Below are 115343 nucleotides of genomic sequence, written 5' to 3' on the forward strand. Positions count from 1 at the left end.
TTTCCCGTTTCTCAGGACTGGGCCTTCATGAGCAGTGTTTCCTCATCGTCCCTCGACAATCGCGACATCGTCGCGCTCGAAGGCGTGACCAAACGCTTTCCCGGCATTGTCGCCAATGAAAGCATCGACCTGTCGATCCGTCCCGGGGAGGTGCATGTACTTCTCGGCGAGAACGGCGCGGGGAAATCCACCTTGATAGGCATGCTGTCTGGACTGCAGCAGCCGGACGAAGGACGCATACTGGTCGACGGCCAGCCGACGCCGATCACCTCGCCGCGTCATGCGCTGGCGCTGGGCATCGGCACGGTGTTCCAGCACATGATGCTGGTACCGACGCTGACGGTGGCGGAAAACCTTCTGCTTGGCGGACCGTGGTGGCAGCGCCCCAGGACCGAGGAGCTTGAGGCGCGCGTGGCCGAGATCACCCGCAGTCTGGGCATCACGGTCAAACTGCATGCCAAGGTGTCGGAGCTTTCGCTGGGCGAGCAGCAGCAGGTCGAAATCCTGCGCGCCGTGGTGCGCAATAGCCGCTTGCTGATCCTTGACGAATCCACCTCGATGCTGACGCCAAAAGGCATCGACGAGCTGGGCGCGCTGATGCGCCGACTTGTCGAACAAGGGCTGGCGATCGTCTTCATCACCCACAAGCTCAAGGAGGCGGCGGCTTTCGGCGACCGCATCTCGGTGCTCAAGCTCGGTCGCAAGGTCGGGGAGATCCCGCCAGAGCGGTTTCGCGCGCTGGGCGAACAGGAGATCATCTCGGAGATCGTGGAATTGATGTTCGGCAAGCAGAAGAATGATCCGGAAGCCGTCGAGCGTCCGATCCGAACGGTCCGAGCCGAAGCGCCTGCGCTGCTTCAGGTTACCGATTTGGCGGTCGCGCCGACGGACAACGCACCTGGCCTGTCGTCGATCTCGTTCGACATTCGCCCGGGCGAGATCCTAGGCATAGCCGGCATCGACGGCAACGGCCAGAAGCAGCTGGCGGAAGCAATAGCCGGCCAGCGCGCGGTGACCGGCGGCTACGTGCGGCTGGAGGGCGCTGCCATCGAAACCTTGAGCGTTGGCGAACGCCGCCGGCGCGGCCTTCGCTACTTGACCGACGACCGGCTGGGCGAGGGCACTGTCGGCACCTTCCCTGTCTCGATCAACTTCTTTCTCAAGCAGGTCGGCGAGGCCCCGTTCTGGCGCAAGGGCGTCGAGCAGCGCGCTGAGATCGACAAGCGCGCCGGCCAGCTCGTGCGCGACTATGATGTGCGCACGCCGAGCCTCAAAACGCCCGTGGCGCGGCTGTCCGGGGGCAACATCCAGAAGGTGCTTCTGGCACGAGAACTCGCTGAAGGCGCAAAGGTGGTGATCTTCAACAAGCCGACCCATGGGCTCGACCTCGCCAACACGCTGGCCTCACGCCAGCGCATCCGCGACACGGCGGCACGCGGCCTTGCCGTGCTGCTGATCTCCATCGACCTCGAGGAACTGCTTGGCATGTGCGACCGCATCGGCGTCATTGCCAATGGGGCGTTGATAGGCATCGTCGAGAATGCCGACGATACGCGCACCAAGGTTGGTCGCCTGATGATCGGACTTGCCGCATGAGCATCGATACCGCACCCCCGGTCAATGCTACCGCGCTCGAAGCGACCAGCGGGGCGGCCACGCGTCGCGACATCCTGCACCGGCTGCTGATGACGCTCGGTCCGATCCTTATCGCTCTGGTGATAGCTGGCTGTATCCTGCTTGCAGTCGGCGTCAACCCGCTCGCCTATTATGGCTTTGTGCTGGAGAAAGGATTGTTCTCACCGCTCGGCATCCAGCAGACGCTGACGCGCATGGCGCCGCTCCTGTTCCTTGCCGCCGGCCTGATCGTGGCCTTTCGCGCCGGCATGTGGAACCTGGGCGGCGACGGCCAATTCCTGCTCGGCGCGGTGACGGCGGCCGCCTGCGCTCCCGTGTTCGTTCAGATCATGCCGGGCTGGCTGGCGCTGACCTGCTCTTTCCTCATAGCCATGGCGGTGGCTATGATCTGGTCGCTGGTGCCGGCTCTGCTGCGCGCCTACCAGGGCGTCAACGAGATCATCACTACTCTGATGATGACGTTCCTTGGCACCTCGCTTGCCAATGTTCTGGTCAAGCTGGTGTTTCGCGATTCGAACACGACCGTGCCGCAGACCCGTACGCTGCCCGTGGAGGACCGGCTGCCGCGCCTGTTCGAGACGACCATCACCAGTGGCCTGCTGCTTGGGCTGGCGGCGATCATCATCGTACATCTGGTGATGACCCGTACGGCGTTCGGGCTGAAGCTGAGGATCGTCGGCGCCAATCCGCGCGCCGCGGTCCATTCGGGGCTCAACGTCCCCGGCCTGACGGTTGCTGTCTTCGCCATTTCGGCTGGGCTGGCCGGGCTTGCCGGCGCTGTCGATATCATCGGGGTCCAGGGCAATGTCCGGGCCGACTGGAATCCCGCCTACGGGCTCGCCGTCATTCCTGCCGTGTTTCTCGCCCGCATGAACGGCTTTGCCGCGATCGGCTTCGTGTTCCTGCTTTCGGTGCTGTCGATAGGCGGCGAGAGCGCGGCGCGCAGGCTTGGCGTGCCCAATCATTTCACGCTGGTGCTGGTTTCCATCGTGCTGATCGTGCTCGCGCTCGCCGAATATTTCGATCATCGATATAGCCAGTCGCGGAGGGCCTAGGCATGACCGGACTCTTCAGCGAAGTCTTCCTCAGCGCGCTGCTGTTCGGCGCCGTCACCGCGGCGATCCCGCTGCTGCTTGCCGGGCTTGGCGAGCAGATCTCCGAGAAGGCGGGTGTGCTCAATATCGGCATAGAAGGGATGATGCTGGCCGGCGCCTATCTCGGCTTCGTCGGCGCCTTCTATTCGGGCTCGCTGTGGCTGGGCTTTCTCACCGGTGCCGCCGGCGGCGGCGCGGTAGCGCTTGTCATGGCACTGCTTTGCGTGCGCATCGGGCTGAACCAGATCGTCATCGGCATCGCGTTGACCCTGGGGCTGGAAGGTCTGACGGCACTGCTCCACCACTTCCAGTTTTCACGCAGCTATCCGCGCCTGCCGGCGGCGGATGCAACCGTCATTCCACTGCTTTCGAAGATCCCGGTGATCGGGCCAGCATTCTTCCAACATCATCTGATCGTGTATCTCGCGGTCGCGCTGGTTTTTGGCATGGCTTATGTCTACCGACGCACGCAGTTGGGGCTCAACCTGCAGGCGGCGGGCGACAAGCCGGCCGCGCTCGATGTCGCCGGCATCGACGTCGTGCGAACCCGTACTGTCGCCGTGTTGACCACCGGAGCGCTGGCCGGGCTCGGCGGCGCCTATCTCGCTGATGTCGGGGCCGGGCTGTTCATTCCTTTCATCACCAATGGCGCGGGCTTTCTCGGCATTGTGCTCGCCATGCTGGCGCGCGGTCGCCCGATCTGGGTGCTGTTCGGCGCGTTGCTGTTCGGCGTGTGCCTGTCGCTGACGACGGCCATGCAGGTCGCCGGAATCAACATACCGACCGACATCATCCAGATGCTGCCGTTCCTGGCCGTGATGATCATGCTGGTGCTGTTTGGCCGGCGCGCCAGCCTGCCGGCGGCGCTTGGCATTCCATACGAGCGCGGTGCGCGCTGACCACGATTTCATGCGCGGACGGGACCCGCGCCAAATAGGAGGAAAGAATGTCGGATACCAAGGTCTACCTGCTCGACGGCGGCTCGCTCGTCCTCGATGGATATCATGTGTTCTGGAACCGGGGTCCTGGCGGCGAAGTGCGCTTCCCCGTCTACTCGATCCTGATCGAACATGCCGAGGGTCGGTTTCTGATCGACACCGGCTACGACTACGACCACGTGATGAAAGTGTTGCCGTTCGAAAAGCCTATCCAGGAAAAGCACCAGACCGTTCCCGGCGCGCTGGCGCTGCTTGGGCTTGAGCCGAAGGACATCGACGTCGTCGTCAACTCGCATTTCCACTTCGACCATTGCGGCGGCAACAAGTATTTTCCGCATGCCAAGAAGATCTGCCACCGGACCGAGGTACCGCAAGCCTGCAATCCCGAACCTTTCGAGCATCTCGGCTACTCCGATCTGAGCTTTTCGGCGGAGGCCGCCGAAGCCCGTGGCGCGACAGCACAATTGCTTGCGGGAACGACGCGGGCGAATTCGACCTTCGAAGGCGTCGATGGCGACGTCGACCTTGCCAAGGGCGTCCGGCTGATCTCGACGCCGGGTCATTCGATCGGCCACTACAGCCTGCTGGTCGAGTTTCCCAAGCGCAAGCCGATAATGTTCACGATCGATGCAGCCTATACGCAGAAAAGCCTCGAGACCCTGTGCCAGGCGGCCTTTCACATCGACCCCGTGGCAGGCGTCAATTCGATGCGCAAGGTGAAGAAGTTGGCCGAGGACCATGGCGCCGAGCTGATGTACTCGCACGACATGGAGAATTTCAAAACCTACAGGATAGGCACGCAATTCTACGGCTGATCGCCGTCAATCGGGAGACAAGATGATGCGCTATCTCGAACACGCCGATCCGGTCATCACTTTGACAGCGGGGCCGGTGAACGCCTATGCCGAAGTGCTGCGCGGCCTCGGTCGCACGGTGCTCTACGATTACGACCCCGCGTTCCAGCTTTTCTACGAGAACGTGGTCGACAAGGCGCAGAAGGCGATGCGCCTGTCGAACAAACCGGTCATCCTGCATGGCGAGCCGGTGCTGGGCCTCGAAGCCGCCGCAGCCTCGCTTATCGCTCCCGACGATGTTGTGCTCAACCTGGCGTCCGGAGTCTACGGCAAGGGGTTTGGCTATTGGGCAAAGCGCTATTCGCCACATCTCATCGAGATCGAGGTGCCCTACAATGAGGCGATCGATCCGCAGGCGGTTAAGGCAATGCTGGAAGCGCATCCCGAAATCACCGTCGTTTCCGTCTGTCACCACGACACGCCGTCCGGCACCATCAATCCGATCGACGAGATTGGTGCGCTGGTGTCTGCGCATGGCGGCTATCTCATCGTCGATGCCGTCTCGTCCTTTGGCGGCATGAAGACGCATCCGCAGGATTGCAGTGCCGACATCTACGTCACCGGCCCGAACAAATGCCTGGGCGCGCCGCCCGGTCTCACGATGATGGGTATCAGCGAGCGAGGCTGGGCCAAGATGAAGGCGAATCCCCTGGCGCCGCGCGCATCGATGCTGAGCATCGTCGACTGGGAAAAGGCATGGTCGAGGGACGCGCCGTTTCCATTCACGCCGTCGGTATCGGAGATCAACGGGCTCGATGTCGCGCTCGACCTCTACCTCAACGAGGGACCGGAGGCGGTGTGGGCGCGCCACGCGCTCACTGCCAAGGCCATGCGCGCGGGAGTCGCCGCGATGGGCCTGTCGATTTGGCCCGCCAGCGACAGCATCGCGTCACCGACCACGACCGCCGTGCGCACGCCCGAAGGCGTCGACGAAAAGGCACTTCGCCAAGCCGCGCGTGCCCGCTATGGCGTGGTTTTTTCGTCTGGGCGCGGCGAAACTTTGGGAAAGCTGACACGCATCGGCCACATGGGCCCGACCGCCCAGCCGATCTATGCAATCGCGGCGCTTACGGCACTTGGCGGTGCCATGAACGCGGCCGGCCAAAAACTAGCGATCGGCGAAGGCATCGATGCGGCGGTGGCCGTGATCGATGCCGACGCCTGAATAGACACCACCAGATCACGGAACGAGGGAGCATTTTCATGACTGAGCGGCTCGCAGGAAAGACGGCGCTGGTTACGGGCGCCGCGCAGGGTATCGGCAAGGCGATCGCAGTGCGGCTTGCCGCCGACGGGGCAATCGTCATCCTCAGCGACATCAATGCCGAAGGCGCCAAGGGCGCGGCCGCGACCATAGGCGGAAAGGCGAGGGCGATCACCGCCGACATTTCCGACCCGTCATCGGTGAAGGCACTGTTCGCCGAAATCCAGGCCCTGACCGGAGGCATCGATATTCTGGTCAACAACGCAAGCATTGTGCCCTTCATCGCCTGGGACGATGTCGATCTCGACCATTGGCGCAAAATTATCGACGTCAATCTGACCGGCACCTTCATCGTCAGCCGCGCCGGCACCGACCAGATGCGTGCGGCGGGCAAGGCCGGACGGGTGATCAACATCGCATCGAACACCTTCTTTGCCGGCACGCCGAACATGGCGGCCTATGTCGCGGCCAAGGGCGGCGTCATCGGCTTCACCAGGGCGCTCGCCACCGAACTTGGCAAATATGGCATCACCGCCAATGCGGTGACGCCTGGTCTGATCGAGAGCGACGGCGTCAAGGTAAGCCCGCACAACGAGGCGTTCGGTTTCGTCGAGATGCTGCAGGCCGTAAAGGGCAGGGGACAGCCCGAGCATATTGCGGACGTTGTGTCATTTCTTGCCTCGGACGATGCGCGCTGGATGACGGGCCAGACGATCAACGTTGATGCAGGAATGGTCCGATATTAGGTCGTGACTCATAGGCGCGCAGCCACAGTCGGATTGAGGCGAGTTGGACCATAGCGAGGAAGTTGACTCGCGAGCTTGTCATAGCGGGTTGCGTTGTGAACCGGGTTGGCAAAGTCCGCGATGTGGCCGGCAAGATGCTGGCGAAGACAACTGATCGACATGCTGAAAGCTATCGCGACCAGGTCACGTTGGCGCTGCTCAATCCTCTGACCCGTCTTGGGGTCTCTGAATACGAGCAGGCAGCTCGGCGCGTTCTGGTCGGCCGTCCAAGTCGAGATGATCAGGCAGTCCTATCGTGGCAGTCAGCCTGGCGGGACCGCTGCGTGACCCGTGCGAACTGTGTCCGTGCTGCCGGGATCGATCTTCGTCAGCCGCGATCTCGCCTCGATGACGCGCCGTTGCGCAGCCCGTATTCTGCTGCACAGCGCGATATTGATACCGACACCGCAGTCTTCATCCAGCATCTCGTTCGCACGCTCGAGGGAGCGCTCCGCCCGGTTAAGCCGCTGTCGGGCTTTCGCCAGTTCCATATCCAACAGTTCCATGATTCCGAATCCATTGCGGTCCCTTCGGTTGGTAAACCGCTTGTGGTCGCCGTTGGTTCCGCCTGTCGCGAGCATGGAGCCCAGACGGTCGATGTGGCTGGAACAGTTCTGGAGCGAGTGGTCGCGCCACTGGACCCAAGGTCGCGACGAATGAAACGCCGGCGCAATTCAACCCGCGCTACGTCCTTCAAAGCTGGGGGAATCGATTTTTACCAAGCGGTCTGCGGCCTCGACCGCAATTCGCATCCTGCTGCGCAGCGCGAGATTCTCGGCCAGCATTTCTTCAGTGCGTTGAAGCGCGAGCTCGGTCCGGTGGATGCGCTGCCTGGCATTGGCAACTTCGGATGTCAAAATATCGGCCGCTATCCCGTGGCCCCGGGGTTCCATAGTGTCCATGGGTTTTCTAACACATTGGCGCCGACATGGTTCCCTGATGTCGTGCGGAACGGGTGTCGCAGTTCCTCTATCAGTGGGGGCGAAGCCCCTGCTATGTTCAAGCGTTTCCTCTGCGCGCGATGGCCCATGGTTCTGCTGCTGCGCTCATCTTCGGAGCGTTCCAGTGGAGCTCGGTTTAGTCTGCTCCGGCGCATTCGAAGCAGCCGGCGACAGGAACCCATGGAAATCTACGGTACCCGTTTGCAACATGGCGCGACATGAACACCGGCCGTTGCTGCAACCAAGTATCCCGCAAAAAACCCCTTCGGGCCAAAAGTGTTACCTATGTCTCCGGTATAAACCGTAACCTATGTGTCCAGAATGGACCGGAAAGGAATGGTGCCCAGAGGCGGAATCCAAGTGAAAAAAATCCCGTTTTCCTTTCAGAGACTTATACGAAGGCTAGTCGCATCTGCTACCAACAGAAATACCAACAAAATATTTCTGTGGATTGGTTCGGTTCCTGCTATTTCTCTCAATGGCTCGCACCTGCACCTTGTCTCTTCCGGTTCGGTCTAGATCCTTCTTGGGTTATTTATCATCATGCAGGGGGTCGAGTGAAGACCACGGCTGCCCAAGACCACTCAATGAGAACGGATGCCCGCTTGCGGCCCAAATGCGCCTGATGTCGGTCGTTCATTCGCTGTGCAAATGGTCCCAAAAGCCGCCGTCGGTTAAGCTAACCCGCTACGTCGCGCCTTACTTGCACGCCCTACTTTCAAGCGCTCTTCGTACTCCTTCCAAGCCATATAGTCTTCCTCGTTGTCAAAATCGGGCTGTGAGAAATCGGTGAGTTCATCGCAGCTTAAACAGTGAAACATCTGCGATGCGTCCTGAAAGTGCATGCCGCACAAGCAGCCACAAAACGGGCAGCACTCTTCAAGCTCGAGGTTGCTCCAGTCCCAGACGCCGAGATATTCAGGTACGCCGTCACGATCGTGACCGACGACTTCAAAGGCATCTGCATTCTTTTCGACGAAACCCTTGATGCCCGCGCGTTTCAGATCCTCGAGAATGTCGGCGGGTTGAAGGTAGAACCACTCTCTGGCGCTACTCCCTCCATGCCGGCCAATGTTATGCGCTGCATATTTCTCGTGGAGCCGCCTTTCCGTTTCGGCCTCATTCTCCGCTTCGATCCACCCCACTACCTTTAGCGGGCGCGAGTTGCCGGTCTGTAAGGCACCTCGACGACCTCTAAGGTTCGTCGCGCGACCGATCTTCATCCGCCGTTATTCTCCTCGAGGATGAAATAAATGGGCATCGCTAATCGCCTCCCATGTCAAACAAGCTACGCGGCTCTTACGCACTCACATGTCAGACGTTAAGGTAGAATTTTCGTGCGCCCCGAAAATCGGCGGGGTATGCCCATCCTCTATCCGGCCGCCGCGCTTCACCATTCAATAGGCCGGACTGCAGGGGTCAGCGTGTAGGGTGTGCGCAGATATTGCATCCTGACTGCGAGATCCAACGATTTATGATAGTATTCCCGAAACGTCGCTGGCGGGCCGGGGAATGAGTTATGACTACGATGAGCGTAAGTGGTTTTTTGAACGCCGTACTGACAAGACGATAATTAGTAAACGTATTCCTGGAATGGCTCCCGGCCAGCATCTGCGTATCGCTACACACATGGTAGAAGGAGAGGCCGGCCTCGTATTTGGAACGATAAAGGACGAAGTCGTCCTCCGCCGAACGCCGGCCGGAAGATACGAGCTAAAGGCCACGTTCCTTGAGGACGATCGATCGATCTCATCGCTGACTATTCAGAAACATCTTAGTCGGACAGGACCGCACGATAAGCAGCATTTCACGCTGGTCGGGCCGGAGATCAACACGCTGATCGGGTTCCTCGCAGGCCTTGTGACCATACCGCTCGACGACGCGTCAAAGGTTCACGTATCGGGTGATGTGGTGCGCGACCTGGTGCTTAACCAGGCGCAAGCACGTCGCATCTTCGAGAAGAATTCCGACGTTTTCCTCGAACTGGCCCAGAACGTGGAAGTGGCAAGAGATTTGGTTGCACTCGGATATCGCCGAAAGCAGCTCGCTCACTTCGATCGACTGCTTAACGACAACGCATTCTTCTCCGCAGAACGGCAACGGCTCGGGTGCCGACCGGAAGACGTGTGGCAACGCTTCTTCGAGGCCAACACATGGATATTTCGGTACGGCCTGTCGTACCAGCTTCTTTCTTAGCTTAACGAGAGGAAACTGGAACAGATTGTGCGCGGTAACACGCTTGATGGCGCTGGAAAACGCGTCGATGGATTAATGAAGACGCGCGCATTATCGGTTCACTGTGTTTTGTGGAGATCAAGCGGCACGACACGCCGCTTCTGGCTTCTTCGCGCTATCGCCCGGATACTTGGCAGCCTTCGTCCTTTTGACGCCCAGCTCCGCGGACGGCGACCCGACCGGTGAAGCGCTATCAACATCGAGCCGCGATCCTGTCTCGTCATCGGTTCGCTGGCCGAATTCAATTTGATCGTGGGACGAATCTCCCGAAGTTTCGCTCATTCGAGCTTCACCGGCGCCACACCAATCGCCCAGAAATTGTCACGTTCGATGAGTTGTTGGAGCGCGCGAGGTTCATCGTGGAACATGGTCCAGAGCAGATGGATCAAGGTTGATTGTCAACAGGGATGCTGCGTGTAGTGCAGGCCTCCGCTCACCGCGCTTGACTACCCATAATCCGACCTACCCGTGGTCGCCTGCTGACGCGCAACTTTTGGCTGTTAGAAGCCGACACGCCAGCTCAGGCCCACCCCATCGCGTTGCGAATGTCTCGGATACTTCAAACCAGCTGCCGTCATTGCCTGCACCATGGTTCTCGCCCATGCAGGAACATTCGCAATCGTGCCCAGTTGCGTTGAGGCAAGCAGGGGAACATTTCTCCTGCTCGCGGTACGGCTGAATAATGTAAACGCTGCGGTAGCGTACAAGCGCGCGATCGACGAAATCATTTAGCCAGGCTTTCGGCAAGTCCCAGCAACGCAGCTCCTCGATCCATTCCGGGCGATGCCGGCGTTCATTGCGCAGCCACTTGCGATTGCCTTCTCCGTAGGGCAACCGCACCCGTAATTTCTCGCCCTTACCGATGCGTCGCAAGATGACCGGGATGGCTTCTTGATTCCACACCCGCTTCAGCTGCGCGTCGTCTAACAAAAGGTCCATGTCATCTTTCCCCGAGCGGCCGTTATAGTACGCGTTCGTTGTGCCGCAAGCGAGGTCGCGCTGGCTGGCCTTGCGCCTTGCAGGAACGCGATGCGGTCGTCGAGCGCTGGCCTCGCGAGGAGGTCGCGCCGACCTATGGCCGCGTGAGGGCCGATCCAAGCTGCGGCATCGCTGCCGCTGACGCGCTCGCGGACCATGTGAAACCGCGCGAAGTCATCCTTTTGCCCGAGACCCGACACCCTCATTGCCGAATGCGGTGCAGCCGAAAAAGCTTCTCGAAGAAATCCGTGATCCTCGCCTCGGCACCGCTACCGACCAGTTCATTCGCGCCGAACCGGTAGACCTCATATCCTGCAAGGCGCAGTTCACGGTCAGCCGACACCATGTCGGCATAGACATTCAATGATGGGAGGTCGTTTTCCGAGAAATGGTGCTTGCCATCGACCTCGATCACGATGCGTTGACGGTTGCGAAGTAACATAAGGAAGTCCATGCGCTGACGCGGCAGAGGCAGTCGATGACGCAGGGTCTTCACCACTGCAGGGTCATAGTGAAGATAGACTTGCGGCAGGAGTGCGGGCAACTCCTCGCCGAGGGCGGAGCGATAGGACTTGAAGTAGGTCGCGAAAAGCTTGCGTTCCGCGTCCGAGGCCAGCGATTCCTGAAGGCGCGCCCCGAGTTTTGCGGCATCTGCTCCCGGCGCAACCTCGCCCCACCAGGCGACGAGCTCCGACCACAGAAGTCCGCTCGCGCCGATCGGCCGGTCGTAAACAAGGCAGCTCTCTTCGCCGGACAGTATGACGATGTCGTTGTTGATCGCATCCGCGAAGCCGATCTCCGGCTTTGGTCCCCGCGAGGCAAAGATCAGGTTCTTCGGCCTGCCACCGACCCCGCGCACAACAGAGCGAAAACTGAAGAGCGGATGACCGGAGATTTCGCCATCCTGGGCCAGCTCATATCCATCCCGCGAAAGGACCTTGTTCAGGGCAGCGACCGTCTTCGCCTGCTCATCGCCAGATCGGGAAAGGGGGTGAACAGCCTGTTCGAGCAAAGCGCCGAACCTGGCCCTTGAACAATCGAAGGCCCCGATCTTTCCAAAAAGGTCTTCCACCGACCAGTCGCCGGGATGTTGATCCATGTGCCGGATGATCTGGTCGCGCAAGCTCGGGCCCTTGCTTCCGAAGAAGGCTTCAAATGGAGAGGAAAGCGGGAAGTAGACCTCGATCACTTCAACGGTGCTGCGCTCGCCAGCGAGATCGTCGCCGAGGATCCGCGCAACGTCTCGCCGTGTGATCTGCGTCAACGGCGGCTCGGCCGCCTCGAGCACCTTGCGGCCCGCTTCATCGAGCGGGATGTCATCGCGGGCCGCAGCGAATTTGAGCGCCAGCTGAGCCAACTCTTCCTGCGTGAGCTTCTCGAGCGCAGCTTCGACACGCTGCCGCTTCGAGTAGCCCTCCGGAGCTGGCACGACCAGCCCGGCGATCCGTTCCGGCTCTTCGCTCAATTGCGTGTGGCCCATCCCGTGCAGAAGCCCGAAGACAAGCCCGTAGAGGTCATCCGCCACGCCCCGTCCCCTTCAGGATAACGCGCACGAATGCAAACATCCGCGTAAACAGGTAATCGACATGATCCGGAGAGATCAGCACCTCCTGCGTCGTCTCGGAATGACGAATGCGGAAGCTGTTCCCGATCGTCGTCAGCTCGGCAGCCTCCCGGCCAAGAGCGTTCCGGAACCCAGAGTCCTGAGTGGCGACGCGGTCCAGCAGCGCATCGGCCTGGGCGCGCTTATTGGCGCCGGGTTCCAGCGTCTTCAGCCGTTCAAAAGCATCCCACAGCTTCTCCAGCGCGTCCTGCCGGTCCTCGGGCTTTGGCGAGAGAAACCGTTGCCGAGCGGCTTCGAGCAGCCGGTCGGTTTCCGCATCGCCCGTCTGAAACATCGCCCAACCGAGCGCATTGGCGATCGGCTGGGGGAGGAGGCGGCGAGCCTGCCCGATCGGTGTTAGCTCATAAGCGACCGCGTTGCGACGAAACAGGAGATTCACGTCCGCCACAAATCGCGTGAGGCCAGCATCGCGGTTCCAGCTCAAGTAATGGTGGCCGAAGTAGGAGTGATAACTGCCCTTGATCGGTTCGCCCACGGCGCTGGCGCAAAACTCGAGCAGATCGAGGATCACCGGCGTATCGGGCACTTCGTTTGCGGAGAGCGGCCACAGAATCCACGGCACCTCGGCGCCCAGCACCCGGCTGAAGGCCTGAGCATCACATCCGTACGGACCGTTGCCGTCGGGACACTGTTCCGGAAAGCGCAGGCCAAACGAGCCGTCGCCGATCCTCGTCTGGATCAAGCTGTAAAGGCCAGCCCACAGACGCGCATCAATAACGTAAATGGTTGCGGGACGTGCTCCGTATTCCCGATCGGTAAAATAGGTCGACACCCTTTCCCCCATCATCGCTTCTCAGCACGGTTCTCCTCCTGGCAATGTCTGCGCATCGCTTGATCGGCGTCTCGAAGGCTCCGCGTGGTCCAGCAGCAGGCCGCTCCCCACCTCAGGAGGAAATTGCGAGGCGGTATTGTTAATTAACAGCAGTTGGAGTCAGCAGATCATTACGCTCTGCTCTCGATCTACAAAGGATGCGCATGTTTCACAAGCGGACAGGAAGCGCGGCGCGTGATGAAAGGCTTCAGCTTTGAATTCCAACCGGCCACCCGTAGAGAAACAGCGGCGTTGAGCATTAACGGGCCTGCCCGAACGGCTGATTTTCCCCAAAGGCTGTCGTCGATAGATCGATGGGGTCGCCTGCCGACGGGCATCTATCGGCTGGGCACGTCCTATAACCGGACAGTCCACTTGCGGCCCCAATCATACCGCCCCCACGGCCAGGGCATGGCATGCTGGACGGAAAGTCACTCTCGTTTGCCTCCAGCCGATTGCGATGTTGCCACTGTTTGGCTCTCGGTTCGGTGCTCGTGCAAATTTGCAGCGGCTATTTTCGCTCTGTTTCCTGACGGACGTCGTCGACCACCACGACTGATTGGTCAGTTCTCGTGCGCAACCAACCCCTCCGCCGCTCGTTGGTTCGTTGCTTTGCGAGAATCTCCCCTTGGCCGTTCAATGCCGTCGACCTCGATACGCAAGTTCGACTATGACCGTAACAACAGGGTACTCTCGGTTTGGTTTGTCGCCAGCGGGAAGCACTACGAGTTCTCGGACGTACCGCCTGAGATCTTTACCGCGTTCAAATCTGCCTTCGCCAAAGGCCGTTATTTCAACGAGCACATCCGCAATCACTTCCGGCACCGCTTAGTCGGACCTGAGAGTTTCAAGGATTAGGGGCTTCTCGCCGCTGCGCGAGGCGCTAAATCGCCTGCAGGCCGAGCGGCTGGTGACGGCGGAATCGCTGCGCGGTTTTCGCGTGGTGCCACTCTCTCTCGACGAGTTGCGCGATGCTATGTCGGTGCGCATGATGGTCGAGACGCAGGCGCTGCGCGCTGCGATCCGCAATGACGACGATGCCTGGGCGACGGGGATCGTCTCGTCGCTCTACGCCCTCAACGTCCAGGCTGGACGCACCGGACCTGAGGCTGACATCTGGACTCTCGAGGCGAGGCATTACGCGTTCCACCGCGCCCTGTTGGCGGCGTGCAAATTGCCGTGGACGTTGGAATTCGCTTCGACCGCCTCCACGCGGCGACGGAGCGCTACCGCATCCCGATCCTTTTGGCCGCCTCGCACCCGGCCGGCCGCGACGTGCAAGCCGAACACAGCGCCCTAAGAAGAACTGGCTTAATCTTCTCGACGTGATTTCAAACCCCAGCGCATCCAGCACAAACTGTATCGATCGGAGCAAAGGCGGCGCCGCCTTTATCCAGTGATGGCTTACCGTGGTTGCCGCCTCTGGCGCATCTGCAAACGGATGAAGGGGCGTGTGGTGAGCAATACGGTGTCCTCTCGATCGACTGACAATGCAGACCTCGATAGGCTCGAAGGCGAGGCCCGTTTGGCCGAAGCTAGAGCCAAGTTGCTCACGGCGGAACATGTAACGCAGGATGGCAACAAAAAGACATGGTGGAAGGATGGGCAACTCAACCTGTTAATCATTGGTGGTATCGTGACGATCATGGGCAATCTCGGGGTTGCCGCCTACAACGGTTATGAAACGCGCTCTGAAGATAGATTGAAGGCCGTTAACGATCTCGACTTGCAGCGTGAAACGGCAAAGTCAGACCTGCTGTTAAGTGCCATGCGGACCAACGATTCGAAGGCGGCGCAACAGAACAACCTGTTTTTTATTGATTCTGGACTTATTGCAGACCCGGGCGACAAATTGAAAAAAGCAGTCACGAAGTACTTTCCGGTTTTGCCTGCCCCCAGCGGTGCTGTGCCATCCTTCCTCGACCCTTCTGACTACGCGCAAGCCTTCTGGCAGGTTTCCCTAGACGCCAGCCAGATGTCCATGATCGACAACGAAGCCAACAAGATCACGGCCGGGCGCCAGCATTCGAAACCGTAGCCAAAGCAACCCATGCCCCTTGGTACGTCGTGGGCGTTGTATGGATGTTGGAGACCGGAGGCGATTTCAGCACTCACCTTCACAACGGCGATCCGCTCACGGCCCAAACAGTTCATGTCCCCGCCGGACGACCGCTCCAGGGGCAGCCTCCGTTTACGTGGGAGGCAAGCGCGATCGACGCGATCAAGCTTTACAAATTGGACAACGCTGACACGCTCGACCTAGGCGACATGCTAGATCGGCTCGAGGGATACAATGGCTATGGCTACCGTCGCCATCAGGTGTCGTCGCCGTTCCTTTGGGCTTTCACGAGTGGCTACGCTGGTGGATCGTACGTGGCAGACGGCGTCTTTGCGTCAGATGTGAAATGGGCAAGACCGGGAGCCGTTGCCTTGCTGCGCCGTCTCCAGGATCGCAGAGCGATTAACTTGAAGGGGACAAACTAGACTGGCTAGCTGCTTCGCGCCGCTTATCCACACCGACATCAGCTTCGCGAGACAGTGTATTGGGCCTGTTGTCCTATTTGCATAGGGGCTGATTGAAATTGGCGGGTGGGATTACCGGCGTATGCGTGTTGTAGAGCCGGACTGACGAGATGGAAGAAGAAGCAAGGATGACGACCGGCCAGATTTGCATCGATGGAAACCACTCCCGTGGTGCTCATCAATCACCTTGCATGTTGCGCTGACATTGGGCCGCGCGGCCGACCTGTTTCAGGACAACGCCTGACGAGCAGGTATCGGTCTAGCCATCTTTCAGAATTTCGCCCCGATGGGACCTCTATGGTACCGAGGATCATCAGAAACGCAGATGCGGCACCCGATCGAAGTAGCAAGCCGAATATTACCCGAAAAAGCCTAAGCGAACGCGGATACCATGCTTTAAGAAAATTTGACTTGTGCATGACCCGTCGCTGTCAAATCGAGCAATTGCTGTTATCAGAGTGTAGGCTAGGAAGATCGCGATCGGGGGAGGCGATGCCAACTGTAATTGTACCCGGCGCCAGCACTGAGGTTCGAACTCGGGTAGAGTCCCTCTTGGCCTCCCTCTTTGAGCAGGCATTAGGAATTGAGAGTCTAATCCTCAGCCCGATATGCGCCCACGTCCTGCTCGAATGCGCGAGGTATTTGCCGGAGAAGGTCAGAGAACGCGAAATACTTTCCACGTCGACTGTATTTTTGACAACCCTCCTTATGGCCCGCAGGCTTGCCACTACTGTTTCTGACGATGCCGAACGGTTGAGCGACGAGTTCGATCAATTACGCCGTTGGGGCGAGCTCGTTCGGGGGGGCTTCTCCAGTCGCCTCGACGCCGCGGCCGAGAGTTTCTTTCAAAAAATCCCTGTACCGGACATTGAGTTGTTCAGGGGGATCGCGCCGGCAACTAGCCTCGTGGGCGTCCGCCTTGGTCCCGGGTTGACACATGTCTTCCAGGCCTGCGGCAGCAAGCGAGAAGTAAGGCTAACGGATATCGTCCTGCGAAGTCTCGATGACCCGGAAGCTCGCCTGCCGACGCGTATCGAAGAATGGCAGTTGGGTGCCCTGGTGAGGGGGATGAAGGGAGTCGCGAAGACTAAGGCGGGGCGCATCCCAAGGATGGTCAGGGAGGCAGATGACAAAGAGTTGTCGCTTTTCGTTCAAGATTACGCAGAAGCTCTGGCAACAATCCTGCGCAGCGCTGAGGACGAATTCACTTTTGCCCTCTTTGGGCCATGGGGCAGCGGAAAGACCACGCTCACGCGGCTGCTGAAGCCTTTGCTAGAATCCCCGGAAGACTTCGTCACACAGACTGGAGCACCCCAACAACCGTTTGCTAAGCTGCGCTACGAGGTCGTAGGCCACAATGCCTGGAAGTACCGTCAGGCGCCTGAAGCATGGGTGTACCTCTACAAGAGCCTCGTCGAGCGTGCGGGGGCCAGCCTGCGCAGTTTCGATAGGATGGCTCTGGCGGCCAGAGCGTCCCATTTTCGCTATGGGCCATGGCCGCTCGTCGGCGCGCTGATGTCGCTCGCCCTATTGGCGATCCCTCTCAGCGCAACTTTGCAACTCGCAGCTGTACTGGGAGCCCTGATCGGGACAGGCGCGCTCGCTCACATGGCCGTAATCGCTCCCAAGGTGCAAACCAAGGTCAGAGCCATTTTCGCGAAGAACGCCAGGCTGAGCACTGGGCCGGAGCGGCTCGGTATGCTGGCACTGGTCGGGGAGGACGTGAAAGCGTTGCTGTCGGCTTGGACGAAGAAACCGCCCGACGTTCCGTCGGAGGGTGACGGAAGGAGCGAGTTTCCATCGACCAACGGGCAGAGGCGGTCCGTGCGGACCACGCTGGTGTTCCCCCTACTGATATTGGCAGCCGTGGCAATTGGCTGGGCCTACGGTCTGTGCACATCGCCCCAGCCCCGAGAGGGTGGCTTTCTCATCCGGAGCCTTGAGGCGATCGCCCAAATCCTCGACGGCGGCGTTGGCGAAGGATTGCATAATGAAACCGTGGGGCCCAAAAGCGCGCACAACCAGAAATCCGAAGAGCGTGCGGCAACCAATCCGGAAAACTGGATACTCTTGGCCTGGATTGGACTTGTCTTGGTCACCATCCTGGGCCCCTGGTGGATTTCCGCGCCCGGACCAGACCGTGTGCTGTTGATCGTCGACGACCTAGACCGATGCAGCCCAGACGACATGCTGACTGTAATTGAGAACATGAAATTGTTGGTCGACGACCCGGTTCTCAGGAACAGATTGCAAGTGCTGATGCTGGTCGACGAACGGGTTCTGGCGTTTGCTATTGCCAAGCACTACACGGACATGATCGACGAACGCGCCGCCGACATTGTCGGAGCTAGTGCCGCTAACGCCAGGCTGATTGCGAAGCAAGAGATCGTTGCCGAGCAGAACGAAAAGCTGTTTGCCTGCCACGTCCGCTTCCCGGCGCTGAGTGATCGCGACGTAGCGGCCTTAGCCGTGAAGCTTTCCTCGCGCGAGCTTGAGGAAAGCGAAGAGCAGGAAAAGCAGGACGCGGAAGGGCGGCGAATTGACGAGCTGCAAAGGGCGGAAAGGGTTCTGCAAAATGCGGTAGCCGCCAAAGCCAGTGCGAAGTCGACCATCGAACTTGTGCGTGAAGGGCAGAAACGACCATTTGTCGATATCGATGCACCATCCTCAAAGCCGGTGCCAAAGCACTTGCGGGATATGGGATTGGCGGATGCCTTCTTTCCCCCATCGGAGCAAGAAAAGACCGTCAGGATGCGACAGAACGCAGCGGCCGAGGAGTTTAACCGCAAGCTCGAAGCCCTGTCGGCTGAAGAGCGACTTGCCCAGAACCCAGACGTGATCAAGCGCTACGATCAGACCGTCGCGATGGAGGAGCAGGCCCGAGCGGACCTGGAACGGGTTCGGAAACGATCGGCTCAGGCCGAAACCATTCAGGCAGACGCGCCGACGTTTCCCTTCAACGAGGGCGATGTCCGCTTCACAAAGGATGAGGTCGGCGAGCTGGGGCAACTTGTGCCAGGCTACTTCCGAGCGATCAACAGGCGCCCGTCACCACGTGCTATCCGCAACCTGCTCTTCAAGATCCAGCTCTTCCGTTTGTTGCTGCAGGTCCGCACGCCGAATCTGCCATTGGAAAGTCTCTCGATTGTTAGCATCTTGGACGCGTTCAAGCAGGCGGCGCAGATCGAGCCGACGGCAACGCAAGACGAAGAGACCGTCTCGATCGCGAGCCAGGTAATCTAATGCGACAATACCGCAGATCCCGTGCTCGCGGCCGTGCCTCCCGCCACTAACGACCCATCAGCCGAACCGGACGGCTTGCGCTTCCGTGCCCGTGCTGCGGCGGACGCATGATCATCATCGCGATGTTCGAACGGGGAGGCAGTTGCTCAGACCGCCACACCATTTTGTGATGCGATCTTTCAAAGAACGGCAAGTTGAAGCGCCATAGCCGACGCCTCCCGCGAGATTCTGACCTTCCTATGCATTGCACCCACAGGTGAAGAGACCGTCGAGATGGATCTTTCGTTCAGAAGAAAACTGCCATGCGAACCACCGAACGTGATCGACCGCCTTCCGGCTGGTTTGTGGTCGACGTGATGCGCCGCGAAGCCCGGAAGTGGGACTGGACGGCGCTTATGACCGATACGCATCCTGATGACGATCTAGAAGCTCGGATCTTTGCGAAGCAGTGCTGGGTCCGCATTCCCGGCAAGCACCGAAACCGAGATGAGGCTTGGGATATGTTCGAGGCGATGTCAGCCACGCGGCACTGACTGACTTTCATTCCGCAGAAGAGAAACGAACAGCCCGCTGCCGCTGGTGGCGGTGTTTCATGTCGCCTTTCATGTCGCGCACCATTAAAAACCGTTGAAAACCAAGGATACTCAGTTGCAACATGAAACGCGGACATTTCTGCATTTGAGGATACGTTAAGATGCTAAATTCACTACAGAAAGAAGTTGTGACCAGAGGCAAATGAGGAAATATGTCTGTGCCTTCAGGTGTTACCACTCTCAAAGAAACCAAGAAATACAACAATATATTTCTGTGGCTTATTTCATTCCTCCCGGAATGTCCGACTGATTTGGTCCGACAGCGGCTTCACAAAATAGGAAAGCGCCGTACGCTCGCCCGTCTGGACCATCGCTTCGGCCGGCATGCCGGGCACGAGCGTCAGGTCCTTGAGCTTCGTCAGTTCCGCATGCGGAACCGATAGACGCACCAGGTAATACGAAATGCCGTTTTTTTCGTCCGTCGCCAGATCGGCTGCGATCCGGCTGACATATCCGTTCAATTCCGGCGTGGTTCTCAGATTGAAGGCTGACATCCGCAGCACGGCCTTGTGACCAAGCTGGATTTGGTCGATGTCCTTCGGGGTGATCCGTACTTCCAGCGCAAGATCGTCGCCTTTCGGCACGATTAGCATGATCGGATCGGCGGGCGTAATCACTCCGCCGACCGTATGAACTGCGAGTTGTTGAATGGTGCCTGACTGCGGCGCGACGATATCGATCCGTCGCAGTTCCTGTTCAGCCGCCACCTTGCGCTCACCATACTCCCCGATCTGCGCCTGAACCTCTCTGAGCTCCTGGCCGACTTCGGTCTTGAAATCCTGATCGATCTGCGGGATCTGCAGGCGCGTTTCGGCTATGCGGGCTGCTGTCTGTGCCTGATGTGCGATCTTCTCACCGCGTTCACCACCGAAAGTGGCAACCTGGATCTTCAGGCTGTTCAACCGTTGGTCCGAGACAATGCCTTGGTCGCGCAGCCCACTCAGAACAGCAATTTCCTTTAGGAGAACCTCGATCCTTTTTTCACAGGCAATTTCCTGCGCCTCGAATCCTTCGATCTCGTGGTGATATTGAGTAATGTGTTCCGCCAGTTGCGCCTGCTTTCCGTCGCGGGATTGTCTGCGGAATTCGAACAGCAGCGTCTCGCTATGTATTGCCGAAGCTACGTCCGGAACATCTCTTCGGGCGAGCAGCCAGTCCGGGAAGGCGATCTCCGCGAGATCGTCACGTTCAGCATCGAGTCTTGCCTGGTAGGCGGCGAGCTCATCGAGCCGCTTGGTGACTATGGCGAGATTGGCGCGCGTCTGGGTGGCATCGAGCCGCATGAGGATGTCGCCGGCTTTCACTTTATCGCCTTCGCGCACCAGGATTTCTCCCACCACCCCGCCGGTCGGGTGCTGCACCTTCTTGACATAGGAATCGACGACAAAGTGTCCGGACGCGACAACCGCACCGGAGAGATTCGTGAAGGCCGCCCAGGCTCCGGCTCCTCCCACAAAGATTACGCTCGCCAGAAGGCCCGCCACCAGGTGGCGGCGAATGGAGCTGGAAACGTCATTGTTCTGATGAATGCCGGACACCGGGATCCTCCATGTCAGCGCGCTCTCCCACGTGATCCTGTGTAGATTCGATGGCCTTGACGCCAGCGCCTCGTGCCATCGCTGTCCCCTTCAGGACTTTGGAAAGCGCTTCATCACGCGCACCGAATGCTCGCTGCCGTCCACCTTCCATCACCAACACCAAATCCACGGCGCGGATGGCGCTGGGCCGATGGGCGACGACAACCGCAATGCCCTTGCGCTCGCGCACGGAGGCGATCGCCTTAATGACCGCAGCCTCGCCTTCCGAATCGAGATTGGCATTGGGTTCATCCAGCACAACAAGGAAAGGGTCTCGATAAAGAGCACGGGCAAGACCGATACGCTGGCGCTGCCCGGCGGAAAGTGCCGATCCGGCGTCACCGATCCGAGTTTCGTAGCCGTGCTCAAATCGGAGGATCAGTTCGTGCGTGCCCGCTGCTTTCGCCGCGGCGACAATAGCCTCAGGGTCAGGATTATCTTCAAAACGAGCGATGTTTTCGGCAATGGTGCCGTCGAACAGTTCAACACCTTGCGGCAGATAGCCGATATGACGGCCTAGTGCTTCCCGGTCCCATTGATCGAGGCTTGCGCTGTCGATGCGAACTTTTCCGGCGACCGGCGCCCATGCGCCGACGATGGCGCGCGAGAGTGTCGACTTGCCCGAGCCCGATGCACCGATGATCCCGAGTGCGCTTCCCGCCTGAATGGCAAACGCAAGGCCGGTCACGGTCGGCTTCCTTGCGCCGGGCGGAACGATTGTCACGCCTTCGAGGCGCAGTTCGCGTTCAGGTGCAGGCATTGGCATAACGGCAGCGGATTCAGGAACCTTTTCCAGGAGTTCCTCCAGCCGCGCCCAACCCTGGCGCGCCATGAGGAAAGGTTTCCAGCTTGAAATGGCCAGATCGACCGGAGCCAGCGCGCGCCCCATCATGATCGAACTGGCAATCATAACCCCGGCCGTAGCCTCCTGTCTGATGACAAGGTACGCGCCGACGGCAAGAATGGCCGATTGCAGCAGCACGCGCAGCGATTTTGAAATGGCACCCAGCCCACCTGCCACGTCCCCAGCTTTCCGGTTGGCGGCCAGAAACTTGGCATTGGCCTTTTGCCATCGGGCAGCGATCCGCTTTCCAAGACCGAGAGCTTGCACGACCTCGGCATTGCAACGCGCTGCTTGCAGCAGACCATTGCGTGCCATGTTGTGGGAAACGGTATCGCTTATCGGCCGTTGCGAGAGAGTGTTGGCAAGGAGTGTCAGAGATGTGAGGCCGACCGCCCCGATAAGTGCCGTCATGCCGATCCAGAAATGAAGGAGGAAGCAAATGCCAAGATAAAGCAGCATCCATGGCAGATCGAAGAACGCTGTCGGACCGTTTCCACCTAAGAAGCCGCGAACATTGTCGAGATCGCGAAGCGGCTGTAAGCCGTCGCCCGGCATGCGCGTTGAAAGCGGAAGGCGAACGATCGCATTGTGAACGCGTCCGGAAAACTCTCCATCGAAACGCTCGCCAATCCGCAGCAGCACGCGGGCGCGCAAAATGTCGAGCAGGCATTGGAACGCATAAAGCCCCGCAGCAAGCACGACGAGCCCCACCAGCGTCGATACGCTGCCACTTGCCAGAACGCGGTCATAGACTTGAAGCATGAACAGCGGCGAGATCAGCGCAAGCACGTTGACCACGCCGCTGATCAACAGAATTCCCCAAATAGCGGAAGTCAGAGGGAAAGGTCTCAAAGCTGAATCCTTCAAGGAATGGTTACTCACGTAGGTATCCGTGAGGATCTGGCGACCCAGCTCCCTATATTGCTCCCCGAGCGGCAACCGACTCGCTGATTCAGGATCAGTGCTCCCGCCGAATATGTTTGGTTTGGCATCTAATGGAGCGGGTCAACAACAACACCGTCCGGCTGAAGGTTTGGAAGGGATTCATCGTGGCCGGCCGCAAGGGCCCGAACAGACGCCTTCAGGGAGATTTCGGTGTACGACCAGCGCGACGTGCAGGGCTTCGTCAAGCTGTACACGCTGCGACTGCTCCCGGCGCCCCGGCCCATCGCAAGTAGCGGAGACGGAAAGCGCCCGCCCAGGGGGCGGGGCGCTGTTCCGTATCGTTTTTCTGGATCAAACGAAGGTGAAGTCCGACGCGGTCAGGCCTAGGTCGGCCACGGTGACCACACCGCCCAGGTGGGCGAACTCGTGCGCGCTGCCGTCGGCGGTGACATAGGCCAGAGTTGCGACTCTGTCGGTGTAGCTGCTTTGGTAGACAATGATGTCGCCGGCGTGCTCGCCGGAGATCGCACTCGCTGCCTCATTAGCAGAGTTGAAAGATTCGCCAGTGATTACCACGACATGTTCGCCGTTCGCACCCGAGGCCGCGCCACTGTAGAAGCTGCTCACCGGGTAGCCGGACTGTATGCTGGCGTTGTTGACGAAGTTCGCGCCAAAACCGTCGTTGTAGAGGCCCACCGCATCGAAGGCGAACTTGTCCTCCGCCGGGTTGAAATCGGTGATAGTGGTAATGTCCGGCTTCGACCCGACACTCGGATCGACCCCAGGCACCGGATTGTGGAACTGGAACACGAACGTGTCATTGTCGGTGCCCCCGGTCAACGTATCCTGGCCGTCACCCACGTAGAGGACATCCTGGCCGGGACCGCCGCTGAGCCTGTCATTGTCCTCACCGGAGACGCGCGCGTTGAAGCGGCCGTTGTCGCCGGAGAGATCGTCCCAGCCATCTCCGCCGAAGATGCGGTCGTTACCCTCGCCGCCAAGGGCTCGGTCACTGCCCGGGCCAGCCGAGATCTCGTCGTTGCCGCCACGACCGTCAATCCAGTCACCGCCCTGGAAACCCTCCATCCAATCTTCACCCTTGGTGCCGAGGAGTGTTTCGGCATCCGGGCTACCCTCGATAATGTTTGCCATCGAAAAATACTCCTAATGATGCACCCTGCCTGACGCGTTCATATTGCTCATCGGGTAATTAGAGAAATCGATTGCTTGGATAGACACACATTTACGAAATGGATGCATTCACGTTCACTTCGCCCTTCCGCTGAGCAGTAGCGGGCTCGCAGGCGGCGGGGACGCGCCCAGACGATCGACCCGAACATTCACACCCAAGCGGACGAGGAAAACTTGGTAACCGGCCGCCCTGGTTGGGCCCAAACCTCTCTCTGTTTGCTCGACGCCGGCATACCCGCACCGTAAGCGCTGGACGTGGACAAGTTCCGGTGGCGGCGGGTACGGCGCGGCTCAGCGATGAATGGGGGCCGGAGACGGTTCCTTCCCCGACACGCATGCTGCTACCGCGCAACAAGGGGAGGGCAATTTGCCGCCAATGGACTCGTGATAGCGCCTTTCGCCGACAGGCTGTCGAAGTTGACCGAAGCCGAGCTGAAACGACAACTGACGGGTCCTCACAGCTGCGTTACGCATTCGCTCACCGTCAAGCCGGCCTCGGAAGAACAGGCATAGGGCTGTGTTGCCGAGTATCTCGCCAGCACTGCCCATTGCGAGCAATGGAACATTAGGGAGCGCGTTCGCGCGAGCCGAGAGTTCAAGGATCTCGGAACGACAGCTTCCGCACGTCGGCCGCACGGGCTCTACGCGACGCGGCCTACGCCAAGCTAACAGAATTACTTTCATTACTCGTGGAATGCCCGACTGATTTGGTCCGACAGCGGCTTCACAAAATAGGAAAGCGCCCTAGGCTCGCCCGTCTGGACCATCGCTTCGGCCGGCATGCCGGGCACGAGCGTCAGGTCCTTGAGCTTCGTCAGTTCCGCATGCGGAACCGATAGACGCACCAGGTAATACGAAATGCCGTTTTTTTCGTCCGTCGCCAGATCGGCTGCGATCCGGCTGACATATCCGTTCAATTCCGGCGTGGTTCTCAGATTGAAGGCTGACATCCGCAGCACGGCCTTGTGACCAAGCTGGATTTGGTCGATGTCCTTCGGGGTGATCCGTACTTCCAGCGCAAGATCGTCGCCTTCCGGCACGATTATCATGATCGGATCGGCGGGCGTAATCACTCCGCCGAGCGTATGAACTGCGAGTTGTTGAATGGTGCCTGACTGCGGCGCGACGATATCGATCCGTCGCAGTTCCTGTTCAGCGCCACCTTGCGCTCACCATACTCCCCGACCTGCGCCTCGCTGGACGAGGACAAGTTCCGCTGGCCGCGGGTGGAGAACGGCGTGATCCGGCTTGCCGCGCCCAACTGATGGCGCTCGTCGAAGGCATGGACTGGCGCGCTTAAGCCGAACGGAGACGGCGTCCGACGTCGGCCGGATAGGCCGTGGCGAAGTGACTCAGGCGCAAAAGGCGGGCCTCTGGCCGTGCAAAATAAGCTTTTGTCGGCGTCATGTAGAGAAGCGCTTTGGCCCGTCTCCACGAAATCGTTCCGCTCAAGGCGATATTCGTCCCCATGGCGGCGGAGAAGGCCGAACTGCAACAACTCCGGAGCGAACACTCAAGGCCGAGATCGTCCGGATGGCGACACTCAACGAGCGTGCCCAGGAGAGGCTCGCCGACCTTCAGGGATCGTCAAGCAGCTGGAGCGCGGCGCTTCGGTCGCAGCTCCGAGAAGCTCGAACGTGCCCAGCAGGCCTTCGCCTTCGAATCCAGACCGGGCTCGGCGCGATTGAGTCCGAACTCGAGGCCGCAAGGCCGCAAGACCGACAGGCGAGCCGCGACGTGCTGCGCGACCGCGCAAGGCGTTCCCGGTGCATCTGGAGCGGGTCGAGATCGTCATCCGGCTCGACCCATGGGGGAAGAAGCGCTCCCGCAGCCAATCGTCCAGTCCGTCAAACGCCGTCGGCCGCAGGGGCTTGCGAAACGGAACAGTCCCGCCCTCGCTTAGATGCCGATGCACGGTGTTGCGCGCGCACCCGAATTCCTTCGCCCGTCGGTTCCCCGCCAACCTCATGCCGCCGCAGCATCGCTGCCACCTCTTCAGGCTGAAGGATCTGCTCTCCCTGCATCGTTCTCGACAATGCAGGAATCGCCCAATCCCAATCGCCATCCATGCCTCCTCTCATAACCGAGGGGTCAGTTTCTCAATTCGGCCGACAACTGAAACGTCCGGTGCTATTAGGCAGGGCAATCATACGAGATGCCTCCTGCAACATCATTTCCCGCATCCATAGGCTTGCCGGATCATTATTGTGAAGCGCAGGCCATTGGACGGCCTCCGTGAATGCGGCAGGAAGTGGCGGCGGAAGTTCGACAATCCGCAAGGGTGTTAATTTCGCGAAATGCTGCGCCAGCCGCAACGGCATGGTCCCGATGCGGCTGGTGCCTGATAGAAGGGGCGGGATCATGCTAAAGCCGTGTACGACGACCTCGATACGTCTCTCGAAACCGTTCTCGAGCAAATACCATTCCTCGATGGAGGGCTGCCGGGTGTCCCCGAATTTAAGCACAACCTGCCCCATCGACAAGTATCGCTCGAATGTAAGTGGCTCTGACAGCTGCTTGTTCGTGCCGCAGCCTACGCATACGAGCATATCTTCGAACAGGGCTGCGCGAGGATGTTTCGACATGAACACTTCCGGCATAATCAGAAAATCAACGTCGCCGCGCCGGAGAAGCTCCTCGGGGTCGTCGGAAATAGGCAGACATTCGAAGCGGACGGCGGGAGCTTCCCGCGCAGCACGCTTTACGATCTTCTTAAAAAATACGAGTGTGAGGTAATCGGAAAGGATGATGCGGAAGCGACGATCCGATCCGACCGGGTTAAAGGGGTCCCAGGAAATAATCGACAGCTGGATGTGCAGCAATGCCTCCCGGACTGCTGTGGCAAGCCCCTCCGCGCGCGGTGTCAAAATGAGTTCGCGGCCGTTCATCGTAAATAGCTCATCGCTGAAATAGGCGCGTAACCGACCGACGGCGGCGCTCATGGCCGGCTGACTCAGGTTAATACTGCGGGCTGCGGCGGTGACTTTACGCTCCCTGATCAAAGCGTCCAGCACAACGAGGAGATTTAGATCGAGGCCCTTAAAACGCATGCATTGACCTATCCGACACGTGGATGGGTATCGCCAAAACAATCAATTTCACGAATGGTGAGAGCGTCAACGCATCAGCCGACGACGAAACAGAGCAACCGATAGGAAGAACGGCAAAACCGTGTATATGCAAAGCGCGCCGATATGCAGGCCCATGCTGCCGGCGGGACGGCCAAGCATCGCCGGACGAATGAGGTCAATTGCATGTGCGAGCGGCAACAAGGAGGCGACGTCCTGAAAAGCGCCGGGCAATTGGTTGACCGGAAACATCGCGCCGCAAAGGAACAGCATGGGCGTTATAACAAGCGTATTATAAAATATGAAATATTCATAACTGGGCGCAAGCGCCGTGACGACCATCGCTAGACTCGCGAAGGCGAGGCCACTGAGAGCGATGACTGGCAGCAAGCAGAGGATGGATGGCCACGATGCGTAGCCTAGCGTGGTCGCAACAATAGTGATTGCTGTGCCCGCCATCAGGGCCTTGGTGGCTGCCCACGCCAATTCGCCGAGTAAGATATCGCCGAGCGTCAGCTGAGTGCATAGCATTCCTTCCCAGGTGCGCTGGTCGCCCATGCGGCCGAAACTCCCGTAAACCGTTTCAGCAGTCGCCGATGCCATCGCGCTTGTGGCAACCATGCCAGCCGCGAGAAACGCAATGTACGAAGTGCCCTCAACAGGACCTATCATTGTTCCGATTCCAAAGCCGAGACCGAACAGATAGATCATCGGATCGGCGAGGTTGCCGAGCACCGATGCAAGCCCGATTTTCTTCCATCCAAGATAGTTGCGGCGCCAAACCGCGACCCAATTCCACGCATTGGCGGGCATGCCCGCCGCATAACGTTCGCCCATTGTTCAGTCCTCCATCTCGCGCCCGGTTAGCCGCAAAAACACATCCTCGAGATTGGGAGGACGCTGCAGAAGGCGTAGACCCGCGCGCCCGCGTAGCTGCGCCAGCACCTGCTCCGGATCGGGTGCATAGCAAAAAAGCGTCTCACCGCTCACCTCAATGCGCTGTGCGTACGGCCGGATCAGCGCACCCAGTTCATGCGGATTGCCGCCGTAGACCTCGACCACGTCACAGCCGATCTGCTCGTCAATGAGTGCGGACGGGCGGCCTTCGGCGATCTTGCGCCCCTCCTCCATAACGCACAGCCGATCGCACAGCCGCTCGGCCTCTTCCATGAAATGGGTAGTCAAAAGAATAGTCTTGCCCCGCGCCAGCAGCGATCGCAGCCGTTCCCAGATCAGGTGGCGGGCCTGCGGATCGAGGCCGGTGGTCGGCTCGTCCATCACCAGCAAGTGCGGGTCATTGATCAGCGCACGCGCGAGCGTCAGGCGCCGCTTCATGCCGCCGGACAGTTCGGCGACGCGCGCATCCGCTTTGTTCTCGAGGCGGGCGAACTCAAGCAGCGATGGTATGACCGCATCGATCTGGCGTCTGCTCATCCGGAAGTAGCGCCCGAACACCAACAGGTTCTCGCGTACAGTGAACGTGGTATCAAGATTGTCGAACTGCGGGACCACGCCGATGCGCATACGTGCCAAACGCGCGCGCGCCGGCACTGGAACGCCGAGCACAGTAATCTTCCCCGCATCGGGCGATGTCATGCCGAGGACCATACGCGCAATCGTGCTTTTGCCCGCGCCGTTCGGTCCCAAGAGCCCGAAGCATTCCCCCGCCGCAACGCGGAACGACAGTCTGTCGACAACGAGCTTGTCATAAGTTTTGCTTACGTCAGTAAGATCGATCGCTACCATGGACATGGGTTCATTTTACCGAGAGGGACGCCAAGACTGGCGGTTGCTTGGTTGCCTGCCGGACCTGAAACTGTGACTCGTCTTCGCCATCCCAGCCGTCGATAACGAACTGATCGACATCACAAGGATTTAGCCCCTGTTCCGGTAAAGCGGCGACAATTGCGTATAAATTATCGATGGCTTGGTAACGCGGATCGTTGTGCCGCTTTTCCTGGTCAACGCAGAAGACGAGCCGTCCATCCTCGACCAGGGCGATCGCCCCATCATGGGTCAGCTTGATACCAAAGATGCGCATAGTGTCTCCAGGTTAACGGCGATAGATTCGATTCATCAGGAAGCGGAAAGCGGGTTTCGGAAACGGACGAGCAAGCAGTCTTCGTTGACCGACTCGCCCCGACACTCAAGACGCTCTACCTCGATCAACGTTTCGTTCAGCATGGCGATGACCGGCTCAGCACCAGCGGCGTGACCCCAGCGACGGCAATTAGCATCCCTTGCCGATCCGAAGATCAGATGCCCGCCAGGCGCAAGCACCCGCACCAGGTTTTTGACGGCCTCGCGCATCTCGGCTATGTCTTCGAGATAGTAGAGGACCTCCGCCACAACGATCAGGTCAAACAACTCGTCGGTCGAAAACTGTTGAACATCGGAGACTATCCAGTTGATGCGCGACGGCTCGTTTATCCGTTGACGTGCTCGAGCAATCGCTTGCGCCACGACATCGATGACGGTGAGCCCTTGGCAGTAGGGGGCTAGTTTTTCCGTGAATGCGCCGGCAGCGCACCCGACTTCGAGGGCATTTGAAATGGAGCCTTGGGCAAGCGCCAGCTGGAGCATTTGCGTGTGGCGCTTCCGCTCGAACGGATTGCCGTCGAGAAGCCACGGATCGTCTGCGGCCAATTCCCGATCAAGCAACTGATGATTCACGTTCTGGGTCAAACTCGTGCACCTCTGTCCACTAGGTAATTAGCGATCACTCGTCGCCGCAAATGTTGCCCGACAGCACTAATTCCGAAGAATCCCGCGCAAGATTGAGCCTGCGAAGCGGAGCCGCATGCGGCGAGAATTCTGCCCTGCTGGAACCAGTGATCGGAGTTTGGGTGGGGGCCTGTTTTCCCCCAGTGTTCGATGTAGCGACAGCAGAGCCTCGCGACAGCCAATCGCTATTGCTCAATGTACACAGCGCGTAGGCTTTCAACGGAAGCAAGAGAAAGATGTTGATGAACGTGTGCAGCGAAAAGCCCAGAAATCGAAACTGTCGGGCACGAAATGCTACCACGCTGCATCGGAGCAGGGTCATGGACACAATCATCAGTCCTGTCCACCAAGGCACAGAGCCTGTCAGTGCGAAATGTGCGAGGCCCGTTAATACCGATATGGCGAGGAGTAGCGCGCCGAGATTCTGTCCGACCACGTCCAACGTGAGATAGCTATTCAGGCTGGGCAGCAAGCGCAGCCCAAGCAGCGTGTCCCGGAATGTGCTTCGTGCCCAACGGAGTTGTTGGCGCAGATACGGTCCTAGTCTGTTCGGGACGACTGTGGCCGCGATGGCGCTCGGAACGTACTCGGTTCGAAAGCCTGCTTTCAGCATCAGGATAGTAAGATGGCGATCCTCACCGAAGTCGCTTGGCTTGCCCCGAAAAAACTGCGACTCGTACTGGTTCAGTAACAAAAGGAGCGCAGACCGGCGGTACATGGCACATGGGCCGCAACAGCACATAACGGCACCGAAGCGAGCCTGCGCCGCGCGCTCCTCGTTGCAAGCCAGCCAGTACTCCATGTCTATCAGCCTGGTCAGCCAGCTCTCGGTCCGGTTACTGGCCGTCAACTGACCCATGACTGCGCCGACCGCTGAATCTCGCATCTTCGGTACAAGCTTGGCAATGACGTCGGACGCGAGTAACGTGTCTGAATCAACGTTAAGCACCAGATCCCCTGATGAGCGGCGTATCGCGGCGATCTGCGCCTTGCGCTTTCCAACATTCTCGGGAAGCAAAATGATGTCGAACCTAGGGTCGCGCGCGTAGGTTTCGTGGACAGTTCCTAAGGCTTCGCGATTTCCAGAACCGTCATCAACCACATAGACCCGAAGTCTTCCGGCGTATTCTTGGTCGGCAATGGAAGCCAGGCACTCTGAAAGCGTGCGCGGATCCTCGTTGAAGCAGGGGACGATGACATCCACGCTGGGCAGTTGATCGGAGCCGACGAGAACCTCCAACGCCGATGGGTCGTTTGTCGGCAGAGCATAAAGCCCCTGCATGCTCTTATAAGCAGTCGAGAGCAGCGCATAAAGCGATATGGCCACAGTGCTGGTTGTACCAAGAAGAGTCATGGGATCTCGTTTGTTCAGTGATGTTGAGGAAGTGAGCGGATTACAAATCCGCGCTCACGCAATGCTGGAATCAGCCGGGACAGCGCCGTGACCGTCTGGTCGCGCAGACCGGCGTGAGCGCCCCGGCCCAACTCGCCGGGAGGGCATCCGTCGTGCAAGAGTACGATTGCGCCCGGCCGGACAGAGGCGAGCACTTTATCGATAATCGCGTCGACCCCAGGGCGAGACCAATCTCGAGGGTCGACGGACCAATGGAGGGCCGCCAGCCCGGCGATCTGTGACGCTGTGAAGACTTCTTCACTCCAGGCGCCGTAGGGCGCGCGAACATAGCGCACCGAGGCCTGCGGGCACGCTCTCATGATGGCGTCGTTCGCTTCAAAGACCTCACGTTGCACTTCGCCGAAACCGCATTGGTACAGATCCGGATGAGACATCGTGTGGTTGCCTACCTCGTGCCCTTCTGCGATCATCCGTTGGATTAGATCTGGGTGCTCTAAGGCGTAGGCGCCGATGACGAAGAAAGTCGCCGGCACCCGCTGCTCTGCCAGCACATCGAGAATCTCCGGTGTGAAAAGTCGATTGGGACCGTCGTCAAACGTCAGATAAACGCTGCGACGGCCGGTGCCGTCAGAGCACTCACGGCGCACTTCGTACAAGCAATCGGGACGGCTCATAGCTCTGGTCCGTTCCGATCTATCATCGTGCCCGTGGGCCATTCGCTGATCGGCCGTCCAACCGGCAGAACAATGGTGAGTGCGTCATCGATGCGTGTGGGCGGCAGGTCGAGGCGGGCCTCTGGTCGGGTGGAGCGCACGCGAATTCCCGACAAAACGGCCAAAGGCCTGTATCGCCGCCCGAACCTCTCAACATGATTCCGCAGCGCGTCCCGGACCGTTCCGAAAGCGAATGGAACGCCAAGCTCCTGCAGTATTGGAAGCATGACATGGATTGAATGGGCGATTCCGAGACCCTCAAGGTCCGGGCGTACCCCGTACAGGCCCAGCTCAGCCACCAACAGGTCGACCGCGTCAACCTTGATGAAACGGCGCAGTATGCCCATGTGAGCCGCTACACCACTTGAATCATAGGCGATCACGCGGAGTTCAGGCCTGGCTCCGGCCCAGCTTCGACTACCTTCGAACGGTTCTGCGTTGGACGCCCCAGTCGGCCCGTACGTATCACGAAAGAACTCGGCGAGCTCAACGTGATCGGAGAGCTGCAATTCGTTTTCCCAGCACAACTTCCACTGCACCTGATGGCGCATTCAGGACCTCTCTTCATATTAGTTTTTTGCGGCCGCATTACCCGATTAAAGCGGCGCTGTTGGCTGCATTCAGCCGTTGTCGTTGGCGAAGGTGAGCCAGACGCTCTCTCGAAGTTCCGGCCCGTGTCGTCGATTTGAGCTTGACGTCGCTCATTAACGTTCCTCTAATGCATGGCTCGTAAATTCGTAAAATTGATTGTTTGAATGATACGCATCCACGCGTTGGATAGAACATGACATGCGTTTCAAGGGACTCGATCTAAATCTCCTCGTTGTGCTGGACGCTCTGATGAGGGAGCGTAAAGTCACTGCCGCGGCTCGCAGTATCAACCTGAGCCAGCCGGCCATGAGCGCCGCCGTTGCTCGGTTACGCGCCTACTTCAACGATGAGCTATTTACGATGAACGGCCGCGAGCTCATTTTGACACCGCGCGCCGACGGGCTCGCCACAGCAGTCCGGGAGGCATTGCTGCACATCCAGCTATCGATTATTTCCTCCGACGCTTTCAACCCGGCCCAATCGGATCGTCTCTTCCGAATGATGCTTTCCGATTACATCACGCTCGTATTTTTTAAGAAGATCGTAGAGCGTGCTGCGCGGGAAGCTCCCGCCGTTCGCTTTGAATGTCTGCCTATTTGCGACGACCCCGAGGAGCTTCTCCGGCGCGGCGACCTTGATTTTCTGATTATGCCGGAAGTGTTCATGTCGAAACATCCTCGCGCAGCCCTGTTCGAAGATATGCTCGTATGCGTAGGCTGCGGCACGAACAAGCAGCTGTCAGAGCCACTTACATTCGAGCGATACTTGTCCATGGGGCATGTCGTGCTCAAATTCAGGCACACCCGGCAGCCCACCATGGAGGAATGGTATTTGCTCGAGCACGGTTTCGAGAGACGTGTCGAGGTCGTCGTACAGGGCTTTAGCCTGATCGCGCCCGTCCTGTCAGGCAGCAACCGCATCGGGACCATGCCTTTACGGCTGGCGCAGCATTTCGCAAAAACAACACCCCTGCGGATTGTCCAACTTCCGCCGCCACTTCCTCCTCCCGCATTCACGGAGGCCGTCCAATGGCCTGAGCTTCACAATACCGATCCGGCAAGCATGTGGATGCGGGAAATGATGTTGCAGGAGGCATCTAGCCTGGCGCCTTTGCCTGAAATCAATGAGCGTCTCGGGCACGCCGATCCGACCTTGCGGTTGTTGGTACCGACTGCCACCTCGATTTCGCGTGCGAAGTCCCGGAAGATGTTAAGCCCCACTTAAACACCGGGCCTTTGCCCAGCAGAGCGGCGCAGTTGTCAAGTACGAGGGCCAGGAACGAGCAGAACACACGCCCGGGGTTGCTACTGAATTGACTGCCGTCTCCGATTTTGCTTGCGGAGCCCCAGAAGATGCTCAGCCCACTTAAATGCCAACGTCGCGGGCCTTGCCGCGGCTTTTCACGCGCGGCCAGGCGAGGAGATGGCGGTCGACGTGGTCGATCCAATCTGTGCCAGCCTCGCTCGGCTACTGGCGTCGACGACAGTCCCCTGCACCGAGAAAGTCGGGCACTTGGCAATGAAGCCGGTCGAGCTTGACGCTGCGGACCCAGGTAATTGACCCCGCGCTTCCGCCTGAACGCGTGGCCGATCCGTTCATCTAATCGGCGCTACATTCTGCCCGGCTGAGCTCCGTGGGTGCGGCCACCCCGCGGGATGGGATCATCATTCAACTTTCTCTCGTTTATGAAAGGAAACTCCCCGCTCACGATAGAGTCCATGAGTTTCATATATTTTCCGGCAGATGGATGTCGAACGGGAGAAATGTCTGTCCGGGTGTTTCAGCGGTGCCGGTCTCGATAGCCCGCGTCATCAGCGTTATCAGCTCCTGGCAAAGTCGGCGCATTGGCGTGGCGACCGCCATCGTGACAATATTATCTGCGAGCGCCGCCCGAGACTCCGGCGTGATTTCATTCACGATCGCGACGAGATCGCGACATTTGCCCTCTTCTCGGAGCGCGGAGATGGCGCCCTCCATGCCGCCGCCGGCGACATAGAAGCCGACGAGCTCGGGCTCTCGCTGCATGAGATCAAGCGTTGCCTCGTAGGTGATCTGCCGTTTCTCGAGGTTCATGACAGGATCCAGCACCTCGAACGTGGGCGCGTTCTCACGGCAATAGGAGCGAAAGCCGACGTCACGGAGCTCGTGCCCCTGGAAACGATGGCTGCCGACAAAAACCGCCACTTTGCCGGGCCGTTTTGCGACCTTCGACACCATCCAAGCGGCCGTGCGCCCCACCTTGCGGTTGTTAAGGCCGATATACCCCTGTCGCACGCCGGCGGCGAAGTCGGAAAGCAGCGAGAAAACCGGAATGCCTTTGGCCTTGAGGTCCTCAACCGCTGCTGTAATTTTCGGGTGGTCCGGTGCCACCATCGCGATCGCATGGCAGCGTGCGCCCAAATCCTTGAGCGGCGCGATCAGGTCGCTCGGCATATGTGACCGGGCGAATTCGACGAGCGGAATTCCGTGGAAGGACTGGGCCAAATTAACCGATGCTTCGACCTCGCGCGCAAAATCTTGGTAGAAATGCTGGGCCGGTTTTCTCAAGATGAAGCCCAGACGGTAGTGCGGTAGGTCTCGCCGCAAGCGCTGCTTGATTAGCCCGGCAGCATGATAGCCGATCGCGTGGGCGGCGTCGTGGACCCGCCGCGCGGTCTCCTCGCGCACCGGATGGCGGGCGTTCAGAACCCGATCGATCGTTGCTACGCTGACTCGGGCTTCGCGGGCGAGATCGACAATTGTGGGGCGCTTGGTCATAGGTCCCTATTCTGATTGGTTTTTGACGCGGGCCGGCTCTCTGTCGCCTAACGCGTTTCGGTTTCGGGTGGCAAAGTGAAGACGTCCCCATACGAATGGGCAACAGCGTGTTGGACGAACATCATTCCAGACGTAAACCGGCCGGGTATACTGAAAGGCTCATTCGCTTAAAGGGCGGTGACGATTTGCACTCACACATTTAGCGCTTCTGACACATGGTCCGTGAGGAGCCGTTTAGAGGCTGCGAGTCGGTCGTTCAGTTCATGATCAGCTAGGCGAGGTAACAGGTCGTGGGTCGCCCACCTTACTTGGAGGAGGGTAGCCGGTTAGATGCCTCGGCAAGCTGATGACCGCAGAAGGCGGCTTTCATCTGTGCCCGGTCCAACTCTCCTTCCCAGCGTGCGACGACTAGGGATGCCACTGCGTTGCCGACGCAATTCGTCAGCGCCCTGCATTCGGACATAAATCGGTCGATGCCGAGTATCAGTGCCATCCCAGCAACGGGAACACTCGGAACCACGGCGAGCGTAGCCGCCAGGGTGATGAAGCCCGCACCTGTCACACCTGCAGCGCCCTTGGAGGAAAGCATTGCTACGAGCAGCAGCAGCACCTGATCGCCGATGGACAGATCCGTGTTCGTCGCCTGCGCGATGAAGAGGGCCGCCAGCGTCATGTAGATATTCGTGCCGTCCAGATTGAACGAATATCCGGCCGGGATGACAAGACCCACAACCGAACGCCTGGCGCCCGCCTTCTCCATTTTCTGCATCAGCGAGGGGAGCGCCGCCTCCGAGGAGGACGTTGCGAGGACAAGCAGCAGCTCTTCCTTGATGTAACGAATGAGAGAACAAATCGAAAAGCCGTTGTAGCGGCAGACTGCGCCGAGAACCCCGAACACGAAGAGGAAGGCGGTGAAATAGAACGTCGCGACCAGCATCGCGAGGTTGACCACCGAACCGATGCCATATCTGCCGATGGTGAAGGCCATTGCGCCAAAAGCGCCGATCGGCGCGGCCTTCATCAGAATTCCAACGAGCTTGAAGACAGGCGCGATGAGCGCCTGAAGGAAGGAAACGACAGGCTTGCCCGGCTCTCCGGCCATCGCAAGCGCCATGCCGAACAGAACCGAGAAGAACAGCACCTGCAGGATGTCGCCTTCCGCGAAGGCACCGACGATCGTTGGCGGGATGATGTTCATCAGAAAGCCGGTGACCGACTGCTCGCTGGCTTTTGCGGCATAGGTATTCACGGCCTGGACATCGAGCGAGGCCGGATCAATGTTGAGGCCGGCGCCAGGCTGGACGACATTGGCGACGATGAGGCCGACGATCAGCGCGAGCGTCGAGAAGGTGAGGAAATAGACCATTGCTTTACCGGCGACCCGGCCGACCTTATGAAGATCGTTCATGCCGGCAATGCCGGTCGCAATTGTCAGGAAGATGACAGGCGCGATGATCATCTTGACCAGCTTGATGAAGGCATCACCCAGCGGCTTCAGGCTCTCGCCGGTCTCCGGATAAAAATAGCCAATTGCGACGCCGAGGGCGATGGCGGCAAGCACCTGGGCGTAGAGCTTGGTGTAGAAGGGTTTGCGGGGCGCGGGACTCGCGCCGCGGACTTGTGCAGCTGACACTGGTTCTCTCTCCCTGACCGGATCGAGGTGGCGTGACTTCTCCCTATCGCGGCGCTCCGGTCGAACGCTGCACCAACGCCGCCGCAATACCCATGCCAGATGAATCCGCATGACCTGAACTGACGTGGGCTCGCCAATGATGGAGGAATGCGGTGTCAGACCAGCGGGATAGGCCGCGGTCCGGCACGCCCTTGATGTCTCTGGCGGAGTGCTGCCGGTCGATCCCTCTGGCTAGCGGTTTTGCTGCACAGAGCGTGGTGGGTTCCTCCTTTTAGCCGCCCTTTGGACCGGGCCGCATCTTTGGCGCCAGCGCGTACCAAATAGGTCCCCTGTTCATAAGCCCGTCCAGATGACAGGCTAACTTACCCCTGTTCGGAAGCGCTGTGAGAGGCGAGTTCCTCTCGCCGGAACGCCTGCGCCACATGACCAAATCCGTTGGTCTAGAGGAGGCCGAGAGCTTCGCTTTCCCTGACTAGCCGTGGCACCCATGATGGAATGAATGCGCTGGCACAAGGCGGGAACGACGAGGGTCCAGCACGACCCGTTGATGTTCACTGACAGAGTGCTGCCGGTCGATCTCTCTGGCTCGCGGTTCATCGGTGGCATCAGAGCCGAGAATGGCTGTGCTCTTTGCAGCGATCCCGCTGCATGAAAGCCACGTCGAGACGTAGAGATTGACGCCGTTGGCGCTGACCACGACGATGCGATCTGGAAATTGCGAGCACCGCCTACCAAGCCGTACTCGACGCCAGCTTCGCGCCTTCACACGCGACACCGCCGCCGCATCATCAACTCGAGCAAAATTGCGGTTGCCGCAAACGACCAGTGCCGTTGGCGGTTATTGTCGCTCCAGCCCCTCCTTCGCGGGCGCTGGTGAATGGCACGGCCCGGCATTTACACTCGGCGCGGTCAGCCGCTCGGGCACCGCATCGCCGGCGCAAGTATTTCCGTCGTTCAACGGCAAAAACAGAATTGAGGTATTCTATCATATGCCGCGAGGTTTCCTTTCACGAATGAAAGAAAGCTCGATTGACTATCCCGCCTCGCTCCAGTCTGTTGAAAACAACGTGTGGTTGCCTTGGTGCAAGCCGAGACCATGGCCAAGCTTCGCGGAGGGGAGAGCCAAGCGATGCATCAGGGTTCGATCCGCTTTGCGCTCGACCAAACGGCGGCGGCACGAGTTCACGTCGGAGTATTTTCGGGCTTGCTCGCGACGTCGCGGGCGCACATGCCGCCGGCCTACGTTTGATGGCGCGAGATCGAGGATCACATGCACCACAACATTCGCAAATCAGAACAAAATGCCAGCGAGTGCGGTATATCGCTGCCGGATGCGATAAGAGGTTGTCCAACGTCCGAGACGAATCCTGCGAATGGGGTATTGCACGAGCGCGCCCTCACCGGAATCTTCGAAATATCGAAAATACTCACCGGTCCCGCCCGGCTCGAACTCACGTTGGCCAAGGTCGTTGATCTCCTTCACTCGTTAGTGCAGATGCGGCACGGCATCATCACTCTCTGCGATGCCGAGGCCGGACTGGACATCACCGTGGCCAGCGACTGCGACACGAACAGCAATGAGCCCTCCCGGTCGCGCGTGCCGCGCAACGCCATCGATCAGATTGTGACGACGGACACGTCGCTCATCGCCGAGGACATAGCGATGCATCCGGCCTTCACTGCCACTGACATCGAGATGCTTGGAGCCTCCGACACCGTGTCCTTCATCGGCGTTCCCATTCGTGTTGATGGGAACGCCGTAGGCGCGCTGACCATGGATAGGGCTTTGGAAAGCAGGTCAAGCTATCGGCTCGATTACGATGTCCGACTGCTCACCATGATTGCCAACATGGTGGGACAGACAGTCAAGTTGCACCGCTTCTCCGCGGGGGACCGCGAGCGACCGCCGGAGTTGGAAGATCGGCTGCAAACGAAATTTTCAGATGTTAAGCACCCTGCACCCCGGCGCAAAAAAGTCCATGTCGAGGGGATGATTGGTGACAGTCCGGCGATAAGCGCGCTGCTGGAGAAGATCGCGGTCGTAGCAAAGGCAAAAACCACGGTTCTGTTGCGAGGCGAGTCCGGTACCGGGAAGGAGCTGGCTGCCAAGGCAATTCACGAGTTGTCGCCGCGCGCCAAGCGGCCCTTCGTTAAACTCAATTGTGCAGCGCTCCCAGAGACAGTCCTGGAATCCGAATTGTTCGGTCATGAGAAGGGTGCCTTCACAAGCGCATTCAATTCCCGCAAGGGGCGCTTTGAGCTCGCTGACAAGGGGACGTTGTTTCTGGATGAGATTGGCGAGATCTCGGCCTCGTTCCAGGCAAAGCTACTGCGCGTGCTGCAGGAGCAGGAGTTTGAGCGCGTCGGCAGCAATCAGACCATTAAGGTCGATGTTCGCGTGATTGCCGCCACGAACAGGAACCTGGAAGAGGCGGTTGCAAGGAATGAGTTCCGCGCCGACCTATACTACCGCATCAACGTGGTTCCCTTGCTGGTACCAGCATTGCGCCAGAGGCGCAGCGATATTCCGCTGCTCGCAGCTGAGTTTCTCAAGAAGTTCAACGACGAGAACGGCTGTACGCTTACCTTCGATCCGTGTGCGATTGAAGTGCTGATGAAATGTGAGTTTCCCGGCAACATTCGCGAGCTTGAAAATTGCGTGCACCGGACAGCGATCCTGGCCGAGGGACTATCAATCGGGAGAAACGACTTTGCCTGCTCCCAAGGCCAATGCTTTGCCGAGGCGCTGTGGAAGTGCAGATCGGGCAAGGCCGCGCTGCAACCAGCGCCGATCCTGCCGGAGTCAGCGAATCCGGCCACGCCGCCGGATGCGGCAGCCTGTTCGGCCGCGACTACAGTCCCGCGTGCCGGCGCAACACACCCAATTGGCGCGAGGACCCCCGACATAGAGCGCGTCATTGCTGCCATGGAAAGATGTGGCTGGGTGCAGGCAAAGGCAGCGCGCCTCCTTGGACTGACCCCGCGCCAGATTGGCTACGTGCTGAGGAAATACGGCGTCGAGATCAAGCGTATCTGAAACCGAGGAGATGAGCTGAGCTGCTTAGCGCCTTGCGGCAGCGATGCAGATCCGCGTCCGCGTCCACTCGATTCACCGAGGACAGCCTGGCCGAATTCCCGTGTCTGCGTTGCGACCATCGTGTGAGAGGCAACGCTTCCATCGTCAATCCTGTCCGCCATGTTGCTCTCGTTGCGAGCTCATACGGATGCCCCCTGTTGACTGAACCGGAGTTAAAATATGTCCGATGCAAAACTGCAAACTGTGCTTTCGGCTCTTCGGCCAGTGACGCGACAGTTAGATCCTCTGCCGTCCAACGGACCAGCGCCGGACGGAAATTTTGTCAAGCTGAATACGAATGAGAACCCGTTTCCGTTGCCGCCAATCATAATGCAAAGTGCAGTGGCGGCCCTCAAGTGCCAGTATCTATATCCGGATGACGATAACATCAGCTTGAGGGAAGCGGCGTCCAGCACCTATGGCGTTTCCAGGGATCAGGTCATCGCAGGCAACGGGTCGTCTGAACTGCTCGGACTCATCTACAGAGCTTTCCTCGCGCCTGGCGACAAGGTTGCGATGATGTCGCCAGGGTTTTCGTTCAACCGCAAACTTGCCCTGATTCAGGGCGCCGAGTTTCTCGAAATCGGATGTCAAGCTCATTCCCTGCCAATGGACCAATTGCTTTCCGGTCCGGCAAAAGACGCCAAGTTCATTATGTTGGCCAATCCAAACAATCCGACCGGAACATTCCTCCCGATAAGCGATATCGAACGCCTCGTAGCACAATCGGACCGCTTGGTTGTCCTTGATGAAGCCTACGTCGACTTTGCACCCGATCATGGCCTGCGCCTCATCAACCGGTATCCGAACGTTCTGATCTTGAGGTCATTCTCGAAAAGCTATGCCGCCGCCGGCATTCGCGTCGGTTTCGGTTTCGGTCACCCTGAAATTATTGGCAGGCTGCGAAACATCCAGAACGTCTTCAACATGAACGTCATCGGGCATGCCGTCGGTGTCAGCGTGCTTGCGCATCGCGGCGCCTACGCAGAGAACCACAAGCACATCAAGGATGAACGAGAGCGAGTGACAGTCGCGCTGTCGCAACTCGGATTTTCCGTAACGCCCTCCCGCGCAAATTTCTTGCTGGCCCGTGTGCCCGCGGGACAGGACGGCTCATGGTGGCAAGCAGCATTGGAAAGGCAAAAGATACTTGTCGCGTTTTTTCCGGACAAAGGCTTGGAACACTGCATCCGCGTCAGCATCGGCACAAAAGAGCAGATGGATGCATTTCTTGCTGCCGCTGGCGACATTGCTGGAAGCTTAACGGTGCCAAGCTCCAAGGGCAGGGAAGCGTCAGGCTCTGCTTCTTCGTTACGCTGACGCTAATCGGCGATCACACACATCTCTTCCGACTTGCTTGGTCATCCCAGCAAGAGAACAGCCTGCTTTTAAAATCGGGGACTTATCGAGTGACAAACGTCTTTCCTTCAAACCTAGCGTTCGGCATCTTCGATCATCTGGACGAGGATGGCCGCGACATCGGTCAGCAATACGAAGATCGCCTGATATTAGCAGAGGCGTGCGATCAGCTAGGGTTCTATGCCTATCATCTCGCAGAACACCACTGTACTCCCCATGGGAGAGGTCCATCGCCGAATCTGTTCTTATCGAGCGTCGCCCAGCGCACCCGGCGCTTGCGTCTCGGACCCTTGGTGATGCTGCTTGCGCTTTATCATCCGCTGCGTGCGTTCGAAGAGATCTGTATGCTGGACCAGTTGAGCGGTGGCAGGCTCGAACTGGGCATAGGGCGCGGTGCTCTCCCGATCGAATTGGGCTACTTCGGGATTGGTGCGGACGCGGTGCCGGGCCGTTATGCCGAAGCCAGCGAAATCCTCATGGAAATACTTGTTAATCCGATGAAGGTCGGCACGCTGTGCTATCAAGGCCGCCATTTTGATCTCAATGACGTTCCTTTGACGCTAAGACCTCATCAGCGTCCACATCCGCCGACATGGGTCGCTGCCAATCGACCCGAGTCCGCAGCTTGGGCGGCTGCGAATGGAACAAATATCGCGTGTGTAGGACCTTCCTCTTCTGTTCGCAAAACTACTGATGCGTTCCGCGCCTATCGAGAGGACAACGCTGGCGCGGGGGATCAGGCGCAATTTATCGGATTGCTCCGCATGGTCGTGGTTGGGCGTTGTGACACACATGCCTATTCGCTCGCGGCACCTGCTTACGAACGCTGGCTCAAGAGCTTCCAATTCCTTTACGAGCTTAACGCTATCCCCACTCCACCAAACCTGCCGCTGACCTTCGATGCGGCAGTCGAGAGTGAATTGTGCGTGGTAGGATCAGCAGAATCTGTGCGAAAAGCTCTGTTAGGTCAGTTGGAAGAGGCAGGTGCCAACTACCTGCTTTGTCAACTGGCATTTGGAAATCTGCCGCTAGATGCTTCCCTGTACACTGCGACGACCATTCAATCCGAAATCATGGCTCGATTTGGCTGACCATGAAATTCGCAGTCTGAGGTTGAATCGTTGTACAGCGCTCCCTCACATCCACGTGCTCGAGCGTGCACGTGGTGGGGACGGGCAATCGGGAGGGAGGCCAAACTGACGACGAGCCGGCGGCACAGAATACCAGGTTTGTGCGTTGGCTGGCGTCTGGGCCATCTTGTGAACCTGCATGATCCTAAGGAGATGATGGCCGAGCGCGTCACGATGCAGGCACGCGTCTGCTCGTCGCGCTCGCGCTCCCCTTGCCCATAGCCCGCCGCAGAGGTTCTTCTCGCCCGGGGCGGCGTCGGTGCGGCGCCTCCAGCTTCATCAGCGGCCCGGCGGTAGCAAAGCCGCCACTCGCTACGGCGCTGTTGAGGGCGCGCTCGCGAGCGGCTTTGCTACGCCCAGACACCACCGGGAGCGAGCTCGCCCGATGATGGGGGTGCAGCGCGGTCGGGATACGATGCTGGAGGAAATCGTTCGCAGCCGGTCTTCACGAACTGCGAGGAGTGCTTGTCCTTGAATGCTGCCTGCTGGCCGTCTGCGTTGCCTGAGTGGTCCGCCGACACGCCCGAAAGTCAACGCCACTACCACAAGGCCGCCAAAAAGTCAGGTCTGGGAGCCAGCTTGCACGGTGGTCTCGTGTTCGGGGATGTCGTCGAAGGAGGCGTAGTTGAGATAGTAGAGTTTGGAATACAGGCCGCCCATGGCTATTAGCTCATCGTGGTTGCCAGTCGCAACAACTTGGCCATTCTGAAGCACGATGATGCGGTCGGCCCCCCGGATCGTGGCGAGACGGTGGGCGATGACGAGGCCAGTCCGCCCTTCAAGCAGCTTGATCAGAGCCTTCTGAATCTGCAATTCCGTGTAGCTGTCGATGTTGGCGGTAGCTTCGTCGAGCACGAGGATCTTGGCGTCAGCGACGAGGGCGCGGGCGAAACTGATAAGCTGGCGCTGGCCGAGAGATAAGTTGTCGCCGCGTTCGCCAAGTTGGGTCTCATACCCGTCGGCGAGGCTCATGACGAAGTCATGCGCGCCGACCGCCTTCGCCGCCTCGATCACCTTGTCGCGCGTGGCTTCCGTCTTCTGGTATCGAATGTTCTCGAAGACCGTCCCGGTGAACAGGAATGGCTCCTGCAGCACCATGGCGACCTGGCGGCCGAGCGATTCTTGGGTGAGGTCGCGCACATCATGCCCGCCGACCAGCACCTGACCCTGCTGAACATCATAGAAGCGGTGGACCAGGGCCATCGCACTCGATTTGCCAGAACCGCTCGGTCCGACCAGTGCGACCGTCTCGCCGGGGTTGACCCTGAAGGAGACATTTTTCAGAACCGAACGGTTCGGATCGTAGCCGAATGTGACGTCCCTAAACTCAACCGAGCCGTCCATTTCGGGCGAAAGTACCTCCGCATTGGGTTTGTCCTGAACATCGATCTTGACATCGAGCACATCGGTCAGGCGCTTGCCTGAGGCCATGGCGCGCTGCATGATCGAATATTGCAGGGTGAGTGAGCGGATCGGGTCAAAGAAGCGCTGGATGTAAAACAGGTAGGCTACCAACACGCCCACATCTATACGGCTATTCACGACCATCGAGCCGCCGACCACAATAACGGCGGCCAAGGCGAGGCCGGTGAGGCCATCGACGATAGGCACCATGACCAGTGCATATCTGGCAGCGATCAGTTGGGTCCTGAGGTTGGCATGGGCCCGGTCGTCGAAAAGAATGAAATTCACCTGCTGGCGATCCATCGACTGTATGGTCCGCACGCCGTGAATGGCTTCGGCCAGCGCGCCATTGACGACGGAATTGGTTTCGTGTGCAGCCATGAAGGCGTCGCGGGCACGCGGCAGCCAGACAATGCGGACGATCACCAGGATCGGCAGAACCGACAGCGTCAGGAGGCCGAGGCGAAAGTCGAGCCACAGCATTACGAAAACGATGCCGAAGAGAAGCGCAACATCACCTAGGGAATATACCGAGGTTTCCAGGAACTCCTGTATGGAGTTAACGTCGCTTTGCAGGCGCGACATCAGACGTCCGACCTCAGTCTTGTCCATGAACGAGAGCGAAACCTTTTGCAGATGGCCAAACATGGCGCGGCGGATGTCGAACAGGACAGTTTCGGCAATTTTCCCATCCAAGGTTTCCTGCATGTAACCGGCGGCGAAATTGACCAAAATCGCCGAAAGGAACGCGCCGACGGCCGCAAGCTGGGCTGAGCGATCGCTCGCTGCCGGGTTCATGCCCTGGTCGATCGCGTAGCGGATGATCAAGGGGATGAGAAGCTGCGTCCCGGTGAAGATCAACATCGCGACAATCGTGACAACTACCTTTGCCCGATAGGGATGGACGAAGCCCCAGATCCGGCGGAGGATGCTCTTGTCGAAAGCCCGGCCGAACATCTCCTCCTCGATCCGGTGCGAGCCGACGACCGCGCGCGGAGGGCGTCTGCCGTCGTCACGTTCGGCTTCGAGTTCGCCGGGGCCCTGGTCCATCAGCGGGCGCCCCCATACTGGGTCATATGCTATCACCTGGGCGCGTCTGGAGATCGTAAAGGGCCCTGTAGCGTCCCCGCTTCGCCAGAAGCTCTTCATGCGTGCCGCGTTCTACGATTTCGCCGTTATCGACAAAAAGGATCTGATCGGCATGCATAAGCGCACTCAGCCGGTGCGCGATGATGATCGTCACCCGATCCTTGGTGAAGCGCCGCGTCGCCGCGCGAATGCGCTGCTCGGTGCCGGCATCGATCGCGGCCATCGAGTCGTCGAAAACGACGACAGAGGGGCGCAGCATCATGGTGCGAGCAATCGTGAGACGCTGGCGCTGGCCGCCAGAGAGAGAGACGCCGCGTTCGCCGACGACCGTCTCATACCCTGCTGGGAGCCCGAGGATGTAGTCGTGGAGCTGGGCGAATTCGCCAGCGCGTTCAATTCGCTGTCTCTTCGCCCAGGGGTCGCCATAAGCGATGTTGTTCTCAATCGTGGTGGTGAACAGGAACGCATCCTGCTGTACAACGGCAACCGCCTTGCGAAGGCTCCCGGGGGTGACATTGCGTATGTCCTGGCCGTCCAACGTGATGGCGCCACCGGTCACGTCGTAAAAGCGGGGGATCAGATGAGCCATCGTCGATTTGCCGGAACCCTGCGGACCGACGATCGCGATCGTCTCGCCTCTCCGGGCCTCAAAGCTGAGGTTCTTCAGAATGGCGCGGTTTTCGACATTGGGGTACGCAAATGAGACATTGTGGAAGCGCAGAGTGCCGTCGCTTATCTCAAGCGGTCTGGCCTCGAGAGCATCCCTGATCGTGATCTCCTGATCGAGGAGACCGAAAAGCCGCGAACCGCAGCTGGAAGCGCGGGCAAAGGCATTGACCATGAGGCCGATCTGGCGGACTGGCATTTGCAGGATGGTCATGAAGGTCAGGAAGGTCGCCATCGTTCCGACGCTGATCTCGCCAGCGATGAGCTTGTTGCCACCGATCCAAAGCACCAATCCCATTGCGAAAAAGAAGGACAAGGTCATCGCCGACGTGCTGGGTACGTAGATGTCAACGAGATCGTTGGCGAGGGCGAGCGCGGTCTTGGAAGCGCGGTCGAACTTCAGCATCTCATAGGATTGAGCCGCAAAAGCGCGGACCACGCGGATGCCTGCGAGATTTTCCTTCATCACGCGGCTTAGTACCGAAAGGCGCTCATAGAGGTCGAGCCAGGTGGCGCGCAGCCTAAGCTGTGTGGTCGATGAGCGCCAGGCGACAAAAGGCACGAAGCTCAGCGCGACCAGGCCGAGCATGAGATCGATCGAGATCATCATGTAGGCGCCGATCCCGATCAGCATGGTGAGCAGGACCACGCGAACGAGCGCGGTGGAAAAATACATCCGCACGCCTTGGAGATCGAGCATTCCGATGGTGATCAGATCGCCTGAATGGACCCGATCGTGAAAGGAAAAGCTGAGACGCTGGATCTTGTCGTAGTAGGCGAGCCGCAGTTCGTACGCGACATGATGCCCGACGGCTTCGGCAAAATAGTTCTGCGCCATCGTGAAAAGGCCGCGTAGCGCGCTGACGGCGAGCAGCAGGAGAGCCGGGGTCCAGAGCGCTTGTCCTGCCGCGCTCCCGGCGACACCGCCCCCGATGGCTGTCTGGGCCTGGTCGACAGCCCGGCCGAGAAGCTGGGGAATGAGCAACTGGAGGATTGCCGCCATGATCGTCGAGCCCATAGCGAAGGCGACCTGCCAGGGATGCCGAAAATTCATACGCGTTATGCGCAACAGCGTACTCAAATCCCGGCCCCAGCGCGCCGCTTCAACATGGGTCAACGAATTCAGAGCGTTCGTTGCGCTGCCGACAGCATCACTGTTCACGGGTGTATTCCCGACTGCATTTTGCGCCTTCGAGGAAAGCCGAAGGACGCATCATCAAAGGCGACCGCCATTTTAATCCTGTCCACAACCTGCAGCCTTGCCCGTTCCCAGAAGCCGAGCCGCCGCTTGACTAAGTGGCATGTCGATCACCGTGATTCCGCTTGCCGCAAGGAAACGCGCTTCGTTTCTGGTCAGGGTTTCCGCGTCCATTACGGTGCAATAGGGACCGCGGGAGCGTTTCATGATCTGTCTGGCGTAGGTGCGCAGCATCTGATCGTTGAAGCGGCAGCCAACGAAGAAAAATCCACGGGTGATGCGCCGTTCCTTCACCACGTCTGGGATAGGTGTCTGGATATCAATTTCGGTCAGGACTTCGACATAGTCGGAATCTGCGACGAGAAAGTTTTGCGAGGGCCTACTACTCCCGTGAGGTGCATAGAGGACCGTCTTTGCCCCCGATCGGGCGTCGAGCTCCCTCCCGGACAAATCGTAGGTTTTCGTCCAAATGTTGCCGATCTCGTTCGCCCGCGTGACGCCTTGTATCTCAACGACGTCCGTTCGGCCGGTCTCCACGAGAGCCGTGCGCATCGCGCTGTCATACCAGCTGTCGATGATGAGGGAGAGCGGCAGCCTTGCGAGCCAGGCGTGGAGGAGGGTTGGCCTCACCGGCGCTGCGAATATCTCGGTCATCCAAGCTTGAAGCGTCCGGCGATGCCGGCGCTGTTCGATGAACTGCGCAACCGACCACATATTGGTGCGGATCCTGGAAGGGGCGGGCGCCCGTGCATTGAGTGCCGCGGCAACGACCTCCGGAGTATGCGGCACAGGCGGTTCCGCACAGTTGAACCCAAGAAGACCCGGACCGAGATAGGGGATCACCTCATCGGCGGCGAGCGCTGCCTTCGCCAGGTCAAGCAGCTTATCGGCAAAACTGTCCCGCACTATGACAAGGTGGCCCGATGTCAGGATCGTATTCATGCTCGTTTCCTCGCGACGCACTTAGCGGCAGCATCAGTCCTCTTCGGAAACCTTCCTTGCCTCGACAGTGATCGGCAGACGCGTATCCCGTGGAAGATCGGGTAAGAGGAGCCGCCACCCGTTCCTGAGCGTGACCGTTCCGCCCCACAACTCTTCCTTCTCGAGCTTGATGATCGGCTCTTCGAGGTCCTTTTTGGGGACATACGCCGACAAGCCAGCATCGGTCCTGCGGATCATGATTTTCATCTGGCCGTCCCTTCATTGGAATTGCTTTCAGCACTGCAGGACGCCTCGGCTTTGTCGAGGCTCATCAGTTCACGCGCTCGCATGCCGACGACGGTGCCACGGTCGATCCACTCGACCGCATAGATGAAGAACTGCTGGAGAAAGGTGCCGATGTCGCGCACATATCCCTCGTCGCCCTTCCGCACGAGATTTTCCCCGATTTCCCTGCCGGGATAGGTGCCGTCATTCTTTATGTGGCGAGTGGCACGTACCCGCTCTCCCGGCATGAATCGTGGAGGCCTGCGGATTTCGATCTCCTCTTCGCGTCCGAGCGACATGTCCGTTCCCTGATTTCTCTTGCGGCTGCAGATTGTGAACAAGGCGTTCCAGGCGTCCTGCATAGGCAGCCCCAACCATGTCGGCAGCCCATGTGGTCACGCAGGAACGCAGGTCTTCGGCACCGGGCATACCGAGGCACATTGCTGCGCATCGAAGACCCCCTCGCATTCGGTGCACTTCTGTGACTCGATCACGTAGCTCTCGCCTTTGAACTTGATCGCGCCGGAAGGACATTCGAATTCGCAGGCGCCGCATTGGGTGCATTGGGATGCGATGATCTTGAAAGCCATTTTAACTCCTGGTCCGAATGAATGAGACAGCTCAGGCCGTCGCCGCGAGTGCGGGGGCCCCTGACGTGGCGGTGTAAATCGCGCTGATTGCCGTCTCGATATAGTCATGGGCAAAAGCATCGGTCGCTTGGATTCCAGCCTCCGCGAGCTGATCCTGCGGGCAAGTTCCAATCCTGGCGCACAGCACGATATCTATGCCTTGAAGGGCTGCGATGATGCCATCGAGGGCGGCTTCCTTGCCCAAGCCGCCGAGGCAATACTTCTCCACCTTGCGATGCCCGACAAAGCTGATCCCTCTCGGCGAGGCTTCGTAAACCTGGAATTCCTTCGCATGGCCGAAATGTTCGTTGACGCGGCCGCCGCCCTTGGTCGCCACCGCGAAGAGGACGGATTTGCCGGGCTTCGCTGCCTTGACCAATCCGATCGCTTCACTTCTGGCCGCCACGTGATCACGGCGCTCCTGCGCGACCAGCTCCCGATAGGCGTTACGCTTGCTGGCATCGTAGGTGACCTCGCCGGGAATCCGGTCGGCCGTGAATTCCTGGCCACGATCCTCGCCAAGCATGCCGACGGCATCTGCCCGGCACTGCCGGCAGTGGCGCATCAACTGGGCGCCGCCTTCGAGACGATCCTGAAGAGCCTTCAGCTCCATTGCGTTTGGGCCGCGCTGCCCACTCAGTCCGTAGTGCGTGCCGTGCGCCGGGTCCGAAATCAGCGGCATGAGGTTGTGCAGGAACGCGCCTCGCTCCTTGACCCATCTATTCACCTCGATCAGATGCTCATCGTTCACGCCAGGAATCATCACCGAATTGATTTTGGTGAGGATGCCGCGCGCGGTCAGCATCTCCAGGCCCAACATCTGCCGCTCGTGCAGGATCCGGGCGGCTTCGATGCCGACGTAGCGGCGATGGTCGTGAAAGATCCAAGGATAGATCTTTGCACCGACCTCAGGGTCGACCATGTTGATGGTGATCGTCACGTGATCGACATTCATGTCGGCAAGCTCATCGACACGGTCCGGCAGCGCGAGCCCATTCGTGGAGATGCAAAACTTGATGTCTGGGATTTCCCTGGCGACCCGCGCGAAGGTTGCCTTCGTCTTCTTCCAGTCGTAACAGGCATCGCCCGGTCCGGCGATGCCGAGCACGGAAAGCTGCGGCACCTCGTTGGCGACCGCGATCACCTTGCGTAGCGCCTGGTCGGGCGTCAGCTTTTCCGAGGCCACCCCAGGCCGGCTTTCGTTGGCGCAATCATATTTGCGATTGCAGTAGTTGCACTGGATATTGCAGCCCGGCGCGACCGCGACGTGCATGCGCGCGAAATAGTGATGCGCCTCTTCTGAAAAGCAGGGGTGATCCTTGGTCTTCTCCCAGACAGCCGGATCCATGTCGTCCGGCTTTGTCGACGAGCCGCAGGACGAAGACGCGCAGCCACCGGGTTTCATGGTGCCACGCAACTGGTCACCGAATGTCGTGCTGAGGCTCTCAAGCGAAATTGCCGGTGCAGACATGAACGGCTCCGTTGCTGCGTGATGTCGCAGTTCAAAGCGCAAGAGCTATGCCAGCTCAAAGAGCTGTTTCGGTTCACGAATAGGCTTGTCGTGTCAGATTTCTTCGGATTGCTCCGACACACCTTTGTCGGGCTTACGACAGTGGACACGCAAATAGGGTCGCGAGGCTACCAGCCTTGGGCGCGCAAAGTGTGAAAGAGACTACTCCGGGCTTAGGTTTGACGTCGTCACGACGTCTAGAATTTCTTCACCACGATACCATGCCGGCGCAGGGCGTAGCCGACTTGCCGCGGCGTGAGGCCGAGGATACGAGCCGCCCTGGCCTGAACCCAACCGGCCTTGTCCATCGCGTCGATCACCCGGTCGCGTTCCGCCAGACGCGGGGGACAAGTGGGATCGTTCGGATCGCCGGCCGTAAAGGGAGATATCTCGGCTGCGGAGGCACCGATGCAACTGGCCGGCAGCCGCAATCCGACCGGCACTGCGTTGGCCCGTGCGAGATCGTCGATGGCATTGCCGCCATTCGATCGGTCGGCTCGCTTCCAGAGGAGCCAGGAAAGGCACTGGCCCTTCTTACAGGCGAAATCGGATGGAGTGATCGTCCTTGAGCGCGCAAGTGTGGCCGTCCTTTGGACGCAGTTCTCCAGCTCGCGGACGTTACCAGGGAAGTAACATTGCGAGATCAGGTCAAGCGCCGGCGCCGCGAAGGCTAGTGCGCGATCGTTCTCCTTGTTGAACCGGTTGAGGAAGGCGTTCGCAAGGCGTGGAATATCGCCGGTTCGCTCTCTGAGCGGAGGCAGGATAATTGGCACGACATTGATGCGGTAATAAAGGTCGGCCCTGAACTCCCCTTTTATGACGGCCGTCTCGAGGTCCTTGTTGGTGGCGCATATGAGGCGCACGTCGACCTGTAGCGTTTTGGTGCCGCCGACTCGCTCCAACTCGCCTTCCTGCAAGACACGCAACAGCTTGGCTTGAAAGGCCGGCGAAATCTCGCCGATTTCATCAAGTAGCAGCGTTCCCTCATTTGCCAATTCAAAACGACCGGCGCGCTGGGAGATAGCACCCGTGAAAGCGCCCTTTTCATGCCCAAACAGTTCTGACTCCAGAACGCTTTCAGACAGTGCGGCGCAGTTCAATTTGACGAAAGACTTCTTCCTCCGACGTGAGAGCTTATGGATGGCCTGCGCAAAGAATTCCTTGCCGGTGCCGCTTTCACCCCGCAGAAGCACGGTGGAATTGGTCCCTGCTACGACCGAGACGGTTTCGAGCACCTGCTTGAGTGCGGGGCTTTCCCCGATGATCCCGTCGATTTTGGCATCCGCATGCCGGGCAGGGTCGTAGGTCCTCCCCTCGTTGGGCGATTTCTCCGGTCCCGATTGCTCATGGCCACACCGCTGACGATCTGTACTCAGGGCGCGATGGAGGCGGATGGTCCGGCCGACAAGGTTGGCGACCATCGTCAGGAAATAAATGTCCTCGTCGTCGCGAAAGTCGGTGGCGCCGTCTCCGGCGCGGTCGATCGACAATGTCCCAACGATATCATGATGAGCCTTTAGCGGGATACCGATAAAGGCAATTGGGATGGTTCCGATGCTCGAAGACGTTTGAAGGTCAGCCCGAAATAGTTGGGACTTGCGCACGTCCGGTATGAAGAGCGGCGTCCCCGTAGCGACGATTTGATCTGTTACGGCCTGTGGTATGACGCGGCGAGTGCCTGATTGACGTACGTGGGTATTGCCGGCAGTCGCGGCAATCTCCAGCTCTCCTTCAGCGTCCAGGACGACGATTGCTCCGTGACGCATCTGCAGAAATGAAGGCAGGACGTTCACGACATTGGCGAGCGTAATCTCCAGCTCGCTGGGGGCGGTCAGCACCTTCGATATCTCGTAGAGTCCTCTGAGCGCGATATCTGATTGGGGCATGCTTTTGATGGGCGGTTCAGGGCGGGTCTCCCGAGGTCCAACCTCGTCGACCCGATCTTGCGGTCCGTGGGTCATGGAAACACCTCAGGGGTTGTCGTCCAGAGTGCTCCTCCTTTTTTATCTGAATTCTGAAAGCACAGTATTCACGAGCTTCTCTTCGTGAAAGCGACGATCGAAGCAAAGAAAATAGACTTGGCGTTGGGCGAGACCTAAACTGTATCAAAATCAACCCTCTTAATACGTGCGTGCGTCGGTCATCCGAATTTGAAGAGGACTCCGAAACCGCCGCGTGGATAGTTCCACTCGATCTCGCCACTGGTCTCACACAAAATCCGGCAGGTGCCGCACTCCATGCAGCCGTCAGCAGTGATCTCCACTTGACCTTTGTCGTTCAACTCATAACATTTCGCCGGGCAGACGTGGGTAAGCGCGAGCAAGTTCGCGCTTGGCCTCTCGTGCGGTCGCACTTTGATATGCGGGCGGCCGGAATCCACCAAGTAGCGGTTCTGGTAAAGCTTGTCCTCGACACGTGACTTTGTCACTGCGATCGTCATTTCGTCTCCCTTCAGCGCCACGCCAATGCAAGGCGGACCGCGTCGCTGACCAGCCCCCAACGCGAGCGCGCCTTGATGAAGGCCGCCGTGGTCGCCTTTTCCTTCTCGATCTTCGGCGTGCCGTCGACACGCATGAAGTTCTGCGCGGCTTGCGACATCAACCGCGGATAAGTTGTGAAGTAATTGCACGAATTGGTGTGGAGCAAGGCCGGCATATCTTTGTATTTCCTCAGGTCCTTGACCACGAAGGACTTGTCCAGCATGGCTTTGTAAAGGGCGAGATTCCGTTTGTTCATCGGACCGTTGCGGCTCTTGACCTCGACAATTGCCTCAGCCGCAATGCGGCCGGAGGTCATGGCGAGGTTCGAACCTTCGCGGTGAATGGCGTTGTTCAGTTGCGCGGCATCGCCGACCACGACCCAACCATCGCCAAAGAGCTGCGGAATAGCCTTGTAGCCACCTTCGGGAATGAGGTGTGCGGAATATTCTTTCACTTCCGAGCCGGCGATCAGCGGCCGGATCGAAGGATGGCTCTTTAAGGCATCAAGGAGAACGTAGGGGCTCTCGACCATCGCGGCAAAATCGGAGACGAGGCAGCCAATGCCCAGTGAGATCGACTCCTTGTTGGTGTAGAGGAAGCCGAGCCCGGCCATGCTGCGGGAGGTCGTGCCCACCGCCTCGATCACGCAGCCTTCATCGCCCTTGACGCCGAACCGCTGCTCAATGACCTCTTCGGGCAAGAAATGCATTTCCTTAACGGCGAGCGCCACGGTTTGCGGCTTCGGCATCTCGCGCAGGCCGGCTCGAGTGCCTAGCAGTCCGCAGACACCTTCTGCGAGAACGACCACGTCCGCGTAGATGGCTCCGCCCGCCCGGTCTGTGCGCACGCCGATCACCCTGTCCTTGGCATCACGGATGAGCTCCGTCACGGTCGTCTCGCACAGAAGCGTCGCGCCGGCCTCGCGCACCTTACGCGAAAACCATTTATCGAACTGGGCACGGATGATCGTGTATCGGTTGGGCTTGGCCTCATTGAAGTCGTCCGACCGATAGTGAATCCCGGTATGGGATGTGTCGTCCATCACCCAAAGCCGCTGTTCAACCAAATGCCGCTCGAGAGGCGCATCATCCCGGAAATCCGGGATGATCTTCTCCAGCATGTCCGCGTACATGATGGCACCCTGGACATTCTTGGAGCCCGGATATTCACCCCGCTCCAACTGCAGCACCTTCAGGCCATGGCTGGCCATGGTGTAAGCAGCTGCGTTTCCGGACATGCCTGCCCCAACAACAATGGCGTCGAAGTTTTCCTCGATCATGTCCATCCCTTAGCTCGCAAGCTTATCGCGACTGTGGGGCGACAGCCGCCGGGTAAAGGCTTCCGTCAGTGCGGGCAGGAAGCGGATCGCGTCGGTGACGATTCCGAGGTGAGCGAAATCGAAAATCGGCGCGTTCGGGTCGGTGTTGATGGCCACGATGAGATCCGCCCCCTCGACGCCAACCCGATGCTGGACGGCGCCGGAAATCCCGGCCGCTATGTAAAGCTTCGGCCGGATGGTCTTGCCAGTCTGGCCGATCTGCCGATCAGCTGGCATCCAGCTCTTCTGGACCAACGGGCGCGAACAGCCGTGCTCGGCGCCGATTGCTCGCGCGAGGTTCTTCACAAGCTGCAGGTTCTCCGCCGCGCCAAGACCAAGGCCTCCCGCAACCACGACGTCGGCATAGGCAAGGTTTGCCTTCGCCGACTGATTGTCCGGCAGGAAGCCGAGGACTTTGGTAGCGATCTCGTCCTCGGCAAGCGAGAGCTTGTGCCGGATGACACGCCCGACCGGTTTATCCGTCCGCTGCGGCATGGGCATGACCCTCGGTCGCACTGTCGCCATCTGCGGGCGGAAATTGAGCGTATAGATCGTGCACAACAAGGAACCGCCGAAAGTCGGGCGCGTGGCGGCGAGCGAACTGTCGGTATCCACATCGAGTTCGGTGCAGTCGGCCGTGAGCCCCGTCTGCAAGGTCGTCGCCACGGAGCCGGCAAGATCCCTGCCGAGTGTGGTGGCACCGAGAAGAAGGATTTCGGGTTTGTGGGTATCGACCAGATCCGTCATCGCCCTGGTGAAAGGCTCGTTCCGATAGTCGGCGAGCAGGGGCGCCTCGGCGATGTAGACAAGGTCAGCACCATAAGCGAATGCTTCGGCAACGGCGTTCCCGACGGCCTCTCCCGGCGGTCCGAGCACGACGCCTGCAAGCTGGACCTCAAGCTTGTCTGCTAATTTGCGGCCTTCGCCGAGCAGTTCGAATGATACGGGATGGACCTGGCCGCGTTCGAGCTCGATGAAGACCCAGACGTGCCGGTAGTCCTTGAAATGGGCGGGCAGCTCCTTCTTTATGCCGGCGCGGCCGGCGGCAGGGCGAGGGGTTTCTCGGTTCGCGGTCGACATCGTTTTGCTCCTTGCCGTCACGCGCCGCCGTTGAAGGCGAGCTCATGTTCCAGCGCCGGCTGGCGGGTGAAGATTGCGGTGATGAGTTCGTCAGCGACATCGCGCAAGGCCTTCTCGGCGGTGTCGATTAGTGCCGCCTTGTCAGCTCGAGCAGGAGGGGCGAAAACACGCTTGACGACCGTCGGTGAGCCGCGCAGGCCGCATTTGGTGAGATCCTCAATGCCGGCGTCGGCCGCGCTCCATTTCAAGACCTGGCTGCGCGCGGCGCACAAGGCGTCGTGGATCGAGCCCCGGCGGATCTCGTTTGTGCCTTCTAGCATGGTGATGAGACAAGGCAGCCTGCTCTTCAGCATCTGTGTGCCGCCTTCGGAGCGGCGCTCGACCTTGATCTCGCCTGCAGCAAGGTCAATAGAGGGGATCTTCGCGACATAGGTCAGTTGCAGGAGTCCGAGGCGCTTGGCGATGCCGGGCCCGACCTGGGCGGTGTCGCCATCGATCGTCTGCTTGCCGGTGAAGACGAGGTCTGGCGTGCCGAACGTCTCGCCGACCTTCGCGATTGCCTGGGAAAGGGCGAACGAGGTCGCCAGCGTGTCGGAGCCGGCAAAATAGCGGTCGGTCAAGAGCACCGCTCGGTCGGCGCCGTAGCCGAGCGCCTTGCGCAGCGCGTCCTCTGCCATGGGCGGACCCATGGTGAGCACAGTGACTTCGCCGCCATAGGCATCGCGCAGTCTGAGCGCTTCTTCGAGGGCGAACAGGTCGTAAGGGTTGATGATGGTCGGAACACCCTGGCGCATGATTGTGTTCGTCACCGGATGGACCCTTATCTGTGCCGAGTCCGGCACCTGCTTGATGCAGATTACGATGTGCATTGGCGGTTTCTCTAGGCTCCTGTCCGGGTGCGGGCATTGCGGTTATCTCCTTGATCCGCATAATTCGTGCCAAGTCTCTTGCGCTGCCCCCTTCCTACAACTTCGGCTGGTTGCTTCTGACGGCGCTGAGGTGCTGACCGGATTTGTCGGCTGCTCGACATTGTCGCGTCGCAACCCTTGTCGCCGCTCATTCCCGTCCGAACCGCTTCAGTACCGAGTCGAACGGGACAAAGGTGTGACCCGGCGCGGCAGGTTTGTTCGGATCGTGGTCTTTGAGCACCTTGAAGAGCCGATGCGTGAGCGGCGAGGAAATCGCAAAGTCCTCGTAAGCGCGTTCGAGCGTCGCGCGCACCCTCGCGGCAATCACCTGGTCGGGCAGACCGGAGAAATCTTCTTCGGCAAGGTATTGGCCCACGCGCTTCATTATATGGAGCCGCGAGACATTCAGCACCTTGGGGTCATAGGAGACGCCAAGGACTGAGAAGAACTCCTCCGCGGCCGACAGGCGCTTCAGTCGTGCGAGGATGTCTGTGACATCGATGGGGCGGCTGTCAGCGGAACAATTCATTGCATTCTCCCTGGTCGCAAAACTGTGGCCTTTGCGCGCGCGCGCACGGCTGACCTGGACCCGCACAGCTCGAAGATGGACGCCTCGCTGCACATTTTATCGTAGAGCTCGACCAGTTGAGTTGCAGTGAGCGTCGATTTGGTCTCGGCCGCCTCGCGCCGGACGCGGGCCACCATCGCGGCTGCCAGATCCGGGTCGAGATCGCGACCGCTTTCGCTCAGCACATGGGCAATCGCAGTGGCGCCGGAATGCTTGCCGATGACGATCCGCCGGCAGCGGCCCACGAGAGCCGGATCAAGCCCCTGATAAGTACGCGAGTCCTTCAGCAGCCCTGCGACGTGAATGCCGGATTCGTGGGTGAAAACATCGGCGCCGACGACCGGCTTAGTGGCCGCGGTCTGCCGGCGGGCGGCCCAAGCCACCTGGGCGGCGAGGCTGGGCAATGCGGTCAGCTCGATGCCGGTATCTGCGCCGCCGAAGACCGCCATCGCGGCGGCCACCTCTTCCAGCGCGGCATTGCCCGCACGCTCGCCGAGCCCCAGGACGGTGACGGAGGCATGGCGCGCGCCTGCGCGGATCGCGGCTAGCGTGTTGGCGCCAGCAAGTCCGAGATCGTTGTGCGCATGAACTTCAAGGTCGATTGGAGACTGCGCCACGAGCTGGGCGACAAGTTCGAAGGTTGAAAACGGGTCGAGAACACCGACTGTGTCGGCCAGCCTCACGCGGCTTGCGCCGGCGCGTGCGGCCGTCTCGATGACGCGGGCGAGATGATCCCGATTGGCCCGCGAGGCATCCTCGCACCCCACCGCGACGAAGAAGCCGGCGGCGGCGGCGCGCCTGACCATATCATCGATGACCTGGAGCGCTCCCGCCTTGTCGAGGCCGAGCTTGGCGGCAAGTTGGATGTCCGACGCAGGCAGCGACAAATTGACCGCTTGGACCCCGCTCTCGATCGCTGCATCGAGATCCAACGACGTCATCCGGCACCAGGCCATGAGCCGAACCGGAAGACGCCGCGCGACCACGGCGCGAATTGTTTCGATCTCGTCGACCCCCATGACCGGCGTGCCGATCTCGATCTCTGTCACGCCGGCCGCCGCAAGAGACTCAGCGATCTCCAGCTTTTCCGCCGTGGTAAAGGCGACGCCCGGCGCCTGCTCGCCATCGCGCAAGGTCGTATCGTTGAGGGAGACATGACGGGCCATGACCGGTAGCCTGTTCTTCTGCCGCTCACGCATAGACCGGATTACCCGGCCCAGAACCGAAAAAGCTGCGCAGCTTCCCCACGATTGCCGGCATGACCTCGAGCACCCGGTCGATATCCTCTTCGCTGTTGTCCCGCGCCAAGGAGAAGCGGACTGCCGCGTGCGGCGCTTTCATCGCGCTTAGGACATGGCTTGGTTCCTGAGAGCCGGAGGTGCAGGCCGAGCCAGAGGAACACGCGATGCCAATGCGGCTGAGGAGAAGTGGAATTCCATCACTGTCGACATGTTCGAAGGAGATGTTTGCGGTGTTGGGCAACCGTTGCAGGGGATCACCAGTGACACAGGTGCCTGGGATGCGCTGGAGGATCCCGCCCTCCAGACGATCGCGGAGCGACTTTACCCGTGTGGTCTCGTCGTCCATGAATTTCAAGGCGAGTTCGGCCGCCGTGCCGAGCCCGGCTATGCCGGGCGTATTCTCGGTGCCAGCACGCCGGTTGTGTTCTTGGTGACCCCCCTTGATCAGCGAATGGAAGTTGACGCCACGTTTTACGAAAAGCGCACCGATCCCTTTCGGCCCGTGCAGCTTGTGGCCGGAGAGCGACAGCATGTCGATTGAGGTCGACCTCAGGTCCATCGGAAGCTTGCCGACCGCCTGTACAGCATCGGTATGGAATAGGGCGCCCACTTCCTTGGCCAACTCGGCAAGCCTGGCCACGGGGAAGATCACACCAGTCTCGTTGTTCGCCCACATTATGGAAACGATTGCCACCTGTGGGGTTAGGGCGGCCATATAGGCGTCGAGGTCGAGCCGGCCACGGCAATCCACCGGGATCCTGTGCACCTTGACGCGGCGGGTCTTCTCAAGATGCGCGCAAAGCGTCAGCACGGCGGGATGCTCGACCGCGGACGTAACGATCTCGGTTCGGTTGGGCGCCGCCTCGAGCGCTGAAAGAAGCGCTGCATTGTCGCTTTCTGTCCCACCCGAGGTGAAGGTGATCTCATCGTCGAACTCCGCGCCGATCAGCGCTTGCAACTGCCTCCGCGCCTTTCTCACCGCCGCACTGACTGAGGCGCCAAGAGCGTGCGCCGACGAAGGGTTGGCGAATTGATCCCTAAAGAGCGGCAACATCGCTTGCAGGACCGCAGGATCGACCCGTGTGGTTGCGTTGTTGTCGAGGTAGACAGGCTTCATAGGTGCGATCCTCAGTTGACCAGAATGACGCGGCGCGGACCGACTCGTTGAGCCTCTGGCGCATGCCGTTGATGATAATGGGCCTGAACTGGCAGCCCGCGCAGACGCCCGGAGTGTTTGACGCAGACCCGATCTCCGTCGAGATGGACATGTTCGCAGTGGCCGCCGTCAGCCGTAAGGACGCCCGAACGCGATAACGTTATCGATGAGCCGAATTTGGCACAGCAGCGCGATCTGTCCGCAAGCAGCTCGGGTGACACCAGGACCCGAGCTGTTTCGGGAGGCGGCGTTCTTTGCACCCTACCGGAAGCGAATGGCGGTCCCGAGATCCGTTTTCCTTGGTCTTTAGGACGGGGACATCTGTCGTGCCGGCCATATAAGTCTCCTCTGCCGCAAAATGAGTCCGACGGCCGCATAGGCGCTTCGGGCGTTTAACTGAAGGACTTGCCGCAGCCGCACTTCTCGCGCGCATTGGGGTTATCGAAGACAAAGCCGGAAGATTCGAGCCCGGTGAGGAAGTCAACGGTCATGCCGGCGACATGTGGTTGGGAACCCGCGTCCACGAACAGCTTGATCCCATTTGTGCCAGTGATCGCGTCGCCCTCGCGCGACACGCTCTCCAGGCCCATTAAGTATTTGAAGCCGGCGCAGCCGCCGGCCTCGACCATGATGCGAAAACCTTCCGCCGGCTCGCTGGCGCGGGAAAGAGCAGTCTTGAAGGCAGCAACAGCGTTGTCGGTGAGCGTAATCATGGCTCCATTCTCCTCAGTCCGGGACCTGCTTGCGCATCACGTCGCATGCACCGTGCCAAAGCGAAAAAAACGTTTCAACACAGCGCGGCATCTCTGACACTGCCGTGCTTCTTGTGAGTGCATTGCTGCGAAGCTGTCGGCCAACCGACACGTACTGTTGGGTTTGTCGGGTCTGCCACGAGGGATGTTGGGCCTGAGTTCTTGGTTGAACTCACATCACCAAATACAGAACTTCTTCTGAGCTTGCTTCGGCGTACTTGGCACGGTTTTTGAGGCTCCGTTTGGCGAGGCGGCAAGAGCATGCCGATCCACAATCATGCCGTGGGTGCCCTCGCGATGGATGGGGCGAAGCAAGGGAGCAACATGTCAGGACCGGGTCAGATACGCCTCGCTTGGCAAAGCAGCGCCGCCCGTGGCATCCGAATGCCCGCTTGGCCGATTGCGACAACACCCACACTCGCTCACCACCGCCCCGTAGCCGCCGACCGGCTCAACGGGATGCCATCGGCATGTGCCTGCTCGCCGGTTTTCGCACGGGTGCGACGCCGTGCGCACGCTGTCCAGACATCTTGTTCATGGGCCAGCAGCAGATCAGGATCGAGCATTTCGGCGCGCCTTATCGGCTGAAGATTCCCGGGCAGGGCAGATGATCCTCACACGTCGGTAGAAACAGGGGTAAGCATGGACCAACGCGAGAAACCGTCGCCGGACGAAATCCGGCGGGCGTGCAAAGACAATCCGAAGATCCGGGAGCATGATCTCGCCGCTCGATTGGGCATTTCGGAAGTCGAGTTGGTCGCGGCGCATTGTGGTCATGGCGCGGTGCGCATCGAGCCGCGCGTTGATGATCTGCTGACCGGCCTCGAAGCGGTCGGCGAGGTGATGGCAGTCACCAGCAACGATAGTGCCGTGCACCAAAAGATCGGCGTGTACGGCAAAGTGGTCACCGGCAACCAGCATGCCATATTGCTCGGCGACGGGATCGACCTGCGCATCTTCCCGAAAGCGTGGGCGTATGGCTTCGCCGTCGAGAAGCGCGAGGGAGCCGAGATCCGCCGCAGCCTGCAATTCTTTGATGCCACCGGCGAGGCGATGCACAAAGCTCATCTCAGGCCCGCCTCGAACCTGCAGGCCTATCAGGATCTGACGGCAGAGCTTGTATCCTCCGATCAGGAGCCGATCATATTGCTCGAGGCGAGCGGGGCGCGCGATAACACGGTGAGTCCAGACCACGCCGCCACGGTCGACGACCTACGCGAGCACTGGGGCCGGCTAAGCGACGTGCATCAGTTCTACCATATGTTGAAGACACTGAAGCTCAGCCGCTGCCAGGCTATGCGTACGGCCGACGAGGATAACGCCTGGCTGCTCGACAATGATGCCGTTGGCGCCCTGTTCCAACAGGCGGCCGAAGACGAGATGCCGATCATGTGCTTTGTCGGCAATCGTGGTTGCATCCAGATCCATTCCGGCCCGATCAAGTCGGTCAAGCAGATCGGGCCGCGGATCAATGTGCTCGACGAGACCTTCCATCTGCATCTTAGGACCCATCGCATCCGCGAGGTCTGGGCCGTGCGCAAGCCGACGAGGGACGGTCACGTCACGTCCATTGAAGCCTATGGCGCGGACGGCAAGATGATCATCCAGTTCTTCGGCAGGCGCAAGGAAGGCGAACGCGAGGGCAGCGACTGGCGGTTTCTGGCCGAGAGTCTGCCATGTGTTCCCGGTCCGGATGTGGAGAGTGCCGACACGCCCTCGGATTGAACCGGCCGCCATAGGACTCGGCAGCACGTTCCGACAGCGGCTCGCGAGGAATTTAGCTCCATGTGCGGAAAGGCTTGCCTCCATAAGCGCATACGGACGGTTGGGTGTGCACGCCGGAACAGACCGCATCGATAGTCAAGCTCGTCGCGGCCGGACTGCTGCGCACGAGTGCATCGCCGTCTGACCGAAAATCCTTGCAGCGCCTGCGAGCGATAAAACGCATACGCCATCAGCGCCGAACCGAAGCGCGGCTCGACCTTGTTGATATTTCCGATCAAACGCCGTCGGGTCTTGTCGGATCGCACCCGATCCTTGCGCTGGATCGCATCGTTGCTCAATCCGGGCCGTGCGAGGCGATCTCCTCACTCGTCGACCGGAATGCTGTGCAGCAACAGCCAAGCCGAACAGCCCGATGTCGCGGACTCGACAAATCCGACCACGGCTGTCGGTTGTCGGACGTTGCCCTAAGAATGATGGACAGGTGATCATCAACTTAGCGGCGGCGGCCCAGTTCAGGCTGGCGTCGCTTGGTACAGGCCAGGGGCACGCCTATCCGGCACGCGACTTGCTTTGACAATTTGGCCAGCGGGGTGTCAGCAGTGCGTCACGATCTCAGAGGTGATTGATCGCCTCTCAACCCTAACGGGATAAGCGGCGGCTTTGCTTCTGACGGCAGCGCGGCGGAGATGCCCTTCGGATTGACTTCGCAACCGATCTCATCGCGCTGGCAGTGGGCTGATCGGGCGACAGATCTCGAACGCGCCCGACAAGAGACGTGCTCATGCTGGAAACCGACTTTATCAACAGCGGTGCAATCTCAATCGAGCCATGAACGCCAATGTAGAGAAAACAAAATGGCGACCAACCCCGTTCCAGATCATGTCCCGCCCGAAATGGTGAGGGACTTCAGCCTGTTTACATCGCCAGGGATGCCACCAACACCCAACGGGGATCCACACGCAGCTGTCGCTTGCGTACATGACGGGCCTCCGATCTTTTACTCCCGCTACAACACTCAAGATGGCCGGGGTACCTGGGTCATCACCCGTGCCGCGGACCAGCGGAGGGTGCTGCAGGACGCAGAGACTTTTTCCAGCCATCGCAGCATCTTCTCCTCCATACTGGGTGAAAACTGGCCGACGATCCCGCTTGAGCTTGATCCACCGGCCCATGGCGTCTTTCGCTCACTGCTCAATCCGCTACTTTCGCCAAAGCGGGTGTTGGCTTTGGAACCGGCTGTCCGCGAACGGGCGGTCGAGCTGATCGAAAGGATCGCCGCGTCGGGCACAAGCTGCGACGTGATGAAGGATTTTGCCTTTCCTTTCGCGGTGAGCACCTTTCTTCGCTTTCTGGGGTTGCCTGATGACCGACTCGATACATTCGTCGGCTGGGGGAAAGATCTGCTCCACGGCGACGATAAGGAACGACCTGTGGCTGCCCGGACGATCGTGGCATTCATCGACGAACTTGCAGCCATGCGGCGCGATGAGGGGGTTGACGATTTCATGACCTTTATCGTGCAGGCACAGGTCGAGGGCCGCCGGCTGACGGACACCCAAGTCCGCGGCATCGGCGTGCTTGTCTTCGTCGCTGGGCTCGACACGGTCGCAGCAGCTATAGGCTTTGACTTGGCGTACCTCGCGCGCAACCTCAAAGATCAGCAATTGCTGCGGAGCGAACCGGACCGAATCCCGCTCGCAACCGAAGAATTGCTGCGGGCCTATCCGCCCATTCAGTTGATCCGCGTGGCTACGAAAGATATCGACTTCGAAGGCGCGCCGATCCGGAAGGGGGACTATGTTTCCTGCGCCACGATGATTGCCAATCGTGACCCGGCGGAATTCGAATGCCCCAACACGATCGATTTGGAGCGGGAGGCTAACCGCCACGCAGCGTTTGGCTATGGTCCCCACCGTTGCCTTGGCTCACACCTTGCCCGGCGGGAGATTGTCATTGGCCTGGAGGAGTGGCTGGCGCGCATCCCAACTTTCAGGATCAAGCAGGGTACGGCACCGATAACATCTGGCGGCCATGTGTTCGGGATCGAAAATTTGATCCTGGACTGGTCTTAGGCCCGCCCCGAGCCGGGCACAAACAATGGAGGCAGTGCCATGCGCATCATCGTCCAAAAGGCCAAATGCCAGGGCCACGCGCGATGCGCGGCGCAAGCGCCTGACATCTTCAAACTCGATGATGACGGTTACATCCTGCGTGGTGACATTGAAGTTGCGGAAGGGGAGGAACTGCCTGCATCACGAGGCGTGCGATCCTGTCCTGAACGTGCGCTGGAACTCACTCTCTGACGCTCTGAATCTGATGTCATTCAACCGTGAGTCTGGCGGGCTTGAATGGGGCCGACCATGTGGCCGCACTCAGCACGCGGCGTTTGGCCTGCACGGTCCCACGTCCAACTCTGCGGGGCATTTCCGGCGCCAGTGTTCCCCGTGAGGCGCAAATGGGCAGGGCAGGGGTTCGCGAACACCTCTTCCAATCACAGAATTTGCGTCAGAGCCGATGGACCAGACGAGAATTGCCGAACTACTCGACGCGAGGCGACCCGGAGTGCCATACCGAAGAACTGCCCGACCCATGTTGCGGCAGGGCGGGTCTCTGCATGATTTGATAGGACGAAAGCAGGAGAACGCACCATATTTGCCCAACATTATGCCCGGCTCAGCACCGGCCAATGGCCGCACATTGAGCTGGAGAGGAGGTTCGACCAGCATGTGCTTGCCTGTGTGCTTTCACGTGCGCTCCAGGAGATCCAGGCCGGCGAGGCGACGGCGACGGAGGCAACCGGACTTTCGCGCGCCGAGTTGCGCGATGTCCTGGTCCGCTGTTTCCCTGCTTTTCCTATCAACGCGTTTGCCTTGAAAGAGGTGAGCGAGCCCGAGCCGGATCCGGAGGAAGAACTTCTGCATGGACTGCTGCTGGCGCATGCCCGACCTGGCGACCCGACGAGCGCCCGCTTCGCCAGGATCATCGCCCGGCGTGCCATGCACAATGACCACCTCTGGCAGGACCTTGGCCTTTTTGATCGAACCGACCTCGGCCGCCTGCTCGCCTCGCATTTTCCGACGCTGGCGGCCGGCAACACCCAAAACATGAAATGGAAAAAATACTTTTACCGAAAGCTCTGCGAGGCCGAAGGTTTTTCGCTGTGCAGCGCCCCCAATTGCCTGGAATGCAATGATGTCGAAAGCTGCTTCGGCCCGGAGGAAGGCGAAAGCCGCCTCATACGGATCAAGGACGGCATCGCCTCGGATTGAGAGCCACTTTCGTTACAGCCGCCGCGCTCGCGCCGCGCCATATGTCTCTTGTCGAATGTCGACTGACGCCTTCGGGGATTGAATGCTGTGCCTGCTGTCCGATTACTCGCCATGCTCGCTTCGGAGGGCGCCGTCATGATGGCGGTGCAGGATGCGACCCGCACCATCGCCGCCGAGCAACTGGTGTTCTCCGGGTCGTTGCTGCTCGCCTGCCTGGCGGTTGCGGCGCCTGGGCGGCCGCGGTTCACCGCCGTCATTGCTCGCGCTGGTGCACAGTTTCGCCTCGATCACCCATTGGGGCGGCCAGATTGTCTCCGGCGTCGCCATCAATTTCGTTGCTGCCGGCTCCGCCATAATTCTCGGCCAGGTTCCGGCAGGGCGCGCGCTGGGGTTCCTGGAAGCTTTACGAATTTTCTGGATCCCGCCTCAACCCGAATAGCGTGTGCTTGTTGGACAAATTAGGTTACTGGATTCGGAATTAGGATAGATTCGAGGCTTCGAATTTCTAACGCTCGCGACCTCGCAGGTCGTTCACGTCAGCACGAAGGCGTTTAACTCTACGTGTTGCATTGGCAGCTATGCGCCCTATACTGGACGCCTGGCAGGCTATTTCCAGGTCTTACAAGCGGACGGCAAAAGAGGCACCAGCGAGCCCTGCGCCAAGCGCGTTCTACACCCACGTGACGACGCCGCACTTTGTTTCGGCCCCAGCACGGAGACGCTCGGATCTATCGTACAGTAAGGCGGTTGAGTCGGCCGTGAACTATCCGCAAGCCGTTGATCTGGCATGTTGATTGAGGCGGATAGCGGCTTTTGGATTGCAGGATTAGCGGTTTATGGGGGCTGTTTTCCTGCAATTCGTTTTGCGATTCCCTTGTGCTGCGGAGCGTGATTCACTTGGTTCGGCGGCGGCGAATCGAGGGGACGGCGAATGTCCAGACCACGCGAGAAGCGCGAGACGGGAAAGCAGGATCTGTTCCGCTCCAGGCTCGACCAGATCATCAATATGAAGCACGAGCTGGTGCGGCTGGCGCAGGCGATCGACTGGCCGGTGCTGGAGGAGCGTTTCGGCGCCGTCTATTCGGACGGCCCCGGCATGCCGCCGCTGCCGACCCGGCTGATGGCAGGGCTGGCCATCCTCAAGCACACTTTCAACCTGTCGGATGAGGTGCTGTGCGAGCGCTGGGTGGAGAACCCCCTACTTCCAGTATCTTTGCGGCGAGGAATTCTTCTGCCACGCGCTGCCGTTCGATCGCTCGTCGATGACGCGCTGGCGCAGCCGCATGGGCGAGGAGCGGATCGCGGCGCTCTTGCAGGAAAGCCTCAGCCTCGCGGTCAAGACCGGGGCGATGAAGCCGAACGACACGCGCCAGGTGATCGTCGACACAACCGTGCAGCCGAAGAACGCGATGTTCCCGACCGACGCCAAGCTCATCCACCGGGCGCGCGAGCGGCTGGTGCGGCTGGCCAAGAGGACGGGCTCAATTTGCGCCAGACCTATGTGCGGGTCGGCAAGCTGGCGCTGATCAAGCACCAGCGCTATGCCCACGCCAAGCAGTTCAAGCGGGCCAACAGGGCACTGCGCAGGCTCAAGACCTATCTCGGCCGGACCATTCGCGACATCGGTCGCCAGATTGCCGGCGATGCGGGGCTGGACGCGCTCTTCAAATGGCCGCTCTACCAGGCCGCCACCGTTCTCGAGCAGCGTCAGCGTCAGCGCGGCCGCAAGATCTACAGCCTGCACGCGCACGAGGTGGAATGCATCGGCAAGGGCAAGGCGCACATGCCCTACGAGTTCGGAGTGAAGGTGTCGGTGGCCACCACGCTGAAGCGCTCCAAGGGTGGTCAGTTCGCTCTGCATGCAAAAGCACTGCCCGGCAATCCCTATGACGGCCACACGCTGGCAAGCGTCATCCCCGACATGGAAGAGACCATCGGCAACCAGATCGGCCGCATCCTCGCCGACGCCGGCTATCGCGGCCACAACGCACCCCAGAGCCACAGGTTCAGGGTCTTCACCAGCGGCCAGAAACGCCGCGTCACTCCGGCCATCAAACGCCAGATGCGGCGGCGGTCGGCGGTCGAGCCGGTGATCGGCCACATCAAGGCCGAGCACCGCATGGGCTGCAACTACCTCGCCGGCCAGCACGGCGACGCCGTCAACGCCATCCTGGCCGCCGCCGGCTACAACTTCTCCCTCCTGCTCAGGTGGCTGAAGGTTTTTTTGTCCCTCTTGATCGCTCGGCTTCAACTCCGGCCCAAGCCGCTCGCCGCTTAGGGGCCGGATTGTTCACGGTCGACGGTTGAAGACGCAGGCTCCTCAGCCGGCATGCGGCTCAGGAAGATGCCGGTGCATCGCAGAGCCATGCCGAAGACAAGCAAGCGCCCCACCCTGTAGAGAGAACCAAACGGTTAGAGCAGATGTAACTGGGCTTCCCGAGCGGGCTTAGAGCGGACGCAGTAGAATTCCTCAAGGCGGCCTATAAACTCACTCTGCCCCCCATAGCTAGGGTGACGAACCGCAGTTGCCTCAAGGCCGAGGTCCGCCAAAGCTGCTTGGGCATCGCGTCCAATGGCAACAAGATGTTTCGGCCGTAAGGTGTCGATCAGCGCTTCCAAAATGGGCTTGCACGCCAGTCGCTCGCTACGGGTATGACACCGATTTGTCATCGGCTCATTGGGGCCATGCGGATGAAACGGAAAGACGTTCCAGAGAAAGATCGGTTGTTCGATTGAACGCAGCATCTGCCACACAACGGTAGCGGTGCGCTCGGCCACGGGGGGGCCTTTGGTCGCTCTCATAAGTGGTTCGGTACCGAGAAGTTCTGCGTGCCAATCAAGATGCGCTTCGTCAGTTAATGCCAGGCCCGTTCGGCGGCCACCCCGATAGCCAAGATCTCGAGCAATCCAGAAGGACTGAACCCCCCTCTCGATTGCTGCATTTAAGACGGCTTGCAGGTTCCGACGGCGGACGGCTGGCGCATCTTTGGCGTCACACTCTGGGCACGCGTCGGCGTAGGGATTGAACGCGTTGGCAAAATGGTAGGACGCGAGTTCTTCGACAAAGTCAGCTGGTTTCATGGCGCAAGCTCCTCCACCATCATATCACGTTTGTCTAGATCAAGGATGAGGCGCCCACGTCGATACTGGCGCAAAAAGCGATAGGCGGCGTTTCCTTTCAGGATCGCTTCTTCCCAAAGCCACAGCGGGCACTGCTCCGCTTCAAAACCTTGGACGAAACTCCTCACGGTCTTCAGGAGGTTGAAATCAACCTCATCGCGTCCCTCGAAGAACTGATGTTCCTTGGCTCTCGCGAAAACGTAGGCCGCAACACCTTCTTCGAGAATAATCGCGCGGGCACCGTCCTCACCGTCATCGACTTTGGTCTTGCTCTTTCGTTTGAGCTTCAATAGAGCCCGAGTTACCGGCGACCAACCGAGGACGGCTGCATAGGCATAGTGAAAAGCGTCGTGAAAGCGATAGAAGTCTTCCACGACACTATTATCAGTCAGGCGGTCCCCGATATTGACGCCGTTGCAACGCTGATAGACGTATTGTTTGGAGCCAGAATTGCGCTCGAAAATCTCAATCGCGAGCTTTCGAGGCAGCTGCTCCTCAGAGGGGAATTCCAGATCAAACAGCGGAGGCGGAATGCGGTCCGTTGGCCAGCGATCCTGCGCCTTCCGCAGATTGTGAACCGCCGCGTCTCCCAAGGTCACGCCTGCCTCGTTGGCCGCGTGCACCAAATTGCGGAAAATGATCTTGAGCTTTTGTGCAAAAGCGGTTGGGTCAACGTATGATAGGGCTTCACCGTCGCTATTGGTAAGATTGCCTACCGAATTAGCCAGTTTCAGAAGCGTTCGTGCGAATTCCGTCGTGGGCGCTGCAAGGTTAAGCGTCTGTTGCGGTTGCAGATTGACGAAGCGAAGCGCCTCGGCGGAGCCGGATTCGAATTCCTCCGCAATATCAGCTAGCCGGATATTGGCATGGGCTGCAATAACCGCGAGGTACCAAAGCGCATCACCGAACTCCTCGATGACACCGCTTTCGTACGAGTCGTAGGCCTTGGAGTCTCGCTGCTTCTTTTTCACCTCGCTAAGGAGACTGCCGGTTTCACCAAACAGTCCGAGGATTGGCAGGCTCAAATTTCTGGATTTCAGGCCTGTTCGATCCGTCTTGACCGCTAAATCTTGATATTCGTTTAGTGATAGAGTTGATCCATCCATCGCGAATCCCCCGCCAGACCAGATTGCCAGATGATCGCAGCGTAAGGAATCACAGAGGCGGAACTTCGGCGGGCTGTTGCTTGTCGGTAACAGGCAGTTCGGGGCGGTACGCTCGGTTGATCAGAGAACCGCAGTTGCGCTGAAGGCGCCAAACGCTTCAGCGTCACCAATGCCCAGGCTCATCGACATACCCGCGCTCGGGCAACGTCTCCAGCCAACCCCCTATAGCGGCTCGCTGTCCGTCGGAAAATTGGCATTTGTGGTATGGCCCTTTTTTGATCAGAAAACGCACGTGCTCCGGGATAATTGGAGCCGATTTCCCGAAATAAGCGAAGTCGGTCGCAAGCATGACCTTTTCCGTCTTACCGGTATCGCGTTCCCTGTTTCCGACACTCAGACTGCCATCGTCTTCGCTATGGAAAGAGTCGATCTGCTGGAATGTGCCGTCGTTCCCGGTGTGGTAGATGTTGTCGCCATAGCGATGCATCATGTTGCCGTCCATGTTTGGCTTTTTGCGCGCGAAGCGCGGATCTGACCAATAGCCGTCGAAGGAGGTGATTTCCGATATTCGCATCCAGTAGACGAGGCGGTCAGTAGCCTGCAGGTCCGTCGAGCCTGTTCCGACTATGAGGTCGCCTGCGCTCGCAAATTTTCGAATCATCGGCTTGCAATTTGCTAGCGTACATACGCCCCAGAAGGGGTTCGGCGCAAAGCCAAGGTCATGTTCGACGACGTAGGAGTAGATTCGGGTCACGGCTCAGCACTTATTGCGTTTGATGCGAGGTTTTGACCTTTGCTCCCCGCCCGGCTGTTCCCAGACATCCGTCTCGCCCTTAAGCGTCGGGGTCAAGACTTTGGAATCGCTGTCAACTGTGGTGGCGTATTTTCCGATCGATTCGGGGACACGGCCTGGATCCTCGTCCGCGCGCAACCAAATTGCCACGACCCGAATGCCGGCGCCGGCAAAGGCCATCGTCCGAGCATCAATGGTACCGCCGTCTTCTGGCGCGGCCGGAAGCCCGATGACGCCGATGTCAGTGTGCGGGTCGATCGAGGAAACAGCGTACGGAACATCGTATCGTGGATTGTATCCTGCCGCTTGCAGGATCGCCTCGATTTTTGCGCGGTCGTCGTTATTGAGGTGTTCGTTGAAAACGTAAGCGTCTGCCATTCACGATCCTCCTAAGGCTTTAAAGCCATGCTCGCAATGACGCCGGATATCGCAGCAACCGCGACGCCGCCAGCAAGTGTCAGTATACCGAGTGCGTAGGAAATGCGTCGCTCGATTTGATCCATCCTTTTGTTGATCGAGTTGAGCGATGCGGTCTCGGTCGGGAGTAACCCCATCAGAGTCGTGTCGATCCCGCGAAATCCGGGTTTTTTCCGGGCATATTGTTCCGTCGCGCCATCGAGACGCGCAAACCAGATCAGGAAAGCGTCTTGGTCGCACCGCACCGTCACTGTCTGCGGCCCCGCGTTAAAAATAGCGAACAGAAGCTTTCCCTTGTAGCCCGGATCGACATGAAATCCGCTTACATTCACAAGACCGCTATTTTTTAGCGTACTCTTCATGTTGATGAAGCCGAGGATATCATGCGGGAGTGTTACGAACTCTCGCGTGGTCAAATAGGCGAACTGCCCGGGCGGTATCACGATAGGCGCCTTGTGCTCTAAGCGTTCAACCAGGCCCGGCTTGCGGGTGTCTCGACCTTCGGGGCTGATGAAAGCCTCGTCACCGATCCGCAGAGTATAGGCCGCGCAATCGACCCGCTGCGGGTCGAATGGCGCAATCCAGCCGCCGCCATGTTCAGCGATGAGGTCACCCGATAGAAACATCTACGTCTCCTGTGCGTAAACCTGCCTGCGCGCAAGCTGTCGTCGACGATCGTCTACGAGAGCGTCGAGATCAAAGCCAGCCGCTTTCGCGCTGCACACGATCCACTCTGAAAGCGCGGCGTTTGCGGCAAGGGCGATCGCACGGAATTCCTCGAGATGATCAATCTTCTCGCATGCGTCGGCGAAACGTCCAGCGTGGTCGGTAAAGTCGAGGTCGGAGATCGCATCCCCGATCAATCCTCCTGTTCCTACGTCCGGCAACGCTTGGTTCAGCGCATTTGCAGCGCTCAGCGCAACTAGAAACGCGTCGACAAGTGTTTCCCTTCTGGTTTTGACTTCGGCATCACCCCGAGCAAACCGCCCTGCGTATTTCGCGAAATGCAAACCGTAATGCTTCAGCCGATCCAGGCGCGACATCGACAATATGTCGAAATGATTGTGCAAATCGTGCTCATGCTGTGCTCGCTGTCGCGTCCGCATCGAAATGCGGGGTTCCTTCGGGCTTGCTTGTCGATTCTTATCTGTGATCGGCGCCATCGTTGAAGCCCGCCTCCGCCTGCTCAAGTTGCTCATATGCCAGGATGCCAGCCATCAGCATGGCCTGGATCGGCTCGATTTCCGCGGAGACCGCTTTAGTCACTTCGCCAGCGTCATTTTCAAAGCGCTTGGCAAGCCGACGAGCCTTTTCCTCTTCTCCCTCGATACATCCGATAACGATGCGTTGGCCGAGAAAGTCGACTTCGATCTGTCCGATACCCTCAAAGGCCGGGAGCTTTGCGTCGTTCATAGAATCAATCCTTTTTTTATTGCAGCGCTCGCAGATTTCGTCCAGGGGCGCAGATTTATCGAGCGCCAACCAGATGTTGCACACTGCTGCGGCTCGACGAGGCAGTCAGGGCAGTTGGATCGTCGCAAGCTGTTATCAGATCGAAAACCTCGCCACGTTGCAGGTCTGGATCGAGGCACGCATGCGTGGACTGGATTGTCAGCGTCCCAATGTCAAAACCCGTTTCATTGGCGATGAACTGCAGCAGGCGGCCGAGGCCAATGAGATTACCAAGCGTGCGCTGGACGTAGTAGTGGTTGCGATAGACGGCCATCATGCTGAGCCGCCACATATGTCCCTCGCGCTCGGGCTTCAGCTCGATGAAGCTCAAGCATTGCCGGTTCATTTTCTTGCGCAGATCGCGAGCCGGATCGAAGAGTGCGATCTCTGTCACGTTGCCGAAGAACTTCGCTTCTCCGCTTCTCATCGCCCGGAGCGTATCGATATTCGCGGAAAGCTGATTGACGGTTCCCGCACCCTTGCCACTACCGGTCGGCCAGGCGACCATACGCTGAAAATAGCGACCCCACTCGCCCTGACGATGCATGCGGCGCTCGTAGATCTGCATGTAGCGCTTCGTCAGCGCATCGATGCCGTCGCCTCTATCAAGGGCGGCGGGGAAGATCGTATTTGCGACCGTGCTGACGCCGCATTTGTCATGATCGCGCAGGAACGCGTCGACCTGACACACAATCTCGTCCTCCCCCGGCGAAAATCCGGTCGGATCTTCGATATGGAGCATAAGCCCGTGTTGATCACCGTCGGCCTTAAGCCGGAGGGCAGCTCTAACCCATGCGGAGACGGGAGTGGGTGCGGGCGTCATGGGATTATACATCGTCGGATGCTCCATCTTGGATGACGAAGGCGCCGGCAAAGCGGCGGGTGAGGTAGGTTTCGGATAACCAAGCGTAGCCTGCCCATCCCCATCCCAGTCCCCAGGAGTTGCGGACCAGAAAATGCGATACGCCATTAACGTAGCCGTGTCCGGCTAGGACGACCGCATGCGCCAGTGCAGGATCGATCGGAATATGATCCTCCGCCATCAGCGCCTCCGGTCCGATGAACCGTGCCGCCCGGTAAAACGCGGGCGAAATGAACAATGCGATGACGACAGGTGAGCCCGAATCGATCTCAGAGCGCCAGCGATCAGCATCGCTGCTGCGTTGGCCGGTATCGCAGCGGACGACGACTGGGCGTTGGCCGGGCGGCTGATAGGGATTGGGGCAAACGTCGCGACCTTGGTAAGGCCAGAACACCTCATCCGGTTGACCGTCATTCAAGATCGCCACACAGGTCGCTTCAATCGTCGAACCTTGGTCCGGCTGCAACCCGTCACGTCGCGTTGCGTGGTAATAGAGCCATTCAGGAGACAACTGGCTTGGGTGCTTATGCGCCGCACGGTGGGTCGCACTCGCCGCGAAAGACAGGCAGGTTGGGCGGCGGCCTTGATCGCGGGCCGGCTCAAGCCTCTTTCTCAGATCAGCGACGACATTCAACATCAGCGCGCACCGCCCGCGTGTTTGAACGAGGGGCGAAACAGTCCTGCATCGTGCGAATAGACAGGCCTGTAGTCGAACGACCAGCGTTTGGGATCGTCCTCCGGAGCCCACTGTCGGCGCTCCCACAAAGTATAGACACCGTGCACGGTCGCGTCGGACGCACGCGCGAGCACATGTCGGATCGTCGGAGCCCCAACGACCCCTTCGGCAACCTGTTCGCGACCATCTTTGAGTATCGCGAAACCAGCCATTTCCAGTTCGTCGAAATTCCAGACGTACCCGGCGTTACTGTCTTCTCGCAGCTTGACCACGAACAAGTCGTCCCGACCGGCTTCGATCACCGTACCCTCGTCTCGCTCCGTCAGGTGCCACACATCGATGTTTTGCGTGGACCCAATTGGATAGTCGGGCACGAGTGCACGCTTGATCGTCGCTGGTTGCGCTTTAACAAGCTGCTTCCGGATTCCGGTTGCAATAACCCTGTTGCGCACTAGCGCGTAGAGTGTCGCGCGATAGCTTGCGCCAACGCGCAATGCCATTTGGTAGACGATGTTAGCATTCTGAAGATGCTGCGGCGTCCAATGGTGACGCTGCATGAGTGCCGTAATCAGCCAGTCAGGCACGAGGAAGTATGACGCGAAAGCATCGGCTTCTTGCTCGGCGGGTGGAAGGTTGATGTAGTCCCGAGCATGATCCGGCGACCGGCGCAGAATACTATCATCGTCCGCATGGGGATCATGGTTCAGCACATGGTGTCCAAGCTCGTGGGCCGCGGTGAAGCGCTGTTGGCCAAGCGGACGACGCGTCGTCAGAATGATCCCTGGATTGCCTGGATTGCCCCCCTCGCGCAGATAAGCCCCCAAGAGCGGTTCAAGCTTCCGGAAAAGCAAGGGGACATTCTGTCTGTAAATCGAGCCGAATACGTCCACGCGATGCCCTCGCGCGGCGCCTTGATCCAGGCCGAGGTCGCGCTGAAGGCGAAGCGCTGCCCGCATGCCCTTCAGGACTGCGTCGCGCGTGGGCGCCCTAGCCATTCTTGGTCACCTTCGAACGGGAGCGCAGGAATTCCGCAAAGCTTGCCAGCTCACCTCTGTCGTTGTCTGACAGATCGCTCACGGTGCGTGCCAGGAATGCGACGTCTTCGGGCACGTGCTGCTCGGATTCGCCGGTAAACCAGGACGTGGGCCGCTCGTAGAGAGCGGCTAGGCTTTTCATTTCAAGGGCGCCGACACCCCTCTTGCCTGCCTCCATTTCCGAAATTGCCGAGCGCCGGACGTTCAGATGGTTCGCCGCTTCTTCTTGTGTGATGCCCACATATTCACGCGCGTCCTTGAGGCGCTTGCCGAGTTGAACGGCCTCGGGGTTTGGACCGGCAAATCCAACAGGGGTCCGTGCCATATTACACCTCCTCGCTTTCATGCTGGCTCACTCTCCACGCCTCACGACATGTCTCCATGACGGTCACTACGCAGTGTTCGACACTACGGAAGCCACCAGCTGGCATTACGTCGTCCGGAAGATTGAGTGCGAACTCTTCCTCGATACGCAAAACAACCCGGACCATCACCAGCGAGTCAACCGCAGGCTCCCATGCCGCGCGTGGAGCAGGACGGTCATTGATAGCCGTACTGATTTCATTTCGGATTGCGTCTTCAAACGCTCTAGCAGGGAACATGATGATACCTCGCATGTCCATTTATCCGACTCAAATCTAGCACATGTCTGAAAAACAGACAACATGGCGGTGCACAACGCGGCTGATTTAAGTTTCCTCCGACCCTACAGCCCCGCGGCGATGGCAGCTTTTCTAGTTTGGGAAATTCAAAGCAGATTGACCGCTTGCGGCCCAGCCTGCGAACCTGGGCGTTGGAGCTGAAAGATCGGCTCGGCTTCAAGCGAGCGGCCGTAGCTGCGCGGCGACAATCAAGGTGAGGTGCGCCAGGCCAAGCTGGCGAGTTCCAGCCGGTGCGAGTCGGGCCCGGGTAAGGAATAGCGCCCGCCCGGTAGGTGAGTGTTGCGGCGTGGGAGGTGACGACCACGGCGAAGCGTACACAGCAATTATGCGGGGTGTGGGAGTGAGCCACGATAGTGATAAGATTGCAGGGGCCGAGACGTTCTCATCCGTCGAAGGCAATATGTGCGGAGCCGATAAGCGGGGCACCGCGGCCCTGCCGGGGTCTAGGGCCACATCACGTATGAAAGGAACGCGTCGGAACCTGGGAGATCTCCTGCCCGGCAGGGCGGCGTCAAGCCGCACCGGTCCGCATCGGGAAGGCGAGGAGCCGTAGCCGATGATGAACGGACAGGAGAAGTCTGACTCCGGCATAGTAGCCGTGAAGCCGACGAACAAAGCCGGACAACCGGCAGCGGAGTTGGTGGAGCCAAGGCCGGGGACGAAGGGGAACGCGGAACAGCAACGCATGCACCGGACACAGAGTCGGGCTCGCATGTCCCAGTCGTTGGACCGCGTACGGAAAGCCGAAAGGCTGAGGAAGAAGGAACGGTTCACCGCGCTCTTCCACCATATCAATGTCGACACGCTTCGGACGGCGTTCTACGCTCAGGCGCAAGGATAGAGAAACTGTTGCGTGTGGCCCTGCACTGGTCGAGGAAGAAGAAGTCGTCGTCACCGATCAGGTTGAGCTTACGGCAGAGGTCGAGCAGCTCGGCGTCCTTGAGGTCGAGGAGCGTGTCCTCTCGAAGGACTTGTCGTCGAGAATCTGAGGGACGACGTTGATGCCGAACCGTCGCACCTTGTCACGCAGTTCCACCACGGCCGTTCCAAACGTAGTTGATGGCTGCGTCGAACAGACCGCTGACGACGGCGACACACATTTTGACGATCCGCTCATCGCGCAGGTGCGGAGGGATCTTCTTGATCAGGCGTGGGAGCTGGGACCAAGCATGGGCGATCTGGTCGTCCTCGGCGAGCACATTGCGGGGACTCCCAACGCGGCGGTAAGTTGGGCTAGCATGGGCCAGGAGAGAGGGGTCACGTCGGGCAGTGTGACGGCGGGCAGGTCGGTCTTTGGCTTAACTAGGACGTTGCTCATACCTACTCCTTGCATCGACGAGACCATCTCGCCCCATCGGTAGTCTTTAGCCGAAACAGAGTGAGGTCAGCCGGCGCGTGCGGCTTTTGTGCGATTACGTCCACCTGCCGCTCTTTTAACGCTACGCACGGAGACGGCTTTGGGAGCCACGACGTCGCCGAGCCGCTCTATATGGAGGGGCGCGCGTGAGGGAAGGCGAACGACGAGTTCGAGTTGCCCCCCGATCGCCTCGACGTAGCTTTTAAGAGTAGACAAGTACATGTCGGCTTGTTTCTCGATCTTCGAGACCGAAGGCTGCTTGATCTTGAGGACCGAAGCGATTTCGGCCTGGGCCTTTCCAGCGGCACGCCGCAAATCGCCGAGACTCTCGACTTCTCCCCTCAACTCTTCGAAACGCGCGTCGACCCGCTCCCGACGATCCTCGGGGAGCGCAGCGATTAGGTCGTCAAGCTTGCGTCCCATCACTTCTTCTCCTTCTTCGCCGCCGCCAAACGGTCGAGATGCCCTTGATAGCGCTTGTCCGCCTTGGCGATCAGACTTTTGTAGAAGCGCTTCTCACTCACGCCCGACTTATCGCCGGCGACGAGCAGGATCGCCTTCCGCTTCCGGTCGAATGCGAACGCAACCCGCCAGACACCATCATCAGCGTCGAAGCGAAGTTCTTTCATGTTCGCGAACGACGAGCCATTCAAGGTATCCGCATGCGGTCGCCCCAGCTGGGGCCCGAACACACCGAGCAGCTTAGCCGAGGCCAATAGCTCATCTTGGACTGTCTGGTGCAACGCCTCGAACTCCCCGTCGAACTCATCGCCAAAAACGACTTCCCAAGTCATATATAGCTCCTAGGCTATGTGGTCAACATCATCAAGCTGCCGAACGATAGTCTGCGGCTGAAACAAGGTACGCGCGGTCGACGGTAATCCGGCCGCCGTTGATACGACTGGCAATTCGCGACCTGTCTGCGCTATCGAGCGGCATCGTCACCGGCGTTCCGACGGGCATGGCCGGCGCGTAGCTGTCGCTTGCTCAGAATTGCCGGCTTGTCGTGAAGGACATGACCGCCAGCAAGCGTTCCATCGCGCCGGCAGCGCTCACCGTCGCCAAATTGGAAACCGGTGCCGGCCAGGTCCACGTGGTCCACGTGTCTGGCGGGGAAAGTCGCCATGGCTTGGAGGTGAAGCCGGCGAGGCGCTTCCGCTGGTCCATGCAAGCGGAGGATCGCGCCGCGCCGTGCATCGCATCTCTCGTCCCGCTGCGCTGCTGAGATCTCTCCTGTCAGGCGGTCTAGGTTTCGCGCTTCGGGCCGAGCAGGAGCACTATGAGGGCAGCGACGAACGTGGCAACAGCACTGTAGGCAATGGCGCTGGTAATCCCCGCATTCTCCACCAATAGTCCGCCGAAAATCGCGCCGGCTGCGATTGCCACTTGGAATACTGTGACCAGCAGCACACCGGCGCTTTGGGCCTGCTCGGGAGCGGCCCTCCGTACCATCCACGTCTGCAATCCCACTGGCACCGCGCCGAAGGCAAACCCCCACGCGGCAACAGCAATCGCCGAGGCCAAGGCCGATGCTCCCGCCGTCAGCAGCGAAACAGCGGCTATCGCTATGAGCAGCGGTGCAAGGGCCGCGACTGCCTTGAGACTGTACTCGGCCAGAAGCCCGCCGGCCAAATTGCCGAAGAATCCGCCGATGCCAAAAGCCAGCAACACAAGCGAGATCGTCTCGACATCCAGCGCGGGAATCTTCTCAAGGAAGGCGCGGATATAGGTGATTCCGGCGAAGTGGCCGGAAGCGACCAGCAGGACAACCAAGAGCGCAACCTTGACCATCGGAATCTTGGCCACATCCAGCAGGCTGCGGAAGCTAGCCACTCCAATCGGAGGCAGTCTCGGAATGGTTATGAGTTGCACGAGCAGTGTAGCGGCGCCGCCGGCTGCGGCGAGCATGAAGGCGCTTCGCCATCCCCAAATATCGCCGACATAAGCGCCGATTGGAGCTGCGCAGACGGTAGCTACGGAAACGCCGGTGAGGATGATCGACATGGCGCGCGGCAGGAGGTAGCTTGGAACGAGCCGCATCGCCAGTGCTGCCGACATCGACCAGAAGCCTCCGAGCGCTATGCCGAGCACGACGCGTGCAGTCAGGAGAGCCGCCAGCGACCACGCGCCGGCCGCCAGAACGTCCGACAGGATCAGCAGCACCGTCATGGTCCACATGACGGTCCTGCGGTCCAGGCGCTTTGTGATAATGGCCACAGTCGGCGCCGAGATCGCCCCGACGATAGCTGTCGCCGTCATCGCCTGTCCAGCCGCTCCCTCGCTGATACCGAGATCGTGCGCGAGGGGCGTGAGCAGGCTGACAGGCAGAAACTCTGCCGTGACCAGCCCGAAAGTGCCCAAGGAAAGCGAAATGACGGCACCCCATGCGGGACCAGACGGTGGGACGGGCTTTTCTGGGTCGTGCAGAACAGCGTCCATGACGCCTGCTGCGGATCGGGTCATGAACGAAGTCTCCACTTTGATGCAATGCAACGTGATGTTGGCTGCCTTGACCCAAATCTAAAAACACAAGCGCATTTCCCGGCGGCGTTGCACGGAGGAGGGGATGTTCATTGCTTCGCGATATTTTGTGACGGTGCGGCGCGCAACATCGATGCCGGTTTCCTTCAGCCGGACAGCGATGTCCTCGTCGGAAAGCACGCCGCCGGGAGATTCTGCGGCAATCATCGCTTTGATCCGATGCCGGACAGCTTCGGCGGAGTGCGCATCGCCGCCTTGGCAGGACGCGATCGCGACGGTGAAAAAATACTTCAGTTCAAAGACTCCGCGCGGGGTAAGCATGTACTTGTTCGAGGTCACCCGGCTTACTGTCGACTCGTGCACGCCGATCGCGTCAGCGACGGTTCTAAGATTGAGAGGCCGCAGGTGGGTGACGCCATGTTCCAAAAAGGCATCCTGCTGACGCACGATTTCAGCCGCAACCTTAACAATCGTCTTGGCGCGCTGATCGAGGCTGCGGATTAGCCAGTTCGCGTTTTGCAAGCATTCGTCGAGAAATGCTTGATCTTTCGAGTTTTGGGCAGTTTGACGCGTGACTTCGGCATAGTAGGTTTGGTTGATCAGCAGCTTTGGCAGCGTGGCGGGATCAAGTTCGATCTGCCACCCGCCTTGCGGCGAGGGCGTGACCCAGACGTCGGGTATGATTGATTCAGACGCACCGGATTCGAATCTGTTCCCAGGCTTGGGATCGAGCGCCCGAATTTCATGCATCATGTCGAGAAGGTCTTCTTCATCGACGCCGCAATGCTGCTTCAGCGCCTCAAAATCGCGTCGTGCAAGCATTTCAAGATGGGCAACCAAAGCTGCCATTGCCGGATCGAGCCGGTTTCGCTGGCGCAATTGGATCTCAAGGCATTCTCTGAGACTTCGCGCAAAAACTCCCGGTGGATCAAATTGCTGCAAGGTTCCGAGAACCCGTTCCACAACAGCCTCATGGACATTCAGGCTCTCGGCCAGCTCCAAAAGGTTTGCCCGAAGGTAGCCAGTGTCTTCCAGATCGGCGGCAAGCTGGCCAGCGATCAGCCGCTCCTGTGGTGTGAACGCAGTGAGGGCGATCTGACGAGCGACATGGTCGTGCAATGTTTCGGCGAGGGTGGCATACTCGTCGAGGGAAGGGCCATTGCCGGGCGGGTTGTTGGTCGTGTTGCGAAGTGATTTCCATTGCCCGAGCCGTTCAGGCGACCCTGCCCCGGTCGGTCCTTCAACGGCGTTTGTGCCAGGGCCGACAGGCTGATCCGCTCCCGAAATCGAAACGTCGTCAAAAGGCCCGCCATCGCTTGATGCAGATTCCAAGAGCGGGTTCTTCTCGATTTCCCGCTCCACGAACTGATGCAGTTCAGTATGCGCCAGTTGCAGCAAGCGAATCGACTCAATGAGTTGAGGCGATGCCACCATGGATTGCTTCTGGCGTTGAAGCAGGCTTGCTGAGGATTGCATGGTGAGCGCGATAATCCTGTCGAGGAGCCTCTTGGGGCCGGCAATGGCACCAGTGAGACATTTTCTAGGTCAAGCGGCGGCTTTCAGCGTTTCGAGAACGTTTTGCGGGGATGAGACGCCATACGGGTCGGCCTCGCAGTTGTCGGAGAAACCTTCCTCCTCGAACCAGTGCTCCACCACGCCATTGTTGATCAGGGCGGCGTAGCGCCAGGAGCGCATCCCGAAGCCGAGATTGTCCTTGGCGACCAGCATGCCCATTTTGCGTGTGAACTCGCCTGAGCCATCGGGGATGAGCTCGACCTGCTTCAGGCCCAAGGACTTCCCCCATGCATTCATGACGAAGGCGTCGTTGACTGAGAGGCAGTAAATCGCGTCAATTCCCTGCTTCACAAACTCATCGTAGAGCTCTTCGAACTTGGGTAATTGGTATGTCGAGCAGGTCGGGGTGAAGGCGCCAGGCAGCGAGAACAGGATGACCCGCTTGCCGGCAAAGTAGTCGTCAGATGTCTTTTCTTCCCAGCGATATGGATTTGGCCCCTGGACTGACTTATCGTGAACGCGCGTGAGAAAGGTGACGAAGGGAACTTTCTTTTGAACTGTCATCAAGTTGCTCCTAAAGAAGAAAACTGCCGTTGAATTCTGGCATAGGCTGGCGCAATTCCGAGCAGAGGCTCGTATGCTCGGGCACGGAATGAGGGCCTCGGCGGCTCGCAACTTCCTTTTCCATCCCGACGTATGGGAACGTCTTGGCGGCTGGTCTTGGCCACGCGAACGCAATCGATCTGAGCGAGCTGGAGACCGTCGAGCCGCTTGCTTTCCACGGCTATGGCGCCGGAAGCGGGATCGGTCACCCGCGATCGTGCCCGGGGAAAAGGGATAGCGGCCGGAATTAGCCAATATCGGAAGCATGTGGCGACCTGAAATGTCACTTCACGCAGACTCGGGTCACTGGACTGGTTCAGCGTGTTGTCGATATGTGGCAGTGACCCGCCGGCCTTGGCTTGGGTGACCCTTTGACGGGGCCCTTGGGCACTCCCATGCTGAACAGAACCGGTAAACGGCATTTGCGCGAGCGGCCCGTGTTGGCGTGCCGGCATCGGACCAGCCATGCGCAAAGCGGCCACCGAGAACGGCCTTCCGGAGGAGACGATGTCCCGATGTTCAGCGGGAACGGGCACCGTCTCCTCAGGCCACTGTCTAGAGCTTCGCGCGTCGGGCATGGTGCAAGTCGCTTTCATCGTAATTTGATGGTGCTCTAACCAGGAGCAGCAAGCGGCGTGCCATTTCAAATAGAGGTGCTGTTGGACCGCCCCCTTCTTCTCGGAGGCGGTGTCTTAGAAGACCGGGAGCGCGCTATGCCGCCTCGTCACATAGGCAACAACGATGCTGTATGGTGCGATATTCGGCGCTTCAGCCCCGGCTGGGCAAAGAAGAACCGGAAGCCGAGCCGATGCACCACCTGAGGCTGGCGGGCACTCCAGTCGTAGCGTGTGCCGCTAGCATTCATGGGTGCGCAGGCACCGCGAACACGCGCCTTTCGCGGCAACATGAGCGCGCGCTCTTGGGCAAGCGCCTTGGCCCCGTGAGGATCGAATTCCCCAATCGTGTCTGTTTGCCGCCCTCTTATGTTCGAAACTGGACCAGAATGTCGCAAGCCCGACCTAAAGGTCGCCGAGGCGTTCTGTCCGACACTGTTCGGTCGCCTTTGTTGGCCCGCGACACCGGCCTATTTCGCCTAGCTCTTCTCTGGCCTCAGGCTAAGCCCCTAAAAGCATCACAGATTTTTTTCTTCGGTCGGCCAAATTGGCACGAGTTTTGAAGCCTCTTCGTTGCGGGCCGGGAGCCGCCGACCGACTTTCATTTCGTGGATGGCACGAATGGAACGAAGAAAGAAAAGCAAAATGTCAAATCCGCGTCGGATAGCGTCTATGGGCATGGTGTGCTCGGCGAAACCGCCCTTACCCAACAGCTCGCCGCCCTTGTCGACCCTTGCGCAGGAAAGCTTGGCCGGCGGCGGCTCAAATGCCCACCGCGCCGACTTTGTCCTGACCTCGAAGGTGCAAGATAACGTTCCGCATCTCGCCGCGCGATGTGCCTAGACAGTTACGCGTTAGCCGTTCTTGATAATCGGTCTGCCTTCGGAGGACGTCATCTATATGCCGTCTTAGGTCTTCGCTGCCGCAGCGCCCGCCGGTCACCTTCCGCCCTCGCTATTGAGTGAAGTGCCACCATGTCCGAACAACCCTTGCCGACGCTGCCGATGTGGCGCCTCGATCACATTGAGCCATCGCCCGAGATGTTGGCGCTACGCACCAATGGTCCGATCCACCACGTGCGCTTCCCGTCCGGGCACGAAGGCTGGTGGGTCACAGGCTATGACGAGGCCAAGGCGGTGTTGACCGACGCGGCGTTCCGGCCCGCGGGAATGCCGCCGGCGGCATTCACCCCGGATTCGGTGATTCTCGGTTCGCCAGGATGGCTGGTCTCGCACGAGGGGGGCGAGCATACGCGGCTACGCACGATCGTGGCGCCGGCCTTCAGCAACGGCAGGGTGAAGCAGCTCGCGCAGCAGGTGGAGGCGATCGCCGCGCAGTTGTTCGAGACGCTGGCGGCCCAGCCCCAGCCCGCCGATCTGCGGCGCCACCTCTCCTTTCCGCTTCCTGCGATGGTCATTGGCGCGCTGATGGGCGTGCTCTACGAGGATCACGCCTTTTTTGCAGGGCTGTCCGACGAGGTGATGACGCACCAGCATGAAAGCGGCCCGCGGCGCGCGTCGCGCTTGGCCTGGGAAGAACTCCGCGCCTACATTCGCGGCAAGATGCGGGACAAGCGCCAGGATCCGGGCGACAACGTGCTGACGGATCTGCTCGCGGCGGTCGACCAGGGCAAGGCGACCGAGGAAGAGGCGATCGGCCTGGCGGCAGGCATGCTGGTGGCGGGGCACGAGAGCACCGTGGCACAGATCGAATTTGGCCTGCTGGCCATGTTCCGCCATCCGCAACAGCGCGAACGCCTGGTGGGCGATCCATCCCTGGTGGACAAGGCCGTGGAGGAAATCCTGCGCATGTACCCGCCGGGCGCCGGCTGGGACGGCATCATGCGCTATCCGAGGACCGACGTGACCATCGCGGGCGTGCATGTTCCCGCAGAGAGCAAGGTGCTGGTCGGCCTGCCGGCGACGTCGTTCGATCCGCGCCATTTCGACGACCCGGAAATCTTCGACATCGGACGTGACGAAAACCCGCACCTGGCGTTCTCCTACGGGCCGCACAGCTGCATCGGCTTGGCGCTGGCCAGGCTGGAACTAAAAGCGGTGTTCGGTTCGATCTTCCAGTGCTTTCCCGCGCTGCGCCTGGCGGTGGCGCCCGAAGAACTGGAGTTGCGCAAGGAGATCATCACTGGCGGGTTCGTGGAGTTCCCGGTGCTCTGGTGATGCGCGGACGCCACGAGGAATCGCGATGTCCTCGAATTGCCGGCGCCCCTGCCGCGCGCCGATCAGATCAGCCAACCAACAGGTGACCAAGATGGACGTGCAAGAAACCACGGCAGCATGCCGGGACGCCTTCGCCGAACTCGCGTCGCCAGCGTGCATTCAGGACCCGTACCCATTCATGCGGTGGTTGCGCGAGCACGATCCGGTACATCGCGCGGCGTCGGGCCTCTTTCTGTTGAGCCGCCACGCCGACATCTACTGGGCGCTTAAAGCCACTGGCGATGCTTTTCGGGGGCCGGCACCAGGCGAACTGGCGCGCTATTTCCCGCGTGCGGCGACCAGCCTGTCGCTAAGTCTGCTGGCGTCCACTTTGGCGATGAAGGAACCTCCAACGCATACGCGTCTGCGCCGGCTGATCTCGCGCGATTTCACCATCGGCCAGATCGACAAGCTGAGGCCGGCCATCGCTCGCATTGTCGCAGCGCGCCTGGACGGCATGGCGCCCGCACTGGAGCGCGGGGAGGCAGTGGACCTGCATCAGGAATTCGCGCTGGCCTTGCCCATGCTGGTTTTCGGCGAATTGTTCGGCATGCCCCCGGACGACATTCTCGGGCTCGTCACCGGCATCAGCGCCATTCTGGAAGGCCTGAGCCCGCACGCCAGCGATCCCCAGCTCGCCGGGGCGGACTCGGCCAGCGCCAGGGTTCAGGCCTACTTCGGCGACCTCATACAGCGCAAGCGCTCCGATTCCAGCCACGACATCGTGTCAATGCTGGTCGGCGCACACGACGGCGATGCCGAGATGCTGTCGGATACGGAATTGATCAGCATGCTCTGGGGCATGTTGCTGGGCGGCTTCGCCACCACTGCCGCGGCCATCGGCCATGCTGTCCTGGCGATGCTGGCGTATCCCGAACAGCGGCACTGGCTGAAAGGAGATGCCATGGGGGTAAAGGCATTCGTCGAAGAAGCCCTGCGCTACGACGCGCCCGCCATGTTCAGCTCCATTCCGCGTATCGCCCAGCGCGACATCGAACTGGGCGGCGTGGTGATCCCGAAGAACGCGGACGTGCGCGTTCTGATCGCGGCCGGCAATCGTGACCCGGACGCCTTCGCCGATCCGGACCGCTTCGATCCCGTGCGGTTCTACGGCACCAGTCCTGGCATATCGATCGACGGGAAGATCATGCTGGCCTTCGGCCACGGCATCCACTTCTGCCTTGGTGCGCAACTGGCCCGGGTGCAGTTGGCCGAGAGCCTGCCGCGGATCCAGGCGCGCTTCCCCACGCTGGCATTGGCCGAGCAGCCGACCCGGGAGCCCTCCGCGTTCCTTAGGACGTTCCGCGCGCTGCCGGTGCGGCTGCATCGGCAGGAGGGCTGAGATGCGCGTCGTGGTCGATCAGGATCTGTGCGGAACTACCGGGCAGTGCGTGCTGACGCTGCCGGGCGCCTTTCGCCAGCGCGAACCGGACGGGGTGGCCGAAGTGTGCGTGGCGACGGTCCCGCAGGCGCTGCACGCCGCCGTGCGGCTTGCGGCCAACCAGTGCCCGGTCGCCGCCATTCGGGTCATCGAAAGCGATGCTGGCCATGACGAGCGCGCCAGCGCGGACCCTGCGCCTTCTCCGGCGCAGGCCGAGCGGCATGCTGCGAAAGACCAATGCAATTCAGGAGACACGATGGCAAGGTTTGAAGGCAAGGTGGCCGTGGTGACCGGCGCCGGCGCCGGCATCGGCAAGGCATGCGCTCTCGCCATCGCGCGCGGGGGCGGCAGAGTGGTGGTGGCCGACATTGATGGCTCGGCGGCCATCGCCTGCACCGCGCAGATCGCGGCCGAAGCAGGCCACGCGCTGCCCATAGCCATGGATATCGCCGATGAGCAGGCGGTGGCAGCGCTGTTCGAGACGGCGGAGCGGCACTTCGGGGGGGTCGACCTGCTGGTGAACAATGCGAGCGCCATGCATCTGACCCCGCGCGACTGCGCGATCCTCGACCTGGACCTGGCAGTCTGGGACCAGACCATGGCGACCAATCTGCGCGGCACGCTGCTCTGCTGCCGGCAGGCCATCCCACGGATGATCGACCGCGGCGGTGGCGCGATCGTCAACATGTCGTCGTGCCAAGGGCTCAGCGGTGACACGGCGCAGACGTCCTACGGCGCGTCGAAGGCGGCGATGAACATGCTCTCGGCTTCGCTCGCCACCCAGTACGGTCATGCGCAGATTCGCTGCAACGCGGTTGCGCCGGGTCTTATCATGACCGAGCGTCTCCTCGCCAAGCTGGACGAGTGCATGCAACGGCATCTGCGCCGGCACCAGCTCCTGCAGCGCGTCGGCCGCCCCGAGGACGTGGCCGCGCTCGTGGCGTTCCTGCTCTCCGCCGATGCTGCGTTCATCACCGGCCAGGTCGTGTGCATCGATGGCGGCATGCTGGCGCATGTGCCGACATACGCCGACGGTGGCAACAGCTGCGCCGCGCGCCCTGCCGGCGACACCGAATCGGCGACGGCGGCGCGCTGCTGATGGACATACTGCTCAACCCACTCAACCGTCGGCACCGGCTGCGATCCGACATCCCGGTCATGCCCGGCGCTTTCCCCTTGGTCGGGCATCTTCCCGCCATTGTCTGCGACCTGCCGCGCCTGCTGCAACGCGCAGAACGGACGCTGGGCAGCCACTTCTGGCTGGATTTCGGCCCTGCCGGACATCTGATGACCTGTGTGGATCCGGACTCATTCTCTCTGCTCAAGCACAAGGACGTGTCCTCGGCGCTGATCGAAGAGATCGCGCCCGAATTGCTTGGCGGAACGTTGGTTGCCCTGGACGGCGGCGCGCACCGGCAGGCGCGCGATGCCATCAAGGCAGCGTTCTTGCCCAAGGGGCTGACCCAGGCCGGGATCGGCGACCTGTTCGCGTCGGTCATCCAGGCGCGGGTGCAGGCGTGGCGCGCCCGCGGCGAGGTAACTATCCTGCGCGAGACCGGCGACCTGATGCTGAAGCTCATCTTCAGCCTCATGGGAATCCCCGCGCAGGACCTGCCGGGATGGCATCGCAAGTACCGGCAATTGCTGCAGTTGATCATCGCGCCACCGGTCGACCTGCCCGGATTGCCTTTGCGGCGCGGCCGCTCCGCCCGCGACTGGATCGACGCGCAGTTGCGCCGGTTCGTCCGCGATGCGCGCGCGCATGCCGCGCGCACCGGGTTCATCAACGACATGGTGAGCGCTTTTGACAGCAGCGACGGTCCGCTCTCCGATGACGTCCTGGTCGCGAACATTCGCTTGCTGCTGCTTGCCGGTCACGACACCACTGCCTCGACGATGGCCTGGATCGTGATCGAGCTGGCGAGGCAGCCTGTGCTGTGGGACGCCCTGGTCGAGGAGGCGCAACGCGTGGGTGCGGTGCCGACCCGGCACGCGGACCTGGCGCAGTGTCCGGTCGCCGAGGCGCTGTTCCGCGAGACACTGCGCCTGCATCCGGCGACCACGCTCCTGCCGCGTCGCGCGCTGCAGGAATTGCAACTCGGCCAACGGCGTATTCCCGCGGGCACCCACCTATGCATCCCGCTGCTGCATTTCTCGACCTCGGCGCTGCTGCACGAGGCGCCTGATCAGTTCCGCCTGGCGCGGTGGCTGCTACGCACAGAACCGGTCCGGCCCGTGGACATGCTGCAGTTCGGTACCGGCCCACACGTCTGCATCGGCTACCACCTGGTATGGCTGGAAATGGTGCAGTTCTGCATCGCCTTGGCGCTGACCATGCACAAGGCCGGGGTGCGGCCGCAGTTGCTGAGCGACGTCGAAAAAGGCCGGCGCTATTACCCGACCGCACATCCGTCCATGGCAATCCGCATAGGCTTCTCATGAGCTGGCGTCGCACGCCCTGTGTGGCAAGGCAGCGGCGCCGGCGGGGCGCGGCATTGCTGCACTCTGCGCACGCACTCGTGTGACGACTTGCGCTCGCCGTGGCCGTCTCAGCTACAAGGACATGAACAACATGCAAACCGGTTCCACAATACACGACGACCGAACTGGCGTTTCCGCATTCGGCGGGTTGGGCGCGCAGGCGCGCGGCGCATCTGGCGGGCTGCTCCCGGAGATCTGGATGCAGGACGGCGCAAAGCGGGTCGAACAGGCGCTGGCGCGTCTGCTCTGCGCCGAAGACCACGGTAAGACAGAGCTGATGGCAGCCATGCGCTACGCCACCTTGCATGGCGGGAAGCGCACCAGAGCCTTGCTCTGTCTGGCTGCCGGCGCACTGGCGGGCACGCCGGCGCACATGCTCGACGACGTAGGTGCCGCCATCGAGATGATGCACGCCTGTACCCTGGTCCACGACGACCTGCCCGCGATGGACGACGACGTGCTTCGCCGCGGCCTTCCGACCGTGCACGTAAAGTTCGGCGAAGCCACTGCGATCCTGGTCGGCGATGCGCTGCAGGCCCACGCCTTCCTGACCCTGGCGAGCCTGGATGCGCCGGGCGACAATCGTATCGCGCTCGTGCGTGAACTGGCGCAGGCGGTGTCCGCCGAGGGTGCCGCAGGCGGGCAGGCCATGGATTTGTCGCTGGTCGGAAAGCACGCCGGGCTGGACAGGATCCTGGCGATGCACCGGATGAAAACCGGAGCGCTAGTGCGCGCGTCGGTTCGCATGGGCGCGCTATACTCCATCGCGGAGGATGCCGCGCACACTACGCTGTACAGTGCACTCGATCGCTACACCGCCTGTTATGGCCTGGCGTTGCAGGTGGCCGACGACATTCTCGACGCGACGGCGAATACCGCGACTCTTGGCAAGACCCCCGGCAAGGACGCGGCCGCGCAGAAGCCGACCTGCGCGTCGATCATGGGGTTGCAGGCAGCGCGCCAGTTCGCGCTGTTTTTGTTGCACGACGCCGGGGAGGCCATCGCCCCTCTGGGGGCGCGTGCGGAAGGGTTGGCGCAGATGCTGCAGCGGGCCAACGTCTATCTGTCCGCGCCATACGCATGAGCGCGCCCATCCATAAGGACTTGCCGCTGTGCTGCTGCGATCGGCCGGCGGGCGCTGCATGCTGCACTGTATCCGTGTCGGCGGCGACGAGCGCGGCGTCTGCCCGTTTCTGTTCTCATAGCCCTCTGCAGAAGGAAAATCCCGCGTGAACGCGCTGTCCGAACAGATCCTTTCCGAATTGCGCCACCTGCTGAGCGAGATGAGCGACGGCGGCAGCGTCGGTCCGTCCGTATACGACACGGCGCGAGCTCTGCAGTTCGACGGCAAAGTCACCGGTCGGCACGAGGCATATGCGTGGCTCATCGCGCAGCAACAGGCCGATGGCGGATGGGGAAGTGCGGACTTCCCGCTGTTTCGCCATGCGCCTACCTGGGCGGCGCTGCTGGCGTTGCAGCGTGCCGATCCTCTTCCCGGGGCTGCCGACGCAGTCCAGGCTGCAACCCGGTTCATCGAGCGCCAGCCCGATCCCTATGCGCATGCGGTGCCGGAAGACGCGCCCATCGGCGCGGAGCTGATCTTGCCGCAGTTGTGCGACGAGGCCGCATCCTTGCTGGGCGGCTTGTCGTTTCCGCGCCACCCGGCGCTGTTGCCGTCGCGGCAAGCACGCCTGGTCAAGCTGGGGGCTGTGGCGACGTTGCCGAGCGGCCATCCGTTGCTGCACTCCTGGGAAGCCTGGGGGACGTCGCCGGCCACCGCATGCCCGGACGACGACGGCAGCATCGGCATCAGTCCGGCGGCCACCGCCGCGTGGCGTGCGCACGCCGTGACACAGAGAAGAACGCCGCACGTCGGGCGCACGGGCGGGTATCTGCAGGCGGCATCGCGGGCGACGCGCACCGGCATCGAAGGTGTCCTTCCCAACGTCTGGCCAATCAATGTGTTCGAGCCATGCTGGTCGCTGTACACCCTGCATCTGGCCGGTCTGTTCGCGCATCCCGCGCTCGCCGAGGCGGTGCAAGTGATCATCGCGCAGCTCGACGCCCGCCTCGGGGTGCGCGGTCTGGGCCCTACCTTGCACTTCGCGGCCGATGCGGACGACACCGCCGTTGCGTTGTGCGTCCTTCGCCTTGCAGGCCGCGACCCGGCGGCTGACGCGTTGCGCCAGTTCGAAACCGGCGAGCTCTTCGTCACCTTTCCCGGTGAGCGCAATGCCTCGGTGTCGACCAACATCCATGCCCTGCATGCGTTGCGAATGCTGGGAAAACCCGCCGCCGGCACCAGCGCCTACGTCGAGGCCAATCGCAACCCGCACGGTCTATGGGACAACGAAAAATGGCACGTTTCGTGGCTGTATCCAACCGCGCATGCGGTCGCTGCGCTCGCGCAAGGCAACCCCCAGTGGCGCGACGAGCGCGCGCTGGCGGGGCTGCTGAAGGCGCAGCGCGACGACGGCGGCTGGGGCGCTGGTCGCGCGTCCACATTCGAGGAAACCGCCTATGCGCTGTTCGCGTTGCACGTGATGGACGGGAGCGAAGAGCCGACCCGGCGCCGGGGCATCGCGCAGGCGGTGGCGCGGGCGCTGAAGTGGATGCTCGCCCGCCACGCGGCGCATTCACTGCCCCAGACGCCGCTGTGGATCGGCAAGGAACTGTATTGCCCCACCCGGGTGGTGCGCGTGGCCGAACTCGCCGGGTTGTGGCTGGCGCTTCGTTGGGGGCGGCGCGTCTCGGCCGAGGGAGCAGGAGCCGGGCCATGATCCCGACCGATCGCGCGCTGCAGCAGGTGCTAGAGTGGGGGCGTTCCCTGACCGGGTTCGCCGACGAGCATGCCGTGGAAGCAGTCCGGGGCGGCCAGTACATCCTGCAGCGCATCCAGCCGAGCCTGCGCGACACCAGCGCCCGCACCGGCCGCGATCCGCTGGACGAAACGCTGATCGTGGCGTTCTATCGCGAACTGGCGCTGCTGTTCTGGCTGGACGATTGCAACGACCTTGACCTGATCGCGCCGGAGCAGCTCGCCGCGGTGGAGCAGGCGCTGGGGCAGGGCGTGGCGTGCGCGCTACCAGGATTCGAGGGCTGTGCTGTGCTGCGCGCTTCGCTCGCCGCGCTCGCCTACGATCGTCGCGACTATGCCCAGCTTCTCGAGGATACCCAGTGCTACTGCGCGGCGCTGCGCGCCGGACACGCGCAGGCGGCAGGGGAGGAGCGCTGGTCCTTCGCCGAGTACTTGCAGAACGGCGTGGATTCGATCGCGTACACGAACGTGTTCTGTTGCCTGTCGTTGCTGTGGGGGCTGGACATGGCGACCTTGCGCGCGCGTCCGGCGTTTCGCCAGGCCCTGCGGCTCATATCCGCAATAGGGCGCTTGCAGAACGATCTGCATGGACGCGAAAAGGATAGATCGGCCGGCGAGGCCGACAACGCGGCGATCCTGCTGCTGCAGCGCTATCCCGCCATGCCTGTGGTGGAGTTCCTCAAGGACGAGTTGGCCGGCCACACACGCATGCTGCACCGGGTGATGGCGGAAGAACGTTTTCCCGCGCCGTGGGGACCGTTGATCGAGGCCATGGCGGCAGTCCGCGCGCAGTACTACGAGACCTCGACCAGCCGCTACCGCAGCGACGCTGCAGGCGGAGGCCAGCGTGCGCCGGCCTGAACGCGGGGGAAACGATGGCGTGCGCGCGCTGCCGTCGGTCCGACCCGACGCAACGCCGTCGCCCGATGACGCGGATGGAGCGAGCATCAGCGACACCAAGTTGAGCCGGCGCAAGGACGACCACCTGGACATCGTGCTGAATCGGCGAACGGCACGGGCCAAGGCCGCCGGCTGGGAGTACATCCGTTTCGAACACTGCGCATTGCCCGAGTTGGATCTGACGCAGATCGACCTCAGCGCCTCGCTGCTGGGCAAGACCATGCGCGCGCCTCTGCTGATCAGCTCCATGACCGGCGGCATGCCACGCGCCGAGGCCATCAACCGGCATCTAAGCGAGGCAGCGCAAGCCTTGGGGATCGCCATGTGCGTCGGTTCGCAGCGCGTGAGCCTGCAATCCCGCAACTCCCAAGGGCTGACGCGCGCGCTGCGCCGCCTGGCCCCAGATATTCCCTTGCTGGCCAACATCGGCGCCGCGCAACTGCGCCAGGCCGGCGGCCTGGACCTCGCGCGCCGGGCGGTGGATGCACTGGAGGCCGATGGACTCATCGTCCATCTCAATCCGCTGCAGGAAGCGGTACAGCCGGAGGGCGACCGCGACTGGGGCGGCGTCCTGGCGCAGATCGCTCGCGCCGCACGCAGCGTGGGCGTGCCGATCGTGGCCAAGGAAGTCGGGTCGGGCCTGTCCGCCTCGGTGGCTTGTGCGCTCGTTCAGGCGGGCGTGGCGGTGATCGATGTCGCCGGCGCCGGCGGCACCAGTTGGGCCGCGGTGGAGGGCGAGCGGGCCCCCGATGCCGCCGACCGTACAGTTGCGATGGCGTTCGCCGATTGGGGGATCCCGACCCCGGCCAGCGTGCAGGCGGTACGTCGGGCGCTGCCAGCGGTGAAGCTGATCGCGTCGGGCGGGGTCAGCGACGGCGTCGACGTGGCCAAGGCTATCCGCCTGGGCGCGGACATCGCGGGGCAGGCAGCCGGCGTGCTGCGCGCGGCCACCGTATCCACCGAGGCGGTTGTCGCGCATTTCGAGATCGTCATCCGCCAGTTGGCCGTCGCCTGCTTCTGCACCGGCTCGGCTGATCTGGCGGCATTGCGTCAGGCGCGCTTGTTGCCCTCGGCGCATCTGCCCGCCGGTTGATCCCGGCGTCGCGCGCCCGTGGCGGCGGGCGCCTAGTCTTATGAGTCAGAAAGTCTCGGATGCGGGGGGAATCGCGCTGGTCGCGGGCTTGTCCGGGTGCTGCTTCGTGATCAGGGAGGCACCCCGCCATGCCCGAACGGACAGCCGAGAGTAAAGCGGTATCCGACGGATACTTGATCAGGGTGATCGGTAACGCCGACCGAGCTGAGCCCTTGAAAGGGTCGGAACAAGGTGCGCCGGGAGACCGGCAGGAGCAGATGGTGCAAATCCATTGCAATGAACGAGTAGCGGTCCACATTGACCCCTGGGTCAAGCGCGGTCGGCCGTGAGGAGACCCGTAACTTCTCTGGGGTCAAACACGGGTTGTTAGGCTCAAGCAGTTCATCAGCATGCTTTGAGACAAAGCGATGGCGGTGGAATGGTCGGTTATGATCGAGGGCTGGAACGAATTGGGAGACATGCCGGTAAGGTCCGGATAGACAAGAGCTGGGAGAGCCTGTTCTACGGCGACATCAGTTGTCGATCTGCGATAGTAGAAGATCATGGCAGCGCTGCAAAGGAAAGCGGTCGTGAATCATCAGGCGGTGACGTATGCCTTCTTCGCCGGATTTGCCCGGATTGCCATACTTTCCGGCAGGTCAAGGAGTTTGCGATACGCCGGAGCCGAACGTCTTCGGCGCCGTTGAGCTTAATCCCCGATGGATGCTGTGACAGGAATGCCATCAAGGGATGGTCGGTGCCTTCGCTCAAGGAAATTTGTCCCGACATGGGAGTTGATGGAACCGACGGCGCGGCTAGGAAGCATGCGCCCTACGGGGAGGCGGCGAAGTGTGGCGATTTCTGCCCACTGGCGTTGACGGACAAAGTATCATCATGATATCTACGCCCATGTGATTCACCCCGTCTCCCTAGGAGCGCCGTGCTCCGGAAAGGAGGTGATGAGCATGAGCAGGAAGACGATTACGGTTGGCCGCAGTGCGGTCTCGGGTCGGTTCACGACTGTTACGACTGCGGTTCGCAAGCCGAACACGCATATCGTGACGCACATCAAGAAGTGATAAATAGGGCGCCCTTACCTCCCAGGGCGCCCTTTTTATCGTGGAGAGATTTTTTACCAAATCACAAATTTTAGCGAAAGGGACTCTTTTAAAATGTATCATAGTGATATACCTAAGGTGAAACCAAGCGGGCATGGGGGCGTTGTAGTCCGTGGTTGTGATTGGCCGAAGGGGCAAGCAACGGACGAAATACGCGCGATTGCGCGTTCGAAAGCGCTTACGATTTCCTATAAGCGCCACGCGATCGAACGTATGGCCGAACGAAACATTATCATGGGTGACGTTTTGTACGTCCTCAAAAATGGCTTTGTGCACATGGAGCCGATGGAGAGTACGCACCCGCGTACAAAAAATATGCGATGGAAGGTCTCTGTCCCAACGGCAATAGCCGCACTCTGAGAGTGATAGTCATTCCTGAGAAGACCGGCACCTTCCTAAAAATTGTCAGTGTTATGTGGGTTGACGAGCCGTCTACCCGCGCAGGTACGTTGAATGGAGAATGCGATGAATAGCCACCACTACACCGAATGCGGACTGAAGAACGTTTTCATTAGCGGTCTTGATTTCGTGAACGACGATGAAGGTGACGAAATCATCACCATCCCGGCTGTCAACGAACTTCATCGTGTAATCGCTCTTGGCATAGTCTCACACGAGCATGGGATTAGCCCTGACGAGCTCCGTTTTCTGAGAACAGAAATGGGGTATACTCAAGCTGAGCTTGCTGTGCTTGTTCACCACGACAAGCAGTCAGTGGGACGATGGGAGCGGGGCGAGTTTGTGATCGATGGGTCGGCGGAGACAATCATCCGGCGTTTGGCGATTGAAAAACTCGATCTAGCTTCCGGAGCTGGGATGGATGAGCTGTCGCGTCGGAGTGTGCACACACTGAAGCCGCAACCGATCCAAATTCAGCACAGCAATGACGACGGATACCAGCTTCTAGCAGCCGCTTAGACCAAGCCATGGGTGGTCGTCCCTCCCGCACGAGTGGGAGGGACGACCACCTGGCCTTTGCCAGCCTTGATCAGCGGCCATGCGCTTTCGTGCTTCTAGTTCCAATCGCGTCGATGTCGTCCCATCCAGCTTTTAGGCCTGTCCGGACGTCACCACTTTAACGCGATAAGGCATCCGGCAGCTGAAATCGCTCATCTCTTTCGTGTTCATAGGGACACCGTCGGGCGCATTGCGCCGAGGTCAAAATAGCCATTTCGCTGAATGTTCGCAGTTGGCCGTTTTCGGGCGACGTACGCACCTGGCCGGCCCAGTCGGTAGAAACGCCGGGTGCACGGTGGCAGTAGCAGCTGCTCTTCGAGGAACGCCGTTCGCTCTGAGGCGATAAAGATATCTTTGCATATCATGATTTCCATATTTGATACGTGAACAGATCATAAAGCTTTGACTTGCTCCGCTGGATAAGATACCCCTGCGTATCATTTGGCATTGGAATGAATCTGCGTATCGTTATGGACTCTGAATCGGAAATTCTGCGCGAAATCGGTGGGCTTTTCAGGAAGGCGAGGCTGGCCGCCGCCATGACGCAGGAGCAGGTTGCTGACTTGGCGGGTATATCCCGTCCCCGCTATCGCGACATCGAAAAGGGAGCCGCAGCGGCGCGTGCGACGACCCTCATGAATATCGCTCGCGCGCTCGGTCTGGAAATGATGCTGGTTCCGCAAGTCATGGTGCCGGCTGTCCAGGCTCTATTGCGTCCACATGATGATGACGATCGCCCCGCCTTTGTTTCTCAACCTGACGATGACGATCATGGCTCCAGTCTTTCGCGCACCTAAGACGATCCCGTCGCTGGACGTGCTCTTGAACGCAGCGAAAATCGGCACAATCGTCAGGACGCCGGGCGATTTCAATGCATTCAACTTCGATGAGGCCTACCGCGCGACGGGCGGCTTTCCGGTTCTCAGCCTGTCGTTCCGGGCAGCGACGGGAGGATTGCGGAAAGATCCGAAGCCTCTGGCAAGCGCCTTGCCCGCATTCTTCGCGAACCTCCTGCCGGAGGAGAAATTGCGCGAGGCGATGGAAAGGCACCACGAAGGCAATGTGCGGCCAGGCAATGATTTCGACCTTTTAGCGGCGTTGGGCGCCGATCTGCCGGGAGCCGTACGGGCGTTGCCCAGTGACGGCGCGATAGCGGTTTCACAGGACGCTTCAAAGGATCAGCCCAAGGCACGGTTCTCGCTTGCCGGCGTGCAGATGAAGCTGTCGGTCATGAAGAACATTGGAAAAGGCGGCGGCCTTACCTTGCCGATGGACGACGAGCAGGGCCGGTACATCGCCAAGTTCCCTTCGACGGCGTTTCCGGGCGTTTCCGAGAACGAATTCGCCAACCTGGCGCTGGCAGCAGCAATCGGGATGGAGGTTCCTGAACGCGAACTTGTCGAGAAGTCCGATTTTGAGGATATTCCCGAAGAATTCAACACGCTGTCAGAGGGCAAGGTCCTTCTCGTCAAACGCTTCGATCGCGGCGCTGAGGGCGAGAGGATACACATCGAGGATTTCGCTCAGGTCTTCGGTGTCTACCCCTCGCGCAAATATGAGGGGGCTGCTTATCACGACATAGCCTTGGCTCTTGGCGTGGCCGTCTCGCCTACGGCGGCTCTCGAATTCGTGCGCCGCCTGGCACTGACCGTCATCACCGGCAATGGCGACATGCACCTGAAGAACTGGTCTTTGATCTATCCCGATAACGGCGACAAGCCGGCGCTTGCACCAATCTACGACCTCCTGTCCACCGTGCCATATATTCCCGCCGACGCCATGGCGCTGTCGCTTGGAGGAGAGCGCTCGTTTAAGGCGCTAGCAGCACCGCGATGGAAAGCATTTGCGAACCGTGCACGGCTTCCGGAGCCAGCAGTCCTGAAGGCAGTGGTCGAGACGGTCAAACTCGTCAACGAGTACTGGTGGCATCTGCCTGAGCGCGACGTTGTCGCAGCGAAAGTGCTCGAGCGGATCGACGAACATGTGAAGGCGATGACGACGGTACTGAACTCCTGCGCCGAGAAGTAAACCGAGTCCCTCGGGTTGATATAGCGGAACTATTCGCCCGTGCCCCGGATGAGTGGCCGTGGATCGGTGGCATGCTAGGATCGCGCGCAAAGTCGGCGGAGTGTCCACTTGGACACGCGTTGAGCACGCACGTCAGCTCGCGGGCACAGAAGAGTTCGCAGCATCCCGCAGAGGGTCGAGATGCTGTTCGTCCACCTCAATACAACGATGCGGTTCAACCGAATGCGGTGACTGAGGATCGCGATCCGACGCTTTGTGTCGCCAATGTCGCGTCCGCTACACGGGCCGTTCCGACGATCCTTTCTTGGAACTCAAGCTAAACCCCTGAAAAGCAACCATGAAATTATTCTTCGGTTGGATCAGCCAAATTGGCATGAGTCTTGAGATCCTTAGGTGCGAGGCGGCTAGAGCTGCCCGACCGGCATTCAAGTCGCGGCAGCCGCGATGAATGGAACGAAGGAAGGAAAGCTACATGTCAGGTTTGCGTCAGATCGCCTTTTACGGCAAGGGCGGCATCGGCAAGTCCACCACCTCCCAAAATACGCTCGCCGCCCTTGTCGACCTCGGGCAGAGAATCCTCATCGTCGGCTGCGACCCCAAAGCCGACTCCACCCGCCTGATCCTCAACGCGAAGGCGCAGGATACGGTCCTGCATCTCGCGGCAGAGGAAGGTTCGGTGGAAGACCTGGAACTCGCGGACGTGCTCAAGGTCGGCTACAAAGGCATCAAATGCGTGGAGTCGGGCGGACCCGAGCCAGGTGTCGGCTGCGCCGGCCGCGGCGTGATCACCTCGATCAACTTCCTCGAGGAGAACGGCGCCTACGACGATGTCGACTATGTCTCCTACGACGTGCTCGGGGATGTGGTGTGTGGCGGTTTCGCGATGCCGATCCGCGAGAACAAGGCCCAGGAAATCTACATCGTCATGTCCGGCGAGATGATGGCGCTCTATGCCGCCAACAACATCGCCAAGGGCATCCTGAAATACGCCCATTCGGGCGGCGTGCGGCTCGGGGGCCTGATCTGCAACGAGCGCCAAACTGACCGCGAACTCGACCTCGCCGAGGCGCTTGCTTCCAGGCTCAATTCCAAACTTATCCACTTCGTGCCGCGCGACAACATCGTCCAGCACGCCGAGCTCAGGAAGATGTCTGTGATCCAGTATGCGCCGGACTCCAAGCAGGCCGGCGAATACAGGGCGCTGGCCGAGAAGATCCATGGGAATTCGGGCCAGGGCACCATCCCGACCCCGATCACCATGGAGGAGCTCGAGGACATGCTGCTCGACTTCGGCATCATGAAGACGGACGAGCAGATGCTCGCCGAGCTTCAGGTCAAGGAAGCGGCTAAGGCGGCCGCACAGTAGCGACACTGCCGACATAAGGCGCCGCCTGACCTGGTGCGTCTTTCAAAGAACGGCGCCTCGTCGGTGAGGCGTCACCCTGAACCTTGAAAGGGGTCCCATGAGCCTGGAATACGAGAATGACGGTGGCCTCCATGCGAGGCTTATCGAGGAAGTGCTGTCGCAATATCCTGACAAGTCGGCGAAGCGGCGCAGAAAGCACCTCAGCGTGGCAAAGAGCGACGACGAGGCTGGCGAGGAAAGCGAGGTCCTTTCCGAATGCGAGGTCAAATCGAACATCAAGTCCATCCCCGGCGTGATGACCATCCGCGGCTGCGCCTATGCCGGCTCGAAAGGAGTGGTGTGGGGTCCAGTCAAGGATATGGTCCATATCTCGCACGGGCCGGTCGGCTGCGGGCAATATTCCTGGTCTCAACGCCGCAACTACTACGTCGGCACGACCGGCATCGACACGTTCGTCACCATGCAGTTCACCTCCGATTTCCAGGAGAAGGACATTGTTTTCGGCGGCGACAAGAAGCTGGAACGGATCATCGACGAGATCGAGGAACTGTTTCCGCTGAACAAGGGCATAACTGTGCAATCCGAATGCCCGATCGGGCTGATTGGCGACGACACCGAAGCTGTGTCCCGCAACAAGGCCAAGGAGCACGGAAAGACAATCGTGCCGGTGCGCTGCGAGGGCTTCCGCGGCGTCTCGCAATCCCTTGGCCACCACATCGCCAACGACGCGATCCGCGACTGGGTGTTCGAGAAGAAGGACGTCGAGTTCGAGGCCGGCCCGTACGATGTCAATGTGATCGGCGACTATAATATCGGCGGCGACGCCTGGGCTTCGCGCATCCTGCTCGAGGAGATTGGCCTGCGCGTGGTCGGCAACTGGTCGGGCGACGCTACCCTGGTCGAAATAGAGCGGGCGCCAAAGGCGAAGCTCAATCTCATCCATTGCTACAGGTCGATGAACTACATCTGCCGGCACATGGAGGAAAAGTATGGCATCGCCTGGATGGAGTACAATTTCTTCGGCCCCTCCCAGACCGAAGCCTCTCTGCGCAAGATAGCCAAGCACTTCGGGCCGGAAATCGAGGCCAAGGCCGAGGCGGTCATCGCCAAATACCGGCCGCTGGTCGAAGGGGTCATAGCCAAGTACCGGCCGCGCCTCGAAGGCAGGACGGTGATGCTCTATGTCGGCGGGCTGCGCCCCCGTCACGTCGTCACCGCATATGAGGACCTGGGCATGGTGATCGTCGGCACTGGCTATGAATTTGGCCATAACGACGACTATCAGCGCACCGGCCACTACGTGAAAAAGGGCACGCTGATCTATGACGACGTAACTGGTTACGAGCTGGAGAAGTTCATCGAGGGGATCCGTCCTGATCTCGTGGGCTCCGGCATCAAAGAAAAGTACCCGGTCCAGAAGATGGGCATACCGTTCCGTCAAATGCATTCCTGGGATTATTCCGGCCCGTATCATGGCTACGACGGGTTCGCCATCTTCGCGCGCGATATGGACCTGGCCATCAACAACCCGGTCTGGAACCTCTACGACGCCCCCTGGAAGAAAAAAGCCGAGCCGTCGGCGGCGATCGCAGCCGAATGAAACCCTGGCCTCCCGGAAGCCGGGAGGCCGCGAACGCCTGTGGCCGCTTGTCCGCGGGAGACCTGAAAAACGTTTCGACGTCCCTGTGCCGCCGTATGGCGGGCCAGGTGGAAAAGAGGTAACTACCCATGCCGCAGTCGGCTGACAAAGTTCTCGACCACGCTCCCCTGTTCCGCGAGCCGGAATACAGGCAGATGCTCGCCGAGAAGAGGCTGAATTTCGAATGTCCGCACCCGGACCAGGTCGTTACCGACCAACGCGAATTCACCAAGACGTGGGAATACCGCGAAAAGAACCTTGCTCGCCAAGCCCTTGTCGTGAACCCCGCCAAGGCCTGCCAGCCACTCGGCGCGGTGTTCGCGGCCGCAGGCTTCGAGCGAACCATGTCCTTCGTCCACGGCAGCCAGGGCTGCGTGGCCTATTACCGCTCGCACCTGTCGCGCCATTTCAAGGAGCCTGCTTCGGCGGTTTCCTCCTCGATGACTGAGGACGCGGCAGTGTTCGGCGGCCTGAAGAACCTGGTCGACGGCCTCGCCAACACGTACCAACTCTACGACCCGAAGATGATCGCCGTCTCGACTACTTGTATGGCGGAGGTCATTGGAGATGACCTGCACAGCTTCATCGAGAACGCCAAGGACGAAGGCTCGGTCCCGCGCGACTTCGACGTCCCATTCGCCCATACGCCGGCCTTCGTCGGCAGTCATGTCGATGGCTACGACGTCACGCTCAAGGGGATTTTGGAGCATTTCTGGAAGGGCGAGGAGCGAACGGAAGCCGAGGGAACCATCAACATCATTCCGGGCTTCGACGGGTTCTGTGTCGGCAACAACCGGGAACTCAAGCGCCTGCTCGATCTGATAGGCGTGTCCTATACCTTCATCCAAGACGCCTCTGACCAGTTCGACACCCCGTCCGACGGCGAATACCGCATGTACGACGGCGGCACGAAGATCGAAGACGTGAGGAAGGCACTCAACGCCGAGGCGACGCTGTCGCTGCAGCATTACAACACCCGAAAAACACTGGAGTATTGCGAGGGGGTAGGGCAGGCGACTGCCTCGTTCCATTACCCCCTCGGAGTCCAGGCAACCGACGACTTGCTGATGGAGGTCTCCGCGGTTTCCGGCAAGCAAATCCCCGAGGCAATCCGCCTCGAGCGCGGTCGACTTGTTGACGCCATGGCCGACAGCCAATCCTGGCTGCACGGTAAGAAATACGCCATTTACGGCGATCCGGACTTTGTCTACGCCATGGCCCGCTTCATCATGGAGACGGGCGGCGAGCCGACCCATTGCCTCGCCACCAACGGCACGTCGGCATGGGAAGCGGAGTTGAAGGAACTGCTTGCATCATCGCCCTTCGGCAAGGATGCTCAAGTCTGGGCGGGCAAGGACCTCTGGGCGATGCGCTCGCTGCTCTTCACCGAGCCGGTGGACCTGCTGATCGGCAACTCCTATGGCAAGTATCTGGAGCGCGACACGGGCACGCCGCTGATCCGGATGACGTTTCCGATCTTCGATCGCCACCATCACCATCGGTTTGCGCTGATGGGCTACCAAGGCGGGTTGCGCGTGCTGACGACGATCCTCGACAAGATCTTCGACAAGCTCGATCGCGAGACAAGCGAGACGGGCGTGACGGACTATTCGTATGACCTCACCCGCTAAGCTTGACGGTCGGCTTTGGCCGGTCGTCTTCCCGAGGGACTTTGGAGACCGACGCAATGTCCTTGCTCAGAGCCAAAATCAAGGATGTCTTCAACGAGCCTGGCTGCGAAAAGAACCGCGGCAAGGATGCCAAGGCGCGCAAGGAGGGCTGTTCGAAGCCACTGACCCCCGGGGCGGCGGCCGGCGGCTGTGCCTTCGATGGCGCCAAGATCGTGCTGCAGCCGATCACCGACGTTGCGCATTTGATCCATGCGCCGCTCGCCTGCGAGGGCAATTCCTGGGACAACCGCGGTGCGGCTTCGTCCGGGCCAGCCCTGTGGCGCACAAGCTTCACGACCGACCTCACCGAACTCGATGTTGTGATGGGGCAGGGCGAGCGGAAGCTTTTCAAAGCGATCCTCGAGATCAAGGAAGCGTATGGGCCGCCGGCTATCTTCGTTTATCCGACCTGCGTGACGGCGCTGATCGGCGACGACATCGAGGCCGTCTGCAAGCGCGCGGCGGAAAAGTACAGCTTGGCCGTTGTACCGGTCAATGCGCCGGGCTTCGTCGGCTCCAAGAATCTCGGCAACAAGCTTGCCGGCGAGGCGTTGCTCGAGCATGTCATCGGCACGCTCGAGCCCGACGATGCCGGCCCTTACGACATCAACATTCTTGGCGAATTCAACCTCTCGGGAGAATTCTGGCTGGTGAAGCCGCTCCTTGATAGGCTCGGCATCCGGGTGCGCGCCTGCGTTCCGGGCGACGCACGTTACCTCGACATTGCTTCCGCGCACCGCGCCCGGGCGGCCATGGTGGTGTGCTCGACCGCGCTCATCAATCTGGCCCGCAAGATGGAGCAGCGCTGGGGCATCCCGTTTTTCGAGGGCTCCTTCTACGGCATCACCGACACCTCGGAAGCGCTCCGACAGATCTCTCAGCTGCTGGTGAAGAAGGGTGCCGATCCGGAGATCCTCGGCCGCACCGAGGCGTTGATTGCAGAGGAGGAGGCGATCGCTTGGAAGAAGCTCGCCGCCTACCGGCCGAGGCTCGAAGGCAAGCGCGTGCTGCTCAACACCGGCGGTGTGAAGTCCTGGTCGGTCGTCCATGCGCTGATGGAGATCGGCATCGAGATCGTCGGCACCTCTGTCAAGAAGTCGACCGTCGAAGACAAGGAGCGCATCAAGCAGATCCTCAAGGACGACAACCACATATTCGAGCAGATGGCGCCACGCGAGCTTTACGCCATGCTCTCGGAACGCAAGGCCGATATCCTGCTGTCTGGCGGGCGCACACAGTTCATCGCCCTGAAGGCCAAGACACCCTGGCTCGATATCAACCAGGAGCGCCAACACCCTTACGCCGGCTATGACGGCATGGTGGAACTCGTACGCCAGATCGACATCGCCATTAATAACCCGATCTGGGGCCAGGTGCGGGGGCCGGCACCATGGGATTGCCTGCCTGCGGTGAGGCAGGAACGGCCGCGCACGAAAAGCGAGACCGCGACTTTGCATGTTGTCCAGGAATTCGCCGGCACGACGGCCGATGATTTCGGCGAGTGTTGAGGAAAGCCGATGGTCCGCATCCTTCCCCAGACCAAAGCGGCGGCGGTCAATCCGCTGAAGTCATCGCAGCCGCTGGGTGCCGCCTTGGCCTTTCTTGGCGTCGACGGCGCGATGCCGTTGTTCCACGGCAGCCAGGGGTGCACCAGCTTTGCGCTCGTGCTGTTGGTGCGGCATTTCAAGGAAGCCATCCCCTTGCAGACGACGGCGATGGATGAGGTGGCGACGATCCTTGGCGGGGCGGACCATCTGGAAGAGGCGATCCTCAACCTCAAGGCCCGCACAAGGCCAACACTGATCGGGGTCTGTACGACGGCGCTGGTGGAAACCCGGGGCGAAGACTGCGCAGGGGATGTCGCCAATATCAGGCTGAAGCGCATGGAAGAACTCGCGGGTACGGAGGTGGTGCTAGCCAACACACCGGATTTCGAGGGCGCGATCGAAGAGGGCTGGACCAAGGCTGTCACCGCTATGATCGAAAGGATTACGCGGCCCGGCGAGCAGGCGCGGCAGTCGAAGAAGATCGTGATCCTGCCTGGCTGGAACCTGACTGTGGCTGACATCGAGCATTTGCGTGAGATGGTTGAAAGCTTTGGACTGAAGCCGGTGATTCTGCCGGACATCTCCGGCTCGCTCGACGGTACGGTGCCCGACCGCTGGGTCACGACCACCTATGGCGGCACCAGCGTCGAGGATATCCGTGAGCTTGGCACGGCCGAGCAATGCATCGTCATCGGTGAGCATATGCGCCGCCCGGCCGAGCTGCTGCAGAGGTTGACCGGCGTGCCTTACGTGCTGTTCCGGTCGCTGACTGGATTGAAGGACGCCGACCGGTTCGTCTCGTTGCTGTCCGCGGTTTCGGGCGCGGCAGCGCCGGCTGGGGTGCGCCGTCGCCGGGCGCAGTTGCAGGACGCGTTGCTCGACGGACATTTCCATTTTGGAGGTAAGAAAATTGCGATCGCTGCTGAACCAGACCAACTCTACCAACTCGCGAGCTTCTTCATCGGCATGGGCTCCGAAATCGCGGCGGCGGTCACCACGACCGATATGTCGAAAATTCTGGAGGAAGTACCGGCGCAGTCGGTTCAGATCGGGGATCTCGGCGATTTGGAAGCTCTTGGCGCCGGCGCTGATCTTTTCGTTACTCATTCCCACGGCCGCCAGGCGGCGCAGCGCCTCGGCATTCCGCTCATGCGGGTCGGCTTCCCGATCTTCGACCGGCTTGGCAGCCAGCACAAGCTCACAATCCTCTACCAGGGGACCCGCGACCTGATCTTCGAGGTTGCCAACATTTTTGAAGCCAACCGGCACGCGCCGACGCCTGAGGCGCTTGGTCCACTCCGTAAGCGAGAAATCCCTGATGAGCTCCGTTCGTCGCCTCTCGCTCGTCACTGACGAGGTTCACGCACCGAAGCCGGAACGCCAAGCCGGCGCATTGCGCGTGGCAATCGCCACGCAGGACATGAAGAACCTCAACGCCCATTTCGGGTCGGCCAGACGCTTTGCTGTCTACGACGTGATGCGCGAGGAGTGGAATCTCGTCGAAGCCGTGGCCTTCGATGACGTTTCCGACGAGAGCGGGAAGCACCGAACTGAGGGCGATGACCTGATCACCCCGAAGGTGGAGGCGCTGAAGGGCTGTCATCTGCTGTTTTGTCTGGCGATCGGCGGACCTTCGGCAGCCAAACTTGTTTCCGCAAATATCCATCCGATCAAAGTGCCGCAGCCCCAGACCATCCAGGAGGTGCTGTTGCGCACGCAGATGATGCTCAGGACGTGTCCTCCCCCTTGGCTACGCAAGGTGCTGGCGCAGGCAGGTGTCGCTGAACAGAAACCCTCCTTCGAGGACGAAAGCTGAATGAGGAGTGGGCGAAATGTTTGAAGCCGCTGTTAGCCCTGCCGCCACCGAGGACGAGGCGGCCCTTGCCACCCCGTTCGTCAAATGCCTCGTGCGGCTGATCCGTGCCAATGATTCCCACGGGTCATGGGAAGGCAAATCGGACGCCGAGCTGCTGGGCGACTTCATCATCACCAGGGAACAGCGCCGTGCAATTCCAATCATCGGCGATCCCGATCCGGACGTGCTGTGGAGGCTCGATAAGTTCTACACCGCCGTCGGGCTTGCGATTGAGGAACGCTCCGGCCTGATGGCATCGCCGATGATGGAGATAAGCCACGAGGGCTTCGGGCGCGTGCTCTTCACGGCCGGGCGACTGGTCGTTCTGTCCAAGACCATGCGCGACGTCCATCGGTTCGGCTTCGAGACGTTCTGGAAACTCGCCGCGGCCGGTACCCAACTGGCCGGCGATGCCACCGCAGCCATTGAGGCTTATCCCGAGGTGGCGCGGGCGTGATGGAACCGATTTTCGATCAAGGGGATCATGTCAGGCCTTGAGGACATGCGATGGCCAGCCCTCTCAATGGAGGCGGTCGAGGCCGATGTGGTTCTTGGGGTAGCGCTGATGAAGCCACTGGTCCTGATCTGTTCGCAAGATGCTGAGTTGTATCTGTTCCTCAGCCACATTCTGGGAGTGGACGGCTTCACGAGTGAGCCGGCAGGCGGCGTGAAGGAAGCACTTGCATTGGCCGATGAACGGGAGCTCCAGGCGGTAGTGCTGGACTGCGGGCCGGCAAGCGCGACAGGCTCCACAATCTGCGCCCGGTTCAAGGGGGAGCCCCGGACCGGCGGCCTGCCCGTAATTGCGCTGATCGCGCCCGGCGCCGAGAACCAGCACCTCGATCTCTTGAAGGCTGGTATTGACGAGAGCTTTGTGCGGCCGTTCGCGCCGGCCAAGCTGCTTGACTGTCTACGGGTGAAGCTGGCGCTGCCAAAGCCCGGTTCGAACGGGATTGAAAACGGCGGCTGGATCTCCTGTGGCGACCTTGAGATAAGGCTCGATGCCCACCGCGTTCGGGGTAATGGCCACGAAGTCCACCTTGGGCCGATCGAGTTCAACCTGCTGAGGCTTTTGCTTGAGACTCCCGGCAAGGTCTTCACCAGAGACGAGCTGATCAGCGCGGCCTGGCCGGCCAATATCCATGTCGGTGTACGCACCGTGGATGTCCATATCAGCCGGCTCAGAAGGGCGCTGAAGGCGGCCTCCCCCTCCAGCGTCATTCGTACCGTCAGGTCGGCCGGCTACTCGCTCGAGTGGCCGGACGGCTGAATAGATAACCGATGTGGTGCCACTCCGCATTTTCGCCGTGCTGAGGGCAAGTCTTGCGGCTTCGAAACGCGCCGGCAGAAGCAGCACCGATTCTGTTCGAAGCTCTACTCCCCTGGGTCACCTACCCTGATGCCAAGTCGGAGAAAGGCCGCGGCAAACGCGCACATTTCGCTAAGCTCCTCGGAGCCAATCTGCACGCGCCCTCGCCAAGAACATCCCGGACGTCTCCAGCGCGCTCTCCGGGTTCTGCTCGAGATGATCCGTAACGTGGAGACCAACGGCCGGCAGAGGTACAGGCGCTCCTCAATGCAGTCAAAACCGGGGCTTCGCAGGTCGGCGTCAGGTCGAGAAAGAGCGTCGTTTCAGCGCGGCAGGCCGAGTTCGGATTCGTCGCGGCATCGCATGGGCGCCACGATCTCCTCACTACTGGCTGAGAGCTGAACAACGCGATGACCGTGCCGTGGCCAAGGCCCTCAACTTCAAGTCTGGACGGTCGTGCTCTGCCGGAGTCGGCGGGAATCGATGGCGTCGATCCCGTTGTCATGGTCTGGAAAGGCGGGTTAGTGGTGACGACGGCCGCATCTTCAGCGTTTTCAGTCGGTCCGGCCCGACCGGCCGGCGACCGAGCGGCCTTTGGGGCTGGTCAATTCCGAGAATGCTCATATTCGCAACAGGCGGTCCCTGTAGCGCCTGAGCAAAGGGACACAGAAGATAACGACACAAAGCAGGAATCCCGGAGAGTTCACCGTCTGGCACATGCCGGCACTCATCCTGGCCTTTTCGCCACGATCATCATCGTCAATCTGACGATGGCGGTATTGGCGAGCAGCTGGACCGGCTTCATCGTGGAAAACTCCCATGTCGCCAGCCAGGAATTCAATCGCAACGCGCAAGAGGGCAGGGCGCAGGCGGCGCTGCTCGGTCGGGATCGAGCGCCTCCCTGCAATCGCAAATGGCGAGATCCGCTACCGCCTCCGGACCGGAACGGCAAGACGCTCAAGCCGGTGGCGTGAAGTGGACGATGGTGACGGGCCTGACGATAGCCAACGCAGTCATGATGTCCATCGGCCTCGTCCCTCGGCCCGAATTGTTGGGGTCGTCCGTGGCTAGGCTTTTCTGGCGACGCGAAGCGGTCGTCCAAAACCTGACAGCGGTAGAAAACATGTCGGCTTCAATACACCGGCCATCTTGGCACATGGAGGTTTTTCAAACCCAAATCACGCGCTTAGTGCGCACCGAGCGCGTTGGCACGGCCTTTGCGAATTGAGATTCAGCAACACTGAGTGAAAGCTGACTGCACGCAGATGCGCAAGACGAGCGATGCTCTCCCTTCTTTGAACCCTCGTGCAAGGGGGAACAAACTTGCGCATAAGGTCACGCAACCTTTGGCAACAGCTTTGGAGAGCAAAATGGTATTGCGGATGGGGTCACCAGCCTTCGATCAAAGTGGAGGACTGGCTGCGTGGCGAGCCCCTTGCGAACTTTCAGCCCGGCAAAGTCTATATCGTCGAATTTTGGGCAACTTGGTGCCGACCAGGTGTGGCGGAGATGCTCCATTTGATGCGGCTGCAGGCGAAATACAGGGAGAGCGGACTTGAGGTCGTCGCAATCGCGGCTAATGAAGACGCTCCAACGGCCGTTGAGGCTCGCACCAAGTTAAACGCTTGGTTGACCGAAAAGTGCTCGAATCTGAACTATCGGATCGCGTTCGACTACACAGGCGAAATGAACAAGCTTTGGATGAAATCCAGCTTTTCCGCCGGGCTTCCGACCTCGTTCGTGGTCGACCGAGACGGCCAGATCGCCTTTATCGGTCATCGGTTCGGCTTCGACACGCTCCGGCAACTCGCGGAGGCCGGTACGAAACTGGTCGACGATGCGACCTCAGCCACTGAAGCCTATCGGGACCTGGCGCGGGCGTGATGAAACCGATTTTCGAGGAAGGGTTATGTCAAAGCTAGATGAGATGGGGAAGAAAGTCCGAAAGCTTCAGCTGCGCGCGGCAGTTGCCAAGATGAAATTGCGCGACCTTGCAGAGGATCTCCCGGGAAAATGGACGGAGATAGAGGAAGTTGCGGAGGAAACGTCGGCCGTTTTTGCCGAGTTGGAAGGTGCCAAGAGAGAGCTCGCTGCAATGAAGAAGTTACGATGAGGAGCACATTCACCACCCGCGACGGCTCCGGATGGATGCCGGAATATCTCACCGCTATAGACGGCACGACCTGCATCGGCTGCGGCCGCTGTTTCAAAGTCTGCTCTCGCGAGGTCATGCATCTTTACGGCGTCGATGACGCGGGGGAAATCCTCGGCGCATGCGACGGCGAAGACGACGATTTCGACGGCGAGCTCAATCGCATGATCATGGTCGTCGACCATGCCGGCCGCTGCATTGGCTGCGGAGCCTGCGGCCGCGTCTGCCCGAAGAACTGCCAGACCCATGTTGCGGCCGACCAGGTCGCAGCATGATCTGAGGAGACAAAACCAGGAGAACGGCGTTGCCCTTTAGAGATTTTTGTCGCGTGTTGGGGCTGGTGCTGTGCAGCACCGCACCGACTGTCTACTTCGCTTCTCATTCCATCGGCACAGTAGTCGTCATGATGCTGGCTTGTTGGCTGCTCCTCCAGGTCTGCTATTTCGCGAGCGTGGTCTTTCTGATCTGGCGGTCCGGCTGCGCTAGCAGAAATGGCCGAATGGCTGAGCATTTCGGCATTTGCAAGGAAGTTGGGTCCCAGCCGCCAAATCATGATGAGGTGACGAATGAATCTGCAGATTTACTCCATCAAATGCTAGCCAAATCGCTGCTGCTGCCCTGAGGCGCCATGAAAGATCTGTGCTCAGGATACTTTGAATCAACCATGAGCATCGAGCGGATCTTGCAAGGAATACAGGGCTGATAGGTCGGCGGCGGCCGCAATCCGGTCATTCTATTTAATCTGTGAAATGCCGTTCTTCGAGTCCATAAGCATAGTAGCTTGTCGCAGCACTCCACTATGCGGGTGCTTGGTCTCGCTGGCGAATGAGACGCAATGATGGATCTTTTTCTGGAACATCGGAGAGCGAGCGGACCTCAAACCAAACACGCTCCTTATAACGGCTTGAGAAAAGCTAGTTTCAGCTCGATCACGCATCGCTCGAGAGAACATGCTGCAAAAGTTCGAACGCTATCCGCTCACCTTTGGACCAACGCCCATCGAGAGGCTCGACCGCCTCGGCAAGCATCTAGGCGGCAAGGTGGAAATCTACGCCAAACGCGAGGACTGCAACTCCGGTCTCGCGTTTGGCGGAAACAAACTGCGCAAGCTCGAATACATCATACCCGACGCAATCGCGTCAAATGCCGATACGCTTGTCTCTATCGGTGGCGTGCAGTCCAACCACACGCGGATGGTCGCCGCGGTCGCCGCCAAGATCGGTATGAAATGCCTCCTGGTTCAGGAGAGCTGGGTGCCGCATGACGATGCCGTCTACGACCGGGTCGGCAACATTCTTTTAAGCCGCATCATGGGAGCAGAGGTGCGCCTGGTCGACGAGGGCTTTGACATCGGTATCCGCCGCAGTTGGGAAAAAGCGCTCTATGAGGTCAAGGCAAGGGGGCGGCACACCCTATGCGATAGCAGCCGGGGCGTCTGTTCACGAAAAGGGCGGCCTCGGCTATGTGGGGTCGCGGAAGAGGTGCGCGCCCAGGAGAAACAGCTTGGGTTTGCCTTCGACTACATCGTCGTTTGCACGGTCACAGGGTCAACGCATGCCGGCATGCTCGTCGGGTTCGCCGAGGACGGTCGACAGCGCAGCGTGATCGGTATCGATGCCTCCGCCACCCCCGCCCAAACCAAGGCGCAGGTGCTAGACATTGCCCAACAGACAGCGAAGCTCGTCGATCTCGAAACGGAAATCGTCGAAGACGACGTGGTGCTGTTCGAGGAGTATGCGTACCCGTGTTATGGCATTCCGTCCGAGGAAACCAAGGAGGCCATCCGCCTGTGCGCGCGGCTCGACGGCATAATTACTGATCCCGTCTATGAGGGCAAATCGATGCAAGCGATGATCGACCTCGTCCAGAAAGGCTTCTTTCCAGGGGGGTCGAGGATCCTTTACGCACATCTTGGCGGCGCGCCGGCGATCAACGGCTACAGCTATACCTTCCGCAACGGCTGACGCTCGACAGATTGCGATTGCGCCGTCCTGCCCGTGCCGTCGATGCGCCCAAAGGTCGTTCGGCGGCCAACCGGAAAACCGAGGGAGGAGGCGGTCGATTGCCGCCCAACGCGAAGTTGATAGAGTTCATTCGGAAGGTTTTATTACACCAAGATTCTCTAAGGAAGTCAGAAAATCGCTATCAGTTTTATTATGCAAATATTATAATCTTTTGTAGACGGATATCGGGAGAGTTATAAATTTGGGCTGGGTTTCGGTGAGAATTCTGGAGTGGCTGACCTGCCACTGAGATTTTCCTCCATCAGAGATTAGAGTCCGACCCTTGATTGAAGGACGGACTGATGAGAAAGCGGTTCAACGAAGAGCAGATCATCGCGGTTCTGCGCGAGCATGAGGCGGGTGCGAAGGCGGGCGATCTTGCCCGCAAGCACGGGGTCTCGGAGGCGACGCTGTATAACTGGAAGGCCAAGTATGGCGGCATGGACGTCTCTGACGCCAAGCGGCTGAAAGCTCTGGAAGACGAGAACGCCAAGCTGAAGAAGCTGCTCGCCGACCAGATGCTCGAAGCCTCGGCATTGCGCGAGCTTCTGTCAAAAAATGTATGGTCCGCCCCGTCTGTGCAAGGGTTCGCGACATCGCCGATGACGATTCCAGTTGCATAAATGTATCCGGCCTCTCGCGAGTGGACTGCTGTTGCAGCCAGGCCATGATGAGATCCGCGCACGCCGTTCCCAATAAATGGTTCGGGCACGAAGCCCGCTTTTTTGCACAGGGCTTACGGCGTGCTGATCCACTGTTTCGTCATCGCTATTCCCGAGCCTTGCAATCGAGCCGAGAGGGTCAGGCGAATGCAGGATCCCTGCGTTCGTAGAGCGCTCCCGGCTTGGTCAGGACAACCCAGACAATGCGCGCCATCTTGGCGGCGAGGGCGACAACGGCCTTGTTCGGGTGCATCCGGCTCTGCAGCCCATTGAGCCAGCTTCCAAGGCGATCCCGGGTTCGATCCAGATGTCGGAAGCAGGAGCGCGCGCCATGAACGAGGAGCTTGCGGACGTAACGGTTCCCGCGCTTGCTGATGCCAAGGAGCTTCTGCTTGCCGCCAGTCGAGTGTTCCCGTGGGACAAGGCCCAGCCATGCGGCCAGATCGCGGGCCTTCTGGAACTGGCGTCCGTTGCCGACGGCCGCAAGAAGGGCGGTGGCGCCCAGTGCTCCGATTCCGGGGATCGTCATGAGCCGGCGGGCAACATCTTCTCGATCTGCAATCGCAGTGATCTCCCTCGTCACTTCGCTTATGCGCTGCTCCAACCGGTGCAGGTCTGCGAACAGATCCGTGAGCAGTTTGCGCATCGCCGGCGAGAGGTCGTTTGCCGCATCGTCGAGAACCAGCGGCAGGTCGAGCTTGAACAGGCCCGCTCCTTGTCTCAATGCAATGCCGTATTCCAGGCAGAATGCTCGCATCTGGTTGATTAGACGAGTTCGCGTGCCGATCATCTGGTCGCGCACCCGATGCAGCGCCTGGAGGTCGGCCTGCTCCTCGCTCTTGATCGCAGCGAACCGCATTGTCGGTCGCGTGGCGGCTTCGGCGATGGCTTCGGCATCGATGATGTCGCTCTTGTTCGACTTCACGTAGGGTTTCACGAACTGCGCCGGGATCAGGCGAACCTTTGCCCCAGCGCATGCAGTCTCCTGGCAATCCATTGCGATCCTGCGCACGATTCCATCCCCACGATCGCCGGCGCTGTTCGTTCAACGAACTGCAGCAGCGTATCGCGTCGGAAGCGAGTTCGCTGGATGGGCTCGCCGCCAAGCCGACGACGTGGAAGATGTTCTTACCGATATCGACTCCATATACTACCGCAGGGCGCGGCGCATTGCGTGGGGACATTGCAACCTCCTTTGGTGTGACTGCCCAGATGATGCTGCGGGAGGACGGGGCGGACCATCCCATTAATGGTAGGGCCCGCCGCCAAGCGCGAAGCCGTCGCGCATCTGCAGGCCGTCATGGGCCTATCGGAGCGTCGGGCCTGTTCCTTCGTCGGTGCCGATCGCAAGATGATCCGCTACCGGTCAAGGCGACCGCCAGAGACGGAACTGCGTGGCAGGTTGCGCGACCTCGCCAACGAGCGCCGACGCTTCGGCTACCGGCGACTGTTCATTCTGCTCAGGCGCGAGGGCGAGGCATCTGGGATCAACCGTATCTATCGGCTCCACCGCGAGGAGGGCCTGACGGTACGCAAGCGCCGGGCAAGGCGGCGAGCGGTCGGCACGCGGGCGCCGATCCTAGTCGAGGCAAGGCCGAACGCGCGCTGGTCGCTGGATTTCGTGCATGACCAGTTCGCCTGCGGCCGGAGGTTCCGCGTGCTCAACATCGTCGACGACGTGACGCGCGAATGCCTGGCCGCGATCCCGGACACCTTGATCTCCGGCCGCCGGGTGGCGCGTGAACTGACGGAACTGATCGTCCACCGCGGCAAGCCGGGCATGATCGTCTCCGACCATGGCACCGAGTTCACCTCGAACGCCATCCTTGCATGGTCGAAGGATTACAGGATCGAATGGCACTACATCGCGCCGGGCAAGCCGATGCAGAACGGTTATGTCGAGAGTTTCAACGGCCGGATGCGCGACGAGCTGTTGAACGAGAGCCTGTTCTTCGGCCTCGACCACGCTCGCAGCGCCATCGCCGAATGGAGGGAGGACTTCAACACCGCCAGGCCACATTCCTCGCTTGGCTACCAGACCCCGGCAGCCTATGCCGAGGCCGCGGCACAAGCGTCAACCTGGTCGGCCAGTGTGGAAAAGCTGAGGTCGATGCCTTCGCGGGCATAGCGCTCGCTCTGCCGGTTCAGCGGCTGGTGCTGGGCGAACTTCTCGAACAGGATCATCGCCAAAAGGTTCGGCCCGGCAAAGCCGCGCGGCCTCACATGGAAGGGCGCCGGCGGCTGCGAGATCTTCTCGCATTCGCGGCAAGAGAACTTCTCGCGCACGGTCTGGATCACCTTCCACTGGCGCGGGATCACCTCCAGCGTATCGGTAACATCCTCGCCAAGCTTGGCCAGCCTGCCCGGACCGCAACACGGGCAGTTCGCCGGCGCGGCTATCACCACGCGCTCACGCGGCAGATGTTCGGGGCCTCGTAGCCGCAGGCGATCGCAAAGATGCGGGCGCGCAGGATGTCGGCCATGGCGTGCCCCACCCGCTGCGGGGTGACGCGGATCGTGGATCGGAGCCGCCAGCCGGTCGGCCAGTCGCAAACGCATCCGCCCGACGCCCGCCCTTTTGACCCGAGAAAAGCCCCGAGACCAAGACACGGAAGGCGGTATCCAACCCGCGGATGAAAGTCTGATCAACCGTCGTCTCTGAGCTCCATCGCCGACCCCGTGCAGTTCCAGCAATCCGACTGCTTTGCACACTCGCGCCAACCAGTTGTTCCCTCTCGCCTTCAGCCTTGACAGGGAACACGAGAGACTAGCTGGTTTCAACATCCGCGGCGGCTGCAATCTTCTGACACTGAAATTCGCCGCCTGTTGACCGGTCTGCTGGTGAAATTCTCGACGGCCATTGCGGAGATCGTGCGGGCCGGGCATCCAGTCGGTAGACCGCAGCCAATGGGAGGCGTCGAAGGCGCTCGGTCTGCACAGTGGCTAGGTCATGCGCTCATCGTGCTGCCGCGAGCGCTGCGTGTCATCACGCCGCTGACGACGTCCAGCCATCTCGACCTGACAAAGGATTCCAGCCTTGTCGTCGCCATCGGCTAACAGGCACGGATGACGGGCGCCTTGTAGCGCGGCAATCCTCGCGCGAGGTCAACAATTCGCGATCGAGCGCGACGTTTGCCGTCCCCGCCCACCGACGTGCGGAGTTTACTCACCAAAGCTCAGTCCATCTGCTGAACTTTCAAATTATGTTTACAGCATTACGTTTTCGGGAAATGACGTAACCTGAACTTCACGTAACATAACATGATGCACCGAGGAGATGTGATAGCTTAGGCGGCGCGGAGCTCCCGAAGATGGCCGTACAAGGAAACCCTGAAGGAAACTCGTGTCGGCGGTGGATAACTACATTGCTAATGGTGGAATATGAACGAGTCTTTCTAAAAGACCAGAAGTTATTCTTTAATGGATTATCTTTAATACTATGAACGCATAACCGAGCGACGAGAGTAAGCGAGGACAAAATCGGGATCCATGCTTCCCGCAGGCGGAGCAGGCTCGGGGCCCCTATGAAATCAAGCGGCTGAAGCCTCGCACGTGGGAAGCCAGTTTCGCTGCAAAGAAATGACTTCTTGAAACGAAGGCCTGGAGTGGTCCGAAATGCGCACTGCCCATCCAGTTATCTATTGGTCTCGGCGGGAGGTGTCCAGTTACTGGGTAGGCAGAGCGGTGTTGCCGATACCCTAGATTGGCCGATGTGGACTCGCCGAGCGCATTAGCGAGGAAGCACCGCGGGACCTTAGTGCCTGTGGGGCCCATAATGAGCAGTACAGAGAAGGAAAACCGCGATGACCGTAGCAATCGGTGACCGGCGAAACCGCATATACGTAAGGAATGTTCCTCAAAAGGGCCGCGGCGTATTTGCCAATATCCCCTTCAAAGTCGGCGATGTAATTGAAAGAGCTCCGACATGGGGATTTAACAGCTCAGATGAAAAGCTATTGGAGCGCACAGGGATATTCGAGTACTACTTCGTTCGGCCGACTCATAAGTCTATAAAAAATAGATGCTCTGGGTATGTTGTTTTCGGGTTAATTTCGATAGTAAATCATTCATCTAATCCTAATTCACAAATAGTATGGATCGACGAAGATACGGGCGCATGGGCAATCATCGTAGCACTGAAGGACATAGAAGTTGGCGAAGAGATAACGCACAGATATGCTAATATAAGCGATTATCCAGATACCATTGCTTTCGTCGAGTAAACCAGACTTTTTATGTTACTTAATTCCTCTGAGCGGAGGGGATATCGGATATGAACGATAAACTCACGATACTGGAACTGTCAAATTGCATCTGGGAACTAGACGACTTGGCGCGCAAGTCCGGCCTTCGAATTGCGACCGGCGACAATTTTGACGAGTATGTTCGAATCACCAACGGACTGCCCGGAAAGCCGCCGACCACTCCACACTTTCGTCCGGACTGTTCTGCTCTCTCACCTGGAAAGGCATTTTGGATCGTCGGTCGGGATCGGGAAGGAAGTATAGCGCATGTGCAAGCAATGCGTTTAGACGATATATCCGACACCAGCCTTGCTGAGCATCTTAGATCGCTCAAAGGCTGTTTTGACGACCCTGACCTCAAAGCCGGGCCCAGTTCCTCGTGCAGTTGCACCGCGCCGACGGCTGACACCATAAAGGGGCTGATAGCATATCATGGCGATGTGTGGTTGCGGGAGGACTTTCGAGGCCGCAACCTCACGAGCTTTGTGGGTCGCCTCGCATTGGGGCTCGCATGGGCTAAATGGTCCCCAGATTTGATTTACGCGCTAGTTGCCGGCTGGAACATCGAAAAAGGTGTAGCGGATCGCTACGGATATCAGCATCGAGAGTACGGGTCCATCCTGCGCTTGCCTGCCCTAGGGATAAGCCATGATGACTGGCTAGTTTGGCTCACT

The 115343-nt window shown here is 60.1% G+C and carries 100 protein-coding genes and 12 pseudogenes (1 of these 112 only partly in view); 56 read left to right on the top strand and 56 right to left on the bottom strand.

Features of this window, described 5'->3' with window-relative positions; all coding sequences use genetic code 11:
• The first annotated feature begins 27 nt into the window (after nt 1-27).
• The 7 genes from NKH73_RS24695 to NKH73_RS24725 all read left to right on the top strand — a co-directional run bounded on the left by NKH73_RS24695 (nt 28) and on the right by NKH73_RS24725 (nt 7673).
• Nucleotides 28-1596: a putative B6 ABC transporter ATP-binding protein gene (locus NKH73_RS24695; RefSeq protein WP_352936989.1), complete on the top strand. Its 1569-nt coding sequence runs from the start codon at nt 28-30 to the stop codon at nt 1594-1596.
• Nucleotides 1593-2690 (top strand): putative B6 ABC transporter permease subunit 2, encoded by a 1098-nt coding sequence (locus NKH73_RS24700; RefSeq protein WP_352936990.1) that lies wholly within the window; start codon nt 1593-1595, stop codon nt 2688-2690. Before NKH73_RS24695 ends, NKH73_RS24700 begins: the two co-directional genes overlap by 4 nt.
• 2 nt (nt 2691-2692) lie before the next feature.
• Nucleotides 2693-3628 carry a putative B6 ABC transporter permease subunit 1 gene (locus NKH73_RS24705; protein ID WP_352936991.1) on the top strand — a complete coding sequence of 312 codons (936 nt, stop codon included), beginning with the start codon at nt 2693-2695 and terminating at the stop codon, nt 3626-3628.
• Between the two features lie 47 nt (nt 3629-3675).
• Entirely contained in the window at nt 3676-4482 is an 807-nt protein-coding gene (gene pldA, locus NKH73_RS24710) for a 4-pyridoxolactonase (RefSeq protein ID WP_352936992.1), read from the top strand.
• 25 nt (nt 4483-4507) lie between these two features.
• Complete coding sequence (gene ppaT / locus NKH73_RS24715; protein WP_352937055.1) at nt 4508-5686, top strand: pyridoxamine--pyruvate transaminase; 1179 nt, start codon at nt 4508-4510, stop codon at nt 5684-5686.
• 38 nt (nt 5687-5724) lie between these two features.
• Nucleotides 5725-6471 (top strand): pyridoxal 4-dehydrogenase, SDR-type, encoded by a 747-nt coding sequence (pldH, locus tag NKH73_RS24720; RefSeq protein WP_352936993.1) that lies wholly within the window; start codon nt 5725-5727, stop codon nt 6469-6471.
• Nucleotides 6472-6566: 95 nt separating this feature from the next.
• Nucleotides 6567-7673 (top strand): DUF6074 family protein, encoded by a 1107-nt coding sequence (locus NKH73_RS24725; RefSeq protein ID WP_352936994.1) that lies wholly within the window; start codon nt 6567-6569, stop codon nt 7671-7673.
• 452 nt (nt 7674-8125) lie between these two features.
• On the opposite strand, the gene NKH73_RS24730 is transcribed toward NKH73_RS24725, so the two are convergent.
• A complete protein-coding gene (locus tag NKH73_RS24730; RefSeq protein WP_352936995.1) occupies nt 8126-8674 on the bottom strand; it encodes a GIY-YIG nuclease family protein in 549 nt (182 codons plus the stop codon).
• 289 nt (nt 8675-8963) lie between these two features.
• Here NKH73_RS24730 and NKH73_RS24735 point away from each other — a divergent pair, with 289 nt between their 5' ends.
• Nucleotides 8964-9647, top strand: a complete 684-nt coding sequence (locus tag NKH73_RS24735) for a hypothetical protein (RefSeq protein ID WP_352936996.1) — start codon at nt 8964-8966, stop codon at nt 9645-9647.
• Between the two features lie 501 nt (nt 9648-10148).
• Here the strand turns inward: NKH73_RS24735 and NKH73_RS24740 are convergent.
• The 3 genes from NKH73_RS24740 to NKH73_RS24750 all read right to left on the bottom strand — a co-directional run bounded on the left by NKH73_RS24740 (nt 10149) and on the right by NKH73_RS24750 (nt 13060).
• Nucleotides 10149-10625 carry a hypothetical protein gene (locus NKH73_RS24740; protein WP_352441445.1) on the bottom strand — a complete coding sequence of 159 codons (477 nt, stop codon included), beginning with the start codon at nt 10623-10625 and terminating at the stop codon, nt 10149-10151.
• A gap of 241 nt (nt 10626-10866) precedes the next feature.
• On the bottom strand, nt 10867-12189 hold the full coding sequence (locus NKH73_RS24745) for an AbiJ-related protein (protein ID WP_352441444.1): 1323 nt from the start codon (nt 12187-12189) through the stop codon (nt 10867-10869).
• Nucleotides 12179-13060 carry a hypothetical protein gene (locus NKH73_RS24750; RefSeq protein WP_352936997.1) on the bottom strand — a complete coding sequence of 294 codons (882 nt, stop codon included), beginning with the start codon at nt 13058-13060 and terminating at the stop codon, nt 12179-12181. The genes NKH73_RS24745 and NKH73_RS24750 overlap by 11 nt, the downstream gene beginning before the upstream one ends.
• Before the next feature lie 678 nt (nt 13061-13738).
• On the opposite strand from NKH73_RS24750, the gene NKH73_RS24755 reads away from it, so the two are divergent.
• The 5 genes from NKH73_RS24755 (at nt 13739) to NKH73_RS24775 (ending at nt 19398) form a co-directional block, all read left to right on the top strand.
• The gene (locus tag NKH73_RS24755; protein WP_352937056.1) at nt 13739-13957 is read left to right on the top strand and encodes a KTSC domain-containing protein; all 219 of its coding nucleotides are present in this window, start codon (nt 13739-13741) and stop codon (nt 13955-13957) included.
• A 52-nt stretch (nt 13958-14009) separates the two neighbouring features.
• Complete coding sequence (locus NKH73_RS24760; protein WP_352581817.1) at nt 14010-14399, top strand: FCD domain-containing protein; 390 nt, start codon at nt 14010-14012, stop codon at nt 14397-14399.
• 156 nt (nt 14400-14555) lie between these two features.
• A complete protein-coding gene (locus tag NKH73_RS24765) occupies nt 14556-15137 on the top strand; it encodes a hypothetical protein (protein ID WP_352936998.1) in 582 nt (193 codons plus the stop codon).
• Between the two features lie 1193 nt (nt 15138-16330).
• Complete coding sequence (locus NKH73_RS24770) at nt 16331-18865, top strand: P-loop NTPase fold protein (RefSeq protein ID WP_352936999.1); 2535 nt, start codon at nt 16331-16333, stop codon at nt 18863-18865.
• Nucleotides 18866-19167: 302 nt separating this feature from the next.
• Nucleotides 19168-19398, top strand: a complete 231-nt coding sequence (locus tag NKH73_RS24775; RefSeq protein ID WP_023736267.1) for a hypothetical protein — start codon at nt 19168-19170, stop codon at nt 19396-19398.
• A 284-nt stretch (nt 19399-19682) separates the two neighbouring features.
• Here the strand turns inward: NKH73_RS24775 and NKH73_RS24780 are convergent, their stop codons facing one another.
• The 13 genes and pseudogenes from NKH73_RS24780 to NKH73_RS24840 form a co-directional block, all read right to left on the bottom strand.
• The gene (locus tag NKH73_RS24780) at nt 19683-20996 is read right to left on the bottom strand and encodes an HlyD family type I secretion periplasmic adaptor subunit (RefSeq protein ID WP_352441440.1); all 1314 of its coding nucleotides are present in this window, start codon (nt 20994-20996) and stop codon (nt 19683-19685) included.
• Nucleotides 20971-22746, bottom strand: a complete 1776-nt coding sequence (locus NKH73_RS24785; protein WP_352937057.1) for a type I secretion system permease/ATPase — start codon at nt 22744-22746, stop codon at nt 20971-20973. Before NKH73_RS24785 ends, NKH73_RS24780 begins: the two co-directional genes overlap by 26 nt.
• A gap of 369 nt (nt 22747-23115) precedes the next feature.
• A complete protein-coding gene (locus tag NKH73_RS24790; protein WP_023766920.1) occupies nt 23116-23916 on the bottom strand; it encodes a calcium-binding protein in 801 nt (266 codons plus the stop codon).
• A 722-nt stretch (nt 23917-24638) separates the two neighbouring features.
• Nucleotides 24639-25150, bottom strand: a pseudogene (locus NKH73_RS24795) (beta-barrel domain-containing protein); the annotation flags it as partial.
• Between the two features lie 612 nt (nt 25151-25762).
• A pseudogene (locus NKH73_RS24800) lies at nt 25763-26024 on the bottom strand (hypothetical protein); the annotation flags it as partial.
• Nucleotides 26025-26054: 30 nt separating this feature from the next.
• Nucleotides 26055-27005, bottom strand: a complete 951-nt coding sequence (locus NKH73_RS24805; RefSeq protein WP_352937000.1) for a LysR family transcriptional regulator — start codon at nt 27003-27005, stop codon at nt 26055-26057.
• 66 nt (nt 27006-27071) lie between these two features.
• Nucleotides 27072-27860, bottom strand: a complete 789-nt coding sequence (locus NKH73_RS24810) for an ABC transporter permease (RefSeq protein WP_023736275.1) — start codon at nt 27858-27860, stop codon at nt 27072-27074.
• A gap of 3 nt (nt 27861-27863) precedes the next feature.
• Nucleotides 27864-28775: a nodulation factor ABC transporter ATP-binding protein NodI gene (nodI, locus tag NKH73_RS24815; RefSeq protein WP_023766916.1), complete on the bottom strand. Its 912-nt coding sequence runs from the start codon at nt 28773-28775 to the stop codon at nt 27864-27866.
• A gap of 43 nt (nt 28776-28818) precedes the next feature.
• Nucleotides 28819-29064: pseudogene (locus tag NKH73_RS24820) on the bottom strand (carbamoyltransferase N-terminal domain-containing protein); the annotation flags it as partial.
• Nucleotides 29065-29099: 35 nt separating this feature from the next.
• Nucleotides 29100-29708, bottom strand: coding sequence for a nodulation methyltransferase NodS (gene nodS, locus NKH73_RS24825; protein WP_023736278.1), 609 nt, complete (start codon nt 29706-29708; stop codon nt 29100-29102).
• A 34-nt stretch (nt 29709-29742) separates the two neighbouring features.
• Nucleotides 29743-31101: a chitooligosaccharide synthase NodC gene (gene nodC / locus NKH73_RS24830; RefSeq protein WP_352937001.1), complete on the bottom strand. Its 1359-nt coding sequence runs from the start codon at nt 31099-31101 to the stop codon at nt 29743-29745.
• 14 nt (nt 31102-31115) lie between these two features.
• On the bottom strand, nt 31116-31775 hold the full coding sequence (gene nodB / locus NKH73_RS24835; protein WP_023766912.1) for a chitooligosaccharide deacetylase NodB: 660 nt from the start codon (nt 31773-31775) through the stop codon (nt 31116-31118).
• Nucleotides 31772-32365, bottom strand: coding sequence for a NodA family N-acyltransferase (locus NKH73_RS24840; RefSeq protein ID WP_023736281.1), 594 nt, complete (start codon nt 32363-32365; stop codon nt 31772-31774). The genes nodB and NKH73_RS24840 overlap by 4 nt, the downstream gene beginning before the upstream one ends.
• 238 nt (nt 32366-32603) lie before the next feature.
• Here NKH73_RS24840 and NKH73_RS24845 point away from each other — a divergent pair, with 238 nt between their 5' ends.
• Entirely contained in the window at nt 32604-33629 is a 1026-nt protein-coding gene (locus NKH73_RS24845) for a LysR family transcriptional regulator (protein ID WP_352657226.1), read from the top strand.
• A 501-nt stretch (nt 33630-34130) separates the two neighbouring features.
• Here NKH73_RS24845 and NKH73_RS24850 read toward each other — a convergent pair.
• Complete coding sequence (locus NKH73_RS24850; protein WP_352937002.1) at nt 34131-35162, bottom strand: LacI family DNA-binding transcriptional regulator; 1032 nt, start codon at nt 35160-35162, stop codon at nt 34131-34133.
• A gap of 304 nt (nt 35163-35466) precedes the next feature.
• Nucleotides 35467-36795: a dicarboxylate/amino acid:cation symporter gene (locus NKH73_RS24855; RefSeq protein ID WP_352937003.1), complete on the bottom strand. Its 1329-nt coding sequence runs from the start codon at nt 36793-36795 to the stop codon at nt 35467-35469.
• Nucleotides 36796-38065: 1270 nt separating this feature from the next.
• Between NKH73_RS24855 and nifA (NKH73_RS24860) the strand changes: the two genes are divergently transcribed.
• From nifA (NKH73_RS24860) to NKH73_RS24870, 3 genes are all read left to right on the top strand, one after another.
• The gene (gene nifA, locus NKH73_RS24860; RefSeq protein ID WP_352937004.1) at nt 38066-39832 is read left to right on the top strand and encodes a nif-specific transcriptional activator NifA; all 1767 of its coding nucleotides are present in this window, start codon (nt 38066-38068) and stop codon (nt 39830-39832) included.
• A 219-nt stretch (nt 39833-40051) separates the two neighbouring features.
• A complete protein-coding gene (hisC, locus tag NKH73_RS24865; protein WP_352937005.1) occupies nt 40052-41191 on the top strand; it encodes a histidinol-phosphate transaminase in 1140 nt (379 codons plus the stop codon).
• 89 nt (nt 41192-41280) lie between these two features.
• The gene (locus NKH73_RS24870) at nt 41281-42321 is read left to right on the top strand and encodes an LLM class flavin-dependent oxidoreductase (RefSeq protein ID WP_352937006.1); all 1041 of its coding nucleotides are present in this window, start codon (nt 41281-41283) and stop codon (nt 42319-42321) included.
• Nucleotides 42322-42921: 600 nt separating this feature from the next.
• Here the strand turns inward: NKH73_RS24870 and NKH73_RS24875 are convergent.
• From NKH73_RS24875 to NKH73_RS24950, 16 genes are all read right to left on the bottom strand, one after another.
• Nucleotides 42922-44814 (bottom strand): ABC transporter ATP-binding protein, encoded by a 1893-nt coding sequence (locus tag NKH73_RS24875; protein ID WP_352937007.1) that lies wholly within the window; start codon nt 44812-44814, stop codon nt 42922-42924.
• Between the two features lie 22 nt (nt 44815-44836).
• Nucleotides 44837-46681 carry an ABC transporter ATP-binding protein gene (locus tag NKH73_RS24880; RefSeq protein ID WP_352937008.1) on the bottom strand — a complete coding sequence of 615 codons (1845 nt, stop codon included), beginning with the start codon at nt 46679-46681 and terminating at the stop codon, nt 44837-44839.
• 72 nt (nt 46682-46753) lie between these two features.
• Nucleotides 46754-47659: an SIR2 family NAD-dependent protein deacylase gene (locus NKH73_RS24885; RefSeq protein ID WP_031213722.1), complete on the bottom strand. Its 906-nt coding sequence runs from the start codon at nt 47657-47659 to the stop codon at nt 46754-46756.
• A 33-nt stretch (nt 47660-47692) separates the two neighbouring features.
• The gene (gene nifT / locus NKH73_RS24890; protein WP_352937009.1) at nt 47693-47905 is read right to left on the bottom strand and encodes a putative nitrogen fixation protein NifT; all 213 of its coding nucleotides are present in this window, start codon (nt 47903-47905) and stop codon (nt 47693-47695) included.
• Nucleotides 47902-48222 carry a nitrogen fixation protein NifZ gene (locus tag NKH73_RS24895; RefSeq protein WP_023760366.1) on the bottom strand — a complete coding sequence of 107 codons (321 nt, stop codon included), beginning with the start codon at nt 48220-48222 and terminating at the stop codon, nt 47902-47904. Before NKH73_RS24895 ends, nifT begins: the two co-directional genes overlap by 4 nt.
• Before the next feature lie 96 nt (nt 48223-48318).
• The gene (locus NKH73_RS24900; protein WP_023672218.1) at nt 48319-48513 is read right to left on the bottom strand and encodes a 4Fe-4S dicluster domain-containing protein; all 195 of its coding nucleotides are present in this window, start codon (nt 48511-48513) and stop codon (nt 48319-48321) included.
• 31 nt (nt 48514-48544) lie between these two features.
• Nucleotides 48545-50023: a nitrogenase cofactor biosynthesis protein NifB gene (nifB, locus tag NKH73_RS24905; RefSeq protein ID WP_352937010.1), complete on the bottom strand. Its 1479-nt coding sequence runs from the start codon at nt 50021-50023 to the stop codon at nt 48545-48547.
• 236 nt (nt 50024-50259) lie between these two features.
• Nucleotides 50260-52023: a nif-specific transcriptional activator NifA gene (gene nifA / locus NKH73_RS24910; RefSeq protein ID WP_502893938.1), complete on the bottom strand. Its 1764-nt coding sequence runs from the start codon at nt 52021-52023 to the stop codon at nt 50260-50262.
• 179 nt (nt 52024-52202) lie between these two features.
• Entirely contained in the window at nt 52203-52502 is a 300-nt protein-coding gene (locus NKH73_RS24915) for a ferredoxin family protein (protein WP_023678245.1), read from the bottom strand.
• A gap of 11 nt (nt 52503-52513) precedes the next feature.
• Nucleotides 52514-53821 carry an FAD-binding protein gene (locus NKH73_RS24920; RefSeq protein ID WP_352937011.1) on the bottom strand — a complete coding sequence of 436 codons (1308 nt, stop codon included), beginning with the start codon at nt 53819-53821 and terminating at the stop codon, nt 52514-52516.
• Between the two features lie 9 nt (nt 53822-53830).
• Nucleotides 53831-54940, bottom strand: a complete 1110-nt coding sequence (locus NKH73_RS24925; protein WP_352937012.1) for an electron transfer flavoprotein subunit alpha/FixB family protein — start codon at nt 54938-54940, stop codon at nt 53831-53833.
• Nucleotides 54941-54957: 17 nt separating this feature from the next.
• Complete coding sequence (locus tag NKH73_RS24930; protein ID WP_352441429.1) at nt 54958-55809, bottom strand: electron transfer flavoprotein subunit beta/FixA family protein; 852 nt, start codon at nt 55807-55809, stop codon at nt 54958-54960.
• Between the two features lie 187 nt (nt 55810-55996).
• Nucleotides 55997-56377, bottom strand: a complete 381-nt coding sequence (gene nifW / locus NKH73_RS24935; protein ID WP_352937013.1) for a nitrogenase stabilizing/protective protein NifW — start codon at nt 56375-56377, stop codon at nt 55997-55999.
• Nucleotides 56374-57582, bottom strand: coding sequence for a homocitrate synthase (nifV, locus tag NKH73_RS24940; protein WP_352937014.1), 1209 nt, complete (start codon nt 57580-57582; stop codon nt 56374-56376). The genes nifW and nifV overlap by 4 nt, the downstream gene beginning before the upstream one ends.
• A 25-nt stretch (nt 57583-57607) precedes the next feature.
• Nucleotides 57608-58774 (bottom strand): cysteine desulfurase NifS, encoded by a 1167-nt coding sequence (gene nifS / locus NKH73_RS24945; protein WP_352937015.1) that lies wholly within the window; start codon nt 58772-58774, stop codon nt 57608-57610.
• Between the two features lie 431 nt (nt 58775-59205).
• Nucleotides 59206-59526 (bottom strand): HesB/IscA family protein, encoded by a 321-nt coding sequence (locus tag NKH73_RS24950; protein WP_023766895.1) that lies wholly within the window; start codon nt 59524-59526, stop codon nt 59206-59208.
• Nucleotides 59527-60207: 681 nt separating this feature from the next.
• Here NKH73_RS24950 and NKH73_RS24955 point away from each other — a divergent pair.
• The 6 genes and pseudogenes from NKH73_RS24955 (at nt 60208) to NKH73_RS24980 (ending at nt 66837) form a co-directional block, all read left to right on the top strand.
• The gene (locus tag NKH73_RS24955) at nt 60208-61290 is read left to right on the top strand and encodes a hemin-degrading factor (RefSeq protein WP_352937016.1); all 1083 of its coding nucleotides are present in this window, start codon (nt 60208-60210) and stop codon (nt 61288-61290) included.
• A gap of 854 nt (nt 61291-62144) precedes the next feature.
• Nucleotides 62145-63362: a cytochrome P450 gene (locus NKH73_RS24960; protein WP_352937017.1), complete on the top strand. Its 1218-nt coding sequence runs from the start codon at nt 62145-62147 to the stop codon at nt 63360-63362.
• 39 nt (nt 63363-63401) lie between these two features.
• Complete coding sequence (locus NKH73_RS24965) at nt 63402-63593, top strand: ferredoxin (protein WP_352937018.1); 192 nt, start codon at nt 63402-63404, stop codon at nt 63591-63593.
• 345 nt (nt 63594-63938) lie between these two features.
• On the top strand, nt 63939-64559 hold the full coding sequence (locus tag NKH73_RS24970; protein WP_352937059.1) for a nitrogen fixation protein NifQ: 621 nt from the start codon (nt 63939-63941) through the stop codon (nt 64557-64559).
• Nucleotides 64560-64821: 262 nt separating this feature from the next.
• Nucleotides 64822-64926, top strand: a pseudogene (locus NKH73_RS24975) (ABC transporter permease); the annotation flags it as partial.
• Between the two features lie 564 nt (nt 64927-65490).
• Nucleotides 65491-66837, top strand: a pseudogene (locus NKH73_RS24980) (IS5 family transposase).
• Between the two features lie 134 nt (nt 66838-66971).
• Here the strand turns inward: NKH73_RS24980 and NKH73_RS24985 are convergent.
• From NKH73_RS24985 to NKH73_RS25055, 15 genes are all read right to left on the bottom strand, one after another.
• Complete coding sequence (locus tag NKH73_RS24985; RefSeq protein WP_352872366.1) at nt 66972-67640, bottom strand: uracil-DNA glycosylase; 669 nt, start codon at nt 67638-67640, stop codon at nt 66972-66974.
• Nucleotides 67637-68785, bottom strand: coding sequence for a nucleoside triphosphate pyrophosphohydrolase family protein (locus tag NKH73_RS24990; RefSeq protein WP_352872365.1), 1149 nt, complete (start codon nt 68783-68785; stop codon nt 67637-67639). The genes NKH73_RS24985 and NKH73_RS24990 overlap by 4 nt, the downstream gene beginning before the upstream one ends.
• 163 nt (nt 68786-68948) lie before the next feature.
• A complete protein-coding gene (locus tag NKH73_RS24995; protein WP_352937019.1) occupies nt 68949-69539 on the bottom strand; it encodes an Nmad2 family putative nucleotide modification protein in 591 nt (196 codons plus the stop codon).
• Nucleotides 69540-69542: 3 nt separating this feature from the next.
• On the bottom strand, nt 69543-69956 hold the full coding sequence (locus tag NKH73_RS25000) for a hypothetical protein (RefSeq protein ID WP_352937020.1): 414 nt from the start codon (nt 69954-69956) through the stop codon (nt 69543-69545).
• Nucleotides 69957-69967: 11 nt separating this feature from the next.
• Nucleotides 69968-70621, bottom strand: coding sequence for a dCTP deaminase (locus NKH73_RS25005; protein ID WP_352872362.1), 654 nt, complete (start codon nt 70619-70621; stop codon nt 69968-69970).
• On the bottom strand, nt 70622-71158 hold the full coding sequence (locus NKH73_RS25010; RefSeq protein WP_352872361.1) for a hypothetical protein: 537 nt from the start codon (nt 71156-71158) through the stop codon (nt 70622-70624).
• On the bottom strand, nt 71139-71408 hold the full coding sequence (locus NKH73_RS25015) for a cell division protein ZapA (RefSeq protein ID WP_352872360.1): 270 nt from the start codon (nt 71406-71408) through the stop codon (nt 71139-71141). Before NKH73_RS25015 ends, NKH73_RS25010 begins: the two co-directional genes overlap by 20 nt.
• A gap of 55 nt (nt 71409-71463) precedes the next feature.
• Complete coding sequence (locus tag NKH73_RS25020) at nt 71464-72189, bottom strand: hypothetical protein (RefSeq protein ID WP_352872358.1); 726 nt, start codon at nt 72187-72189, stop codon at nt 71464-71466.
• Nucleotides 72190-72274: 85 nt separating this feature from the next.
• Nucleotides 72275-72946 (bottom strand): C1 family peptidase, encoded by a 672-nt coding sequence (locus NKH73_RS25025; protein ID WP_352937021.1) that lies wholly within the window; start codon nt 72944-72946, stop codon nt 72275-72277.
• Nucleotides 72946-73980 carry an ImmA/IrrE family metallo-endopeptidase gene (locus tag NKH73_RS25030; RefSeq protein WP_352937022.1) on the bottom strand — a complete coding sequence of 345 codons (1035 nt, stop codon included), beginning with the start codon at nt 73978-73980 and terminating at the stop codon, nt 72946-72948. Before NKH73_RS25030 ends, NKH73_RS25025 begins: the two co-directional genes overlap by 1 nt.
• Nucleotides 73973-74344: a helix-turn-helix domain-containing protein gene (locus NKH73_RS25035; RefSeq protein ID WP_352937023.1), complete on the bottom strand. Its 372-nt coding sequence runs from the start codon at nt 74342-74344 to the stop codon at nt 73973-73975. The genes NKH73_RS25030 and NKH73_RS25035 overlap by 8 nt, the downstream gene beginning before the upstream one ends.
• Nucleotide 74345: 1 nt before the next feature.
• Nucleotides 74346-74636, bottom strand: a complete 291-nt coding sequence (locus NKH73_RS25040; RefSeq protein WP_352713224.1) for a hypothetical protein — start codon at nt 74634-74636, stop codon at nt 74346-74348.
• 1067 nt (nt 74637-75703) lie between these two features.
• Nucleotides 75704-75880: a hypothetical protein gene (locus NKH73_RS25045; RefSeq protein ID WP_352937024.1), complete on the bottom strand. Its 177-nt coding sequence runs from the start codon at nt 75878-75880 to the stop codon at nt 75704-75706.
• Nucleotides 75881-76065: 185 nt separating this feature from the next.
• Nucleotides 76066-76461 (bottom strand): XRE family transcriptional regulator, encoded by a 396-nt coding sequence (locus NKH73_RS25050; RefSeq protein WP_352872351.1) that lies wholly within the window; start codon nt 76459-76461, stop codon nt 76066-76068.
• On the bottom strand, nt 76461-76832 hold the full coding sequence (locus NKH73_RS25055; protein ID WP_352872349.1) for a type II toxin-antitoxin system RelE/ParE family toxin: 372 nt from the start codon (nt 76830-76832) through the stop codon (nt 76461-76463). Before NKH73_RS25055 ends, NKH73_RS25050 begins: the two co-directional genes overlap by 1 nt.
• Before the next feature lie 221 nt (nt 76833-77053).
• Here NKH73_RS25055 and NKH73_RS25060 point away from each other — a divergent pair, with 221 nt between their 5' ends.
• The gene (locus NKH73_RS25060; RefSeq protein WP_352937025.1) at nt 77054-77263 is read left to right on the top strand and encodes a hypothetical protein; all 210 of its coding nucleotides are present in this window, start codon (nt 77054-77056) and stop codon (nt 77261-77263) included.
• Nucleotides 77264-77283: 20 nt separating this feature from the next.
• Here the strand turns inward: NKH73_RS25060 and NKH73_RS25065 are convergent, their stop codons facing one another.
• The 3 genes from NKH73_RS25065 to NKH73_RS25075 form a co-directional block, all read right to left on the bottom strand.
• Nucleotides 77284-78501 (bottom strand): MFS transporter, encoded by a 1218-nt coding sequence (locus NKH73_RS25065; protein ID WP_352937026.1) that lies wholly within the window; start codon nt 78499-78501, stop codon nt 77284-77286.
• 57 nt (nt 78502-78558) lie between these two features.
• A complete protein-coding gene (gene rpoN, locus NKH73_RS25070) occupies nt 78559-79995 on the bottom strand; it encodes an RNA polymerase factor sigma-54 (RefSeq protein ID WP_352937027.1) in 1437 nt (478 codons plus the stop codon).
• Between the two features lie 69 nt (nt 79996-80064).
• Nucleotides 80065-80598: a peroxiredoxin gene (locus NKH73_RS25075; protein WP_352937028.1), complete on the bottom strand. Its 534-nt coding sequence runs from the start codon at nt 80596-80598 to the stop codon at nt 80065-80067.
• 1627 nt (nt 80599-82225) lie between these two features.
• Here NKH73_RS25075 and NKH73_RS25080 point away from each other — a divergent pair.
• From NKH73_RS25080 to NKH73_RS25215, 28 genes and pseudogenes are all read left to right on the top strand, one after another.
• Entirely contained in the window at nt 82226-83428 is a 1203-nt protein-coding gene (locus tag NKH73_RS25080; protein ID WP_352762789.1) for a cytochrome P450, read from the top strand.
• 91 nt (nt 83429-83519) lie between these two features.
• Entirely contained in the window at nt 83520-84809 is a 1290-nt protein-coding gene (locus tag NKH73_RS25085; RefSeq protein WP_352937029.1) for a cytochrome P450, read from the top strand.
• 1 nt (nt 84810) lies between these two features.
• Nucleotides 84811-84936: pseudogene (locus NKH73_RS25090) on the top strand (ferredoxin); the annotation flags it as partial.
• Between the two features lie 168 nt (nt 84937-85104).
• Nucleotides 85105-85947 (top strand): glucose 1-dehydrogenase, encoded by an 843-nt coding sequence (locus NKH73_RS25095; RefSeq protein ID WP_031246208.1) that lies wholly within the window; start codon nt 85105-85107, stop codon nt 85945-85947.
• Complete coding sequence (locus NKH73_RS25100; RefSeq protein WP_352937030.1) at nt 85947-87290, top strand: cytochrome P450; 1344 nt, start codon at nt 85947-85949, stop codon at nt 87288-87290. Before NKH73_RS25095 ends, NKH73_RS25100 begins: the two co-directional genes overlap by 1 nt.
• Before the next feature lie 121 nt (nt 87291-87411).
• Nucleotides 87412-88413 carry a polyprenyl synthetase family protein gene (locus NKH73_RS25105; protein WP_352937031.1) on the top strand — a complete coding sequence of 334 codons (1002 nt, stop codon included), beginning with the start codon at nt 87412-87414 and terminating at the stop codon, nt 88411-88413.
• A 145-nt stretch (nt 88414-88558) separates the two neighbouring features.
• On the top strand, nt 88559-90109 hold the full coding sequence (locus tag NKH73_RS25110) for a hypothetical protein (RefSeq protein ID WP_352937032.1): 1551 nt from the start codon (nt 88559-88561) through the stop codon (nt 90107-90109).
• Nucleotides 90106-91008, top strand: coding sequence for a terpene synthase family protein (locus NKH73_RS25115; protein WP_352463354.1), 903 nt, complete (start codon nt 90106-90108; stop codon nt 91006-91008). The genes NKH73_RS25110 and NKH73_RS25115 overlap by 4 nt, the downstream gene beginning before the upstream one ends.
• A 28-nt stretch (nt 91009-91036) precedes the next feature.
• Complete coding sequence (gene fni, locus NKH73_RS25120) at nt 91037-92140, top strand: type 2 isopentenyl-diphosphate Delta-isomerase (RefSeq protein WP_502893941.1); 1104 nt, start codon at nt 91037-91039, stop codon at nt 92138-92140.
• A 1151-nt stretch (nt 92141-93291) separates the two neighbouring features.
• Nucleotides 93292-93597 carry a DUF4258 domain-containing protein gene (locus tag NKH73_RS25125; RefSeq protein ID WP_352937033.1) on the top strand — a complete coding sequence of 102 codons (306 nt, stop codon included), beginning with the start codon at nt 93292-93294 and terminating at the stop codon, nt 93595-93597.
• Nucleotides 93598-93702: 105 nt separating this feature from the next.
• Complete coding sequence (locus NKH73_RS25130) at nt 93703-94155, top strand: helix-turn-helix domain-containing protein (RefSeq protein ID WP_023706400.1); 453 nt, start codon at nt 93703-93705, stop codon at nt 94153-94155.
• Between the two features lie 509 nt (nt 94156-94664).
• Entirely contained in the window at nt 94665-94991 is a 327-nt protein-coding gene (locus NKH73_RS25135) for a helix-turn-helix domain-containing protein (RefSeq protein WP_023750060.1), read from the top strand.
• Nucleotides 94966-96222 (top strand): type II toxin-antitoxin system HipA family toxin, encoded by a 1257-nt coding sequence (locus NKH73_RS25140; protein ID WP_352854576.1) that lies wholly within the window; start codon nt 94966-94968, stop codon nt 96220-96222. The genes NKH73_RS25135 and NKH73_RS25140 overlap by 26 nt, the downstream gene beginning before the upstream one ends.
• Before the next feature lie 472 nt (nt 96223-96694).
• Nucleotides 96695-97588, top strand: a complete 894-nt coding sequence (gene nifH / locus NKH73_RS25145; protein ID WP_023706403.1) for a nitrogenase iron protein — start codon at nt 96695-96697, stop codon at nt 97586-97588.
• Nucleotides 97589-97685: 97 nt separating this feature from the next.
• Nucleotides 97686-99188: a nitrogenase molybdenum-iron protein alpha chain gene (gene nifD, locus NKH73_RS25150; protein WP_352937034.1), complete on the top strand. Its 1503-nt coding sequence runs from the start codon at nt 97686-97688 to the stop codon at nt 99186-99188.
• A gap of 128 nt (nt 99189-99316) precedes the next feature.
• Nucleotides 99317-100858, top strand: a complete 1542-nt coding sequence (gene nifK, locus NKH73_RS25155) for a nitrogenase molybdenum-iron protein subunit beta (protein WP_352937035.1) — start codon at nt 99317-99319, stop codon at nt 100856-100858.
• Nucleotides 100859-100914: 56 nt separating this feature from the next.
• Complete coding sequence (nifE, locus tag NKH73_RS25160; protein WP_352937036.1) at nt 100915-102405, top strand: nitrogenase iron-molybdenum cofactor biosynthesis protein NifE; 1491 nt, start codon at nt 100915-100917, stop codon at nt 102403-102405.
• A 9-nt stretch (nt 102406-102414) separates the two neighbouring features.
• Entirely contained in the window at nt 102415-103797 is a 1383-nt protein-coding gene (gene nifN / locus NKH73_RS25165; protein WP_352937037.1) for a nitrogenase iron-molybdenum cofactor biosynthesis protein NifN, read from the top strand.
• A complete protein-coding gene (gene nifX / locus NKH73_RS25170; protein WP_352937038.1) occupies nt 103763-104260 on the top strand; it encodes a nitrogen fixation protein NifX in 498 nt (165 codons plus the stop codon). The genes nifN and nifX overlap by 35 nt, the downstream gene beginning before the upstream one ends.
• A gap of 16 nt (nt 104261-104276) precedes the next feature.
• Nucleotides 104277-104756, top strand: coding sequence for a NifX-associated nitrogen fixation protein (locus NKH73_RS25175; RefSeq protein WP_352937039.1), 480 nt, complete (start codon nt 104277-104279; stop codon nt 104754-104756).
• Nucleotides 104757-104783: 27 nt separating this feature from the next.
• A complete protein-coding gene (locus NKH73_RS25180; RefSeq protein ID WP_352937040.1) occupies nt 104784-105569 on the top strand; it encodes a response regulator transcription factor in 786 nt (261 codons plus the stop codon).
• 756 nt (nt 105570-106325) lie between these two features.
• A pseudogene (locus NKH73_RS32595) lies at nt 106326-106486 on the top strand (FixH family protein); the annotation flags it as partial.
• 529 nt (nt 106487-107015) lie between these two features.
• Nucleotides 107016-107492 carry a TlpA disulfide reductase family protein gene (locus tag NKH73_RS25190; protein ID WP_502894163.1) on the top strand — a complete coding sequence of 159 codons (477 nt, stop codon included), beginning with the start codon at nt 107016-107018 and terminating at the stop codon, nt 107490-107492.
• 25 nt (nt 107493-107517) lie between these two features.
• On the top strand, nt 107518-107721 hold the full coding sequence (locus NKH73_RS25195) for a CCE_0567 family metalloprotein (RefSeq protein WP_352937042.1): 204 nt from the start codon (nt 107518-107520) through the stop codon (nt 107719-107721).
• Entirely contained in the window at nt 107718-108035 is a 318-nt protein-coding gene (fdxB, locus tag NKH73_RS25200; RefSeq protein WP_352923434.1) for a ferredoxin III, nif-specific, read from the top strand. Before NKH73_RS25195 ends, fdxB begins: the two co-directional genes overlap by 4 nt.
• Nucleotides 108036-108100: 65 nt before the next feature.
• On the top strand, nt 108101-108382 hold the full coding sequence (locus NKH73_RS25205) for an exopolysaccharide production repressor protein (protein ID WP_352937061.1): 282 nt from the start codon (nt 108101-108103) through the stop codon (nt 108380-108382).
• 328 nt (nt 108383-108710) lie between these two features.
• On the top strand, nt 108711-109724 hold the full coding sequence (locus NKH73_RS25210) for a 1-aminocyclopropane-1-carboxylate deaminase (RefSeq protein WP_352937043.1): 1014 nt from the start codon (nt 108711-108713) through the stop codon (nt 109722-109724).
• Nucleotides 109725-110062: 338 nt separating this feature from the next.
• A pseudogene (locus tag NKH73_RS25215) lies at nt 110063-110326 on the top strand (transposase); the annotation flags it as partial.
• A 238-nt stretch (nt 110327-110564) separates the two neighbouring features.
• On the opposite strand, the pseudogene NKH73_RS25220 reads toward NKH73_RS25215, so the two are convergent.
• A pseudogene (locus NKH73_RS25220) lies at nt 110565-111609 on the bottom strand (IS110 family RNA-guided transposase).
• A 65-nt stretch (nt 111610-111674) separates the two neighbouring features.
• Here NKH73_RS25220 and NKH73_RS25225 point away from each other — a divergent pair.
• Nucleotides 111675-112553: pseudogene (locus tag NKH73_RS25225) on the top strand (IS3 family transposase); the annotation flags it as partial.
• On the opposite strand, the pseudogene NKH73_RS25230 reads toward NKH73_RS25225, so the two are convergent.
• Together NKH73_RS25230 and NKH73_RS32600 are read right to left on the bottom strand one after the other, a co-directional pair.
• Nucleotides 112487-112855 (bottom strand): annotated as a pseudogene (locus tag NKH73_RS25230) (IS66 family transposase zinc-finger binding domain-containing protein); the annotation flags it as partial. The pseudogenes NKH73_RS25225 and NKH73_RS25230 overlap by 67 nt on opposite strands.
• Nucleotides 112849-112981, bottom strand: a pseudogene (locus NKH73_RS32600) (transposase); the annotation flags it as partial. The pseudogenes NKH73_RS25230 and NKH73_RS32600, both read right to left, overlap by 7 nt.
• Before the next feature lie 270 nt (nt 112982-113251).
• On the opposite strand from NKH73_RS32600, the gene NKH73_RS25235 reads away from it, so the two are divergent.
• The 3 genes from NKH73_RS25235 to NKH73_RS25245 form a co-directional block, all read left to right on the top strand.
• On the top strand, nt 113252-113482 hold the full coding sequence (locus NKH73_RS25235) for a hypothetical protein (RefSeq protein WP_352937063.1): 231 nt from the start codon (nt 113252-113254) through the stop codon (nt 113480-113482).
• Nucleotides 113483-114228: 746 nt separating this feature from the next.
• Nucleotides 114229-114648, top strand: a complete 420-nt coding sequence (locus NKH73_RS25240; RefSeq protein WP_352937044.1) for an SET domain-containing protein-lysine N-methyltransferase — start codon at nt 114229-114231, stop codon at nt 114646-114648.
• Nucleotides 114649-114698: 50 nt separating this feature from the next.
• Nucleotides 114699-115343 carry the 5' portion of a hypothetical protein gene (locus tag NKH73_RS25245; protein WP_352937045.1) on the top strand. It continues 54 nt past the right edge of the window, so only the first 645 of its 699 coding nucleotides appear in the window; the start codon lies at nt 114699-114701; its stop codon lies beyond the right edge, outside the window.

Source organism: Mesorhizobium sp. M0938, assembly GCF_040319125.1.
In the GTDB taxonomy this organism is placed as follows: Bacteria; Pseudomonadota; Alphaproteobacteria; order Rhizobiales; family Rhizobiaceae; genus Mesorhizobium; species Mesorhizobium robiniae.

What these genes read in the sequence shown, in the direction of transcription:
- NKH73_RS24695 (WP_352936989.1), top strand. Translation starts at nt 28, where the DNA reads ATGAGCAGTGTTTCCTCATCGTCCCTCGACAATCGCGACATCGTCGCG.
- NKH73_RS24700 (WP_352936990.1), top strand. Translation starts at nt 1,593, where the DNA reads ATGAGCATCGATACCGCACCCCCGGTCAATGCTACCGCGCTCGAAGCG.
- NKH73_RS24705 (WP_352936991.1), top strand. Translation starts at nt 2,693, where the DNA reads ATGACCGGACTCTTCAGCGAAGTCTTCCTCAGCGCGCTGCTGTTCGGC.
- pldA (WP_352936992.1), top strand. Translation starts at nt 3,676, where the DNA reads ATGTCGGATACCAAGGTCTACCTGCTCGACGGCGGCTCGCTCGTCCTC.
- ppaT (WP_352937055.1), top strand. Translation starts at nt 4,508, where the DNA reads ATGCGCTATCTCGAACACGCCGATCCGGTCATCACTTTGACAGCGGGG.
- pldH (WP_352936993.1), top strand. Translation starts at nt 5,725, where the DNA reads ATGACTGAGCGGCTCGCAGGAAAGACGGCGCTGGTTACGGGCGCCGCG.
- NKH73_RS24730 (WP_352936995.1), bottom strand. Translation starts at nt 8,674, where the DNA reads ATGAAGATCGGTCGCGCGACGAACCTTAGAGGTCGTCGAGGTGCCTTA.
- NKH73_RS24735 (WP_352936996.1), top strand. Translation starts at nt 8,964, where the DNA reads ATGAGTTATGACTACGATGAGCGTAAGTGGTTTTTTGAACGCCGTACT.
- NKH73_RS24740 (WP_352441445.1), bottom strand. Translation starts at nt 10,625, where the DNA reads ATGGACCTTTTGTTAGACGACGCGCAGCTGAAGCGGGTGTGGAATCAA.
- NKH73_RS24755 (WP_352937056.1), top strand. Translation starts at nt 13,739, where the DNA reads ATGCCGTCGACCTCGATACGCAAGTTCGACTATGACCGTAACAACAGG.
- NKH73_RS24770 (WP_352936999.1), top strand. Translation starts at nt 16,331, where the DNA reads ATGGCCCGCAGGCTTGCCACTACTGTTTCTGACGATGCCGAACGGTTG.
- NKH73_RS24775 (WP_023736267.1), top strand. Translation starts at nt 19,168, where the DNA reads ATGCGAACCACCGAACGTGATCGACCGCCTTCCGGCTGGTTTGTGGTC.
- NKH73_RS24790 (WP_023766920.1), bottom strand. Translation starts at nt 23,916, where the DNA reads ATGGCAAACATTATCGAGGGTAGCCCGGATGCCGAAACACTCCTCGGC.
- NKH73_RS24805 (WP_352937000.1), bottom strand. Translation starts at nt 27,005, where the DNA reads ATGCGTTTTAAGGGCCTCGATCTAAATCTCCTCGTTGTGCTGGACGCT.
- NKH73_RS24810 (WP_023736275.1), bottom strand. Translation starts at nt 27,860, where the DNA reads ATGGGCGAACGTTATGCGGCGGGCATGCCCGCCAATGCGTGGAATTGG.
- nodI (WP_023766916.1), bottom strand. Translation starts at nt 28,775, where the DNA reads ATGTCCATGGTAGCGATCGATCTTACTGACGTAAGCAAAACTTATGAC.
- nodC (WP_352937001.1), bottom strand. Translation starts at nt 31,101, where the DNA reads ATGACTCTTCTTGGTACAACCAGCACTGTGGCCATATCGCTTTATGCG.
- nodB (WP_023766912.1), bottom strand. Translation starts at nt 31,775, where the DNA reads ATGAGCCGTCCCGATTGCTTGTACGAAGTGCGCCGTGAGTGCTCTGAC.
- NKH73_RS24840 (WP_023736281.1), bottom strand. Translation starts at nt 32,365, where the DNA reads ATGCGCCATCAGGTGCAGTGGAAGTTGTGCTGGGAAAACGAATTGCAG.
- NKH73_RS24845 (WP_352657226.1), top strand. Translation starts at nt 32,604, where the DNA reads ATGCGTTTCAAGGGACTCGATCTAAATCTCCTCGTTGTGCTGGACGCT.
- NKH73_RS24850 (WP_352937002.1), bottom strand. Translation starts at nt 35,162, where the DNA reads ATGACCAAGCGCCCCACAATTGTCGATCTCGCCCGCGAAGCCCGAGTC.
- nifA (WP_352937004.1), top strand. Translation starts at nt 38,066, where the DNA reads ATGCACCACAACATTCGCAAATCAGAACAAAATGCCAGCGAGTGCGGT.
- hisC (WP_352937005.1), top strand. Translation starts at nt 40,052, where the DNA reads ATGTCCGATGCAAAACTGCAAACTGTGCTTTCGGCTCTTCGGCCAGTG.
- NKH73_RS24875 (WP_352937007.1), bottom strand. Translation starts at nt 44,814, where the DNA reads ATGGACCAGGGCCCCGGCGAACTCGAAGCCGAACGTGACGACGGCAGA.
- NKH73_RS24885 (WP_031213722.1), bottom strand. Translation starts at nt 47,659, where the DNA reads ATGAATACGATCCTGACATCGGGCCACCTTGTCATAGTGCGGGACAGT.
- nifT (WP_352937009.1), bottom strand. Translation starts at nt 47,905, where the DNA reads ATGAAAATCATGATCCGCAGGACCGATGCTGGCTTGTCGGCGTATGTC.
- NKH73_RS24895 (WP_023760366.1), bottom strand. Translation starts at nt 48,222, where the DNA reads ATGTCGCTCGGACGCGAAGAGGAGATCGAAATCCGCAGGCCTCCACGA.
- NKH73_RS24900 (WP_023672218.1), bottom strand. Translation starts at nt 48,513, where the DNA reads ATGGCTTTCAAGATCATCGCATCCCAATGCACCCAATGCGGCGCCTGC.
- nifB (WP_352937010.1), bottom strand. Translation starts at nt 50,023, where the DNA reads ATGTCTGCACCGGCAATTTCGCTTGAGAGCCTCAGCACGACATTCGGT.
- nifA (WP_502893938.1), bottom strand. Translation starts at nt 52,023, where the DNA reads ATGACCCACGGACCGCAAGATCGGGTCGACGAGGTTGGACCTCGGGAG.
- NKH73_RS24915 (WP_023678245.1), bottom strand. Translation starts at nt 52,502, where the DNA reads ATGACGATCGCAGTGACAAAGTCACGTGTCGAGGACAAGCTTTACCAG.
- NKH73_RS24920 (WP_352937011.1), bottom strand. Translation starts at nt 53,821, where the DNA reads ATGATCGAGGAAAACTTCGACGCCATTGTTGTTGGGGCAGGCATGTCC.
- NKH73_RS24925 (WP_352937012.1), bottom strand. Translation starts at nt 54,940, where the DNA reads ATGTCGACCGCGAACCGAGAAACCCCTCGCCCTGCCGCCGGCCGCGCC.
- NKH73_RS24930 (WP_352441429.1), bottom strand. Translation starts at nt 55,809, where the DNA reads ATGCACATCGTAATCTGCATCAAGCAGGTGCCGGACTCGGCACAGATA.
- nifW (WP_352937013.1), bottom strand. Translation starts at nt 56,377, where the DNA reads ATGAATTGTTCCGCTGACAGCCGCCCCATCGATGTCACAGACATCCTC.
- nifV (WP_352937014.1), bottom strand. Translation starts at nt 57,582, where the DNA reads ATGGCCCGTCATGTCTCCCTCAACGATACGACCTTGCGCGATGGCGAG.
- nifS (WP_352937015.1), bottom strand. Translation starts at nt 58,774, where the DNA reads ATGAAGCCTGTCTACCTCGACAACAACGCAACCACACGGGTCGATCCT.
- NKH73_RS24950 (WP_023766895.1), bottom strand. Translation starts at nt 59,526, where the DNA reads ATGATTACGCTCACCGACAACGCTGTTGCTGCCTTCAAGACTGCTCTT.
- NKH73_RS24955 (WP_352937016.1), top strand. Translation starts at nt 60,208, where the DNA reads ATGGACCAACGCGAGAAACCGTCGCCGGACGAAATCCGGCGGGCGTGC.
- NKH73_RS24960 (WP_352937017.1), top strand. Translation starts at nt 62,145, where the DNA reads ATGGCGACCAACCCCGTTCCAGATCATGTCCCGCCCGAAATGGTGAGG.
- NKH73_RS24965 (WP_352937018.1), top strand. Translation starts at nt 63,402, where the DNA reads ATGCGCATCATCGTCCAAAAGGCCAAATGCCAGGGCCACGCGCGATGC.
- NKH73_RS24985 (WP_352872366.1), bottom strand. Translation starts at nt 67,640, where the DNA reads ATGAAACCAGCTGACTTTGTCGAAGAACTCGCGTCCTACCATTTTGCC.
- NKH73_RS24990 (WP_352872365.1), bottom strand. Translation starts at nt 68,785, where the DNA reads ATGGATGGATCAACTCTATCACTAAACGAATATCAAGATTTAGCGGTC.
- NKH73_RS25000 (WP_352937020.1), bottom strand. Translation starts at nt 69,956, where the DNA reads ATGGCAGACGCTTACGTTTTCAACGAACACCTCAATAACGACGACCGC.
- NKH73_RS25005 (WP_352872362.1), bottom strand. Translation starts at nt 70,621, where the DNA reads ATGTTTCTATCGGGTGACCTCATCGCTGAACATGGCGGCGGCTGGATT.
- NKH73_RS25010 (WP_352872361.1), bottom strand. Translation starts at nt 71,158, where the DNA reads ATGGCGCCGATCACAGATAAGAATCGACAAGCAAGCCCGAAGGAACCC.
- NKH73_RS25015 (WP_352872360.1), bottom strand. Translation starts at nt 71,408, where the DNA reads ATGAACGACGCAAAGCTCCCGGCCTTTGAGGGTATCGGACAGATCGAA.
- NKH73_RS25020 (WP_352872358.1), bottom strand. Translation starts at nt 72,189, where the DNA reads ATGCTCCATATCGAAGATCCGACCGGATTTTCGCCGGGGGAGGACGAG.
- NKH73_RS25025 (WP_352937021.1), bottom strand. Translation starts at nt 72,946, where the DNA reads ATGTTGAATGTCGTCGCTGATCTGAGAAAGAGGCTTGAGCCGGCCCGC.
- NKH73_RS25030 (WP_352937022.1), bottom strand. Translation starts at nt 73,980, where the DNA reads ATGGCTAGGGCGCCCACGCGCGACGCAGTCCTGAAGGGCATGCGGGCA.
- NKH73_RS25035 (WP_352937023.1), bottom strand. Translation starts at nt 74,344, where the DNA reads ATGGCACGGACCCCTGTTGGATTTGCCGGTCCAAACCCCGAGGCCGTT.
- NKH73_RS25040 (WP_352713224.1), bottom strand. Translation starts at nt 74,636, where the DNA reads ATGCGAGGTATCATCATGTTCCCTGCTAGAGCGTTTGAAGACGCAATC.
- NKH73_RS25050 (WP_352872351.1), bottom strand. Translation starts at nt 76,461, where the DNA reads ATGGGACGCAAGCTTGACGACCTAATCGCTGCGCTCCCCGAGGATCGT.
- NKH73_RS25055 (WP_352872349.1), bottom strand. Translation starts at nt 76,832, where the DNA reads ATGACTTGGGAAGTCGTTTTTGGCGATGAGTTCGACGGGGAGTTCGAG.
- NKH73_RS25060 (WP_352937025.1), top strand. Translation starts at nt 77,054, where the DNA reads ATGACCGCCAGCAAGCGTTCCATCGCGCCGGCAGCGCTCACCGTCGCC.
- NKH73_RS25065 (WP_352937026.1), bottom strand. Translation starts at nt 78,501, where the DNA reads ATGACCCGATCCGCAGCAGGCGTCATGGACGCTGTTCTGCACGACCCA.
- rpoN (WP_352937027.1), bottom strand. Translation starts at nt 79,995, where the DNA reads ATGCAATCCTCAGCAAGCCTGCTTCAACGCCAGAAGCAATCCATGGTG.
- NKH73_RS25075 (WP_352937028.1), bottom strand. Translation starts at nt 80,598, where the DNA reads ATGACAGTTCAAAAGAAAGTTCCCTTCGTCACCTTTCTCACGCGCGTT.
- NKH73_RS25080 (WP_352762789.1), top strand. Translation starts at nt 82,226, where the DNA reads ATGTCCGAACAACCCTTGCCGACGCTGCCGATGTGGCGCCTCGATCAC.
- NKH73_RS25085 (WP_352937029.1), top strand. Translation starts at nt 83,520, where the DNA reads ATGGACGTGCAAGAAACCACGGCAGCATGCCGGGACGCCTTCGCCGAA.
- NKH73_RS25095 (WP_031246208.1), top strand. Translation starts at nt 85,105, where the DNA reads ATGGCAAGGTTTGAAGGCAAGGTGGCCGTGGTGACCGGCGCCGGCGCC.
- NKH73_RS25100 (WP_352937030.1), top strand. Translation starts at nt 85,947, where the DNA reads ATGGACATACTGCTCAACCCACTCAACCGTCGGCACCGGCTGCGATCC.
- NKH73_RS25105 (WP_352937031.1), top strand. Translation starts at nt 87,412, where the DNA reads ATGAACAACATGCAAACCGGTTCCACAATACACGACGACCGAACTGGC.
- NKH73_RS25115 (WP_352463354.1), top strand. Translation starts at nt 90,106, where the DNA reads ATGATCCCGACCGATCGCGCGCTGCAGCAGGTGCTAGAGTGGGGGCGT.
- NKH73_RS25125 (WP_352937033.1), top strand. Translation starts at nt 93,292, where the DNA reads ATGTATCATAGTGATATACCTAAGGTGAAACCAAGCGGGCATGGGGGC.
- NKH73_RS25130 (WP_023706400.1), top strand. Translation starts at nt 93,703, where the DNA reads ATGAATAGCCACCACTACACCGAATGCGGACTGAAGAACGTTTTCATT.
- NKH73_RS25135 (WP_023750060.1), top strand. Translation starts at nt 94,665, where the DNA reads ATGGACTCTGAATCGGAAATTCTGCGCGAAATCGGTGGGCTTTTCAGG.
- NKH73_RS25140 (WP_352854576.1), top strand. Translation starts at nt 94,966, where the DNA reads ATGGCTCCAGTCTTTCGCGCACCTAAGACGATCCCGTCGCTGGACGTG.
- nifH (WP_023706403.1), top strand. Translation starts at nt 96,695, where the DNA reads ATGTCAGGTTTGCGTCAGATCGCCTTTTACGGCAAGGGCGGCATCGGC.
- nifD (WP_352937034.1), top strand. Translation starts at nt 97,686, where the DNA reads ATGAGCCTGGAATACGAGAATGACGGTGGCCTCCATGCGAGGCTTATC.
- nifK (WP_352937035.1), top strand. Translation starts at nt 99,317, where the DNA reads ATGCCGCAGTCGGCTGACAAAGTTCTCGACCACGCTCCCCTGTTCCGC.
- nifE (WP_352937036.1), top strand. Translation starts at nt 100,915, where the DNA reads ATGTCCTTGCTCAGAGCCAAAATCAAGGATGTCTTCAACGAGCCTGGC.
- nifN (WP_352937037.1), top strand. Translation starts at nt 102,415, where the DNA reads ATGGTCCGCATCCTTCCCCAGACCAAAGCGGCGGCGGTCAATCCGCTG.
- nifX (WP_352937038.1), top strand. Translation starts at nt 103,763, where the DNA reads ATGAGCTCCGTTCGTCGCCTCTCGCTCGTCACTGACGAGGTTCACGCA.
- NKH73_RS25175 (WP_352937039.1), top strand. Translation starts at nt 104,277, where the DNA reads ATGTTTGAAGCCGCTGTTAGCCCTGCCGCCACCGAGGACGAGGCGGCC.
- NKH73_RS25180 (WP_352937040.1), top strand. Translation starts at nt 104,784, where the DNA reads ATGTCAGGCCTTGAGGACATGCGATGGCCAGCCCTCTCAATGGAGGCG.
- NKH73_RS25195 (WP_352937042.1), top strand. Translation starts at nt 107,518, where the DNA reads ATGTCAAAGCTAGATGAGATGGGGAAGAAAGTCCGAAAGCTTCAGCTG.
- fdxB (WP_352923434.1), top strand. Translation starts at nt 107,718, where the DNA reads ATGAGGAGCACATTCACCACCCGCGACGGCTCCGGATGGATGCCGGAA.
- NKH73_RS25210 (WP_352937043.1), top strand. Translation starts at nt 108,711, where the DNA reads ATGCTGCAAAAGTTCGAACGCTATCCGCTCACCTTTGGACCAACGCCC.
- NKH73_RS25240 (WP_352937044.1), top strand. Translation starts at nt 114,229, where the DNA reads ATGACCGTAGCAATCGGTGACCGGCGAAACCGCATATACGTAAGGAAT.